Below are 103,248 nucleotides of genomic sequence, written 5' to 3' on the forward strand. Positions count from 1 at the left end.
CTACCACTCCCCGATAAACTACAGTGCGTTTACCCAGGTAAAGTTCCTCTATTAAACGGTATTTACCTAACCGTTGATTTAAATGGATGACCTCTTGTGGATTATTTTCTTTCATATCAAGAATTGTAATTATCTGACAATGGGTAGTTGAGTTTACCCTCGGTAGCTGAATCGCTCGATTAAAAGCCCTTGGGTAGTCTTTTTATTGTAAGAAGAAGTTGTGAAAAACTTGTGAAGGTCATCCTCGTAAAACTAAGAGATTTTCTAATAGCAACATTAGCTAAGAAAATACAGATAATCGTGATTATTATTTTCTTGAATGGCGATCGGGACTAAGAGTTTTGTTAGATTAGAAGCGAAAATTTTCCGAAAAGCTTTCTGAGTTTTCAATCCAAGCCCCACGGTCAGCAATAAGCGGTAGATTCGGGTTAAACAGTACCATGAAACCGCAAAGCTGAACGATAGATTCTTCCAGTAGCGATCGCCCCGTCAAGATCTAAGACTAGTAAACGAATGTCTATTGGTAGTACGTTAGTTAAGAGGTTTGAGGTGGGTTGTGGAGTTGTGGGTTGGAATTCTCCACTCAGCGATCGCCTTTCAATTCTACTGATAACCGAATCACTGGTAAAAGGCGGAGGTTATGTCCCAAGGAAAAAATTCCTACCAGACGAGTCGTTTGGTATTGTTAGCGATGCTCTGGCTGACTATATTTGTCTTGTCAGTCAAAATTTTTGCTGCTTGGAAGACGTTCTCGCTGACTTTGTTGTCTCAATCGTTACATACTTTAATCGCTGGTTTTAGCATTCTTTTAAGCTTACTAGCCGCGATCGCAACCGATCGTCCTTCTGGACGCGAAATTTACGGTCACGGGAAAAAAGAAACGGCGATCGCGTTTCTTTTGGCGGTATTTTTTGGCTTTGCTTGTTTGCATTTACTCTGGATGTCTGGAGTCCAACTAATTAGTGCGTTGCAACAAGAAACTCCCCAAATCTCGGTCGAGGTTACTCTTCCTCTGATTCAGATGTTAGGAGTAATTGTCTTCACTAACTTAGCTTTTGCGATTCTGGGTTCGATCGAAGCGAGAATTTTACGCAATCCCAGTCTGCGTTTGAATAGTCAACAGCTACTCAAAGATGCTGGCTTAACTTTCTTGGTTTTGGGTAGTTTCTTAGGAATCTGGTGGGGTTTAATTTGGGTTGACCTTTTGCTACCATTTTTTCTCATTCTCTTGGCAGTGTCGAGTTTTCGACAAACTCTGCTCCGACAATTACCTTTAATGGTCGAACAAGTCGCGATCGCCCCAGAAGTCCTCGCCAAAATTGCTTACTCTACTGGTGCAGTCAGTCAGTGCGATCGCGTTCAGTCACGAGGAATTGTCGGTCGTTTTGTTTACGTGCAAATGCACTTGGTTCTCTATTCTGAATTTGCTGACGCTGCGGGATCTCTGGCTGAAGAAATCGAAGCTAGTATTCGAGAACGTTTTGGTCCAGTGCAAATTACTTTTTTCATCGATCGTGAAGATCCCGAAGATGAAGAACTGGATTAATTTAAATGACTACCTTTGGTTTAATAGCGCCCTCCAAGTCGCAGGTCCGACAACTCCATCTATTTCTAAGCCAAATTTTTCTTGCGCTGCTTTGACAGCCGCTAAGGTTTCCGTTCCAAAATCGCCATCAGCTAACCCTTCCAGAAAGCCCAGAGTACGGAGTCGTTGTTGCAACTGAGTAACTGCTGGTCCGCGCATTCCCTCTCGCAAAATCGGTAAAGTTACTGCGGCTGAGGAGGAAGTAGCGACGGTGGCTTGATTTTCATCTTCGTTATTCGTCGTTACAATTGTCGCCGCAGGAGCAGTATTTTCGTTATTACTCGCACTCGGCGACGGCGATGCAGTTGCAGTTGTTTGGGGTGGAGTCATCGGAAATAAGCGATTCCAAGTGGTTTGACCCACGATCCCATCAACATTTAAACCTGCGGCTTGTTGAAATTTAGACACAGCAATTACGGTACTTTCAGCATAAGTACCGTCTACAGTATCCTCAAAGTACCCTAACAGCTTTAATGCTGCTTGAATTTGAGATACTTCGGTTCCCCTAGAACCAACTCTTAAGGTTGGGCGATTAATTTGGGTTGAGGTATTTGGCTGGGCGAAAATAGGTTGAAGGGGAAATAGTGGCAGCGTGGCTACTAATCCAAGGGAAAGTAAACTCTGCCAAATTTTTACCTGTGGGAATGGTTTTTCTTTGCGGTTCATCTCATCCCTCGTTACTTGTTGGACGATCGAAAAAGTTAATCAAATTATATTTAACATTTGCTGGAAGGAAAGAAAAACCAAATTGCCTCATTGGGGTAGGGAATGTCCTTCGACTGCTTCTGCTGGTCCAACTATCGATAAGTAGGGAGATTCGTGAAAATAGCGACAAGCTACTTGTTGAGCAATTTCTGGGGTAATATTAGCGATCGCGTTCTGAAAATAACTGTCAAATTCAATTCCTAAGCCAATTGTTTCATACCAACCGAAAATTTGTGCGATTTCGGAATTGCTTTGCTTACCTAGGGCATATTGTCCTAAGAGTTTATTTTTTGCTGCTTGTAGTTCCTCTGCGGTTAACTCAGTTTGACAAAGGCGTTTGAGTTCTGTGTGTAACCCCTCAATTGATGTGGCTGTATTTCCTGGTGCTGTCCCGATATAAACTACAAAGTTAGATTTGTCCATCCTCGTCGGATAAAAAGCCGAGACATCGTAAGCTAATCCTCGCTTTTCCCGTAATTCCACAAATAACCGACTCGAAAGTCCGTTCCCCAGATAAGTATTCAACAATTTCAGCGCAAAATAATCTTTCTCTTTGATTGAGGGAGTCAGATAACCCAGCATGATAATTGACTGCTGAGTTTCTTGCGGTGTGATTTCTAGAGAAGGTTGAGAAGTTAACTCAGCTAACTTTGGTATGGGTAATGAGGTGTTCGGAGCTTGCCAATCGCCAAAAGTATGCTCTACTAATTTAACTGCCTCTGCTTGTGTCAAACGACCCGACAAGCTAATCACCATGTTATCGGGACGAAAATAAATTTGGTGGTGTTGTTCTAAATCAGCACGACTCAAACCGGAAACAGTTTCTTCTCTACCTAAGATTGAGACACCATAAGGATGATGGGGATACATTGCTTGTCGTAGTTGGTTGAAAGCAACGTTAAAAGGTTGTTCTTGCTGGGAGCGAATGTTTTGTAAGCTGAGATTTTTTTCTAATTCTACTTCTTCGGTCGGGAAAGTCGGCGATCGCAACATCTGTGCTGTTAGCTGTAACATTTGAGCAAAATCAGCCGAAACTGTTTTTAAACTCACTAAAAAATAATCTGACGCTGCATCTGCACCCAGACTTGCTCCCACAGATTCAACTTTTTCCGCAATTTCTAACGAAGATAGTTCTCCACATCCTTTAGTTATTGTCGCTGACAGCAGGTGAGCGCGTCCAGCCGCCTCTCTTGCTTCCCCAGTTGCACCTGCATTTTTGAAAAAAATTCGCCCAGCAACAATATCTGCTGCCATATTTTCGGCGGAAATTACAGTGATACCGTTGTTTAACACGCAGCGATTAATTTTTTGCTTTGGCTGTCTAGTTGTTGGGGATTTTTGGTGCATTATTTCTCTCGTCAAATAGTCAAGCAAAGTTGCTTGAGTTTTTCTGTTCTATTTTCGCTCAAACTCTTTTGTACTGTATCATTTGCTTCCTAATTTTGACATCTGAACTCTGGAGAGAGAAAGATTGCCAAAATTTTCTTATCATAATCAAAATATTTTGTCAAACCCCAGTTAAATTAATTATTTTTTTTTAACATCAAAAGGTGCGTTCGGAACGCACCTCAAAAAAATTAATCTTCTCTTTATTTTAAAAATGAAGATTGTGGCGTATTTAATTCTCGATTACATCGGTTTTAACACTGTGGCTGCATAACGTTCTGGAGAAAGATATTGACGAGCAAATCGTTGAATATCTTCTACTTTCACAGCACGAATCTTGTCTGGATAAGTAACCGAGGTTTCTGGTGTAGCGATCGCATTATAGTAACCGTATAAACCAGCTAGTTGTCCTGGAGTTTCCGTCGAGAAAGCATAATCATTACATAAAAGCCGTTGCGATCGGGTTAATTCCGCTTCTGTAATTGATTTTTCCTGCAATTCCCAGAGGAGATCGCGCAAAATTTCTTCGACTACCTCGACATATTCTGGCAGTAACCAAGCATTAATCGTCAATAAACTCGAATCACGCTGTAAAGAAAAATCACTGCTAATATCCAAAACTAATTGTTGTTCCTCCCGTAATTGTCTCACCAAACGCGAAGAACGACCGCTCGCTAACACTGCTGAAAGTAAATCTAAACCAAAAGCATTATCTAAATTATCTACTCCCGGTCCGCTCCAACCCAGCGACAAACGAGCTATTTCTAATCTTGGCAAACCCAGTTCGAGCCGGCGAATTTCTGTTAGTGGCGGTTCGGCTTCAACGATCGTTGGAGGACATTCCGAGCGCGTAGTAAACTCGCTAAAAGCTTGCTCAACCAAATTTAACGCTGTTTCTTGTTCGACGCCACCAACAATCACCACTGTCATATTTTCTGGTTGGTAATGAGTAGCGTGAAAACAGCGCATCATATTCGGTGAATGCTGCAATAATATTCCTTCTTCTCCTAAAATCGAACGCCCGTAGGGATGACGTTGATACAAACACTGACATAACGCTTGGAAACCCAACCAATCGGGATCGTCATAACTACTATGCAGTTCTTCTAAAACTACATCTCGTTCGCGGAAAAATTCCTCATCAGGGATGCTAGCGTGTAAGAGAATATCTGCCAAACAAGCTAAAGTTTCCGGTAAATAACGAGCGGCTGTAGTCAAGAAAAAGTGAGCATAATCGTGGCTAGTAGCCGCATTTGCCATCCCACCACTATTTTCAATGATGCGATCGAATATTCCCGGAGCAGTATTTTTACTGCCTTTAAAAATCATGTGTTCCAAAAAATGAGCCATTCCCGACCATTCTTCGGGTTCCGCGATCGCTCCCGCTCTTACCCAAACATCAACGACGACTACAGGCGTAGCTGGCAAGTGCTGGTGGATAATAGTTAAGCCATTGCCTAGTTTAAAGATTTGTGCTGGAAACGCGATCTGGTTGCTTCGCTCTGATAATAGTTGCAATTTTCTCTCGCCAAGTTCAGAGTTTTATGATATATTACCTTTTTTTAGGTTGGTAATTTAGCATACAGTTATACAGAAAAGTTTAACTTTAAGTCGTAGGAGAGTAATAGATGGGAAAAACACCATCAGGAATTAAAGTAGTCAGCGATAATCGCCAAGCCCGCTATCTGTACGAGATTCTGGAAACTTACGAAGCGGGAATTTGCCTGACAGGGACAGAAATCAAATCAGTGCGGGAGGGAAGAGTGAACTTGCGCGATGGCTACGCGATTCTTCGGGGGGGAGAAGCTTGGTTGCTAAACGTTCATATTTCGCCTTATCAAGCGAGTAGCGACTATTTCAACCACGATCCCACACGCAGCCGAAAATTACTGCTGCACCGCCGAGAAATCAATAAACTGATCGGACAAGTGCAGCAGAAAGGATTAACATTAGTGCCTTTGAAAATGTATATGAAAGGCAACTGGGCGAAAGTAAGTATTGGCTTGGGTAAAGGTAAAAAGATTTATGACAAGCGCGAAACGATTAAGAAACGTCAAGATAAGCGAGAGATGGAAAGAGTCATCAAGCGTTATTAAACTTTAACGACGTTCCGGGAGATTTTCACGGCGGTAATAGAAACTAGCAACGATCGCCACCATTAGCCACCAGAGGACATTAATTTGAGGGCGATACCAAACCGTATCGAACAAACCTTGAGCAAGCATTCCCGACATGGCGGCTAAAGCTCCCACCAACCAAAAAGCCTCCCGATTCATTGTCTGACGCAGGTGTAAGATCAAACGGACACCTTGATTGTATGTCACCACAATCAGCCAGAGAAAAACAGCAAAACCAATAAAGCCTGTTTCGACGACAATCTCCAGAAAAATCGAATAAGCACTCAAAGCAGTGTATTTCGGGCGCATATACAGAGGATAGATTTTATTGAAAGCATCATTCCCTGGACCGATGCCAATAATCGGGCGATCGCCGATCATCTCAAACACAGCTTCCCAAACATTGAGGCGAAAATTATTACTACTATCCTCACGCCCGGCAAAAATAGTCATTACCCGCAAGCGTAAAGGTTCGACAAGCGCGATCCCCAACAGCAAAACACCTGCCATCGTGCCAAAAACTAGAGGTAGCAACCATTTACGCCAAAAAGGAGAAAGATAAGCATCCCACCAAAAACGTAGTAGCACTCCAAAAGTCAACAATAGCGCCAACATTCCCATCCAACCGCCGCGACTGTCAGTGTAATACAAGCAAGCCGAATTAACCAATACCATTGTCACAGCTAAAATTCGTGGTAAAAGCCTGCGCCAGACAAAAACAGCAGCCAGACTAAGCGCGATCGCGCTCATCAGATAACCCGCCAGCAAATTAGGATTACCCAGATAACTATAAACCCTCGTACTTCCTGCTAGCTCAGAAGTAGGGTCATTCCAAGTCGCCAACTGTTCCACACCAAAACGCTCTTGACGAATGCCATAAAGACTCACCAGCAAAGCCACATGGAGATAAACGCCAACGATCCAAGAGCGTAGCCTCTGGTGACGCAAGATCGCCGAACCAAGAGCAAACAGAAGCAAATAAAGAGTTAACTTTTCCCAACCAGAAAAAGCCGCCGACTTCACCGGAGAAAAAGCCGTCGCCACCGTCGCGATCGCCCAATACAATAACACCAACACATGAATTGGAGTCACCGCAGTCGGCGTATCATCCGAAACCGTCAGCAGCATCCAGTAACCAGCACAAGCAATTAACAAAACCCCGATCAAACTTGTTGAGACAAAAGGACTTAGCCCAATAACCAAACTAATCAGCAAAGCCCCGATCGGTTCTGCCCATTGTAGCAGCCAGCTACCTTCGCGCCAGAGCCGCAACCAACCCACTAATTTATATAAATAGCTGGAACCGCACCAGCGATCGAAGCGCAAATTTGAAAGCGTAAATGTTTGCCAAGCAGCATTCATGGGTTTGTGATTTGAAGAAATTTTTTCCACTAACAATCTACAACTTTCAAGTTTAGATTCTTCTTCTTTAAAGACGTAATTTCCAACTCTAATTCTCTCATTATGCTTCTGTTGGCTTCATTTGGGGCAAATTAATCATGTAGCGATAGCCATTTTCGCGAGAACCGCGAACAAAAACCGTACCTCCGTGCATTTCCGTAAGATGACAACAAAGTAATAACCCTAAAATTTCCCGCGATTTATCTGTAGTAGACTTATCCTGAACTTTTTCAGCCTCGATCAAAGCAGCATACAGAGAAGCACTCGATAGAGTCGAACAATTACCCATTTTCACCCCAACAGAACCCAAATCGTTTAATCCTTGTGCTTCCAGAACAGTAGAATAAAATTCTTGTTCCGGCAAACCTTCTCCTAACCAAGGGTGAGAAACCCAAACAGCAATATTCAAGTTTTTATTTTTACGAGAAACGTGAATCCGCACCTCACTACCTGCCTCTGCCGAAGCGATCGTGCTAGCAATTAGATAGTATAGTGCTTGTCGCACCTTATCTTTATCTAGCAACCAAATTCTATTTCCCGGTTCGACTGATAAACGAATCTCCTGCTGGCGATGCTTTGCTACTCGTTCCAAGTTATTAACTGCTTGCTGGCAAAGCATTTCAATATCTACAGAATTCAATTCTAATTGTTGAGAATGTTCGTTAGCAATGCCGAGATTGACAATTTCTTCGACTAGTGACAACAGTCGTTCGCCGCTATTGTGAATGACCTCCAAATATTCCTTCTGTTTGTGAGTTAACGGACCGTAAACTTCCCGCGTTAAAACACTTGTCATACCCATGACAGAAGTCAAAGGAGTCTTGAGTTCCTGTGCTAGTTGCATTAGCAATTTAGCTTTAATATGGTTGGTTGAGTTGCAGGTAGCCTGAGAATGAGACTCCCATTCAACTTGATTTGCTTGTGAATGAGTAATCCTCTGTTGGTAAAGAGCATCCCCTAATCCATAAGGGAAAAATGACGAGCATTCAGTTCCTTTAAGCGTCGAGGAGGAAACAGAAGTTAGTTTCACCAAGCGATTGCGTTCGTGTTCGCTCAAACACCAACGAGCAGTAATTGTCAAAAATTCTACATCACGAGGCGTAAACTGGCGAGGCATTGCGTCCATTACTGCTAGCGTACCCAGACAAACTCCTTCTGCTGTCAGCAGGGGAACGCCCAAATAAGCACGTATTCCGTAGTGTTGAGCTAGGATAGTTTGAGCAAAAACTGGATTAGTTGTAGCATCAGCGATCGCTAAATAGTTTTGAGAGTCCACGACATAACTACAAAATGATTCGTTGCGAGGTAACTGACGAGACGTCGCTAACTGATTCATTAAGCCAATGCTGGATAAACCTACCGTTGATTTAAGCCACACCACATCTTCAACCATCAAGCCCAAAAAACAAATTTGCGCTTCGAGATAGTTAGCCGCAGTTTGAATCGCTTCCTCAAACACTGGAGGTGTCTCAGTTTCTAACAAACCTAAATTTTTCAGAACTGCTAATCTTTGCTTTTCTCGCGCAACTGGTGCTAAACCATCTAGACGACAAAAAAGTTTGTGATTGTGGTTAACCATGCTTACCCCTACCCTTACATCTGCTACTTGCATCTCTTGCGCTCTTATAGTGTTTCGGGATTAATTTGCTTATACTTAACTTTCCCGTTTCCGTAGCCACAATCAACATCTTCAGAAATATTGGGGATGGGGGAAGGGAGAGGGGGTTATCAGTTAGTCGTTTACTAATCTAAACTCCAAGCAGGATGAGTAAGTAAAGAAGCAAAAACCCTAACCCCTCTGAGTTGGTTAGATAACGGTAGATGACCTTTTGGTGCAGATAAATCCCAGGTAAACTCGCGAGGATAGGTAGTCCATTTGTTACCAGATTTCCAACCAATTTTGGGCCAAAGTTTAGCAAAGTCTTTTCCAACAGCTAGCCACAAGTCTCGTTGGACGGAAAAGCCAAATTTCCCTTCAGAATAAATAAACCAAAGCCGATCGATTGTTTGTAGATCGCTAACGGGAAAGCTTTCGACTTCAGTAAAATAAAGCCACTTACGCGCGATCGCTGCTTCTCCGGCTAATTCACATAATTTGGCTAAAGTCAAGCGATCGGCTTTTTGATAATCACCTTTCGCTAGCGATTTTTGGATCGGGAGATAATCAATATTCCGTTCTGATACAAGCGGTACTACACCTTGAGGAAATTTAGTTTGGAGAAATTCTTCAGTTGTAGGGCTATTTGCTTGATACAGAAGCTGGTATGCTTTCCCCACAACTAAATTAGGGGGAGAAGACTGATGCTGTTGCAAAAATTCCCTTAATATTGCTAAACCTGGATCGCCGAAAGCGACGAACTTAGAAACAAGCTGGAGTTGATTTTTTTCAGACTCAGACTGAAAAAGTTCTCGTAACTCTTCTAAATCGGTCTTGGTATCTTTTACTGAGGCGGTGTTTTGGTCAGTCATAAATAATTAGTTGACCGTCGGAACGATTAAATCTGACACTACAACTTTAGAGGTCAAGGCTTCCACCAAACAACGAGGAAAGCGCGAGTAATAGTAACATAAATTCTTACTACCCGTGCAAATACAAGCAAATACCTTAATTCACGGCAGATAGCTGTGGAAGACGATCGTGCGATCGCTTTGGCTAGCTCTGGAAGTAGAACTTGTTACTTTGACCAAGATCGATTTTACAGCGATCGCGTTCCCTAGTTGAAGTGGCAAGGAAATTATCGTTACAGTATTTAAGCATCTTCAGGCAATTCACTGCTAAATCTCTAAGATCGGGAATTGATTGTCACGAAGTCTTTACGCTTGTTGAGTGTTGGTGATTCCTGAATAAAAAATATCTGGTAGTCTACCAATAATAAATTACTTAGCGAATAAACTGATGTACGAAAAAATTACTCCTCCTACGGTTGGTGCGAAAATTAGCTTCAAAGATGGGGAACCTATAGTTCCCGACGATCCCATTATTCCCTTTATTCGTGGCGACGGTACGGGAGTTGATATTTGGCCTGCGACGCAAAATGTCCTTGATGCTGCGGTAGCTACTGCTTACGCTGGAAAAAGGAAAATTAATTGGTTTAAAATCTACGCTGGTGATGAAGCTTGTGATCTTTACGGGACTTACCAATATTTACCCGAAGATACTCTCAAAGCCATTCAAGAATACGGTGTCGCGATTAAAGGTCCTTTGACTACTCCGGTGGGTGGTGGTATTCGTTCGCTGAATGTCGCTTTACGACAAATTAATGACCTTTACGCTTGTGTTCGTCCCTGCCGCTACTATAGTGGTACTCCTTCTCCTCATAAATATCCAGAAAAGCTGGATGCGATCGTCTATCGGGAAAATACTGAAGATATTTATTTGGGTATTGAATGGAAACAGGGAACCGAAATCGCCGCTCGATTAATTAAAATACTCAATGGTGAATTAATTCCCGCGACACCGGAACACGGTAAAAAACAGATTCCTCTCGATTCGGGAATTGGCATCAAACCAATTAGCAAAAATGGTTCCCAACGTTTGGTACGCCGCGCGATGAAACACGCCCTCACGCTGCCAAAAAACAAGCAAATGGTTACTTTGGTGCATAAGGGTAATATCATGAAGTACACTGAAGGCGCTTTTCGCGATTGGGGCTACGAACTAACCACAACTGAGTTTCGGGCGGAATCGGTGACGGAACGAGAATCTTGGATTTTGAGTAATAAGGAAAGTAATCCAGAAATTAGTATTGAAGCAAATGCGCGTAAAGTTGAACCAGGTTACGATTCTCTCACTCCTGCTAAACAGGAAGAAGTTTGCGCCGAAGTTAAAGCAGTTCTCGATGCAATTTGGGAGAGTCACGGAAATGGAAAATGGAAAGATAAAATAATGGTCAACGATCGCATCGCTGATAGTATTTTCCAACAAATTCAAACTCGCCCTGATGAATACTCGATTCTCGCGACAATGAACCTTAACGGTGATTATCTCTCGGATGCTGCCGCCGCGATCGTTGGTGGTTTGGGTATGGGTCCGGGAGCCAATATCGGCGATAATTGTGCTATTTTTGAAGCCACCCACGGTACAGCCCCGAAACACGCTGGTTTAGACCGGATTAATCCTGGTTCTTTGATTTTATCCGGTGCAATGATGCTTGATTATCTCGGTTGGCAAGAAGCTGCTGAATTGATTAGAAATGGAATTGGAGGTGCGATCGCTAATCGTGAGGTTACTTACGATTTAGCCCGAATGATGAATCCACCTGTCAAACCACCTTTGAAATGTTCTGAATTCGCCCAAGCAATTATCAAACATTTCCAAGATTAGGGATTGGGTTCAGTTATCAGTTACCAGTTACCAGTTATCAGTTACCAGTTATCAGTTATCAGTTTATTCCTTTTGTCTCCCTTGTCTCCCTTGTCTTTCCCCTCCTCATTGTCTTCCCAATCCCAACTGTTCACTGGTAACTGATAACTGATCGCTGAAAACCCCAATCCCCAAATTAAGGATTAGAAAAAGTATTAATCTCACCACCACCGATATAACGACCGGGAATCCGACGGCGACGATTAGAATTAGAGTTAGGATTGGGATTTAATTGACTCGGTTGAACTTGACTAGGTTGTACAGTTGAACCATTCAAACTCGCATTGTAAGGATTAGTTCCTGTGGTTCTTTGGTTAGAAAATTGACCGTAAGTATTCGCACTTCCCGGTGCTACTTGTACTGGAGAAGGTGCAAGATTTGGTGCTTGAGGTTGGGTAAAATAAGTGAAAGAATTGACTTGAGTTGGATAATTTCCTTGACCGTAAGAACTATAATTATTGACACGATTAAAGGGAGTTACTCCGGATTGATAGCCATTTCTGGCATCGATTTGTAAGTTATTTCCTGGTGAATTTTGGGCGAGAGATTCCCTTTCACTATCTTCTTCTCTGATTTGATTTTCCCCTGTCTGGGACTCAGAATCGACTGCTGTCAAGGCGTTAAGGGCTTGTTGCAAAGAATTTAGTTCAGTTGACTGCTGTTGAGTTGTCTTGTTATTCACTGTAGTTGATTCGGTATTTGAACTTAGTAAAGAGTTTCCTTGAGAATTATTAGGGTTGAGATATAAGCCTGATTCATTATAACCATTAGTATTCAACCAAGCTTGTGACTCTTCCAGAAAAGGATTAGTTGGTTTAGAAATTGACTTTTGTTTCGGTGGTTGAGGAATCAGTTGAACTTTGTTGGCGTTAGCTTCTTGTTCTCGCACTAATTGGTCGTATAATGTTTCTCGTTCGGGAGTTGAAGATTTATCGGACTTTTTCTTCTGGTTACTAGGTTGAGGAAGTGTTTCTACAGGAGTTTGTGATTCTAATCCTTTCAGAAGTAAATCCACATTATCAATATCCGCGATCGCTGCTAGTTCTTCGCTAGTATATCCTGACTCGGCAGCGAGAATGTCTGGATCGCTATATTTCAATTGCTCTGTGAATGCGGTTTCAGGTTCGGTTGTGGCTACAGTTTCGTTATTTTCTGTTCCTGGCGATAATTCCAGTAGTGCCTTCTGCCAGCTTGGATTGTGCCAATATTCCCACACTACCACTAGCAGCAACGATAGGAAACCTGCCGATACCCAGAATGCAGGTTGCACTAAGGGTTGGAATTGGGCTTTAAAATAACGAAGTTTGGTTGGTACTTTGCTTTTAGCTGATGACATTATTTTACGGAGAATATATTTTTAGGAGTATATAGAAGTTTATTTCTTCTTTAAATTTATCTTAGTTTGCACTCAGGTTGTGTACTAAATTGCCAAAACAGTGGAAATCTTTACTTTACTTTCCGCATTTGGTTGAGATGGGAAGGTATTGGCGATCGGGGTTTCAGTTAGCAGTTATTTGTTATCAGTCAGATGAAAGAAGGTGAAATTAGAAAAATTGAGCATGAGAGGCTAAACTAATTACTGATTTAATTCGCTGCTTTAACTAATAATAATCCTCCTGCTGTTAAACCAAAAAAGTTCGGCAACCAAGCTGCCATAAATGGCGAAAAAACACCTAAAATTCCCATCGAACTTGTTAAAAATGCTAGCAAATAATAACTAAATATAACTACAACACAAATACCAAAACTGGTTGCTTTGCCTTTATTTTGCGGTCTACAACCCATCGCTGCACCTAGGACACCCATTACCAAACAAACAAAAGGTAAAGCAATTTTCTCTTGAATTCTTACTTTTAATTTCCGAATTTTTTTCTCGTCGCCACTCAAGCGCAGGATATTTAAATATTCATAAGATTGAACCAAATTCATTTCATTATAATCTCGACCCTTATTTGCTAAATTTAATGGTGTTTTTGGTAGTTGTAGTTTCTGGCGTTCAAAACGCACGATATTACGATAAGAACCATCGGGAGCGATTAAATAAATCGTGCCATTAAAGAAATCACAAGTATTATCGCCAAAATCACAAATAGCTGATTGTGCAGTAATAATTTGGTTTACTTCTTCTTGAGAACGGTCGAGAATAGTTAAACCTTGCATTTCTTTACCGTTGAATTGTTCAGCGTAAAATAAACGACTCAAAACTCGTCGTTTTTCACCGTTTTCTGCTTCTACTTTCCGATATTCGGGATAAAAAATATTCTCTTCTTTAAAAGCAGGTTCTTCTTCATTTAAAGCTCTTTCTAGGGTGATTGTTGCTTGATAATTAGCCGCAGGAGCAACAAAATTATTAAATAAAAACGTTAAAACTGTAATTAAGAGACTAAAAATAATTGCGGGAATTACTAAGCGATAAACATTAACGCCAACGCTACGCAAAGCAATCAATTCGCTGTCACTAGAAAGACGACTGTATGCCATTAAACTTGCTAGTAATACTGCCATTGGAAAGGCTAAAACAATAAATTCTGGCATTTTCAGCAACAGCACTTTTACTGCTATATGTAAAACTAATCCTGATTCGGTTACTTTACGGACTAAATCAAATAAAGTGCCGATCGCTATTCCTAAGGAAGTAAATAAACCCATGCCAAATAAAAAGGGCATAATTAATTCACGACTTATGTAGCGATCCATAACCGAAAAGCCGGGAAAAGAGCTACCAAAATAGTTATAGTTGCTTAAGGTCATAAATTTTTGCTAGTAATAATTTGTTGGTTATTAATGACTGAAATTACTGCCCGAATTAATTTAAGCTGAAATAGTTGATTTTTGGCTACAAATAAGCAAAACCAGGATTATATTAGTCATTGGGCAAGAATTCTCTTGATTTTAGCGAAAAAAATTGCCCAATGATTAAATTTGAAAATCTTCTCCGAGATAATATTGCCGTACTAAATGGTTGTTGTAAAGTTCTTCTGGAGTACCGGAGGCGAGGATTTGTCCGTCGCGCATGATATAAGCGCGATCGACAATTTCGAGAGTTTCGCGGACGTTGTGATCGGTGATTAAAATACCCATGTGGCGATCGCTTAAATCGGCGATAATTTTCTGGATCTCGGAAACGGCGATCGGATCGACTCCGGCGAAGGGTTCGTCTAAAAGTAAAAATTTTGGTCCGGATCTCCCGGCGGCTAACGCCCTGGCTAATTCTGTCCTCCGCCTTTCCCCACCAGAAACGAAACTTCCTTGCGTAGAAGCAACTTTCTCTAAACGAAATTCTTCTAACAAACGAGCCAGACGTTTTTTTCTTTCTCGTAAGGGTACGTTTGTTTGTTCTAAAACAAGGCGGATATTGTCGGCTACGCTGAGATTACGAAAAATACTGGCTTGCTGGGTTAGATAGCCAATTCCCAGATGCGCCCTTTGGTCGATTGGTAATTTGGTGATCTCTCGGCGATCGAGCCAAACTGAGCCTTCGTTAGGCTTAATTAAACCCGTAGCGATGTAAAAGGTTGTTGTTTTTCCGGCTCCGTTGGGACCAAGTAAGCCGACAATTTCTCCTTGGTCAACCATGAGGTTAACTCGATTGACAACAACCCGCTTACCATAAGATTTGTGAATGTTTTTCAGGATTATTTTCACTTCCGCCGCACCAAGAAGCTTTCAGCTTGTTAATTGCTGGTTTTACTCTTGACAAAACCAACTTTTTACTATCCAAATTTGCTCACGATTGAAGATTTTGACTGAAAATCTCCAATCCCAAATCTTAAATTAGCAGATTAACGCGGGCTAGAAGTGACTGTCGGTGAAGTAGAAACTTCGGGATCGGTAACGATGTAGATAGATTCTACTTGTCGATTGTCTTTCGGGGTAGCCACAAAGCGTCCTTCATCGACTAAATAGGTAATTGTCTCTGCCCGCATACTGTTACCTGCTTGCAAGACATAAACGTTACCTGTAAGTACCAACATCCGTTCGCGACTGAAATATTGAGCTTGGGCGGCAGTAGCTTGAATTTGTCGAGCAGGATAATTAACTTGGACGTTACCGCGTGCGGTAATTACACCTGTTTCCGAGTTAGCTTCTTGGATGTCCGAACGAACCGAAAGGGCGCGTCCATCGGCGGCAGTTTGGGCTTGGGCTACCTTTAGTTGGGGAAAAGTAGCGATCGCGCCAGCAATCATTGCTGGAACTACTACAGCCATTCCTAATCGACGTTTTAAATGAGCAGGGAATTCAAAGGAGAGCATTTTTACTTTTTCCTCTAACTATAAGTTAGTTAAAGTCTTCCACTTTATAGTATCTACGATAGTCTAGCTAATTGGGATTAGGGATTGGGGATTAGGGATTGGGGATTAGGGATTGGGGATTAGGGATTAGGGATTAGGGATTGGGGATTAGGGATTGGGGATTGGGAATTAATTATTACTACTGATTCGCGTCGGAGTAAGATTGTTTCCAGTTATCAATGACCAGTTATCAGTGACCAGTTATCAGTGAATAGTGAACAGTTAGTAGTTATCAGTGAATAGTGAACAGTTAGCAGTTTACTCACCCAGTCCCCAGTCCCCAGTCCCCAGTCACCAGTCCCCAATCCCCAGTCCCCAGTCCCTTCCAGTCCCTAATCCTCGGCGGGGAGGATCTTTGGTAAACGACAAACCTCACCAGCGACAGTAACTTCACCTGTTTTTTCTAGCTGTTCGACGAACTCGCTAACTTGTTCTGGGGGCGTTTGTTGGAGTGCAATCAACAGTTGGCTACTCTCATCCACCAACTCAGTAACGTCAATTCCTTCGCAGACAGGTTGAAAGTCTCGAATGCGTCTAATTCCTTCTCCCAAAGAAATTACTGCACCACGCCAGTTATGATTACCGAGGTGGTAACAGCCGACTGCAATTTGCAGAACTCCTTGATAAAACTTTTTTTGTGGCTCTAGAGACTCCATCCAGAGAGCCTCTAAAGTGTCGTGACAGGCATAAAATTCCTGTCGATTAAACTCCTCAACACCTTGCCAAAATTCGGATAAGGGCATAATTAGCCTCAAGAAGCCATGCTTTCGCGTACTTTGATGATTTCTTCCATTTCAATGTCTTGCTGTTCGCCAGCAAATTCATTATCTGGAGTGATAAATAACATACAGTGGCACTCTTTGCGTTCCCGCATTGGCACGCAGGGACAGTTCCAGAAGCTAGCTTTGACTTCTGCTTCCTTATCTTCGTAATGGCGACAAGGACATAAAGGTGCGCCTAATTCGTCTTTGTGACGTGCTAGTCCTTCAATTACCACAGCAGTTACCGAAGGGTCTAGGCAAAAGAAGGTGTCGGTACGTTTTGCGTATTGCTCGGCAAAATTTTTCATTGCCTGTAAAGTTTTATCGCTTTGATTTTTATTAGTTTTTGCTGAAGTCATAAATTAAATATGGTACGAGTATGAACTAAACAATTTTTTTAGTATTCTAACGTACAGTGGTTTTTTCTCCTTAACAAGTCAGTTGCTGCTCGAGTTTATGTGGAAAACCTTACTTGCGCTATTTCTTCAGGATAATTGTCCGCTTTGCGATCGCCAAACTTCGGAAATTATCTGTAGATATTGTTACCAGCAGTTGCAATGCTGTCAGTTTCCTGCTCAAAGTCAATGTCGGCGTGCAGAAGTACCTTTGTTTGTTTGGGGTAAATATGGCGGTAGCTTAAAAGCCGCGATCGCCGCTTTTAAATACGAGAACCATCCCCAACTCGGTCAACCCCTAGGATTTTGGTTAGGAGAAGCTTGGTTACAGTCGTCTTTCGCTACCAAAAATCAAAAAATGACTGTTGTGCCGATTCCGCTACATCCTGAGAAATTACGACAGCGAGGTTTTAATCAAGCTGAATTAATTGCTCGCAGTTTTTGTCAGTATACTGGCTATCCTTTGCAGCCACAAGTTTTGACACGAGTCCGCAATACCGAAGCAATGTTTGGTTTAACTGCTAGCCACAGAGAAGAAAACGTAAAAAATGCCTTTACAGTGAGAAAAATCCCTCGTTTACCAGTATTGCTCTTAGATGATATTTATACCACTGGAGCCACTGTCCGCGCGGCTAAAAGTGCCTTACAAGCTTCTGGAATTAAAGTAGCAGGAGTTGCGGCGATCGCGACTACTCTGACATAAGTCGAACAATAGCAGTTACTTTTTGCGGGAATCCCTCATGACACTCCCCCTAACTGGAGAGTCTAAACTAAAAGTGTAGTTTCACTTCAGGTTTAAACCATGAATAATTTCCTGAAATGGTCTGTTTTCTTTGTCTCAGTCACGGCTGTCGGATTAGCAGCAATAATTTACTTTCCCTTCCAGAAAAAAAATGACTTAGCTAGCAGCAATCTTCCTACCCTGGAAAATAACCCTAATTCAGTGGTAGCAGTTAGTGTTTGGGATCGAAACATCAAACCTTATACCGGAAACTCAGAGTTAACCGTTTATCGCAGCCCCTCTTGTGGTTGCTGTGGTGAATGGGTCAAACATATGCAAAAACACGGTTTCCAAGTCAAAGATATTCAAACCGACGAAATGGAAACACTCAAACAACAATACAATCTACCCGAAGAACTTGCCTCATGTCATACAGCGATCGTTGATGGTTACGTCGTTGAAGGACATATCCCTGGTAATGATGTTAAACGTTTGCTGCAACAAAAGCCAGATATCGCCGGAATTGCTGTACCGGGAATGCCCCTTGGTAGTCCGGGAATGGAAGCTGGAGACAGAAAAGAAGCTTTCGCCGTTATTTCTTTTAATCAAAGTGGTGAAACCGAAATATTTGCAGAACATCTTTCTTATTAACCTGAGTTGAAAATTTAACAGTCAAAATTAAGTCGCAGTTATCCAACTTTCTTTCATGCAAAAACTCAACCGCAGACAATTCTTGGTGCTGAGTGCGAGTAGTACAGGAGCAGTATTGCTGTCTCAATGTGGCAGAGGGCAAAGCCAAGAAAATAACGATTATAAAAGATCTCTCGCTCCCGTCTACACCAGTCAGAATAATTTGTTAGAGCTTGATTTAGAAGCAAGTTCTCGTCCCGTTCAATTAGGAACTCAACAAGCAGATCTTTTAACTTATAACGGACAAGTTCCTGCCCCCCGCTTAGAAGCTAAACCAGGAGATCGAGTTCGGATTCACTTTATAAATAACTTAGCTAAACCTACTAACCTTCACTATCACGGACTCCATATTCCTCCAACTGGAAACGCAGATAACGTTTTTCTCCATATTTCACCAGGAGAAAAATTGACTTATGAATTTGTCATTCCTGACAATCATCCCGCCGGAACATTTTGGTATCATCCGCACCTACACGGCTTAGTTGCCGAACAAGTGTTTGGTGGGTTAGCAGGTTTATTTATTGTGCGAGGGGAATTGGATGAGATTCCTGAAGTTAAAGCCGCCAAAGAAGAATTTCTAGTGCTACAAGATTTTGCTTTGGATGAACAAGGAAAGCCTTTATCTTCCGCGCAAATGTCAATTATGACCGGACGAGAAGGAAATATCTTAACGGTTAACGGTCAAACAAATCCCCGTTTCTCTATACCTAAAAATGGCTTAGTGCGCTGGCGCATTCTCAATGCTTCTCCGTCTCGTTTCTATCAGCTAAGTCTCGAAAATCATCCTTTTTATCTAATTGCCACTGATGGGGGAGCATTAGATAAACCTGTGAAAATGTCTGAGTTGCTGCTGACTCCTGGGGAACGAGTGGAAGTTTTGATTCGAGGAGATGCGGAACCTAGAGAATATCGTTTGCTTAATTTACCCTACGATCGCGGAGGTATGGGGATGATGGGAGGCGGTATGATGAGGGGAAGAGGTATGATGAGGGGAAGGGGTATGATGGGCAGAAGCCTTAATCGTCAAACACCAATGGTTCTCGCCACTGTGAGTTATGATGCGGCGGTTGAACCGATGGCGTTACCCACTGCTGTTTCTACAGTTGAAGTTTTACCTGAATCTCAGCAGATACGACGGTTTCAACTCAATCATGGGATGACTCCGGGAATGGGAATGGCATTTTTGATTAATGGTCAACCTTATCAAAGCGATCTGATTCAGACTCAAGTTAATCTTAATCGAGTTGAAGATTGGGAAATTACTAATACAGGGGTGATGGATCATCCTTTCCACCTTCACATTAATTCATTTCAAGTTATTAGTCGCAATGGTCAACCTGAACCCTATCGTAGTTGGAAAGATACAATCTTAGTTCGTGCTGGGGAAACGGTTCGCATTCGGATACCGTTTCGGGACTTTACAGGTAAAACGGTTTACCATTGTCATATTCTCGACCATGAAGATTTGGGGATGATGGGTAATTTGGTCATTGATAGCTGAATTCGATTCTCGGAAAGAGAGTTGCTGAATGTTTGACGAGTTTATCTTCAGTTATCCTCATAGCCTCAAAAAAAAAATTCCCCAGTCCAATGACTAGGGGTTGAGAGTCTACCGCAACGCCGTCTTACCTCAGTTTCCGACCTGGGTAAACCAGGTGGGTATCGACGCTATCCGCTTGAAGTTTCCGGGTACAAGCCCGGTTTACTGCCACGAAGCTGTTGATTCCCTTTTACGAAAAGCATAGATCGTAAAACTATGTTGGCAGTCACCAACGTCGCAGTAGAACTCACTCTTTTATCTTAATCAATTTTGCCTGGATTGTGGCAAGGGCGATCGACCGTACCAAATAAATTCGATGTTATTGGCTAATGCTTGTTCCTCTGATAAGCCGCGATCGCCGACTAAAATGGTAACGTGACCCATTTTTCTCCCTGGACGAGATTCGGTTTTCCCGTACCAGTGCACCTTGGTTTGAGGAATTTGGGCTAGTTTTTGCCGTTTTTCGCTGTAGTCTTCTTCAGAGTGTTCGTAACCAAGTAAATTAACCATTACTGCACCGCTACAGTTTAATTTTGGAGAAGGTAATGGTAAACCTGCTACTGCTCTGAGGTGCATCTCGAATTGGGAAATTTCGCACGCATCAAGGGTATAATGTCCGGAGTTATGGGTACGAGGTGCAATTTCATTGACTAAAACTTTACCTTCTTTGCTTAGAAATAGTTCAATCCCAAAAACACCAACTACTTCGAGTTTATTAAGTAGATGAGTGGCGATTTTTTCTACTTCTGCTGTTACTTCTGGCGTGACTTTAGCCGGGACAATAACTCGATGACAAACTTGTTCTTCTTGTTGGGTTTCTACTACTGGATATACTACTACTTCTCCTCTTACACCTCGCGCTGCAATTACGGCTAATTCTTTGGCAAAGGGGATAAATTCTTCTACCAGCATTGACTCGGAAGATTTTTGCTGCCAGAATTCCTCTAATTCGGCTTGGTTTTTAATAATAAATGTTCCTCGACCATCGTAGCCGTGGCGACGGGCTTTGATAACTACGGGAAAGTCGAATTCAAATTCAATATTTGACCTTTCGTTTAATAGTTTGAATTTGGGTACTGCTAAACCAATTTTTTGTAAATAACAGCGTTGTTTGTATTTGTCTAACAAAGGTTCTAAGGCTTCTAAATGAGGTCGAAAACAAGTTCTCTGGGCAGCTATTTTTTTTAAAGCTTCGAGATTAATAAACTCGTTTTCAAAGGTGATGACATCACAAATTTGGGCTAATTTTGCTGTTGCGTTTGCGTCATTTATCGCAGCTAAAATTACTTCGTCAGATAAAGCTACTGCTGGATCGTCTTTTTTGGGCGTTTGCACGATTAAATCTATGCCTAATTTTTGGGCTGCACCCGCCATCATCCACGCTAATTGTCCTCCGCCGATTACGCCAACTCTTTTTCCTAACATATCTTTCTGTTTACTGTCATTTTTTAGCTTAACTTGCTTGACTCTTTCTGACAATTTTGTGTTACTATGTATATAGTGGGAAAGGTGTGCGCCTATAGGGGGTGGTTAGGAGATTCCTAACTGGTTAGTGGGAAGACAAGTTAAGACAAAAAAGTCAGACACCAACTACCCACTCTAAAGTAATAACTGGTAAATGCGAGTACGGAAATAATTAGCTACATCCGAGAGACTTACGAGTATCGACTCCAGTGGTAGGATTTACGCCAGAAGCAGTTTGGCAAAGCTTTTTTACTTCGATACGGTCTAAAATAGCATCGGTAAAATCAGCACCAGTAGCATCTACATTATTAAAAGTAGAGCGAAGGAGAATTGCTTCGGTAAAAATAGAATTGCGTAAATCAGCACCATCAAATTCTACTAAATAACCGATCCCGTTACCAAAATTAGCGCCGTTGAAATTAGCATTATGGAGGATACAAGTATTAAAAACCGCCCCTCGTAAGTCAGCATTGCTAAAATCAGCACCAACTAATTTTACCTGAGTAAACTGTCCCTCGATTAAATTTTTACCAGCAAAGTCACTACCGCTAAGATCCTGGTTAACATAAGCATCAAGGGAAGAAGACGTAACCGCAGATGAACTAGCAGCGATCGCACTTGGAGAAAAGCATAGCAGAGCGATCGCCATTCCCCAAACTACTACTAGGGAAAAATACTTCTTGAATAAATTATCTAAGCCTTGAGACAGAAAAAGCATGGCGTAAAGATCGTTACTCTCTTTAATGGGGATAAATTGCAAATTAAGTAAGTCCGAACAAATCGATGGAAGTTAAAACACCAGATTGGGTCAAACACGCCATATTTTACCAGATCTTCCCCGACCGTTTCGCCAAAAGCCAGCAAAACCGCAAACGGTTGCTAAAAAATGCTACCTGGGAAGCTTGGGAAGCTTTACCAACATTTCAAGGTTACAAAGGTGGCGATCTTTGGGGGGTAAGCGAAAAGTTAGACTATTTACAGGACTTAGGCATTACTGCCATTTATTTTACACCCATTTTTCAATCCGCCTCTAACCACCGCTATCATACCCACGACTATTATCAAGTAGATCCGATGTTAGGGGGAAATACTGCTTTCTGTGATTTACTCGCAGCAGCACATCAAAGGAATATAAAGATTGTACTCGATGGCGTATTCAATCACGCCAGTCGCGGGATTTTCTTTTTTCACGATATTTTGGAAAATGGTCCTTATTCTCCTTGGTTGGATTGGTTCAAGATCCAAGGTTGGCCTGTTTCGGCTTATGATGGCAGTAAACCAGCTAATTATGTAGGTTGGGCTGGTAATCGCGCTTTACCCCAGTTTAATCACGATAACCCAGAAGTACGCGAATATATTATGGAAATTGCTGAGTTTTGGGTTAAGCAAGGAATTGACGGTTGGCGCTTGGATGTACCATTTGAAATTACTACCCCTGGTTTTTGGCAAGAATTTCGCTCTCGTGTAAAATCAGTTAATCCAGATGCTTATATTGTTGGTGAGGTTTGGAGAGATTCCCGTCAGTGGTTGGATGGTACTCAGTTTGATGGGGTGATGAATTATTTGTTTACTGCGCCAACTATTGCTTTTACTGCTGGATCTCGCGTAGATTTAGAATTGGTTGAGGAACCTTCTTACGAACCTTATCCGGCTTTGTCTGCTAGCGAGTATGCTGAGAAAATTCAGCAATTACTCAAGTTGTATCCTTGGGAAATTCAGCTTACTCAGCTTAATTTACTTGATTCTCACGATACTGCCAGATTGTTGACTATTGCAAATGGCGATCGCGCTTCGGTTGAGCTTGCTACTCTGTTATTAATGACTTATCCGGGTGCGCCTAGTATCTATTATGGTGATGAGGTGGGTTTACCAGGAAAATTCGATCCTGATTCTCGTCGTGGTTTTCCTCCTGAGAGTGATTGGGATCTCGAAACTTTAGCTTACCACAAGCAGTTGATTGGTTTGCGATCGCGCTATCCGGCTTTGCAAATTGGTGAGTATCAAATACTTTTTGCTGAAGGAACTATTTACGTTTTTGCCCGAATTTTAGATAATGAAGAGGTTATTGTTGCTGTTAATATTGGTACTGAACCTGTTCGAGCAAATGTTAATGCAGCAAAGCTTCATTCTCAGCCGGATAAGTTAGTTTATGGTGATGCTAACGTGACTTGGAATCAAGGTTATTTGCACTTAAGTCTTCCTTCTCGCAGTGGTTGCATTTTGGGGGTTGGTTGATTTTTCTCGTTTGGGCGGATTTTTCGCCCATTATGTTCTTATTTTCACCCAAATACGCCAAGTCGCAAAGAAAGATAAAGAAGTTTTTAGGTAAGTTTGATGATTGATTACCCCCGAAAAAAAAAATTTCGCCCAGGTCTTGTGTTTAATTGCTTTTTCGGTTATTCTTTAATTAGTTCGCTTCATAATGGAAAATATTGACAATTTTAGAGATAAAAGGATAGAGTCTCCCTTAAAAAATAATACCTGAAATTTGCCAAGAAGTAAAGAGAAAAATTAACTTAGTTTGGCGATAAGCCTCCGGCATAGCTCCGCTTACCGCGATCGAAGTATTTTCGTCTTTTCCCTCGCCGATTATTACTTTAGCCCATTGAGAGATTTTCTTCACGCCAAGTCACCAAGATAAAGAAGTTTTTAGTTAAGCTTGATGATTGATTACCCCGAAAAAAAATTTCGCCCAGGTCTTGCGTTTAATTGCTTTTTCGGTTATTCTTTAATTAGTTCGCTTCATAATGGAAAATATTGACAATTTTAGAGATAAAAGGATAGAGTCTCCCTTAAAAAATAATACCTGAAATTTGCCAAGAAGTAAAGAGAAAAATTAACCTAATTTTGAGGCAGAGTTAAAAAAGAGTCTAAAGAAACAAATTAGACTTTTGAGCTTGGGGAAAATCCCATCTTCGATTAGACTAGAAAATGCTCCACCGAGTCACTGCCTCTCAACTATGGTGCAAGAATTAACAACCACAACTACTAATTGGTCCGAATTACTGCAACAGCTACTAGACAAACAATCCCTTACCCAAACACAAGCATCAGAGTTGATGAAGGGATGGTTAAACGAAGAAATTCCCCCAGTCTTATCAGGGGCAATTTTAGCGGCAATTCAAGCTAAAGGAGTTTCCGCCGCCGAATTAGCAGGAATGGCGCAGGTATTGCAGTCTCAGTCGAAACAACAAGCAGAAATTCAACATAATCAGCCAGTAATTGATACTTGTGGGACTGGCGGAGACGGTGCCTCAACGTTTAATATTTCCACAGCCGTAGCCTTTGTTTGCGCGGCGGCAGGAGTAAAAGTCGCCAAACATGGAAATCGTTCGGCTTCGAGTAAAGTAGGTTCAGCCGACGTTTTAGAATATTTAGGAATAGACCTTACCACAGCGACAGAAAATGTGCAAGCAGCAATTGAGGAAGTAGGAATTACGTTTTTGTTCGCCCCTGGTTGGCATCCAGCAATGAAAGCTGTAGCCCCACTGCGGCGTACTTTGAAAGTTAGGACAGTATTTAATCTCCTCGGACCTTTGGTTAATCCTTTGCGTCCTACGGGACAAGTTATTGGTGTTTATGATGCTCAGTTTTTAGCAAATATTGCTCATGCTTTGCAAGAATTAGGAGTAGAAAAAGCGATTGTTCTTCATGGTAGAGAAAAACTTGATGAAGCTGGATTAGCTGCGGAAACTGATTTAGCTATCCTATCAGAGGAAAAAGTACGTCTTAGTAGTCTCAATCCGTTAGATTTGGGCTTAAAAAGTGCTTCTACTGGTGAACTTCGTGGCGGAAATGTCGAGGAAAATGCGACAATTTTGCGTAATGTTTTACAAGGAAAAGGAACTGTTGCTCAGCAAGATGTAGTGGCTTTAAATAGTTCTTTGGCGCTACAAGTTGCTGGCGTTGTCCCTCTGGGAGATGGTGTTAAGGGCATTGAGAAAGCAAGGGAAATTATTAATAGTGGTACTGCTTGGTTAAAATTAGAGGAACTGGTCAAGTTTTTCCAGAAAAATTAGTAGCGTTATTGTGAGCCGATCTACAAATATAAATTAATTTACCAATCCCCAATCCCTAATCCCCTTCAGGTTGGCTGAAATCAGGTAATGGAGTGAAGGTTGTATTGTCAGAACTGGGATCGGGGATAATGAGATTGGGATTGCTAAGATTAGCTTTTTCTTGGGCAGATTTTAAGTTAGCTTGATATTGAAGAATTTGTTCTTGAGCAGCGTCGTAATAAGGGCTATCTGGAGGAATAGTTTGTAAAGTAGCGATCGCTTCTTGCCAAAGTTCGCTAATAAACTGCCACTCTTCGGGTGTTTGGGCAGATTCGGCGCTGAAAGTGGCTACATAAGCCGCTCCTTGGGCGCGTTCGTAAATTGCGGCGATTTCTTTGTCGGCTTCAGTTTCAAGTGTTGGGACGACTTCGGGAGTTGCTGTAGGAGTTGGGGTAGGAGTATCAATAGAAGAAAAAGATAGCTGCGATCGCAGTGAATCCCAAAAAGAGTTAAACTCGCTACAGCCAGCGATCGCGAAAGCGAGAGAAACTGCAAGTAAGAAAGTTGCTCGGTGGTGAGAAGAAAGAAGTATCATCGTTGTACGTGGGATGTTCTTCTAGTGTAAACATCAACTTGGAGATCTAGCACTAAACCAGTGCCAGGAATAGGGCGATCGCTGCTAGAGTAATACTTCCAGAGCGTAATTATATCTGTTTGTAGAGATGCTATTCTACGAATTAGTAAAAGTTTTACAGTGAAACAAATATGGCAACTGGAATGATGATCGACGGTGAATGGCGCACCGAAGGTTATGAAAAAGACGAAAAAGGTAGATTCAAACGTAATCCTACCACATTCCGTAATTGGGTGACAGCCGATGGCTCAAGCGGTTTCAAAGCTGAATCAGGGCGCTATCATCTTTATGTTTCTTTTGCTTGTCCTTGGGCGCATCGGACTTTAATTATGCGTCAATTGAAAGGTTTAACTGAGGCAATTTCTCTTTCTGTTGTCGATCCTTATATGGGCGATAATGGTTGGCAATTTTCTGATGCTCCCGGGACAATTCCCGATCCAATTTTTCAGGCTCAATATTTGCGGGAAGTGTATAAAAAAGCCGATCCAAATTATACGGGACGGGTGACTGTGCCGATTTTATGGGATACACAAAAAGGGACAATTGTCAATAATGAATCTCGCGAAATTATCCGGATGTTTGACCGCGAGTTTAACGAGATTGCGAACAACAAAATTGATTTATGTCCCTCAGATTTAGAAGCAGAAATAGAGAAAACTATCGAGGCTATTTATCAACCAATTAATAATGGCGTTTATCGTGCAGGTTTTGCTCAATCTCAAACAGCTTATGAAGAAGCAGTAACGGAACTTTTTGAAGCTTTAGATTACTGGGAAACTGTCTTAGCAAAGCAGCGTTATTTGTGTGGTTCTCAACTAACAGAAGCCGATCTGTGTATGTTTACTACTTTGCTGCGTTTTGATGTTGTATATTATGTACATTTTAAATGTAATTTGCGCCATATTTACGAGTATGAGAATTTGTGGAATTATCTCAAGGATTTATATCAGCATCCAGGGGTAAAGGAAACTTGTAATTTGGCTCATATCAAGCAACATTATTATCAAAGTCATCCTCATATTAATCCGAGTGGAATTGTGGCTAAAGGTCCAATAATTAATTTTGACGAATAAGCGCGATCGCCACAAGTTTGCTCGATAAACTTAAATTAAGATTCGCAGATTCCTTGTAAGGTAGTGACAAAGTCAGGATAAGAGATTGCGGCGGCTTCCGCACCGTGGATTGTGGTCGTACCCTTGGCGTTGAGGGCAGCAATTGCTAAACTCATGGCAATGCGATGGTCTGTGCAACTATCTACTTCGGTTCCGATTAAGGTTGTACCTCCGGTAATTTCTAAGCCGTCAGGTAATTCGTGAATCTTTGCACCCATGCGATTGAGTTGGTTGGCAGTGACAGCAAGGCGATCGCTTTCTTTCACTCGCAATTCGGCTGCATCTTTAATTATAGTTGTCCCTTCGGCAAAAATTGCGGCGACGGCTAAAATAGGGATTTCATCGATTAAACGAGGTATAATATCGCCAGAAATTGTACAACTTTGCAACTTACTCGAACGCACTCGCAAATCGGCTACAGGTTCTCCGGCTACTTCTCTTTCATTTTCCTTGGTAATATTAGCACCCATCATCGCCAAAGCTTCTAAAATTCCGGTACGAGTGGGATTAACACCAACATTTTCAATTAATAACTCCGAGTCAGGAACGATCGCACCCGCAATTAACCAAAACGCGGCGGAACTAATATCTCCTGGTACAATTACAGTTTGTCCCTCTAATTTGGGTCTACCTTGAATAGTGACAGAATTAGTTTCCGGGTCTACCTTGATTTTTGCCCCAAATGCTTGTAACATTCTCTCACTATGATCGCGGGATAAAGCAGGTTCAGTAACAGTAGTTTCACCCGTTGTCATCAAACCAGCGAGAAGAACACAAGATTTAACTTGTGCAGACGCGATCGGCGAGTGATAATGAATTGGTTGTAATTCCGTCCCGCGAACAGCCAGAGGTGCGAGAGAATCACCCTTGCGTCCCCAAATTTTCGCACCCATTTGCTGTAAAGGTTTCACCACACGGGACATCGGACGCGATCGCAGCGAGTTATCCCCAGTAACAGTAAAAAAGCGTCCCGGTTGGGAAGCAAGAATACCTAACATCAATCTGAGAGTAGTACCAGAATTACCAGCATTCAAGACTTCATTAGGTTCTTGTAACAAACCCAAACCGACACCTTTAACAATAACTTCATCGGTATTTAAAGGCGAAATTTCTGCCCCCATCTGACGAAAACAACTCGCCGTACTGCGAGGGTCTTCACCCAATAATAAACCTTTGATGCGAGTTTCTCCCGACGCGATCGCACCCAACATCAACGCGCGATGGGAAATTGATTTATCACCCGGAATTTGAATCCTACCTTGTAAAGATAAACCAGCTTCCGGTCTGCGGACAATCAAGTTTTGCTGATTCGCGATATTTTTCAGTGTAACGACGACATTGTTTGACATAGTAGAGACAGTTATCAGTTAGCAGTTACCAGTTAGCAGTTATCAGTTATCAGTTAGTGACTGGGGACTGGGGATTTCAGTTATCAGTTAACAGTTATTAGTTACCAGTTATCAGTTACCAGTTATCAGTTATCAATTTGTCCAAACATTCCCACCCTTCTCACTTGTCTTCCCCCTCTCCCAAGTCTCCCTTCCCAGTCCCCAATCACCAATCACCAGTCCCCAATCACTTAAAAACATCTAAATCCAAAGCTTCGGAACCACCTTCTTCGAGTTGTTCTAAAACATTACCGAGTTGGACCCAAATCAGCAAGCCTATAAACGCCGTCATGGGAAACGCGATCGCATAAGCTACTGCGCGATCGAAGATAAAGATTTCGACACCAGAAGCGAGAAACAAACAAATTCCCAGACAAATACCTAAATAAGGTAACACTAAGCGAAACCCTCTCATTTCCGCTAGTGTCCGCGTCGAACCACTTTCAGCCCACTGTTGCACTTTTTGTTTGAGAATAGCGCTAAAAGCAGACCCACAAGTCAGTCCAATAAATAAACCCAACACAAGTAAAAAATAAGGCGGTTCCGGTAGATTGTACATAAGTGGTTAAGAGTTAGTAAAGTGGCAACAAGATAGTCGGTAGTTAATTATGCCACGACCGACTACCTTATAGTTAGTACCCGATTATTTAATCAAGGGTGCTTTCGTTTTGGGGATGGGGGTAGGTACTGTTTCGTTAGAGAAACTGCGGATCGCAGTTAGCGCAACGTTAAACAATTGTCCGGGTTGAAGGTCATCTTTAACTAAATTCCACAAGCGCTGAACTTCTTCTGTATGCAGGCGATCGTTTTCAGTCAAAGCGAGTAACAACTGACGGCGTAGATACTGACCTTCATCAGACAGTAAGTATTGTAAACCGAGTTGGGCGGTAGGTAAGAGGTTAAATTTACTATCCAAACGCGCGATCGCGATCATATTTTCCAATCTCTGCCACTGAAATGTCCCGTCTTTAAACAAGACATCAATTAAACGCCGCCGCATTTGAGGAGATTCTCCAGTTAGCAACCGTCGTGCTACATAAGGATAGGAAACTTCGATAATTTTAAACTCTGGATTTAAAGAAAGTGCTAATCCTTCCTGAGTTACCAACGAACGAATAATTAAAGCGAATTTAGCGGGAACTCGGAAAGGATAATCGTACATCAATTCCGAAAACTCGTCGGTAATCGTTTTAAAGTTGAAGTTAGCGACGCTTTCTCCCATTGCTTTTCCTAACACTTGTTCCAAAGCTGGGATAATTGGTTCGATTTGGGTATCTGGAGTTAAAAAGCCGAGGTTAACAAAATCAGCAGCTAAACCGTAGTAATCTTTGTTAATTAAATGAACGACTGAACTAGCGATCGTTTCTTTGGTAAATTCTTCTAACTGATCCATCATCCCGAAGTCAATAAACGCCATGCGACCATCGGGAAGGGCGAATAAATTACCAGGATGGGGATCGGCATGAAAAAAGCCAAATTCTAATAATTGTCGCAACCCTGCGGTTACACCAATTTCTATTAGTTTGTTTTGGTCGAGATTTGCTGCTTTAATTTTGGCAGTATCGGTCAGTTTAAATCCGTCAATCCATTCTAAAGTTAGGACGCGAGTGTTAGTATAGCGCCAATAAATTGTGGGAACTTTAACGTGAGGATCGTCACGGAAATTGGTTGCAAATTTTTCGGCATTCCGCGCTTCGTTGAGATAATCTATTTCTTCAAATAACTTACAGCCGAATTCATCGACAATTAAAGTGAGATCGTGACCGAGATTTAATGGTAGCCAGGGTGCTAGCAAACTTGCACCCCAGCGCATTAAATAGAGATCTAGGGTGACGATCGGTAATAAATCCGGTCGCTGTACTTTCACTGCGACTTCTTCACCACTATGGAGAAAAGCGCGATATACTTGACCTAGACTCGCTGCGGCTACTGGTTGGGGCGCAATTTCTTGATATAATTCGCTTACTTTGCGACTTAACTCGGTTTCGATAATCTTAAAGGCGCGATCGCTGTCAAAGGGTGGCAGTTGGTCTTGGAGTTTTGTTAATTCCTGTAAAAAATCTTTGCGAATTAAGTCTGGTCTGGTCGAAAGTGCTTGTCCTACTTTGATAAATGTTGGACCCAAGCGGGTAAGAATCTGACGTAGCTGTCGGGCGCGTTTGTATTTATCGATTTCTTGCTGACCGCGCCATTTGTCTAATTGTAAAGCGATTATGAAAGTACCAAAAAACCAGGCAATTGTCAAGGCTCTACCAATAACTTTCCACAGATGGCGGCGACAATAACGAGCGATTTCCTGCGCGTCGTAGCGCCTGATTCCTTCCTCAGACGTAATATTCGGATATCTACTCACGAACTCTTCTATTGCCTCTTAAGTTAAACAGTTTTAGTTAAATCTTAACTCTAGTATACAAAAATACACTTTTTTTTTCATTTAATTGCCATCTATCGTTAGGTAGATTGCTCGCTACCAAGTTAACCTGTCTTTGGTGTTTTGCCAAGAGAAGTTGAGAAGCGAGATCCGAGAGAATCTCCCTAGGCTCAAATGCGATCGTCTAAAATAGAGGTTCAATACCCCTAATTGAGAAAACTATGACTACTACTAAAAAAGAAGTCGAATTTCTGTTAAATAAACTACCTGACGATTGTTCTATTGAAGATATTCAATATCATCTTTATGTATTGGCTAAAATTCGTCAAGGATTAGAAGTTGCCGATCGAGAAGGTACAATTTCCCAAGTAGAAGCAGAAGGGCGTTTAAGCAAATGGCTTATCAAGTAAATTGGTCTTCTAAAGCATTAGAAGATTTAGACGATCTTGCAGCCTATATTGCTCGTGATTCTGCTGCTTACGCTGCGACAATTATTCAAAAAATACTCGACACAACCAGAAGTTTAAGTCAGTTTCCGCGATCGGGACGAATTGTTCCTGAATTAGGAGAGGAAAATATTCGAGAAAAGTTTGCTTATAACTATCGGATTATTTATCGGGTTCAAGGAGAAACTGTTACAATCGCGGCAGTTATTCATGGTAAAAGGCAGTTAGAAAATTGGGAAGATGTTTAGTTGTATAATTAGTAGAAACTAGCCAGGGCTAGTTGCTACTAATCCCAACTGAAATAGCGACTATTCTTGTGCTTCTAATTTCGCTAAACGACTCTTAAGTTCCTGATTTTCTTGTTTGAGTTGATCGAGATCCTCGCGCAACTTTTGCAAAGCTTTATCCGAACCAACTTTTTGCTGGACTTTTTTCACTGCTTCTTCAGCGCGACGACGCACCCTTCCGTCAGAAGTTTGATTAGCTAAAGCTTGTAATTGCGCGATCGCTTTTTCGGTTTCCATTTGTTCTAACCCGGAAACTACCGCAACTTGGGTTAAGAAGAAAGTTTCTGCAATAATTGCTTCTAACTGTTCGAGAATTAATTCTAATTTAGCCGGACTTTGACCAGTAGAAACCGCACCCAAACCACGAATAGCAGCTAAACGTAAAGCTTGGGGAACTCCTGGTTGAGTATATTCGAGAATTATATCCACCGCTTCGGAACAAGTTTTCATCTTACTCAAACCAGAAATTGCACCACAACGCACAACTTCATTCCAACCAGTTCTTGTCTGCAAAACTTGCTTAAAAAACTCAATTACTTCGGCTTCTTTCTCTTTTAAATTCCCAGAAACCATCTCACCTAAACAACTAATAGCTGCTGCTTCAGTGTAGTAACTAGCATCTCCTGCTTCAGCTATTTGTTTAATTTTTTCGTAACTTTCAGTAGTTTTAAATTTGCTCAAACTACTAATAACTGCGCGACGCACTTTTGTGTCTTCATCTACTAAACCAGAGATTAAAGCTTTTGCAGCTTGGTCGAGTTTGATTTTACCTAATTCTTTTGCTACCTCAACTCTTACTCCCCAAAAAGCATCATTTTGTAAAGCTTCTGCGAGTGCTTTCACGGCTTCTAATCCGCTTTTTTTGCTTAAATCAGCAGCAGCATAAATCCGAGAAATTGGATCGGGATCGTGTTTTAATTGTGCTTTTAAATTAGCAACTGGATAATCTAAAGTTACAGTTTTAAGAAGATTATTACCTAAATCAAAACTGACAAATTTAGGTTTATTTTCTAAGGGGAAGTAAAAAGATTGTTCCCGTTCGTGGATGCGAAGAGACATCGTTTTGAAATCTACATTTCCCGACTTATCTACATAGCCGAAAGCCAGGGGAATAGTTAAATCGAATAACTCGCTGTCGCTACCTGTGGAATCTTTCTTCGCTTGTTTTTGGGTGACGCTTAGTTTAGCGAGTTTACTTTTATTATCCCAGGAATAACTAACTTTGTAATCAGGATGACCACCTCGAAAAACGTATTGATCGAAAAGCGGCGCTAAATTGCGTCCGGTGGCGTTTTCAATTGCGCGTAATAAATCGATAGTTTCGACAGTTTTGTGAGCATTTTGGCGGACAAAAGTATGAATTGCTTTGTCAAAAAGTTCGTCTCCGAGAGTCGCCCGAATCATGTGATAAACACAAGCACCTTTTTCGTAAAGATGGCGATCGTAAAGTTCGATCGCTTCCCGATAAATGTTAGTTACAATGGGGCGACGATAGCGAGAAGTATCTTCAGAAATATAACTTCTGGCTTCGTTTAAAAGGTAATAAGCTGCATCGTCTTTTCCATATTCGTTTTCTGTCCACTGAACTTCCGAATAAGAGGCTGCACCTTCTTTAATCCAAGCGTGGGACCAATGTTTAATTACGACTAGATCGCCAAACCATTGATGTGCGAGTTCGTGAGCAACTAAACTTTCAGTACGTTGGTTATCAATTTCGGCGCGATCGTCGATCAGACAGCGATCGGTTAATAAGGTGGTAGAGGTGTTTTCCATCCCGCCGAAAATAAAGTCGGCGACACAAACTTGGGCGTATTTAGGGTAGGGGTAATTATAGCCATATTTTTCACTAAAAAATTCTAACATTCGTGGAGTTTTGCCCATGCTGCGTCGAGCATCTGCTTCTCTATTTTTGTCTACATAATAAGTGACGGGAATGTTATTCCATTCGTCTTTAATTTCGGCAAAATCACCAACTGCTAAGGTCATTAAATAGGTGGGATGGATTTGTTTTTGTCGCCAATGATAGATAATTGTTTTGTTTTTTTCTTCTCTAGAAATGAGTTCGCCGTTGGAGATAGCTAAGTAAGGTTGGGGGACTTGTACGCGAATTTCAGAAGTAGCTAATTGTCCGGGATAATCAAAACAAGGGAACCAAAAACGAGAGTCTTCATCTTCTCCTTGAGTCCAAACTTGAGTGGGTTTGTCAGGATAATCGGAGTCTGGGGTGATAAAATATAAACCTCGTTGGGGTCGATCGACGCGGTAAGCGATCGCGATTTCCATTTTGGCTTCGGTGGTGGGTTGAAGCAACTGGATTTGGAGTTTTTCGTCGTCGTAGTCAAAGGGCTGACTGACTTTATCGACTAATACTGAGTCGATTTTAAGATTGACTGCATCGAGAGTTAAGCTGGTTATGCCGGGAACTACAGGCTGGAGAGTAATTGTACAAGTGCCGTGAAAGCTTTCGTTGGGGATATCGAGAACTAGATCCAGGAAAATATGTTCTACCTGTCCCGGGCGATCGGGGTTATACTGAGGTTTCGCCCCTGGTAACTCAAAAGAACGCTTGCCGTTATCTTCTGTATCGAAATAATATGAGTGCAACATAGATCGAGTTCATTAATTTGCCAATAAGTTACAGAGTAGCGCAGAACTGCAATGACTAACGGGACGGTAAAATAATCTCATTTGTATTTTTCTGCGGTTTAGCAAACAAATGACTGCAACAACGATTAATAATCCAGGTTTAGCTTCGCGCTTTGTTAACGGGATACTCGCGATTAAGCCTTTGGCAAGTTTTGCTAAGTACAAGGCACGTGAGATGATGATTAAACGGGCGGAAAAAATTGGCGTACCTTGGCGTGAAGAGGTACGAAAGTTACGCCAGCATGATTGGGATCGCGAATTTGCGGAGGTGGAAAATCCTCAGTTAGTTTATCCAGAATACTATCTGCGATCGTTCCATGCTTACGATCGCGGTAATCTTAGTTGGGATGCTGCTTTAGAGGTGGAAGTTGCTGCTTATGCTGTCCATGCAGGTATTTGGCAAGATGCAGGGGCGAAGGGCGATCCGAGATTAAGACAAAGTTATCATAATTTGCTGAAAGAACAAATTCCTAGTCAACCGCAAGCTATTTTAGATCTTGGTTGTAGTGTGGGAATGAGTAGTTTTGCTTTGCAAGCAACTTATCCTAATAGTAAGGTGACGGGAATAGATTTATCGCCTTATTTTTTAGCTGTAGCTAATTATAAGAATAGACAGCGACAGCAAAATATTAGTTGGTTACACGCTGCGGCGGAAAATACAGGTTTACCCGATCGATCTTTTGATTTAGTTTCGGCATTTTTGCTTTTTCATGAGTTACCTCAAAGTGCAGCAACCGAAATTTTAGCGGAAGCACGGCGTTTGTTGCGTCCGGGCGGTTATTTGGGAATTATGGAAATGAATCCGCGATCGCAGGTTTATGCCCAAATGCCTCCTTATATCTTAACTTTGCTTAAGAGTACGGAGCCTTATCTGGATCAGTATTTTAGCTTGGATTTGGCTGACGCGATCGCTGATGCAGGTTTTGAACCACCAACTATTATTTCTAATAGTCCCCGCCATCGCACTGTGATTGCTAAAGTGAAATAAATTACCTAAAAAAACTACAAAAGTCTGCGGCACTTTTGTAGTTCGATCCTCGAGCCGATATCCCTTCAAAAAATCGTGGTATTTTTGGTAAAAAACGTTGTCAATCAGCCGCACTGAGATCCTCTTCATCGCTATTCAAAAAGAATTTTTATTTCAATTATTACAGACGATTATCAACTTCAGCGAGATCGTACCCTCATTTATCAGCTATCAGTAGATATTGGAGACAAAAAGCAATTAGTGAATCAACTGTGTTAACTGTTCGGGTGGTAACTGTTCGCTGAAACCCTAGTCCAAGGGTTCCCAAAGAAACATTCGCGAAAATTATGTGCCAAGCTTAACATTAAAAGTGTAGCTACCGAACATAGAATCTATTTACAACAGGAGCGAAGTCCAATGAGCAACTATCCAAATTTTGGCAATCCCAGATATCAAATCATCCGAGAATTGGGAAGAAACCGGGAAGGAGGACGAATTACCTATCTTGCTACTGGTGAAACTGAAAAACAAATGGTCGCCTTGAAACAGTTTCGCTTTGCTCAAGAGGATTCTAACTGGGAAGGTTACAAAACTTATCAACGCGAACTGCAACTGCTGCAAGAATTAGATTGTCCGGGTATTCCTCGCTATGTGGATGCTTTTGAGACTCCAGAAGGTTTTTCTTTGGTACAAGAATATATTCCCGCACCTTCTTTAGCTGAAAGACACAGTTTTAAACCCGATGAAATCAAACATATTGCTGTGTCAACCTTAGAAATTTTAGTGGATTTACAAAATCGCCTTCCTCCGGTTATTCATCGAGATATTAAACCAGAAAATATTTTGCTTGACGAGCGCTTAAATGTTTATTTGGTTGATTTTGGTTTAGCTCGAATTGGTTCTCAAGATGTTGCTGCTAGTAGTATAGCGGCAGGTACGCCCGGCTTTATTGCTCCGGAACAGTTATTTAATCGTCCGCTAAGTTTGGCAACCGATCTATATAGTTTGGGTGCAACTTTATTTTGTTTGCTTGCTGGTACTCGTTCGGCAGATATTGGTAAGTTAATTGATGAGAATTATCGCTTTGATTTTCAGCTTCTCGATCCGAGATTAAATAAGTCTTTTGTCAAATGGCTGAAGAAAATGTTAGAACCAGTTGTTCACAAGCGCTATCCTAATGCAGCTTCGGCTTTGGCAGCATTGAAACCTCTGGAGGTGATGAGTTCCCCAGTTAATTTAACTAATTGGAAATTAGCTGGTTTAGTTGTTGCTTTAGTCGGGATTAGTTTGGTTGGCAAATTAGAAAAGTTATCCCAACAACCAGTTCCTACTTATACACCTCCTGTGAGAGAAACCGATCTAGATTTAGCTGGACAATTTTTCCAAGAAGGGGAAAGATTGAGCGCACAAGGTGCCTATCAAAGAGCTTTAATTGCTTATGATGAAGCGATCGCGTTAAAGCCTAATTATGGGGAAGCATTTTCGAGTCGTTGTTGGGTGTTGCAACAAATGGAGCGTTATACTGAAGCATTAGCAGCTTGCGATCGCGCGCTCTCGATTAATTCTGGTTCCAAACAAACTTGGAATCGACAAGCAGGTGCTTTAGCAGGTTTGGGTAGAAATCGCGAAGCGATCGCTACTTATACTCGCGCATTGCAAATCGATCCCGATTATTATTGGGCTTGGAATGACCTCGGAGCGATCTACAATCAGGAGGGACGCTACGCTGAAGCCCTAGCTGCGGCACAAAGAGCGACAGAACTCGATCCTGACACTTATAATGCTTGGAAGGTACGCGGTGAAGCTGAACTTGGTTTACAACGTTATTCAGCCGCACTCAATTCCTTTAAGTCAGCAATTAAAATAAATCCAGAGGAATATTGGAGTTGGTATGGGCAAGGGGTAGCATTAGAAAAAATGGGTGCGCGCGCGGACGCGATCGCCTCTTACAATCGAGCAATTACTCTTAATCCTGAGTTCTATTTAGCCATCGAGAAGAAAAGGCAATTAGTGGAGAAATTAGCACCATAAATGCACGTTTTCATCCTTTTGTCAACAACAAAATTTCACTTCCAAACAGGCAAATGAGTAACTATCCAGACATTTACAGCAGAGGCTATCAAATTGAAAGCAAGTTAGGGCATAATCGGGCAGGAGGTCGAGTTACTTACAAAGCGACGAATCTCAAAACGAAGCAAACCGTAGTCATCAAACAGTTTCAGTTTGCTCAACCGGGGACTAGCTGGATGGATTACGAAGCTTATACCAGAGAAATCGAAGTTTTGATCTCGCTAGTCTCCCCTAATATTCCCCGTTACCTCGATTCCTTTGAAACCCCCACAGGTTTTTGTTTAGTTCAAGAATACAAACGAGCCTATTCACTTGCCCAACTGCGCCATTTTACTCCCCAAGAAATTAAAGAAATCGCTTTAGCAGTATTAGACGTTTTAGTTTATCTGCAATCAGTTTCTCCCCCCGTAATTCACCGCGATCTTAAACCAGAAAATATCCTGGTTGACCATTCTCAACCGCGAAATGTTTACTTGGTGGATTTCGGTTTTGCCCACCAAGGAAATCAAGATGTTGGTGTTAGCAGCGTGGTCAAAGGTACATTGGGATTTATGCCCCCGGAACAATTATTTAATCGGCAACTAAGCGAAGCCTCCGACTTATATAGCTTAGGTGTCACCTTAATTTGTCTCCTCACCAAAACCAAATCCAGCGAAGTTGGTAACTTAATTGACGAAGCCTATCGCTTTAAATTTCGCTCCCAACTACCAGAAATTAGCGGGCAATTTGTGCGTTGGTTAGAGAAAATGGTCGCACCCAACCCCAAAAAGCGCTATCCCAATGCAGTTGCCGCCAAAGCCGCCTTAAAAAATATTCCCGTCACCGACAAAGGTTTACAACTACAACTAGGCGAGAAATTAGTTAAACAAATAAAAACAATGTCTGTAGCGATCGCCAAACCCGCAACCACCCTATGCTGGATTTTAACACTCAGCGCGATCGCCTCCTTCAACACCTATCGAACCCATTCCCCGCAACAAAAATTCACTTCTCACAGTCAAATTATCAATCCCCTCAGTCAATTACGCGACACTGGTAAATGTCCCGGTTGCTATCTACCAGAAGCCAATCTCGAAGGCGCAAACTTGCAAAATGCCGACTTAGAAGCCGCCTATCTCAGAAGAGTTAATTTCGAGGGTGCATACCTCCGAGGCGCAAACTTTCGCGATGCCTTTCTTAAAGGTGCTAACCTAGAACAAACTTACCTCCGCGCCGCCAACCTTAATAACGTTAAACTCGAAGGTGCGAACCTCCAAAACGCTAATTTAGGAGGAGTAAATATGCAATTTGCTAACTTAGTCAAAGCATATTTTAAAAGTGCTAACTTAGAGTTTGCCAACCTCAAAAGTGCCAACCTGAAAAAGGCTAACCTGGAGTTTGCTAACCTCAAAAGTGCTGACTTAACTAATGCTTATCTCGAAGATGCTTCTCTCGAAGGAGTTCAATTAGAAAACGCCCACTTAATCGGAGCAAAACTGAAAAATGCCCAGTTACATTCTGCTGACTTAGCAAATGCCGAACTTTCCGGCGCCAACTTAGAAAATGCCAATCTCGAAGGTGCTGATTTAGCTGGGGCTGACCTCGCTGGAGCAAATCTTAAAAATGCCAATCTTTGGAACGCTAATTTAGTCGGTGCCAAGCTTAAAGGTGCAATCCTTCCTGATGGAACAAAACATGAATAAACAGCGCTCGGTTATCAGTAACCAGTTAATAAACATCAACTCCTAAATTATAACCAATAATTCACTATTTCCTAGCCAACAACAATTACTAACCATGACACTAAATCGCGACTTTTCTAACTACAACTATCAAATTAGTAAAGAATTAGGCAGAAATCGACAAGGTGGACGAATTACTTACCTAGGTAATAATCTCGACTCCGAACAACAAGTAGTAATTAAAGAATTTCGCTTCGCCGATCCTGATTCGAGTTGGGCAGGTTTTAAATCCTGCGAACGAGAAGTACAAATGCTGCAAAAGCTCGAACATCCAGGCATTCCTCGCTATCTGGATTGCTTTGAAACCGAAACAGGTTTTTGTATCGTTCAAGAATACAAACAAGCGCCATCTCTAGCAGAAGTTGACCATTTTACTCCCGAAGAAATCAAGCAAATTGCTGTTGAAATTTTAGAAATTTTAGCTTATCTCCAAGCGCAAGAACCACCCATAATTCATCGCGATCTTAAACCAGAAAATATTTTAGTTAACTCTACAGAACCACTGGAAGTAACCTTAGTCGATTTTGGTTTTGCTACGGGCGAAGGCGATGTCACCAGCAGTAGCTTAGTCAAAGGAACAGTTGGCTTTATGCCACCCGAACAATTACTGAATCACGAACTTAGTTTAGCTTCAGATTTATACAGTTTAGCGATAACTTTAATTTGCTTATTAACTCAAACAAAAACTAACCAAATCGGCAAATTAATTGACGAAAATTATCGCATCAACTTCAAACATCTTTGCCCAAATCTCAGCCGAAAGTTTCTTGACTGGCTAGAAAAAATGGCAGCACCAAATCCGAAAAATCGCTTTCCGAATGCAGCCGCAGCCCTGGAAGCTTTGCAACCAATAGCAGTATTTACACCTTCTTGGCGAGATAATTTAAAACAAAAACAACCTACTTTAGTATTCGGCTTAACTAGCATAACTGCTTTTGCTTTAGGATTAGGTATTACTGTCGCCAGTTTAGAGCAAAGTTATACAGAAATTGCCGCTCAACAAGAAGTTAGTTCCACCTCTCAAGAATTTAGCGAATATACTAACTGTCCTGGTTGTAGTTTAGCAGGATATAATCTCCAAGGTGAAAACCTACGCGACGCTCAATTAGAAGGTGTAGATTTAGAAGGTGCTAATCTGAAAGGCGCCAATTTGAGTGGGGCAAATTTACGGGGTGCAAATCTCCGTGGAGCGCAACTCCAAGGTGCCGATCTAACTTATGCTCAGTTACATGGTGTAGACTTAACTTATGCTCAGTTACAAGGAGCAAAATTGCAAAATTCTGACTTAGAAGGTGCTGATTTAAGTCACGCTCAATTACGGGGTGCTAATTTAGAAAAAGTTAGTTTACGCGATACGAAAATTAACTATGCGACTCAGTTAACAGATAAGTGGCGTTTGGTTTGGCGGATTGTGAATAATGGTGCTGAAGGTGTCGATCTAAAAAATGTTGACTTATCAGGTGCAAATCTAAATTTTGCTAATTTACGTTGGGCAAATTTAGAAGGTGTAAATTTAGAAGGTGCTTTTTTGCAAGGTGCTTTTTTAGAAGGCGCACAACTTCGCAATGCTAGTCTGTTTGCTGCTAATTTAGAAGGAACAAATCTCCAAGATGCTAATTTGGAAAATGTGAATTTGCGAGAAGCTTTTTTGCAGAATGCCGATCTAGAAAATGCTTATTTGTATCGGGCATTTATGCAAAATGCAATGTTATATGATGCTAATTTGCGAAGTGCTAATTTGCAGGATGCTGACATTAGTGATGCTAATTTCCAAGGTGCGAATTTGCAAGATACGATTATGCCATAGATTGCTTGACTCGTAAACGGGCGGCTACACTAATATAGACCATAGATTAGCCCGCCTTTGCGGGCTAAATTGTCTAGAGATTTTCCGCTCGAATAAAGAATTATGGTGCTTGTAAAGCGACCAATTTTTCTTCTGTCAAGCGCGATCGGAAAATACCATCATCAGCCAGAAGTAAAATCATCTGTAAACGAGAGTCAGGTTGGAGATGCAAATCCGCCCAAGGTACGGCTATTTCCAAACAGCGATCGACAGCAAAACTTGCTTGTGTCGAACAAGGATACCACTGAAAATGTTCTCCCGCTTCTTCTAGCCAAATTTTGCCTGTGAGGAAATTAATTCCTAAATGATGGTGGAACAAATAATTAAGCGGTTCGCGATCGGGTAATTCTGCTAAAGGTGCAGGACTATTGAAACAAATAGCATCAGGATAATACCACAGTAAATGTAACTCGCTCGGCAAATTTTGACCGAATTGTACGCCCGATTTGAAATCCAAACGCAGATAAAAATTCAGGTGATCTAAACCATAGAAAAGTCGTTGAATTTCGCTGCTGCGGTGCATAGTACCTCGCGCCCCACCAATTTCGAGCATTCCCGCTTTATCCCAATCTTGCTCATCGCCTTTACCATCAATAATTGGATGAATGAAACTGCGAGGAATTTCTCTATTTTTATGTTCGTGGGGTTCTACTGGTTGATGTAACTGAGGTGGAATTGGTTCATTTAAAGCCTGATAAATCGCAGATAAATGTTCGCGAAATAGCCGATCGAACATCGCATCATGGTTAGAAGAATGTCCTTCACCAAACCACCAAAACCAATCCGAACCTTCAGCCGCATCTAAAGCTGACCAAACTTCAGGATTATTTTCTTCAGTTGCTTCTGGATGTTTAGCTAATATTTGTCTGGCTTGGTAAAGTAAATCCCAAGCGCGATTTTTAACTGGATCGCCAATCCAAGTGGTAAAACTACCATCGACCCAAGAACCACTGTGTAACTTAGCTGTAGGAATTGTTTCAGTTGGGGGGAACTTTTCGAGAAATTCAGAGACAGTAACCAATTTGAAACAAGAGCGATCGCTCAATTGTTGATAAAGTGCTTCCAAGAAGGGTTGACCATCTTGTTGATAAAATTCCCAACAATTTTCCCCATCGAGAGCGATCGTCACTAACCAAGGTTGTTCTAAACTGGTAGTCGAACCTTTTTGTCGTTCCTGAAGAGTAGAGGCGATCGCGTCTAAATGTCCGACCAAATCTCTTGCCGCTTCTAACGGTTTCATTGCACCATAGGTAAAACCAATCAAATCTGATAAGCGATGATCCCGAAACACAATCGACAAATCTCCGTGAGGAGTTGACAAACGATAAGGACGATAAAGAAATTCCGGTTCCCGGACATTTCCTCGTTCATCGCGGTGGAAAAAGTGATGTAAACTCCAACCTAATACCGCCTCATCCGAACAAATCCACTGAAAACCCTGTTTGGCAATATAAGGCAAAATCGCCGGACTAACCGACTGTTCGCTGGGCCACAACCCACGGGGAATACAACCAAAGCGATCTTGATAATTTTCCCAAGCTTTGCGTAAATGGCGAGAAAGATCTTCTGCCCACTGAAAGCGTTGCTGTGGTAAATTCATTTGCGGTACAGCTACCCGTCCCGCATTCGTATCCGCCAATAAAGGTAAAATTGGGTGCGTGTAAGGAGTCGTCGTTACCTCCAACTGACCCGCATCTTGCATTTTGCGATGTTGAGGAATAATTCGACTGATAATTTGTCTTTGCTTCGAGTAGATACGCTGTCTATCCGCTAGAGTAAAATCTTTTCCTTGTTTTAACCAAGTAGCAATTTCTGGATCGTCCCAAAACAGAGGATCGATCCAAGCTAAATTATGCCATGCCAGCAAATCGCTGTAATCCTGGTTTGTCCAATTCGCCAAACACCAAGGTTCGCCTTTTTCCTGATGCTGTTGGTATAACTGCCTGTAGCGTGGATGGGGATCGATTAAAGTATGATGGTTAGCATCAAAAAAGTGTCTAACAATAAACTCTCGTTGTTGTTTGTCAAGTTGTTCGGTCGGAGTGAGAGTAACTGCTAGATAAGGGTCCATCGCTTCACCCGCAGCATAATCTTCTAACTGCAAAATTAGCGAAGGAACCAAATTTACCGTTTGATGCAGCTTAGGATACTTTTCCAGTAATAAGACCAAATCCAAGTAATCCTTTGTACCGTGTAGCCGCACCCAAGGCAAGCGATACTGTCCCATCGGAGATGAGATTGCTTCGCGAGACTTATAAAGTGGTTGATGCTGATGCCAGATAAAAGCAACGTAGAGAGGATAAGGCATAGTAATTTTTCCGAACCATAAATAATAAGTTAAGGGCAGACCCCAAGCAAAGTCAAAAGTAAGTGACTTCTCTGGAAGACTGCCCTTAACTTAAAAGCGACCAAAAAACTTTTGTGTGTTTGAGTTTACACTACTTGCTCAACTTCAGCAATTTCCGGGATAAACTCCCGTAAACGTCGTTCGATACCCATTCTCAGGGTCATTGCTGAACTGGGGCAAGAACCGCAAGCACCTTGTAAACGCAATTTTACTACTGGTCCTTCGATTTCGACTAACTCGACGTTACCGCCGTCAGCCATTAAGTAAGGACGCATATCGTCCAAAACTTGCTCAACGTTATCTGACGTAAGTGCTAATGTTGTCATAGTTTACCTAGCTTTTATGTATTTTGTTGCTGTTAACTAAATCCTAACTCCAAGTCAAGAAACTAAGCTACTGGGGCAGGTTCTAAAAGTTGAAGATTAGAGAAATTAAACTCAGTGGTAGTTGTTTGTCCATCTTTGCTAATCGCGTGAATGATTTGACGACTGGGTAAGTAATACTCGCCTACCTTGTCATAAGTTTCTTCAAAGTCACGTTTTCCTTTTAATTCGTTAGTTTTGGCATCGCGGAAAACGGCGTTATAAGCGGTGGAGACGTAACCATTACCAGTATCGAGGCTTTCTTTGGTATTAATGGTAAACGCCATTGGTCCCATAACGCGACTTACTTGAGTAATTTCTTGACCGCGTACTTTGTAGTTTGAACCCATCGCGTCACCAGAAACCAGGATTTCTACTGCACCTGTGGAGTCTTTTTCCCCTAGTTTAAACTGATTTTTGCCGTGGGCGGCGGCAAAGGTACTGCGTTTGCGGTGGGTGATGATATCCCGCATTTGGTTATAAACGCTTTCGCGTACTTTTTCGTCTTCAATACCAGAGATTTCGACACTTAGGTCTGGGTTAACTTTAACTTTACCCTGGTAAGTTTCGTCACCTTGTTTTATTTCCAGGTTGGCAGTGTAACCCGGAAAATTTTCGTCCCAAGTGTAGCGACTTTCGTAGGCTGACTGAAAAATTTCGCGCGCGTTGTTGGTTTCACTCATAAAAGCTGTTGTCGAACGATATAACTTCTTCTAGTCTAATAGTTTAAGTGGAATTACGGTGAGAGTAGATCTGGTGTACGGCTAATTGCTCTTTTGCCAGAATCAGTTGAGTGGGTATTTCTGACTAGCGATAATCTTAAATGACCGAACTGCGATCGCGATCTTCAATTGCGCGACGTTAACCGGTATTAGCAGTTGGATAGGGAGAATTACGCTCGCGACAAATTATCAGTAAAACTATTAACTAAATTATCAATCAGATGCACCACCATGAATTAGTAAACATTTTTTTTGTTTTTGATTGAAGAGCAAAAAAGTAAATCCCCAAATAATAAAATCCCAAAGTTCGTCATCTACACCAAAAGCTGGATTATATTGAAAAATTCTCGAGTTTTCATGATCAATGTACGCCTCTACATTACGCCAAAAACATCTAATAAGATCGTTTTTTTTGTGCTTGCCAACATTTTTAAATCCATCTGAGGGATTTATCCGAGCAATGAAAGTATTAATTCTTGTTGTTAATAAATAGCGATTACCCTCAACCATTGTTGATAAATGAGGTTTAGTTTTCGGATCAGCTAGTTGTATTAGCTTTTGAAGTTCGGCTTCGGGAGTTTTTTCCCGATAATTTTTATCAATTGCTAGTCGATTTAATACCTGAGAATCTAAATCGCCATCATCGAGTTCAATACCTCTAGCACTAAACCAAATTACATAGTCGCAACCTTTTAAACAATAACTCATGGCTTCCATGTATCCGTTCAATTTAGCAATTTCAGGAGTATTCTCTAATTTCATAATTCCTAAATAAAACTTTTAATTGCTTTTTTCCCTACTGGAAAATCCTTTTCCTAAATACTCAAATTTTCTGCTAATCTAACTGTTTGTACTTGGTCTAACTCTAGTATTGTAGATTAAGCTGAAAAAATATTGAGTGGTGTTGAAAGCGACATCCTACCCCAAAATTCATTACAATCATTTACAATTACCTACCACATAGCCAAATCCTGCTTTACCCTGTTTTGTGGTTATCTTTACTCTCTTAACAAACATTTATACATGATTGCTCTACGTCCTCATCAAAAAGCTAAAGCCCTCAAACCCGGTAGCCGTCGCCCTGCGAAGGAACTTTGTAGTGAGTGCGGACTTTGCGATACATATTATGTGCATTATGTCAAGGAAGCTTGCGCTTTTCTTAATCAACAAATTGCCGAATTGGAAGCCGAGGCACATGGGCGCAGTCGCAACTTAGATGACGCTGACGACTGGTATTTTGGTGTGCGTCAGGAAATGATGGCGGCGAGGAAAAAACAGCCTCTAGAGGGCGCACAATGGACGGGTATTGTGAGTAGTATTGCCTGCGAAATGCTTAACCAAGGCAAAGTTGAAGGTGTAGTTTGCGTTCAGAATACCAAAGAAGACCGCTTTCAACCAATGCCAGTTATTGCAAGAACGCCAGAAGAAGTGTTAGCAGCGAAAGTAAATAAACCTACCTTATCGCCGAATCTTTCCGTTTTAGAACAAGTGGAAAAATCGGGGATGAAAAGGTTATTAGTTATTGGCGTTGGCTGTCAAATTCAAGCATTGCGGGCTGTTGAGAAAGAATTAGGTTTAGAAAAGCTTTATGTTTTGGGGACACCTTGTGTGGATAATGTTACTCGCGCTGGGTTACAAAAATTCTTAGAAACGACAAGTAAGTCTCCGGATACTGTAGTGCATTACGAATTTATGCAAGATTTTCGGGTGCATTTTAAACACGAAGATGGTTCGATTGAAAAAGTACCTTTCTTTGGTTTGAAAACTAATCAATTAAAAGATGTTTTTGCGCCTTCTTGTATGAGTTGTTTTGACTATGTGAACTCGTTGGCAGATTTGGTTGTGGGTTATATGGGCGCACCTTTTGGTTGGCAATGGATTTTGGTGCGAAATGATACTGGTAAAGAAATGCTGGAATTAGTTAAAAATCAACTTGATGTGCAGCCTGTGATGTCTTCGGGTTCTCGTCAACAAGCGGTGCAACAAAGTATTCCGGCTTATGACAAAGGTGTTACTTTGCCGATGTGGGCGGCTAAATTAATGGGAGTTGTGATTGAAAAAATTGGTCCGAAGGGTTTAGAATATGCCCGTTTTTCGATTGATTCTCACTTTACCAGGAATTATTTATATCTCAAGCGCAATCATCCGGAAAAGTTAGAGGCGCACGTCCCTGATTATGCTAAACGTATTGTGGGACAGTATCAATTACCTGAGTGATTAGGGATTGGGGAATGGGGATTGGGTTCAGTTATCAGTAAACAGTAAACAGTTACCAGTTACCAGTTACCAGTTACCAGTGAACAGTTATTAGTTTATCCTCAATTACTAACTAGCAATCACTAACTACCGACCAAACACCACAAACCAGATACTAATGAAGCAGGAACGATTACTGATTATAGGGTGGCGAGAGAGAATTGCTTTACCAGAATTAGGAATTTCTCAAGTTAAGGCGAAAATAGATACAGGGGCGCGATCGTCTGCTTTACACGCTTTTGATGTGGAAATTTTTCCGCGAGATGGTCAAGAGATGGTGCGTTTTCAGGTGCATCCTTACCAACGGGATAGCAAAACTACAGTAGTCGCTGAAGCGAAACTTTTAGATCGGCGAGAGGTACGGAATTCCGGGGGGGTAGCCCAACTACGACCAGCGATCGCGACTGTTGTAGAATTGGGTGGCATTCAGTGGCAAATTGAACTTACCTTAACTAATCGCGATGTCATGGGTTTTCGGATGCTACTGGGTCGTCAGGCGTTGCGGAGGAGATTTTTGGTAGATCCAGGAAATTCGTTCGTCCAAAGTCGCCGTTACCATCAAAAAGGTCACGAAAATCAACAACAACAGTTATGAAAATTGCTATCCTCTCGCAAGATCCGACTCTTTATTCCACTAAGCGTCTGAAGGAGGCTGGGGAAGAAAGGGGACATGAAATGCGGGTGATTAATTATCTGCGTTGCTATATGAATATTACTTCGAGTAAACCAGCGATCGTGTATAAGGGGAAACCTTTAGAAAATTTTGATGCGATTATTCCTCGAATTGGTGCGTCTAGAACGTTTTACGGTACGGCGGTGGTACGCCAGTTTGAGGTGATGGGGGTGTTTACGCCGAATGAGTCGCAAGCTATTTCTCGTTCTCGCGATAAACTGCGCTGTTTGCAAATTCTCGCCCGTCAAGGTATCGGTTTACCTGTGACTGGTTTTGCTCATGCAACGGAAGATATTGATGGTTTAATCGAAACTGTGGGTGGTGCGCCTTTGGTGATTAAGCTGTTGGAAGGAACGCAGGGTATTGGTGTGGTTTTGGCGGAAACTACCCAAGCGGCGAAGTCTGTGATTGAGGCTTTTCGCGGTTTGGATGCGAATATTTTGGTGCAGGAGTTTATTAAGGAGGCTGCGGGTGCAGATATTCGCTGTTTTGTGATTGGCGATAAGGTGATTGCTTCGATGAAACGACAGGGTGCCGAAGGTGAATTTCGCTCGAATTTGCATCGGGGTGGAAAGGCGGAGAAAATTAAGTTAACTCCGGAGGAACGTAGTACCGCCGTGCGTTCGGCGAAGGCGATGGGTTTACGGGTGGCTGGAGTGGATTTGCTGCGTTCTAATCACGGTCCGGTGGTTATGGAGGTCAATTCTTCTCCGGGATTAGAAGGAATTGAGAGGGCGACGGAAATCGATGTGGCTGGGAAAATTATTGGCTATTTGGAGAAAAATGCGGTTCCGGGAAAAAGCCGCGATCGCATTCAATATTAATTCTCCGAAGAAGGACATCGCTATTCTAGATCGGGAGGTTGTATCCAAGCTAACATCGCGTGACAGATAATACTTTTGAACTGAAACAAGAGGCAAAGGCAACCGATGCTTTTGCCTATTTTCCCGCCACTCGCCGTCGTTTGGAAATTCCGGTGGCACGTCTTCCTACTCAGACGATGATTTCGCTTCCGGTGACGGTGGTTCACGGGATTGAACCGGGACCGAAACTTTGGTTAAGTGCTGCGATTCATGGTGACGAACTTAATGGCGTAGAGATTATACATCAAGTATTGTCAAAAGTCAACCCCCAAGAGTTACGGGGGACGTTAATTGCTGTACCTGTGGTTAATGTTTTTGGCTTTATCGAACAATCTCGCTATCTTCCCGATAGAAGAGACTTAAATCGTTCTTTTCCTGGTTCCGCAACGGGTTCATTAGCTTCCCGTTTAGCCTGTTTATTTATGAAGGAAATTGTCAGCCGTTGTACCCACGGAATTGACTTGCATACTGCTTCCCATCATCGCATAAATTTGCCGCAAATTCGAGCTAATTTAGATGACTCGGAAACTTATCGCTGTGCGAAAGCTTTTGGCGCACCAATTATTATTCATGCTACCACTCGTGACGGTTCTTTGCGCCAAGCAGCTACCAGAAGAGGCATTCCCATTTTACTTTATGAAGCTGGGGAAGCACTTAGGTTTGACCCCGAAGCAATTCGCGTTGGGGTGGAAGGCATTTTGCGGGTGATGAATGTGCTAGAAATGTATTCTGTACCTCATTTACTACCACCAAAAAATCCCCAAGAAGTCTCGGAAAGTAAATGGATCAGAGCATCTCGTAGTGGCATTTTACACCTGAAAATAAGTTTGGGAGATTTTGTTGACAAAAAACAAATTTTATGTTCAATTAATGATGCTTTTGGGGAGACAAGCGTCAAAATTCGCGCTGGGGTGCGGGGAATAGTCATCGGTCATACGCAAAATCCCTTGGTAAATCAAGGAGATGGTATCGTGCATTTAGCAATTGTTCAATGAGGAGAGAGTCTCTGTGCTGATGGTAACAGTTTCCGATGTATTTTTTGCCGCGATCGCTGTCGGTTTACTCATTTTACTAGGAAGCTGGATTAAGCAGCGCCTACCAATCTTACAAAAATTATACCTACCGGAATCAATTATTGCAGGGACAATAGGATTATTACTCGGACCCGATGTTTTAGGAAGTATAATTGCGGCTGCGGGTGGAGAAGGTTATTTGGTGAAAAATGGTTTATTTCCCGAATCAATTCGCACTGTTTGGGAGCAAGTTCCGGGGATTTTAATTATCCTCGTCTTCGCGGCTTTATTTTTAGGCGAAAATATTCCTGATTGGCAAGAAATTTGGCGCAAAACTTCCCCACAAGTCGCTTTTGCACAAACTTTGGCTTGGGGACAATATGTAACTGGAATTGGCGTAACTTTATTAATTTTAATTCCTTTTTTTCAAGCTGACCCTTTAGCAGGAATTTTAATCGAAATTGCCTTTGAAGGAGGACATGGAACCGCCGCAGGAATGGCAGGTACTTTTGAGGAATTAGGATTTTTAGCAGCTTCGGAATTAGGTTTATCTTTGGCAACAGTAGGGATTGTTTCGGCTGTGGTTGCGGGAACTATTTTAGTTAATTGGGGTATTCGCCAAGGTCACGTCCAAGTTGATTCTGCTGTAGTTGAAGATGTAGAATTACTGACCGATCGAAAACCAATTATTAAGACAAAAGAAAGTAATTTGCTTGTCGATTCGTTGTCTTTTAACTTTGGTTTTACCGCCATAGCAATCGCCCTTGCTTGGGCAATTTTAGAGTTACTACAATGGTTAGAGATATATCTGGATTTAGGTTTTAGATTGTTTAAATTTGTGCCTTTATTTCCGATTGCCATGTTAGGAGGCTTGATAGTTCAATTAGTAATGGAACGTTTTGAGTTAGATTATTTAATCGAACGCAGGTTACAAGAACATATTGGTGGAGTAGCACTAGATTTAGTAGTTGTTACTGCATTGGCGACGATTAATTTAAAGGTATTGGAAGCCAATATTGAAGTATTTTTAATTCTTGCAATAGTTGGAATTGCTTGGAATGTACTTGCTTTTGTTTACCTCGCACCGCGTCTGTTACCTAACTATTGGTTTGAAAGAGGAATTTGCGATTTAGGGCAATCAATGGGAGTAACACCCACAGGGCTTTTATTATTACGCATGGTTGACCCGCAAAACAAGAGTGGTGCGTTTGAAAGTTTTGCTTACAAACAGTTACTTTTTACGCCTATTGTCGGTGGAGGAATTTTTACGGCTGCTGCACCAATTTTAATGAGACAATTTGGTGCAGTGGGCGTTTTGTTAATTACGGGAAGTTTACTAATTTTTTGGTTAATTTTTGGTTTCTGGAATTATCAAAAAATTAAGTCAACTGTAGTTTATACTAAACAAGATGCTTAGATAAAATTGGGCAATGAGAGGACTAAAGTCCTCACTATGAAGTTTAATCACACCATTCAATCGACCATTCAGTTTGATTGGGATATGCAGGTAAACTTCTAAAGCCTTGAGGAACGATCGCTGCTTGAGTTGTAGTAATTGTAGTTGCTGTTCGCAGTCTTTGGGCTTGGGCTACCCAGTTCCGAACTTGAGATAATGAAGGTGGTTGCTTGACTCGCTGTTGGCGATCGTTTTCGGCGATCATTTTATCATATAAAGTATCGGGAGAACGACGCTTAAGTTCTTCAACGGTATCTACTCCTGTAGCTTGCAACAATTCGGAATATTCTCCTCCTACGCCTTTAATTCGGCATAAATCGGCAATATTCACGAATTTGAGGATTTTTCCCTTATCGATACCAGTGGTTTTTACCAGTTCCTCTCTACCTTCTTTGGAAGTGCCTTTTTCAAACAATTCTTCGGTAGTTGTGATTCCAACTGCTGCTAGTTTGTCAGCTTCTGACGCATCGATACTTTCTATTTCACGAATATAATGTGGCATTGTCACTGCTCATAAAATCTTATCTGTAATATATTTTACCTTACGGTATTTCATCTCAGTTTCTTATTAAAAATTTAGGCAAAAACTACAGTCCGATTGTCATAAACTAAGACGCGATTTTGTAAGTGCAAGCGTACTGCACGAGCGAGAACTAATCTTTCTAAGTCTCTACCTTTGCGAATCAAATCTTTAACATTATCGCGATGAGTTACGGGAATGACATCTTGTTCGATAATTGGACCTTCATCTAAATCGCTAGTTACATAATGGGCGGTTGCACCGATTACTTTTACTCCTCTTTCATAGGCACGTTGATAAGGATTTGCCCCGGCAAATGCAGGTAAAAATGAGTGATGAATATTGATAATATTGGGGAATTGTGCGATAAAATTGGGGCTAAGAATTTGCATATATTTAGCAAGAACTACCAAATCTATGTTATAATCTTTAATTAGTTCTAATTGTTTAGCTTCGGCTTCGGCTTTAGTTTCTTTGGTGACAGAAATGTGGTGGAAATCAATATTAAATTGTTGGGCAATTTCAGCGAGATTAGCATGATTACTAATAATTAAAGGTATCTCGGCGCTGATTTCTTTGGCTTGTTTTCGCCAGAGAAGATCGAACAAACAATGATCTTGTTTTGTTACCCAAATTGCCATGCGAGGAATGGTATCAGAAAAGTGAATTTGCCAGTCTGCATCGAGAGGTTTAGCGATCGCGCTAAATGCAGGTTTAATCACGTCGTGAGGTAGGTTAAATCCGGCTAACTGCCATTCGATGCGGGTGAAAAACATTCCTGCTGCTAAATCAGTATGTTGATCCGCATGGATGATGTTACCACCATTTGAGTAAATAAAATTAACAATTTTTGCCACGAGTCCCCGGCGATCGCGGCAGGATAATAATAAGGTTGCAGTTGAATTAGACATAATAATTAAAGAAAACAATTATCAAGCATCCGATGAGCGAACAACTAACAGCAGATAACCTAGCATACACTAACGACGAGTATCAGCCGATTATTATTCGCATCGAAGATATTTATAAAGTATACGGTACTGGTAATGCCGAAGTTCGCGCTTTAGCTGGAGTCGATTTAATTGTCAAGAAAGGCGAATATTGTTCGATTATGGGACCTTCTGGTAGTGGTAAGTCTACAGCAATGAATGTCATCGGTTGTTTAGATCGTCCCACTTCCGGAAGCTATTATTTGGATGGTGTGGATGTTTCCCAATTACCAGACAGCGAGTTAGCGACAATTCGCAACCGCAAAATCGGCTTTGTGTTTCAGCAATTTCACCTGCTGTCGCAAATGACAGCCTTGGAAAATGTTATGCTACCGATGGTTTATGCTGGTGTAGGTAGTGGAGAAAGGCGCGATCGCGCGGTTGCTGCTTTAACTAAAGTAGGTTTGTCAAACCGTCTCCACAATAAACCCACTCAACTTTCTGGGGGACAACAACAAAGGGTAGCGATCGCACGCGCGATCGTCAATCAACCTGTTCTACTTTTAGCAGATGAACCCACCGGAGCGCTAGATTCTCGCACTACTCAAGAAGTTTTAGATATTTTTACCGAATTAAATGCTACTGGAATCACTGTAGTTATGGTAACTCACGAACCAGAAGTTGCTCGTCTTACCAAGCGAATTGTTTGGTTTCGCGACGGTAAAGTTATTCATTCTCACCTTACCCCAGAAGAAATGTTAGCAGTAGCTTTTTCTCATTAATAGTATACCACCCTCTTGAAAGAATTTTCTTAGCTTGTAGAGACATTAAATTCAACATCTCTACAGCTATTTTTAACCAGGTAGCCAGCCCACTTTCACCGTTACAGGAGACAACTTCTCGAAAGTTAATACTTCACCAGACTCAGACTCAAAAACTACGTCAGAAAACGTGAAAATTGCAGTTGAATTCGCACCCTTTCTTCCATCACCATCATCAGGAATAATTTCCACCGTTGCTTGTCCAGAAATTGCTTGATAAGTACCTTTAACTAAGGGACGAGAATCATCAATAACTACATCATTGCAAATTTCCGTTGTCAATCTTTCCCCAGTTTCTAGCCGTAGCCGACTATTTTCTTCACTTAAATCTAACTCAAAAGTTTCGGTATCTCCAGCTTCCACGGCTGCGGCTACCAAACCTGGAGACTCGAAAAACCACGCGATCGTATCTTCAGAATTTTTGCCATAAATGTAAACATCATTACAGCCTCCCGTCGTCCATTCTAAGTTATTAATTAATTCTTTCGAGAGAGTTTTTTCTCCGATATTAGCGCAACTATTCAAACTCAGGGATAAAGCGAGTAAAATTGCACTTCCCCAACGATATCTAGCAAGCTTCATTTTCACGATTAAAAGCTAAACAACGCTTCTAACTTAGCTGGGACATTGGGTAAAACTAAATCTAGTTACTAAATTGGTAACACAAGTTGAGAATTACGCGATCGCACAGGCTATAATCTCAATTATGTTAATTATAATCGAGTTATGCAAGAAAAACTAATTGATGTAGAAAATTTTGCAGTCTGTATTAATAACGAAGGATATCAAGCTTCACTGGAAATAGGAAAACTATATCGTATTATACCCGATGCAGAAGCTAAAACTCACGGACTTATTCGCATTGTCGATAACAGTGGTGAAGATTATGCTTTCTCAGTAAATCGTTTTTATCCAATTAAATTACCTCAAAATGTAGAAGAAGTTTTACTAGCAGTTTTTCAATAATTTATAAATTTAATATAATTTAATCTTCGCTTTGTAGAGACGTTAAATGCAACGTCTTCTAGTCACGATAAATACTCAAATTGTCCCATTTTTTAAGCTTCAGACTGCAATTCAAAAGATACATCTTCATAAAGACTTGCCAAACTACCTTCAAAATCAACACTTTTTAGTTGAAATACAGATTCTTCTTCGGTGTAAAACTGCAAAATCCATAACCCATTATCCCCACGTCGAAAACATTCTACTCGCTGACGTTTAGAATTAATTAAAACATACTCCTGTAAAGTAGCTAAGGTTTGATAATCAGCAAATTTATCACCTCTATCAAAAGCTTCTGTAGAATCAGAAAGAACTTCCACAATTAGACAAGGAAAACTTTTGTAATGAGTAGTTTCTTGGTCGCGTTCGTCACAAGTTACGATTACATCAGGATAATAAAATCTATTCTTAGTTTCAATTCTGGCTTTCATATCAGAAATATAAACCCGACAACCAGTACCTCTAACGTGATTACGGAGGAGAGATGCTAAATTAAGAGATATTGTTACATGAACATCGCTTGCACCTGCCATTGCATAAACTTCACCATCAATGTATTCGTGTTTAGTAGGGCTTTGTGCTTCCATCTGAAGATATTCTTCGGAGGTAATACTGAAATTTTCAGGAGAGGCAATCATAGTTAAACTGAAAAAACTAAACCATAACTCATTATACCACTTGGATAGCAGTTATATTTTTCATTAATTATTTTAGTAAGCTATGCGATATATATATCTATAAAATAGCTTGGGTAATCAAGATAAAACCCTTTAATCATCTTGCCAATTTTTCGCTCGCTCGACCGCTTTTTGCCAAATAATAAAGTTATCTTGAGCTTGATTTGCACCTACTCCAGGATCGAAGATTCTATCTACTTTTCTACTGGCAATCAATTCGCGATAATCTTGATAGAAACCCACCGCTAAACCCGCACCAAAAGCTGTTCCTTGAGCGGTTGCATCAAGGATAGCGGGACGTTCGACAGGAACACCTAAAATATCAGCTTGAAACTGCATTAAAAAGTCATTTTTGCAAGCACCACCATCAACTTTTAAAAGCTTAACTGCTGTGTCGCTATCTTGATTAATTGCTTCGACAACTTCTTTGACTTGATAAGCTATTGATTCGAGTACCGATCGCACGATATGCTCTCTTTGTACGCCCCCGGTAATTCCCAAGAAAGCCCCACGTGCGCTCATATCCCAATGAGGTGTCCCTAAACCACTTAATGCTGGTACAAAATAAACGCCATTGCTGTCTTTTACTTGAGTAGCTAAAGTCTCAGTTTCGGCGGCGGATTTAATTAATTTTAACCCGTCTCGCAACCATTGAATACAAGCCCCAGTGGTAAACATCGCTCCTTCGAGAGCATAGTTTGTTTTCTCTGCTGTAGTCCAAGCTACAGTAGCCAGAAGTTGATGTTGAGAAAGTGTGAGATTGTCTTCAGTTTGGGCTACAAGAAAGCAGCCTGTACCGTAGGTGCATTTTAACATCCCGGCGCGATCGCAGCCGTGAGCAAATAAGGCTGCTTGTTGGTCGCCAAATATCGCCGTAATCGGTATTTCTGCGCCGAATAACTCCGGATCTGTTTTGCCAAACAAACCTATGCTAGGCTTAATTTCAGGCATCATCTGACGGGGAATTGCAAACAAGTCTAATAACTCTTCGTCCCAGTCTTTTGCTGCTAAATTCATCAACATCGTTCGACTCGCATTGCTATGGTCTGTTGCATGAATTTTGCCATTTGTCAAGTTCCACAAAATCCAACTATCGACAGTACCAGCAATAACGTTATTTAAGTTAACATTTGGTTGATTTTCGCGCAGCCAACTCAGTAACCAAGCGAGTTTCGTTGCGGAGAAATAAGCATCGACAACTAAACCTGTGCGTTGTTGAATTTCCGCAGCTTTACCTTGAGCAATTAATTGGCGACAATGAGCAGCAGTACGTCGATCTTGCCAGACGATCGCCTTATGCAACGGTTCGCCTGTAACCTTATCCCAAAGTAAACAAGTTTCGCGCTGCACAGTCAAACCAAGCGCAACTATTTGTTGAGGAGAAATACTCTTTTTGGCTAAAGCTTGTTGAATTACAGTACAAGTATCCTGCCAAATTTCTGTAGGGTCGTGTTCCAACCATCCAGGTTTAGGGTAATATTGCTTTAATTCTTGGTAAGCTTGGGTAACAAGATCGCCAGACGCATCGAAAACGATTGCACGGCTGCCTGTAGTACCGAGATCGAGAGCTAAAATATAATTTGTCATCGCTAGAAAAATTAGCGCTTGGTATTCTGGGATACTTAATAGCTTACAATCTCGTTACTTGCCGATCCATTTCTTTTTTTTAAGTGACTCAAAAAGTGATGTTATAATCTCTACCGTTAGAGAGATGAATTTTTGAGCAAAATGGATCGTCAAGACCCCAGAAAAGACACAAAAACCTTAATTTTGGTAGCCCTGATTACCAGTTCTTCTGTAGCGATCGGCTTTAATAATCTCAGATGGTTTTTGGGAAATGTATTGGTAGAAGGAAAACAAGTTTTAGAACAAATAGATCGTCAATAATTCAGGATAAATTCCGCGAAAGAAAGACATTTGCATCGAAAAAATATCTATCTAGCATTGCGTTCTTCCTGCGAAGGAATTTCATCTAGAGAAACTTGATTTTCTCTGTATCGCTTGACAAAATCGCGTCTAGATTTTAACCGAGAGTCACTTATTTCCGCAGATTGAAGAGAAAGAGAAGCCAAAAAAGACTTTGCTTGTTCTAATTCTGCATCATTATCAACTTCAATAATTAATCGCATCTGATACTTCCTCAGCATTTATTAGTTCAATTTTACCCTAAAGCAAAGTCTGTGTACTTGCGTACATGAGGAGCATGATATGCTAACACTATATCTTGCTTTGGAACACCCTTCTCAACTAATTGAGACGCGATCGCGTTTTCCGTTCCATCATATTGAACCCAGATTTTTCCCTCAATAATGTCAACGTGCAAAATACAGCCATAAATTCGCGTACTGCTGTTTTTCCACCCTAAGTTAACCAGTTGATAACGATCTCTCTCTCGGTCAAAAATAACCTGACTTTTAACTGGGTCATTCGGAGAGCGAAGTTTAGTTCTTTCGAGCAATAATTCTTGAATTAATTGGCGGTATAAATCTAATTTATCCATTGCACAATTTCCTCTTTGTCTGTACTGTAAACCAATAAAGGAATCTGGTTTCGACGCAGCACGGTTTGAATAAATGAATACTTGAAAAATCGTTTATAAATCTCTGATGGAATCGCTAGATACAAGCGTCTATCAGCTTCCTCTTCTTCTAAAGCAATCCGATAATTAATAAATTGACCAATAGCAGTATGAAACTCAGAAATAGTTGAAGGTGAGAGAAATGTTTTAATCTCTACGGCAATTTTATCACCATCTTTCGTTGCTGCAATTAATCTTTCTGCCCCTAGATCGATGTAAAAATCAACAAATCCTAAATCAATATGATACGGATCGTGAGTAATTGTCCACCCCTCATTCTCAAGTGCAGTTCTAACTAACTCGTGAAACGCATCTTTTGCACGCATAATCGTGAGTTATGGGACTTAAACTGTTTATGTCAATTTTATCGTGTATTGTCGTCCCGCCTCGATGCTGAGAGCAAGGGTAACAGAAATTTAGTCAAAACCGAATGGCGATCGCCGCGCTATACTAGAAAATTGTCAAGTAAATTTATCTTTAGTATATGTTTTGGGCTGATAAAATCGCAGCAGGTACGCAAGGCGAACAATTAGTTAATGATTCTAAGACTCCTTCTGGTAGAGTTCACGTAGGGTCTTTGCGGGGTGTAATTATCCACGATGTAATTTATCGTGCCTTGAAACGTGCTGACAAGCCCGTTAAATTTATGTATGGTGTGGATGACTACGATGCACTCGATACCGTACCCAAATATTTAGACCAAGCCAAGTTTTCTCCTTATCTCGGTTATCCTCTGTGTAATGTTCCTTCTCCCAATGATACTGCTAGCGATTACGCGAAGTATTTTATGGGTGAATTTCTCGAAGTTTTTGACTATTTGGGAGTTAAACCCGAAGAAGTTTATTATTTGCGGGATTTATATCGCAGTGGCAAACTGAATAAATATATCGATATTTTCCTGAATAATGCTCATTTAGTCCGCGAAGCTTATCTCGAAGTAAGTAAAGCCGAACGTCCGGATAATTGGTATCCTTTTCAAGTTATTTGCGAAAATTGTGGCAAAATTGCTACTACTGTGGTAACAGATTATCAGGATGGAGAAGTCTTTTATACTTGTCAGCCAGAAGCAACAAACTATGTAGATGGTTGCGGACATTCTGGTTGGATTTCTCCTTTTGATGGTAATGGTAAATTACCTTGGAAAGTTGAGTGGGTAGCGAAGTGGGAACTTGTGGGTGTAACTATTGAGTTAGCTGGAAAAGATCACTCGCAAAAAGGCGGTTCCAGGGATGTCGCTAATGCAATTTGTCGGAAAGTTTTACGGGAAAAGCCTCCTTTCCACGCACCTTATGAATTTATCTTAGTTGGGGGAACCAAGATGAGTTCTTCTAAAGGTGTGGGTTCGAGTGCGAAGGAAATTTCTGCTTTACTTCCGCCAGAATTATTGCGCTTTTTGATGTTACGAACTCAACCGAAAACGGTAATTAATTTTGAGCCAAATTACGAAACAATTACTCGTTTATTTCGCGACTATGACGCGCTCAATGATAAGTATAAAGCAGAGGTTGAGTCAGCCGCCGAGAAACCCGAAGAACTTAGTAAAGAATTTATGCCGCTAGTTTATTCGCAACTAGATGGTGAAGTCAAAACTTATCAAGCTTTTGATTTTAGTACGCTAATTTCTTTACTACAAATTCCCGGTTTAGATCTCAAAGAAGAAGTGGAAAAGCGCAGCGAAGCACCTTTAACTGACTCCGATTGGCAAATAATTAATCGTCGTATTGAAGTGGCGAAAAAGTGGCTAGAAGACTATGCTGATGAGGAAGAAAAGTTAGTTATTTATTGGGATTCTGTACCGGAAAAAACGCAAGAATTGAGCGAAGAACAAGTAAATTATTTGCAAAATTTGCAGGAGAATTTAGCAGGAACAAGTAATTGGGAAGCCGAAGAGTTACAAACTACTTTGTTCTCGACGGCTAAGGCTTTACCAATTAAACCAGGTAAGGCTTTTCCGGCGGTTTATTACTCGTTTTTAGGGAAAGAACGCGGTCCAAAAGCAGGCGGTTTGTTATCTTATTTGAATAAGGATTTTGTGTTGCAGCGTTTGCAGGATGTAGTTGCCATGAAAAAAAGTTAGAGCTATACTTAGGTTTGTTTCATTTTCTCTTAGAAATTGTTTAACCTAACCCCCCTACCCCCTTCCCTACGAGGGAAGGGGGAGTAATTAATTAATAATTTTCAACTCAAAATAATTATCAAAATGCTCCCCTCTCCTTGTCGGAGAGGGGTTGGGGGAGAGGTAATAATCAAATGTTTACAATATTAGAAATTGTCTAACCTAACCCCCCTACCCTACGAGGGAAGGGGGAGTAATTAATTAATAATTTTCAACTCAAAATAATTATCAAAATGCTCCCCTCTCCTTGTCGGAGAGGGGTTGGGGGAGAGGTGATAATCAAATGTTTACAATAATTGACCGCCTCGAAAACGCCAGCGAGGAAATAAAAGACGTATAATAGATTGGGAAGCAAGGAACACCCCTAACCAAACTAAGCTGTAATGAATAGTAAACCAAACTAAAGGTAAATCTTGCTTAATTCCTGGTAATCCAAATAATTTTACCAAACAAGCGACAAATATTGCTTCCCAAATTCCTGCTAAAAGTTGAAACGCTGCGGGCCAATCTCGATCCCAACGAAATTGCTGAATGTAATTATAAACTAAATCCCAAACTAAGCCAAATAGAGCGATATAGAGCAAGATCCGAAAAAAGATTGCGCCACTATCTGTGCCTGGTCCAATAATGCCAAAAGAGAAAGGTAAGGTGATTAAAACACCGACAGTTGCTAAAAGAAAGATGCGAGTTTGCCAGCGTCCGAAGAGGGTAGGGGTCATAAATTTGTCGTTGGTTTTAGTAGGATTAATTATTGACATCTTAGCCGCAAAAATTAGCTATTGCCTAGAGCCAGTTACCCACTAAAACAAAAGCCCCCCAAAAATAAGGTACAGAGAATTTTTCGTCTTGTAATACGGCTACTTGGGCGCGGCGGAGGGCTTCGGCTTTGGTGATTTCCGAGTTGGTTAATTCTTGGTAAAATCGAGTCATTAACTCAGTTGTGGCGAGGTCGCTGATTAACCACAAAGAGGCGAGGGTACTACGCGCCCCGGCTTTAACTGCTACTCCGGCTAGTCCTAATGCGGCGCGTTTGTCTCCGGCGGCGGTTTGACAAGCGCTGAGGACGAGTAGTTCTATGGGGGCAGAGTTAAGTCCTTCTTTACGAATAATTGTATCTAATTCGTTTGCGTTGATGCGATCGCTCCAGGTGAGAATAAAGGTATCTTCAGCTTGGGAACTAAATTGACCGTGGGTGGCGACGTGAACAACTGGAAAAGGAAGCGAGTCAATTATATCTTCAAAGTTGTCTTTGGTGAAAGATTGATTGAAGAGAAGTTGGTTTGGTGCGATCGCGTCAATTTTCTCTAATTCTAATTCTACCCCAGGTAATGCGGAAAATCCTTGACGAGCTTCGCTGAGTCCCGCCATAATAATTTTTACTTCTTGTCTTTGTAAAGGTTGAGGGTCGATTAGTTGTAAGCCTGGCGCGATCGCGATACTATATTTCTCAATTAAATATTGTTCGCTGTCGTGCATAACTGCCATGGGAATGTTACGCAAAACTCCATCTAAGACAAAGACTAAGGTTTTGATGTTGCTAGCCGCTAATTCTGTTTCGATGGGGCGAATTAGCCAGTTATAAACTTCTTGGGATAGTTGTAAAGCAAATCTGTTTTGACGTTTGAAAATTGTGTCGCGTAATTCAAGAACTTGATTTTCTAGTTCGTTTTGGGGTAAAAATGTGGCGTAGTGACGCAAAGGTTTTCCGGGCAAGGCGACAATTACTTCTAGGCGATCGGGTAAAATAATTGTGGAGAAAACTGCTGCGGTGGGGTCAATTTGGTCGATTTCTTTGGCTACGGTTTCACGGGTATTGACGCAATTGTCTTGGAAAAAGTTATTTAATTCTGCTAGTCGGTGAGATTCAATAATTTTTCTCGCTTGAATGATATCTGCTTGAGTTACATTTGCTTCTGGTTGTAATAATAAGTCTACCAGTTGACGATACACTGGTTCGACTCTTTCTTGGAAGTCAAATCTCGCTTCTGTACTAATATTAACTAGATCGATACCTAAAGAATCAAGGATTTTTACTGCTTCTGAGATAGACGCGATCGCAGCTTTTCGATCTCCTTTGGCTTTTTGAATTCTTCCTAGTTGCCATAAATATTGATAAGTTATATCTGTGGCACCGAATGCTGGTGCAATATTTAAGGCTTGGAGAGTAATTGTTTCTGCTCGATCTAGTTGCTGGGTTATTTCGTAAATTTTACCAATCTCTCCAATTGCATATGCTTCTCCTCGTTTGTCTCCTATTTTTCTCGCAATTTCTGCGGCTTTTTGGAGGATTAATTCTATTTCTTGAGGGTTTTTTGAGCGCGTTCTTTGTTGAAGTTTTTCTAAGTTTCTGGCAAAATTAATTCTCGCTTGAACTGCTATTTTTGTTGGTTTCAAGGCTTCAATTTCTTGTTGAATTAAGGTGACGATCTCTTCAGCTTTGGCATATCTTTCTAGTTCGATAAAGACATTAAATTTGTTGAGGTGTGCCTTGATTTTTGTGTTCGGCGAGCTTGATAATTCTTGCCCTTGCTGATAGTATTCTAAAGCTTTGTTGAGTCTTGATTCGATCCAAGTTCCATCGGCTTTTTTCGCAAATGCTCTTTCGGCGTTACCCAAACTGAGATAAATTGTGCCAAGATCTGCTAAATCAGGAAACTGCGAATTTAGTCGCAAACTTTCTTGGTAAATAGTTTCCGATAGCTCTAAATTTCCGACTACTTTGAGTAAAAGATCGCCGAGTTTATGTAGTCCAATAATTTTGGTTTGAGGATCGGGATAATTGCCGATGATTTTCAGCAATTCTTGAGCAAAATCAACTAATTCTTCAGAAGTTAACTCATTGAGAGAGTCACATTCAATAATTTCTAAGTTTAAAGATTTGCCCAAAGTAGTAATATCGATGTCGAAAGCAGAAAATAAAGTGTCACAAGCGCGAGGATATAGTCCTAAGTTTTGTAGGGCTTGGGACTGATTTATTTTACTTTTTGACTCGCCAATTTTATGCTCGATTTGATGATATAATTGAGCCGATTTTTGCCAAGTTTCTAAAGCATTTTCTCCTTGTCCGATCGCTAGCTGTAAATCGCCTTGAATGTCGAGAGTTTGGGCTAAGATAATCTCGCGGCTCTTGTCTTGGGGTTGATTTTGTAATAAACTAAGACTGGTTGCTAAATTGGTCTGTGCTGAGGAGATTTCGCCTAGTTCTTTGTAGGTGGCAGCGAGATTGCTTAATGCCGCAGCTTGATTCAAGACATCTCCTTGCCGTGCAAATTCCTCTGCTGCTTGCTGTAAAACCCCGACTGCGGCTGGAAAATTTCGCTCTTGTAACAAGGTTTTCGCTCGGTCGATTAGCTGGTATGCTGTTACTTGAGCTTGAGAAATGGCGATCGCCGAATTTTTGACTTGAGCAACTACAGGTTGTATCCCCACCGCTAAGATAAACAAGCAGACTAACAAGATTAACTTCGGTTTGTAGTTGAAGAATTTCCGCTTTCGCATACCATATTTACTCTCAAAAGTCAAGGTTTTCGCTCGCCCAATAGCTGAAAAATTTGTCAGGAAAGGTGGTCGGCGATCGTAGCGCGCTCAAGTAATATTTCACTCCCAATTAATAACATTTTACCTCTAATTTGTGACCTTAAATCTCCAATTAATAACCAATCATTTCCGTAAAATTTTACCTTTAATTAACAAAAAATCAGCTCTTATTCCTGACACAAAGCAGGATTAACTAAATGACGCTGAATTGGCGTTGTCGTAGGATCGTAAGCAACTAAAACCACCTCACCTTTGTCATTAACCACCCAACCTCGCGCAGGCGTTTTTCGGGTTGGAGAAGAAACACTAACATTCTCTTCCTCTTCAACAATTGTGGCACGACTAGGAGCCACAGGATCGATAAAACCCGTAGTAATATTTTCTGCTTCCAAAACTTGATTGGGATTAGTGGGTAAACCACCCCTCCCGGTAACAACAAACTCACTTCCCTCACCTTGTTGACAAGCATTAGTAGCCACTTCTTGATTAGGATCTACTTCTTGAGATTGCACGATTTCAAATGATTCATCATCAAGATCGGTATCAATTTGTAAATCACCGCTAGCATTAATCGTGCTATCTGGAGACTGAAAAACAAATAAATCGTCACCATTGAGAGGACTAATCACGATGTTACTACCACCTTGAGTAGCAACAGCATCAGTAATAATACTACTAGCTTCTAGTAAAACCAAAGTTTCAGTATTAATAGTAATATTACCTTCAAGACTAACATTACCAGCACTACCACCGATCGCCGAAATCGTACTACCATTGCGTAAGCGAATATCTGGCGAAGAAACAGTAATATTACCACCTTTACCTAACTCTGAAGCAGCCAAAAATGCACCTTCATCCAAGAGTAAACTGTCCGTAGCGGTAACATTAATACTACCAGGATTTCCCGTACCTTGCCCGATAACACTAATCTGCGAATTAGAGCGAACAGTCAAAACTTCAGTTTGGATATTAACATCACCTGCATCACCAGAAGCGAAAGTAGCACCAACAATCAAAGCTTCCTCAAACAGTGACAAACTTTCAGTTTCCAGACGAATATCACCAGCCGCACCAATTCCGGAAGTAGTTGCCGTAATTTGAGCGCGATCGCCGATAATCAACCTAGGTGTAGACACGAAAATACTTCCGGCATCGCCAATATCTTCCGTTGTCACCGTTAAACTACTAGGATAAACGCCATTTGCCGAAGTCCCCAGAATTTCCACCGACTCCGAAGCAATGACATTGACAGTACCCCCTTCCACTGGAAAAACATCTCCTGGTATAGCTTCATCAACAATAGTATCGACACTTGCTCCAACGGCTGCACCATCACGAATAACCAAGCGTCGAGTTTCAATACTCACCCTTCCCGCATCTCCTGTACTCGAAGTTGCTGCAACCAAACCAGTATAAGTTTGTTCGTCGGCTGAAGTCCCGATTAATTCCACCAAATCCGCAGCCCGAACTTGAATATTTCCTCCTTTTCCGTTACTTTCGGTACTAACTTCGACTCGTGCGCCATTTCGCAGCAATAATTGTCTAGTGTCAATCGTGACATTACCAGCATCACCAGTCGCAAAAGCCCCCGCATTAATCTTACCTCCCTCATTGAGATCGACTGTTTCCGCTTGAGTTATAGAGATCGATCCTCCTGTACCATTACTGCGAGTTTCTGCCAAAATAGAAGCTTGGTCTTGCAAAGTTAACAAGTCAGTTTGAATAATGACATTACCAGCATTACCAAAATCAGTAGTCGCCTCAATTTCGTTATTAGTGAGAGTTGGTTCAGTTTGAGAAGAACTAGCTAAAATGTTGGGAACGCTGAGTTGTAGTCTTCCCGCCCCATTGATAACAACAATTTCTCCTTCTGCATTAGTAGAATTTTCCACCAAAGCTAAAGCTTGTGCCTCAATATCTAAACTATTAGTAGCGATCGCGTTATCAATTGCTTCTTCCAGCATCCCGCTTTCCAGATTCTCATTAGCGGTTTCGGGAGGAGTTTGGGAAGTAATAGCTTGAATCAAAGCGCCGTCGGATAGGAAAACGCGATCGCCTCTAATCCTCACATCTCCGGCATCTCCAGCGCCAGAAGTACCCGCCCCTAAACTACTCTCACCCCTCATTTCTACGACATCAGCTAGTATTTCCAAAGTACCAGCATTGCCGATCCCCATTGTGGCAATTCCGATCGATGCTTGATCTTCAGCCAGGAAATTTTCAGTTTCAATGTTGAGATTACCACCAGTACCTAAACCTTGAGTTCCAGCAACAATATAACTCGAACCACTCAGAATCAGATCCTCACTAGCATTTACTGCTAAAGTTCCTCCATTACCGTTACCGAAGGAACCAATCACGATAAACGCATCATCTTGCAGCAAAAAACGCTCAGTGGCAATCTTGGCATTACCTGCATTTCCATCGCCAAAAGTTCCCGTGAGAATACTACTGCTGTCAGTAAGTTGCACCAACTGAGATGCTTGGATGTCCAAAGTACCACCATTACCTTCAGCAATAGTTCCTACAGTTAAGGAAGCGCGATCGCCTAAAATTAACTCGTTTGTTTCAATATTTACATTACCTGCTGTACCTTGACCTTCCGTTGCCGTACTCAGCCCACTCGAACCAGTTAATTCGATTAAATCCGTAGCAAGTATTTCCAGAGTACCACCATTACCTACACCTTCCGTTGCCGCCGTTATCGAGGCTTTATCTTGTAGCAGTAACTGTCTGGTTGCGAGTGAAATATTGCCTCCATCACCCTCAGCCGTCGTCGCTGCAACGAGATTCGCATTACCGCTAAGGGTGACTGTCTCTGCTTCAACAGACAAAGTTCCGGCATTACCACTATCTAATGTAGCAGTAGCGATCGATGCCTCATCGCTCATTTGTAACTGTTGCGTGGTAATGGTTACATTCCCAGCATTACCTTGACCAAATGTTCCTGCTGTGACACCAGCATCGCCACTCATTTCTATATTTTCAGCAGTTATTACCAACGATCCTGCATCGCCAGATCCTAATGTTCCTACCAGAATTTCTGCTAAATCGCTCATTTGCAACTGTTCGGTTTGGATTTTGACGTTCCCGCCATTTCCTGAATTGACTAGCGCGAAACTTCCTGCCCCTAGGCTAGCATTATCAGTAAGTACAATTGTTTGAGCGTTAATTTCTAGGGTTCCGCCATTACCTTCTCCCTGAGTAGCAGTAATAATTTGGGACGCATCTGCCATTTGTAATTGTCCAGTTTCGATAGTTATATCTCCGGCTTCACCACTAGCTAACGCGATCGTAGTTAATATTGAATTGCTGTTTATTGCTAGCAAATCGGCGGTAATTTGAATCTTACCTGCATTGCCTTCACTTAAAGAAATAACTCCTACCGCCGCATCATCAATAATTTGTAATTGTCCAGTCTCAATCTGTACATCTCCAGCATTTCCCGTCCCTAATGTTGCCGCCGCGATCGTCGTAGGTAATTCTTCATCTTGCCCATTACTTCTAATTTCAACTAATTCGGAAGTTTTGATGATAATATCGCCTCCCGAGTTAGCCCCCAAAGTAGTAGCTTGAATCTCAGAAAGTTCTCGCGCTAACAAATTTCTACCAACTATTTGAATGTCACCGCCACCTTCACCGCTAGCAAAAACTCCTGACTCTTGTAATAGTTGAATATCCCGGAAATCACTAATTTCTTCATAGCCGAGAGTAAAGCCATTAGCTGTGGAAATTAAGCTGACAAAACCTTCCCCAACGCTACCTAGTTCAATATTTCCTGCTTCGGCTTTTAAGAGTCCGCTTGTTAAGGTAATTTCGCCACCAATTAAGCCTAAACTTCTACCTTGTTCTACTTGCAAACCTTGAGAATTATTTAACAATGCTTGTTGAAAGTTGAGTTCGTTTTCTCGCTCGCTTAAACTTTCATCAAATTCCGGGCGATTAATTCCTGTTCCCTGGACAATAATAGTTCCTGGATTGTCGCGAAATCGCAAACCAATGGGCATATTAACTGTTAATAAAGGTGGGGCTTCGGGGTTACTCGCGCTAAATTCAAAGTCATTATTAAAGACTAAACTATCGGCTGTGGAAGCGAAAAATGAACCTCGCAAATCTAATCTCGCGTTCGGTCCAAAAATAATTCCGTTTGGATTAATTAAAAATAAGTTAGCATTACCTAAAACGCCTAATGTCCCGAAAATATTAGAAACATTGTTACCTGTGACGCGATTAAAAATATTTTCAATATTAGCTGGATTTGAGAAGTAAACCCCGCGTCCTTGATTAATGTTAAATTCTTGAAAACTATGGAAAAGATTTGTCCCGCGTGTAGCACCACCGTCGATGATGTCGCTGGGAATGCCGTTAATATTATCGGGGGTGACGGTAGAATTTTCTTCACCGAGGCTGCGATCGGGAATTAACTGGGCTATTGCTAAATTTCCATAACATAAAATGGTGTAATTAGCAAGAGTTAAAAGTGAAAAAATGAGTTTTTTATTCTTGAGAAGAGGAAAATTTAACTTTTGACGCAGCATAGAGTTTGTTTTCCAGTGAAGATATCTCGCTCTTACCAAGATAGTTTAAACTAAAACGAAATCTTGAGTTTGCTAAGAAAATTAAACTTTTAATTTTTATCAGCAAAATCCGCTAATTTGTCTGAAATTAGCGGATTTTGAAGGTAATTTAGTTTAATCTCAGAGAGGAATTTTTACTGACCTGCCCCGGAAGTAGAGTTAGTGGTAGAATTTGTTCCTGGTGAAGTAGTATTGGTGTTTTCAGTGGAATCAGTTTCCAGTTCGCTACTATCTTGAGGAGGATTTGTCGTCGTATTTCCTGTGGAAGAATCAGTGGGATTACCAGTGCTGCGAGTTGAAGGAAAATTAGCAGCAGGAGTATCTTCAGTCGCACCAGAATTAGTGTTATTAGATGGAGTTTCTGGTTGAGGAGTTACTTGAATCGTAGTATTATTTTCTTGTACGCTTGGTTGAGTTGATTCTGGGTTAGGATTAGGAGCAGTAGTTTCTGATTCAGTCGGATCATTTTCCTCAACAGGAACTGGAACTACATCAGTAACCGTTTCTCTAGTTCTTTCGATAATCGTAGTTTGACCGTCAGGTTGTCGATCTTCTTGAATAATGGTAGTATCGGGTTGTCGATCTTCCTCGATAATAGTTGTTTGATTTTCTGGTTGTAACTCTTCAGTTTCCGTAGGAGCGATCGCATCTGGAGTAGATTCTAATTCTGGTTCTCTATCATTGAACAAGAAAGCCAAACCTACTGCTAATGCTACCAAAGAAGTTGCCAAAATACCAATTAACAAACCACGAGCCGCGTTATCATTATCTCGTACAGTTTGGTTTCTTCTTTCCCGACGATGTTCAACAGCTTGACCATGAACATATCCACTTTCGTAGGAAGCAGCCTTTTCGGGGTCGCTAGTGGGATTAGTATTAACTTCTATATTAGGGTCATTCCCTAAACGAGTTGTTGGTCTATGATTAGGATTAGTCTGGTTTTCAGTGTTACGCATGATTATTCCTAGAATTCAAAAAATGTTGAAAAAACGAGCAAATTTATCTATTTGTACTAGACAAGAGATATTGATTTGCGTTTGTGATTAGAATTTGCTATCCAACAACCCTACTATCTCCTTTTAACAAGCGAAAGTCACTCTATCTAAAAAAGGATTATTTTCTACCTCTTAAGAATGACTTGTCAAAGCTAATGGGAAAAATTTTCTTGAGAGATTAAGACAAATTGCCAGCAAAAAGCCCGCGTTTGCGGGCAAAATTACTATTAACAAAAAACAGTTCAACAAGGCGGTTTATTTCCTACCCACTTTAACCACTGTCCGAAAGAACGAAAGAGATTTAACCGCTTTAAACCAGGCGATCGCACTGAGGCGAGACGATCTACGACTCGTAAAGCGGTATACTGCAAACCGAGGAAACTATCCACAGCAGCATAAGGTCCACCGAGAGTAATTGCACCAGCCGCAAACATTCTACCTCGATTGGTACGCATTCCTTCCAACTCAAAATCGTTACTAACAGCCAAGCGATTTTGGTTATTCAAAGGTAAATTGTAGTGAGTAACTAAATCGTTAAGCAAAGGGCTAGCCTTGACATCGGCATCTAAACCAGTAGCATCGATAATAAAGTCAGCCTTGATGCGCGTTTCTCCTTTATAATGCTTCTCGCTGATATAAGTAATCACCCCATCAGCTTCTTTTTCCACTCGCTGAACTTCGCCGAACTCAATCCGATACCAACCTTCTTTCATGCCATCATTGACAATACGCCGCCAGTCTTTTCTATCCGCAGTCGTAGTTCCCCCCCAATCGTTAATTAAACTTTTCCGTTTCGTGGGGTCAGATTTTTCCAATTCTACACGCAAATCCCCTCCCCAACAAGCTTTGGGCCAATTGAAAGGCTGAAATTCGATATGATGTTCGACAAAACGCTGGGCGTTTTTGTACTTATTACCTTCAGGTTTTGGCGATCGCATCAAGTTGATCGACCGAATATTCGGATTGCTTTGTCTTGCTTGATAAATTCGTTGAATAATCCGAGAAGCAACAATTCCCCGTCCTCTAATTAAAACCGTTCCACCTTGTTTTTGCAAATGTTCGTAAACATGGTCGTGGTTTTCGTAAGCATTAACTACCGATTGAAAATCCTTAGTTTTCTCTCGATAAGCTTGTAAGTCAGGAAGAAACTTAATCGCGGGATAACCTGTTGCGAGATAAACATAACGGGCGACAATAAAAGCATGATTTCGTCCCGCCGTAGTTGTACTCGAATAAGCAACAGCATAACGTCCGTCGGTAGTATGGCGAATAGATCTCGCGCTACCATAGCGAAACATTTGTCCCCAACCAATTCTATTTTCTTCGCGATCGATCGAATCAAAGACATTTCCCGCGCGAGGTGTATACGTTTGGGCGAAAGTTGGTTCAGCAAATACTTGCCACAAATAGCCCAAAGCATTGCCAATCTTACCTTTAGTCAAATCGTGCCATGCTTCGCGCCAAGCGTAACTCGGCCAACCCCAAATATTATCAGGACAAGAATCGGAATTCGATCGCAGTCTTTCATGTAAGGGAATTTGCGAATTCAGGCACAATTGTTTATAGCGTCCATAAGGTTTCGCATCTACCCCCAAAGCAACGATTTGTTCCCTTTTTACCCCAAAAATACGCAGCAAATCTGCCCAAATAAAGCTACCTAACCCTGCACCAATAGTTAAATAATCTACTTCATCGACTCGTAAACCCGTAGCGTGTAAATCTTGGACATCTACTTGTGATTGTTGAAATACGGGGGGCGGAAAACTACCGCTTGCAGAAGCTACTGGTTGAGGTGGTGGTTGACTGGGATCGGGAATTTGGGTGTTGGGATTAAAGTAAATTTGGGAATTACTTGTCGGGGCTACTACTGTACTAGCACTAGCACCAAAAGTGAGAGTAATTTGGTATGGTCCGAGTTGCAGTGTGTCTCCACTAGCCAGATTAGCTTTAGTTTGGCGCTGACCGTTGACATAAGTTCCGTTACTGCTATTTTGGTCAGTAATGACTAAATTGCCGTTTTCGCGGTCAATAAGGGCGTGGTAGCGAGAAACTTCCAAACTGTCGAGGACAATGCGAGTAACGCGGCTACCTCCCATTTCCCCAGGCATTTGCTGAAATTCTCGTCCCAAGGCGATCGGTAAATTTAATGTCGGTTGACGAATCTCGCCTGTTCCGGGATCTTCCCAACTTAATTTAATTTGTCCTTGATTCATCTTAGTTTAGGGGGTTTTGGCGAAGTTAAGTTATAAAAATACGCTAACCTCGGTGGTTGACAATTTGCCAAAAATATGAAGAAAAATTGTCAGGTTTTAATGTCGGGACGTTACCGGAAACGTCTCTGGTTCGGAGCTTGAGTCAATTTTCTTCAGGTATAATCAAGACACTGACTGCTCCTGCTAGAGAAGTACCGCACCACTTACAGCCAAAATCGATATTTTCGTATGGGGAAGTGCGATGACAACAGGGACATTGCAACTCATATTTAGGTTTAGCTTGCTGATTGACTGGTGTAGGATTGGGGGCTGTGCTAGCTTTTCCTACTTCCGCTTGCTGATTAACTGGTGTGGGATTGGGGGCTGTGCTAGCTTTTTCCGCTTCCGCTTGATGATTGATGTTTGCGGGGTTGGGAGGTACAACAATAGTTGCGGGAATTTTACTAACAATATTAGTTACAGTGAGTAAAGTTTGCCCTAAATGAATATTGCTACCTTGCTTTAATGGTGCAACTCCTCGATCGATTCTTTTTCCGTCTACCACAGGTGGGTTAGTATCGCGCAGGTTACGCAACATAAATTGATTTTGTTGAGAATCGAAAAAGATTTCCACGTGCAACCCAGAGACGGTAGGATGAGTAAGATGTAAGTCGCAGCGTGCGGGATCTCGTCCGAGGCGAACAGTTCCCGGATTTTTGCTTTGCTGGGTTTCGCTAATTGTCTCAATTTTTTTCTCGCTATCTTCCATCCATTCTAAAGTTAGTTCTGGCATAGTTTTTAATCTCTCTGCTGGCTGTAAAATTACTCAAGTTAGTTTAGTTCAGTAGTTAAATTAGGTTGAGGTTGAGATGATATGCACTTTGGGTTTCTGGTAATTATCTATTTTCTCTCTTAAATCTTTGTTTCACTAAAAGTACATGACGGTTGACTAAACTGTCTGTAGATCTTGTTTCCCGAATTAAATATAAATATAAGAATGACGAACACGAAAAATAAGAGTTTTTCTACTCAGCTATTTGTCTATCTTTCTGGGTTTTACTCGACACATCCGGGTATCTATCTCAGTATCATTTAACAGTTAACAGTTAGCACGTATCCGCATTTACCAGTTATCCACTTATCCTCCTTGTCTCCCTCCTCCTCTCCCTCTTCCCAATTCCTAGTCCCAATTAAGATATAATTCGACTGGAGGCGAGTCGATCTGCTCTGCGAGTTGTTTCTGGTAAGCGATATTTGGGAGTACAGCGCAAAACATAATTAATCGCTGTGGGCAGACTGATTCGATGTCCGCTAGAAATGTAAAGTGGTTTAACATTAGTACGCGATCGCAAAACTGCGCCTACGGTTTCTCCTTTATAAACTAAAGGTCGCCAATTGCCTTTTTCAGTTGGTAATTCTTCATGTTTCCCAACTAATAAGGATTTTGCCACCCCGATTGTCGGTAAATCGATAATTACCCCCAAATGACAAGCTAACCCAAACTTCCGGGGATGGGCAATTCCTTGACCGTCACATAAAATTAAATCGGGAGTAACTGTTAATTTTTCTAAGGCTGCTAACAGAGCGGGAATTTCGCGAAAAGAAAGGAAACCGGGAATATAAGGAAAAGTCGTCGGGCGTCGCGCGATCGCCTTTTCCACTTCTGTCAATTCCGGAAACGTCAAAACTACTGCGGCGGCTTTCGTTACTGCATAATTATCTTCAAAACCCACATCAACCCCAGCTACATACTTCACCTCTCCCAAGCGATCTTCAGTAACTACCTGAGAAACCAATTTTAACTGGATTTCTGTCGCTTCTTCGGCGGTGAGGGACCAAGGGTGAGTTTGATTTATTTTCATTTTTTTTTGTCGCCGCTTTCTCTTTCACTGTCACTATTCTTCGTCTAAAATTAAATCGAGGAGAAACGCGATCGCGCTAATAACTGTTTTTTCTTTCTAAGTACCAATTTTACCATCAGGTAAAGTTGCACCTCGCAAATAAGCTCCCACTAAATTAGCACCACTCATTTCCGCCCGAATTAAATTCGCATTACTTAAAATTGCTTCACTCAAATTTGTCCGCGCCAAATAAGCTTCAACTAATTCTGCTTCACTTAAATTAGCTCGACTCAAATTAGCCCGACTTAAATCTGCCCGATTCATCCGCGTAAAACATAAATTTGCTCCACTTAAATTGGCTTTATTAAAATTAACATCAGGCATCACCGCACTGTGCAAATTTACTCCACTCAAATCGGCTTCAATCGCTCTAGCTCTTTCTAATTTTACCTTCGCTAAATTCGCACCCTGTAAATTAGTACCCACCAAATTAGCTTCTGTTAAAAAGGCTCCTTTTAAGTCTGCACCACTCAGGTTAGCTTCTCGCAAATCTGCACCTCGAAAATTTACCTCGCGCAAATTCGCCCCACTCAGATTGACTTTTGCTAAATCTGCTCCTTGAAAATCCGAACCTTGTAAATCAGCTTTGTGTAAAATTGCACCTCGTAAATTAGCTAAATAAATTCTTTTTTCTTCCCGTAAATTAGCACCCCTTAAACAAGCTCCTGTCAAGTTAGCACCACTTAAATCTGCACCCCGTAAATCTGCTAACATTAGATTAGCATCCAGTAAATTAGCTAAGGTAAGATCTGCATTCCGCAAGTCAGCACCTTGTAAACTAGCACCATGCAAATCCGCATTATGAAAATTTGCTCCCGTCAGCCAAGCTTGATTTAAATTAGCACCACCTAACTTAGTCCCCACAAAGTTAACTTTCTTCAAATTTGCTCGACTTAAATATGCAAAAATCAACGTTGCACCGTGCAAATCTGCCCCATTAAGAATAATCCCGATTAAGTCAGCAGCATAGAGATTTGCACCGCTCAGATTTACGCCGCTAAATTTGGTTTCTCCTGCTGCATATAAATCAATAATTTCTTGTCCATCCATAGTTTTTACTCAAATCAATAAGCATAAAATGGTTTAATTAATTGCATAATCGCCCCTGCTGCTTGACTATTTTCCTCAGTTTCGGGTAAACTTTCGGCTGTGCTGGATAATTTTGATTCTAGTTCTTCAAGTGTGGCACAACTAGAAAATAAATTGTCAAGTAATTCATCTAATTCGTGTCCTTTGAGTAAACTCCAGTCGTGTTCGCTATAATCAAATTCGCGATGCAAGATAGAAAATACTAAAATCTTTACTCGCAACGGATTAGTATAGTTCATTATTTGCCGTCGTAATTCAAAGGTATCGTAGCTAATTTGCGCTGTCGAGCGAGTTAAGGTTTCTGGTTGAGTAAAGTTATTATTTAAGCTAGATTCTGCGGTATTGATTACGAAACTTTCGTCTTCTCCTGCTGATTCTAAGGTGAATTCTGGTAATTTTTCCTCAGCAACAATTTCTCTTGTTGTTTTACCAGCAACAATTCCAGTTGATTCGGCGCCAACAACAATTCCAGTTGAGTCTTCATCAGTTTCAGTTAAAGAATTTTCTTGGGTTTCTTTAACTTCGGTGATTTCTTCACCTTGCTCATATAAAGGTTTTATTTTGTTAATAATTGTTTGGGCTACTTCTGTATAAATTTCTTTACGGTTAAGACTTTGAACAATTTGAAAAAGAGCAGTATTTAATTGATTTAAATTTGGATAAGCTGTTTGTAATTCAGTTAGTAAGCTGGGATAGCTTAAACTTTCAATTACCTTTAAATCATTTTCCCAACGGCATTTACAAAGAGCAAAAATTAATTTTTTGATTCGAGCTGAATTTTTGTCTGTTTCTAAATTCACAGCCATTTGGTTATAGGGAGATTCAGCTTTTTTTTGGGGGAGACTAGCAACTAATTGGGTAGTTTCTGTTTTTTCATTGTATAACAAACTTAATTTGTTAATAATTGTTTTGCCAACGAAGGAATATACTCCTTGTCTATTTAAACTTTGCACGATTTCATAAACAGCACTGCTTAAATCATCCAAAGTTGGATAAGTTTGCAAAATATTTTTTACTAAATTTTGCAAGGGATAATTTTCGATTGTTTCTAAATTATTTTCCCATTTGCTCGTGCAGAGAGAATAAATTAATTTTTTGATTCGAGTTGCATTTTCATCTTGTTCTAAATCAAGAACGATTCGATCGAGGAGAGATAATAGAGCCATCTTCAAATTTTGAGTTAATACTCTTGTTTATAATAAATGATTTCAATCTTTACTAACCACTGGTAGCTAGTTGATTTTTGCACTATTACTAATCTTGGTGCTATATATCACAAAAAGTTATTTTTGTCAAGAGAATTAGTGTATTCGGGATTGGGAGACTTGGAAGAGGGGGAGGATAAACTGCTTGCTAACAGCGATTTTTGGTCACTGATTAGACAATCGATCGATTTTCTTAGCTAACTCTGGAAGTTGAGTTTCTTTTTGTCCGAGCGATCGCGAGTAAAAACCGATAAGATCGATAGGAGTAGCGATCGCGTCAAGCCAGCTATTTTTTTTGGCGATCGCACCAAAGCTAGCAACAGGTAATTCTTTCAATAACCATCTACCCAAACGATAAATTATTTCTTTGTTAGTCGCTTCGCGCATCAAATCTACCCCATACAATTCATGGAGGTAGCGGTTAGATTTCCCATAACGCCGCCATTGACTGCGTAATTCGCGTAAATTTGACCGATGACGATGGCGAATAATTGCTTTCGCGGCAAATTCTAACTTCCAGTCTGTAGACTGCAAAATTCGCCAACAAATATCCGCATCACCACCAGTTATCATGTAGGGACGAAATAAACCAACTTCAGTAAAAGCTTCTCGCCTAATAGCTAAATTAGCAGTTTGCCCGTAAGGACAAAAAGGATGTTCTAAAGTAAATTTTTGCGACAACACGCTTTTTTGTTCGGCGTATTTTTCTAAAAGAGTTGTCCCTGGTAAACCAACAATTTCCCCAACGACTAAACCGACTTCAGAGTTAGCAAAAGGTTCGACTAACAACTGTAACCAATCGGGTATTGGGCGACAATCAGCATCAGTAAAAGCCAAAATTTCGCTTATAGCTGCTTTAATACCAGTATTTCTAGCCGCATAGGAACTTTGAATTTCCTTTTCAGTCAAAGAGCGAATCGTTAGACCTCGATTAGCCGCATCCTCAGCCGCAGCTTGGAGAAGATCGGCAGTGCGATCGCTACTGTTATTATCCACTAGCAGATACTCAACTTGTTCGGCGGGATAGGTTTGCGCTAACAAACAACTAACTAAGTCTGGCAAATCTTTCTCGCCGTTGTAAATTGGTACTATTACCGAGACTGAAGGTAATTTTTTCATAGGAGATTGGGGATTAGGGATTAGGGATTGGAGATTAGGGATTGGGAGACAAGGAGGAGGGGGAAGAGGGGGGAGACAAGGAGGAATTGGGAGATAAACTGAGAACTATTTACTGATAACTGAATTCCTAGTCCCCAATCACCAGTCACCAGTCACCTCCTCCCCAGTCCCCAGTCACCTCCTCCCCAATCACCTCCTCCCCAATCACCCACCTCGTTGATGGAGAATAAATTCAGCGATCGCCAAATCTACAGGTGTAGTTACTTTCAAGTTTGTCTCTTCTCCCTCAACGACTTTGACAGGGAAACCGCATTTTTCTAATAAAGCCGCGTCATCTGTCACTTTCCAGCCAGAATTTTTTCCTTGTTGATGACATTGCTTTAACAGTGGGACATCAAAGCCTTGGGGAGTTTGTGCAGCCCATAAATTTTGGCGATCGGGGGTACTTTGAATTACTTTAGCTCGATCTACAACTTTAATCGTATCTTTCACAGGTACAGCCGCAATTAAACCCTGACAAGTGAATAAAGCTTCCCCACAGCGATCGAATAACTCTGGTGTTACCAAACATCTTGCCCCATCATGGATTAAAACTCTTTCGGCATCGGTTGGCAAAGCTTGTAAGCCGTTATAAACTGATTCTTGTCGAGTATCCCCTCCCTGAATCAATTTCACCGGCTTAGTCAGATTAACTTGAGCAATAATTGTCTGGAAGTCGGGAAAATCGATTTTTTGCCCCATAATACCGATCCAGCTAATTTGACGAGAAGCCTCAGCAGCTTCTAAAGTCCAAGCCAGTAAAGGTTTACCGAGTAAACTCAATAAAAGTTTATTGCGATCGCTGCCCATGCGTCGTCCCATTCCGGCTGCGGGAATTAATAAATACATTGTCGAATTTAAGATATTATTCAATCGTTTTGGATCTGTGTTCCCTTAAAATTGTATGGGCGGGCGCGTACCGAATCTAATCAATTACCATCTTTTTTGTACTAAACCCGTTCAAAATACGTCAGTTCTATTAATTGAAATGCGAATACTAGCCCTTGTTCCTGGCGGAATTGGCGATCAAATTCTGTTCTTCCCAACTTTAGAAGACTTGAAGCGGCAATATCCGAAAGCCGCGATCGATGTTATGGTAGAGCCGCGATCGAAATCGGCTTACCGCGTTTGTCAATACGTCGATGAAGTTCTCGTCTTCGATTTTAAAGACCGTAATGGTTTAGCAGATTATCTCAATTTGTTGGGTATTATCCGCGATCGCGAGTACGATATTGCTCTTTCTTTGGGCCGTCGTTGGACGGTAGGATTATTACTCTGGCTCAATGGGATTCCGGTACGAGTTGGCTACAAAACCGATCGCTCTTGGTTCCTCAACCGTGCGGTACCACTCAAAACTGAGCAATATGCTGCCCATATGTACCACGATCTTTTACAAGGTCTGGGTATCCAAACTACTTGTCCGGAACTTAAAATCAATGTACCTAAATCAGATATCGATTGGGCAGAAGCAGAACAAAAACGCCTCGAAGTTAAAGATAGTGGCTATATCTTAATTCATGGTGGTTCTAGCTCTATGGCTCAAGCGAAAGGCATTGATAAAGTTTATCCGGTGCAAAAGTGGCAGCAAATTATTGGAGATCTTCAACAAAAACAGCCTGAGTTACCCGTCGTTTTGCTACAAGGTCCGGAAGATAGTCAATTTGTGGCAATGATGATGCAGGCTTGCGATAATCTCGTTGTGACAATGCCTCCAGATATCGGGAAGTCAGCAGCGACGATCGCTGGTGCTAATCTAATGTTATGTACTGATAGTGCGCCTATGCACTTAGCTGTCGCTGTTGGTACTTATACGATCGCTTTATTCGGTCCGACGGAAGCGAAAAAATTGCTTCCCCCAGATAGTGAAACTGCGATCGCTATCCAGTCTCCTAGTCGCTGGATTGCTGATATCGAACCGGAAACCGTTCTCGAACAAATTTGGCGTGGCTAAAAGAGCAGTTTTTCTCGATCGCGATGGTGTCCTCAATGTTGAAGCGGGTTATATCCGTAATGTTGAGGACTTACATCTCATTCCTGGCGCAGCCGAAGCTGTCCGCCAATTGAATAATTTGGGTATCTTCTGCTGTCTGATTTCTAATCAGTCTGGACCTGCACGAGGATATTATCCACTTTCTCATGTAGAAGCACTTCACGAGCGTCTGTGCCAATTGCTGTATGCTGAGGCTAAGGCAAAGTTAGACGCTCTTTATTTCTGTCCCTATCTTAGTCCGGAAGCTGGGGGAACTAATCCAGAATTTACGCGCTGGAGTACCTGGCGCAAACCTAATACGGGAATGTTAGTGGCTGCTGCTTGGGAAAACGATCTTGACATTTTTAACAGTTTTGTGGTAGGAGATAAGGCTACCGACATTGACTTGGCGCACAATGCAGGTGCTCAGGGAATCTTAGTGAAAACTGGTTACGGGAAAAATGTCATCGGTGGAACTTATCAACACCCTACTCAACCAGATTATCTGGCTCGAGATCTTGCTGAAGCTGTCGAGTGGATTTTTCTCTCAGTAAAGTAGGGCGAGCGATTTTCCTGAAAATGCGAGCTTAGAAAGGACTTTTTGTTCATTTAAATGATTGCCTCAGTTCGCTTGCCTTTGAGCATCGGCAAGGCTTGTTCCGAGCTAAGACATAGCAATTAGAGTAATTTTACCCTTGACAAATAATTACAACTGTGATATTGTCAGAACCCCCATTAACTTTAGCAGCTTCAACCAAAGCTTCAGCGATTTGGAAACAATCATCACCAGAGTAAAGTTTATCGGCAATAATTTCATCAGGGACTTCTTCAGTCAGACCATCACTACACAAAAGTAAGCGATCGCCAGTTTGCACATCAAGCTCTTGAATTTCAATTTTGTGTAACTCTTTGCGTCCCAAACACTGAGAAAGGACGTGACGCCAGGGATGACTTCGCGCCTCATCTGCGGTCATATCACCAGCTTTGAGCGCCCGTGCCACCCAAGTATGGTCTTCAGTAATTTGTTCTAATTTCGTGTCTCGGAGACGATAGAGGCGAGAATCACCCACATGAGCGCACCAAGTTTTGCCTTGACGGAACAAAACCACCACTGCGGTCGTCCCCATATCAGCACGCTCAGGATGAGTTTGTTGGTCATCGATAATCAAATCATTAGCCCAGGCGATCGCGCCTTTTAAGAGAACATCCGAGCCAGCATCCGAATCCCAATGCTTCTCCAAATAAGCTCGAATAGCATCAGTAGCAATTTGACTAGCTTCTTGTCCTCCGGCGTGTCCCCCCATACCATCGGCGACCACGAAAAAGCGTTCATCAGGGTCAGTATAGTAATAATCCTGATTAACAGTGCGAATAAGTCCAGGATCGCTGAGACCCTCGAAGCGACGTTTCATAAACGGTTCTTTGGTAGCGTCACAAAATTTACGAACAAAATTAGAACATCCGATCGATCCGATCGACCCGTTTGAGTAAACGATATAAAGCAAAAGCAGCAAAAGCCGCCGCGATCGCTACTAATCCAGCGAGGACAAATCGATCGTTAACAAACAAAATCGTTGCCGACAAAGTAAAAGCGCTAATTAGTAAAGTATAGTTGGTTCCTAACTGAATAGCACTCAAGCGCCGCATCACTCGTTCAGATTCAATAGAGCGCACCCGCACGCGCAAGTCACCGCGCTCTAATTTTTCAATTGTATCCTCAATCCGCCTCGGCAAACCCAAAGCGGTACTGCCAACTTGAGCAGCTTGTCTGCCCAATTCATCGAAAATACTATTACCATTGCTAGCTCTACCGTTAGTCATAACTTCCATTGCAAAAGGTTGTGCAACCTCCATAAAATTAAATTTTGGATCTAAACCTTTTCCCACTCCTTCCAAGGTCGAAAAAGCTCGCATAACAAAAGTAAACGTTGCCGGAAAACGAAAAGGTTGATCGTAAGCAATTTCGTAGAGGTCATCACTAATCGCGTCAACTGATTGTTCCTCAAACGGTTTATCCATGAAGTGATCCAGCATATACTGAATCGAACGTCTTGCCGGACCCATATCATCCATTGGTGCTAATGCGCCCAGATCCACCAAAGACGAAACCACGCGCTCGGCATTTTTTTCGGCGATCCCAAATAATGTTTCCATTAATTTCTCGCGCACGTTAGTCTTAATCTGACCCATCATGCCAAAATCGTAGAAAATTAAAGCACCATCAGGACTAACCGCCAGATTTCCTGGATGAGGATCGGCATGGAAAAAGCCATCACGAAGCAACTGTTGTAAATAAGCTTCTGCACCCTGTCTTGCCAACAGCTTACGGTCTAAACCCGCCGCTTCTAAAGCCTCATAATGACTAATTTTAATTCCCGGTAAATATTCTAAAGTCAAAACTCGCGGAGAAGTATAGCGCCAATAAACGCGGGGAACATGAACCCAGTCACAGTCGCGAAAATTACGCCGAAAAGTGTCAGCATTGCGACCTTCATTGAGATAATCAGTTTCTTCCCAAAGAATGCGACAACACTCTTCATAAATTCCCAACCAGTCTCTTCCCTTACCCCAGCGAGGATGGTTTTGAAAGTAAATAGTAATTCTTTTTAAAATTGCTAAATCGATTGTAAATAGCTTTTTTAGCCCCGGTCGCTGTACCTTGACTACTACTTCTTCCCCACTGTGTAACTGAGCTTTATGAACTTGTCCCAGAGATGCGGCTGCAAGAGGTGTTGGATCGAAAGAACTAAATAGCTGAGTAACTGGTTTACCTAAATCTGACTCGATAATGATAGCAGCTTGTTCGTAGCTAAAAGCAGGAACGCGATCTTGTAATTTCGCTAGTTCTTCTACATATTCAGCAGGAAAGAGATCCGCACGAGTGGAAAATAACTGACCCACTTTAATAAAAGTCGGACCTAATTCAAGCAAACTTTCTTTAATCCAGATTGCTTGGGATTTGCGACGAGCAATGCGTTTTTCTTCGGTATATCCCCTGGGATAGCTCCATTTTTTGCTATCCCACCACAGCCCAGACAAGAAGGTTAAAACAAAAAGCCAAATATCAATACGCCTTCGGGTACGAGAATAATTTTCTCGGTTCCAACGATAAGTTGATTTTGTGCGCTCTAGTCGGGTATCCCGCTTCGTTGACACAGGAGTTGGCTTGTATTGAATAGATTTATCGGTCTTTTGAGAGAGAGCAGACACTCGGTTTCCTAAATTAGTTTTGCCAAAAATTTACTTTAGTTAAAACTTAGGCTGGACAAGCACTGGCGCTAAAAAGCCAGTAACTCCGTCTTCCTGCCTAATTGCCAACTGGGAGCTAATTAAGTCAAGCTGCTACGATATTGCTTTAACTCTGATTTCAGGCGAGCAATTTCTGCTCGTAGCTCGTCGATGGTTTCTTGTAAGTCTGAGGAAGATTCTGTTCTTAGTCCTGATGTAGGTGAGGGAGAAGTCCCAGTTGTAGGATCGGAGCGATCGTATAAAGATATTTCGCGTTCTGCTCTGGCGATAACTTCTTCTGTAAATTGGCGTAAATTTTCTCGCTGTTCGGCATCAAATTTACCTAATTCTGAAAGAGCGTTGGTGAATGAGTCTTCAACCTTTTCGCCGATAATTTCTGCTACAGCTCTGCCGATAAAAAAGGCGTGAATTACAGGATTACTCATTGATATATTTTTTTTTATGGTTTCGTAACAAATTATATCTTGCTTTTTAGGTGGACGACCCAGTACCGAGATTTACCTAGGGTAGATACCCCCGATTTACTTCTAGCTTTAACGAGCCGAAGGGGAAGCTACAATGGGCCAATTGTTCCGGGTCGGAAAGCTTTGCCATTTGTGTAAAATGGTCGCACCGGGTTCTTGAGGATGGTTAAGGCGGAGAGCCAGCCCAAAACCGGAACCTGCCGAAGCAGCGATCGCGCTGGTCATGAATAGTGCCATAATCGGCAATCTCATTTTATGGGTTGTTTTTTGTTGATCTTTGCTCATTAGTTAGTTTACTTGGGATAATGGGCTGTTAAAAAATCTATTGCTTCGCTACGAGATTCACTAATTTTGTCATCTAACCTGGCGCTTAACAAATCGTCGAGGATTTGTTTGTAACGAGGTCCTGGTTTGTAACCGAGTGCTTTTAAGTCATTGCCGTTTAAGGGTGGTTTAATCTCGCTCCAGTTGGTGAGATATTGCCAAATTGTCCGTCTGATGCTTCGGGAACTTTTGACTCCAACTAAAACTAAAGCGGGTAATTTGTACTTTCGTAGCAGTTTAACTATTTCGCTCTTGAGTTGACAATTAGGTAAACACCGATCGATTTCGCTTTTCCAGGTAGCCAAATTTTTCAGTCTGTCGATACTGTCTAAAGGCAGTTGCAGATTTTTGGCTACTTTAGCGCGTTCGTCAGCAGCAACAGAAGCAATTAAAACTTCTAAGCGCATTTGCCAATGGGTTAAGGTGTTGTCGGGATCGAAGCGCTGTAACCAGCGATCGCTTAAACGAACTTGCCACCATAACTGTTGGTCTAATTTCATTGTCTGATGCAGACAGCGAAGCGCTCCGAGATCGGCGAGCATCTGTAAAGCTGGTTTCCAGTAGGGAGCCTGGAGAATGTATTTCAATTCAGATTTTAACCTAGTTGTCAAGGCAGGAACGAAATTATTACCTGAGTGCGATCGCTCGTAGATCCCGCTTGAAATTGCATAGCGAATATATTCTTCGGTTTGGGTTTCGATCGCAAATCCGAGACGTACTGCAAACCGCACAGCGCGATAAATTCTGGTGGGATCTTCGATAAAACTATTGGGGTGGAGAACTCTAATTAAACGATCTCGCAAATCGAGTAACCCACCAAAAAAATCTAGCATTTCTCCAGCTCTAGGTGAAGTTAGTCGTACTGCCAGAGCGTTAATGGTAAAATCGCGCCGATACAAGTCTTGGCGAATTGAACTTGCTTCGACTTCCGGATTAGCTGCTGGATAAGGATAAAATTCGGTTCTGGCTGTGGCAATATCGACGGCTAGAGAGCCAAGTTGGGGATCTTTATGCCAAAGTAAAGCTGCTGTTTGAAATGCGCCGTGGACTTCTAAACGAGCTTGAGGATAAATTTTTTGTAGGGCTTTGGCTAGTTCGACTCCTGCACCCGCATCGGCTGCTTGATAAAAGCCATCAACGATCGTGTCAATATCTGGTAATTCTAAAGGCTCGTGGCGATCGGCTAAAAGTAAGTCTCGCACGCCACCACCAACCAAATAAAGATGCCAACCGCGTTGTTGAGCTTCTTTAGCTGTGCGATCGAGGAATTGCCAAAAAGGGGCTGCGAGGCGTTCCTGAAGCGAACTCAATAAACAAGAAGCTACACCTGTATTTTGCTCTCTTTGGATCTCGCTGATTCGGGTTCGGTCTTGATGTAATTGTCGCAACACGTCGGTACGAGTGACAATCCCCACCAATTCCCCATCAGCTAAAACTGGTAGTCGTCCTACGTCATACGTGACCATTAAAGCTTCTATTTCCGGCAAAAGGGTATCTGGGCTAATTGTCTTGAGATTGCGGCTCATATAGCCTTTTACGGGGGCGTGAGCGAAGCCATGATGTAGGGCTATATCCAAATCTCGTCGGGAAATAATTCCCACCAAGCGATCGCTTTCGTCTACGACTGATAAACCGGAATGTCCGTAACGCAATAAAATTCGCTGTGCTTCGCCGATTGTAATTTGGGGACGAATTGTTCGCACTGGGGAAGACATCAAATCCCTGGCTGTCAAGGGATGAGGTATTTGTTCTTCTAGTTGCGCGACTAATTGCTTCAGGGTAGCTTCAGGATCGACATCTTGGAGACTTAGCGAAGCCGCTTGAGAATGTCCCCCACCACCCAAAGCCGAGAATAAAGCTTGTAGATCGGTTCCGTCAATCCGCGATCGCCCAATTACTGTTAAACACTCTTTTCCTTCTTCTCGTCGCCAATACCGATGTCCTACTAGCAGCGCATCCGCTTCAGTTAAGTTGAGCAAACGTTCGACTAAACTGGATAATCCGGGGACGAATTTTTTACTTTCCAATAGTACCCAAGCAACACTGTAGCCTTGTGTTTCTTGCTTAACCAGATTTTCTAACGCTGCTGTTAATAATTGTTGTAACTCGATTGACAAACCAGGTTCGAGGTATTCCCGAATTACCGCCAAACTAGCATTTTGGGACATCAACCAAGCTAAAGCCCAAGCATCGCGACTGGTAGTTTGTTCAAAAGTCAGCGATCCCGTATCCGCATGAATTCCCAAAGCCATCACCGTCGCTTCGGAAGTAGTTAACTGCACATTTTCCTGCTGGAGACGTTCCACAATCAGCGTTGTCGTAGCGCCAACAGCTTCAATTTGAGTATAAGTAGCGCGAATATCAGAATCAGCATCCAAGTGATGGTCATAAATTTCAATCGAGCGTAAATGAGGTAAATCCAGCCATTCCGCCGCTTTTCCGAGACGAGAACGATATTGAGTATCAGCGATCGCCAGCGAACGAATTTGCCCTGGATTCACACTCCGACGTTCCACCGAAGCAAACTCATCCCGATGCAATGCCAGAAAATCCTTAACCCCCGGATGACTTCCCCCCGTCAGCACTATTCTGGCGCCACTTTTGAGCTTGGTCAAACCTACCGCCGCCCCCAAAGTGTCAAAATCAGCAGTTTGATGGCACAAAATCAAATCCATCGAGTTTATTGGTATTTACCTCCAACTACCAAATACCCAACACCAGTGTACGCAAGCACTTTTGCCCTATTTTTACTCGCTCAACATCTAACAAATCAAAAAAGAGTGCAGCACAACGGCTCGATCTTTGGTAGCTTACTATATCAGGAAGCATTTAAGATTTTCAAGAGATCCTTGGCTACCAAGAGATCTTCAAAGCTCACTTTATTTGTTGTGTTGGGAGAATTATAAAATGACTATTCTGTTTCAATTGGCTCTTACTGCATTAGTTCTTTTGTCTTTTGTGATGGTTATCGGCGTACCTGTCGCCTACGCCTCGCCCCAAAACTGGGATCAGTCTAAAAGCTTGATTTATCTTGGGTCTGGCGTTTGGGCTATTTTAGTCGTACTGGTAGGTATTTTGAACTTTTTCGTAGTGTAACGACTCAGCTTGGTCTGAAGCATCTCACACTCTTAAGTAGTTCATTCACATTCTTTGTTTAGATTTTCATGGCAGTTTTCGAGGGAACATTTACTCAATCCCCATCCGATTTACGCTTGGCGATCGCGATCGGTCGTTTTAACGATTTGGTGACAGACAAGCTTTTATCCGGATGTCAAGATTGCCTCAAACGCCACGGTATCGATGTTAATCCCCAAGGTACTCAAGTAGATTATGTTTGGGTACCGGGGAGTTTTGAAATCCCTGTAGTAGCTCGACGATTGGCAATGTCAGGTCGTTATGATGCAATTATTTGCTTAGGTGCAGTCATCCGGGGACAAACTCCTCATTTCGATTACGTCGCTGCTGAGGTAGCTAAAGGTGTTGCCGCCGCAGGTTTTCAAACAGGTGTACCAGTGGTTTTTGGCGTTTTGACGGCAGATACGATGCAACAAGCTCTTGAAAGGGCGGGTATTAAAAGTAATCATGGCTGGAATTATGCGATGAATGCTTTAGAAATGGCTAGCTTGATGCGACAAATTAACGACAAAATTTCCATTCAATCTTATCCTCCTTACGATCGCGCTACCCCGGCTTTACCTGTTTCTCCCGGTGAAGAGTTATCCTCTTCTGAGTCGTCAGTGTCTCAATCTGAAAACAAGTAGTTGGGGATTGGGAGTAGTGACTGTTCACTGGTAACTGCTCACTGCCCAAAAAAAACTAAACCAACCTTGACAGTTAGAAATAATTGTGCGATAGTGGTAAATACGGTTAAGAAATTGCGGGTATAGCTCAGGGGTAGAGCGTCACCTTGCCAAGGTGAATGTCGCGCGTTCGAATCGCGTTACCCGCTTAGAGAAAAAGCTCGACTACCCTATGTTGAAAATCGAAGTTGAGGAAGATTAATTAGATTTCTAAATTACTCGCTTAAGCAGAAAATCTGCTGAATTTCATCATTTAACAAAGTTTTGGCTAAACTGAAAAAAGACTGAGTAGGAAAAACTGCAAAAAATTAAGCTCGACAAAACTAGCTTGGGCAGATACGCTAAACTATTTTGGATAATGGTATTTTGTGACTAACGCTTGTGCCACCTCAGAAAGCTCAGAAGATAGATTTAAATGCAGAGTACCCCTGTCCGTGTAGGCGTAAGGGGTGCTTGCAACCAATTACCCTGACAGAAGCGATGGGGTGCGATCGCTGTCAGCAAATTTTTGTGGTCGAAGAGAATGGTTATATATTAGAACAATTGTCCACAAGCTACCCATACAAGCGTGCTTGGCGTTGGAGTGGACATCGGTGGATAACTGCTCACACAGGCTTAAGAGAAAGTTATCTGCCGATTGCCATGTGTATAATTCTCATACCTTTGATCGTCTGGCTTCCAGTGGCATTGCGATTGCCTCCGAGTCAAAATGTAATTTTCTGGGCTTTGCTGGTGGTATTAGTACTACTATTGCCAGCATTAATGGTATGGTTAGCTTATCGGCGTTAAGAAAATGAAAATTGACGACAATAGCAGTGCAAAAAATCAAATAATCACCGCCGTTAAGCGCGCCCAAACAGCTTCTTGTGAACTGGCAACTACCAAAGGTTCTCTCCGGAGTCAAGGAGTTCAGATTCTCGCCCAAGAAATAGAAAATGCCTTTGACGAAATCTTAGAAGCAAATACCCTTGACTTGGAAACGAGTCGGGAAATGGCAGTACCAGAGTTAATTTTAGAGTGGTTAAAGCTAACCCCCGAAAGACTGCAAAATACAGTCCAGATTTTAAAGCGGATTGGAGAATTATCCGATCCCATCCAAAGAGTAATGAATGCTCCTTACCAACTCGATCCCGCTCAAACCTACTGTCAATTAATGCCTTTAGGAGTAATTGCCTTTATTTACGAAGCATTTCCGGAACTAGCGGCGATCGCGGCGGGCTTGTGTTTGAAAACTGGCAACAGCTTGATTTTACGAGGTGGAAGCGAAGCCAGTCATTGTAATGCAGCGATCGCGAAAGTAATGAAAAATGCTCTAGAAGATGCGAAGTTGCCAAGCGGGAGTTTAGAAATCCTTTCCTCCGATCTAGGTTCTGCCATTAGCGAATTAGTTGTACAAGACCAGTATATAAATTTGGTAATTCCCTATGGACGTGATAGCTTAGTCAAGCAAGTGACTCAACGTGCTACAGCGCCAGTTCTACGATCGGCAATGGGAAATTGCTATCTTTATTGGTCTCCCAGTGGAGAATTGGATCTTGCTCGTTGGGTAATTCTTGACAGTCACGCTAGCGAACCAGATCCAGTAAATGCTCTGGAAAAAGTTCTCATTCACAGGAATCAAAAATCTTCGACTCTAGTACGATTGTTTAAAAGTTTAGAAGAAAAAGGCTTTGAATTGCATGGAGATCCCGAACTCGCACAAGAATTTCCCGATCAGTTAAAACTGGCAGAAGAGAGTGAGTGGGATCGAGCTTATCTTAAAAAAATCGTTAGCTTTAAAGTAGTTGATAATATCGAAGCAGCGATCGCCTGGATGAATCAATACAGTAGCGGTCATGCTAACTGCTTAGTAACTGAATCTTATGCCGAAAGCCGCCAGTTTGCTCAAGAAATTGATAGCGCTTTAGTTTATATCAATTCTTCTCCTCGCTTTTACCGTAATTCCAAGCGTGGGGACTCAGTATTTTTAGGTATGTCCAATCAAAAAGGACATCGAAGAGGATTAATCGGACTAGAAACTTTTACCACACTCAAGCAAGTTGTTCAAGGAGAAAGAAGGAATTAAGCCAAAGCGCTATTTTCGTTTTAGTAAGTTTAAGGGGAGTCGAGCGCTCCCACCACTAACCAAATCAGGAAACTTCCCTTTTATTTGGTGCTAACTTAACTTTAGTTGCTAAACCAAGAGCTTGTAGAAATTGAATTGTCATCCAAGTGAAGTCTATTTCCCACCATTGCAAGCCATGACGGGCAGAATATTGAAAAGCATGATGGTTATTGTGCCAACCTTCACCATAGGTAACAAGAGCAACCCACCAGCAATTGCGGGAGCGATCGCCAGACTCATAAGTTTGATAGCCAAACATATGACTAGCACTGTTCACAAACCAAGTGCAGTGAAACACAGCCACCAGACGCACAAAAATTCCCCAGACTACCCAAGACCAACCACCTAAGTATAAGAGCAAAACCCCCAACAAAACTTGTAAGAGAATAAAATATTTTTGCAAAAACTGATAAACCGGGTCATCAGCAATGTCTTTGGTATAGCGAGGAATATCAGTATCCTGGGGGATTTTATGAAGCATCCAACTAATGTGACTCCACCAAAAACCTCGATTAGAATCGTGAGGATCGCCCTCAGCATCAGAATATAAATGGTGCATACGGTGCAAACCAACCCACTTAATAGGTCCTCCTTGAGCAGATAGACTTCCGCAAAAGACCAAGAAATATTCTAACCACTTGGGAGTTTCAAAACTACGATGGGTAACTAAGCGATGGAATCCTAGGGTTACACCAAGCCCAGCCGTTACCCAATGGAGGAAAAGTGCAACGCCAACTGCTCCCCAGCTAAAGTTACTAGGTAGGAAGGCAAGCAAAGCTACTGCGTGGATTCCAGTTAGATATACAATCACCGACCAATCGAGGGGAAATTGTTTTGATGTTGCAACACTCATTTAATAACCTATGTAATCACCTAAATGTTTTTTGAACGGTAACTTTCTCCTAAAAACAGGGAAAAGCCCTAAATTTTTCTCTAACCATCGACTAATTTTTTATTTAACCATCGACTAAAATCTCATGTTGTGTTCTTAAAATCAACCTCTTAACGCTGATAAATGAAGTATGAAAAGCAAATCTTCCCGATTTTTTCCTAAATTGACGCTCAGGTCAAGCAAAATCTCTCGCAATTAAAAAGCGAACTACCTGCTCGCACTAGCACCCATATTGCTCCAAAGCTAAAGCGGGCAGCTTGCCCGCGTTTGGTTGGGTGTAGAGAGATAAATTTTATTTTGCTTGCTGTTTAACTAACTTAACGTTGGTGGCTAAACCAATTATTTCTAAAAATCGGATTGTCATCCAAGTGAAATCTATTTCCCACCATTCTAGGCCGTGACGGGCAGAATATTGAAAAGCGTGATGGTTGTTGTGCCAACCTTCACCGTAGGTGAGAAGAGCCACCCACCAGCAATTGCGGGAGCGATCGCCAGATTCGTAAGTTTGATAGCCAAACTGATGACTAGCACTGTTCACAAACCAAGTACAGTGGAAAACCACCACTAAACGGACAAAAATTCCCCAGACTACCCAAGACCAACCGCCTAACCAAAAGAGAAACAGCCCAAAGACAACTTGGATGGGAATAAAATATTTTTGCAAAAACTGATAAACTCGGTCATCAGCAATGTCTTTGGTGTAGCGAGGTAGTTCTGAATCTTGGGGGATTTCATGGAGCATCCAATTAAGGTGGCTCCACCAAAAACCTCGATTAGAATCATGAGGATCTTTCTCAGTATCGGAATATAAATGATGAATGCGGTGCATTCCTACCCACGCGATCGGTCCTCCCTCAGCAGCTAGAGTTCCGCAAAAAACAAAGAAATATTCCAACCACTTAGGAGTTTCAAAACTGCGATGAGTGACTAAGCGATGAAATCCTAGTGTAATACCTAAACCGCCAGTTACCCAATGAAGCAATAGAGCAACTCCAACTGCCGACCAGGTAAAATTACTCGGCAAAAAGGCAAGTAAAGCTACCAGGTGGATTCCTGTTATATAAGCGATAATTGACCAATCAAGGGAAAGTTTTTTTGATGTAGCAACAGTCATGCAGTAACCTAAATACGTTCAAAGATGGTAACCTTCTACGAACAAAAGCGAGAATCGGTAAATTTTTACTTAACCATTGACTAAAATCTCACTTTGTGTTTCTAAAATGAACAGCGTAAAACTGCTAAATGAAGCAGAGAAGGCACTAATCCCGATTTTTTCTGGAATTGACACCCAGGTCAAGCAAAATCTCCAAAAAGTGTTAAAAGCTTTCCGAAATCAGCGCGTAGGAGTTCAGCATTTTGCTAGTGTTAGCGGGTACGGACATGACGATTTAGGACGACGAACTTTAGATCGAGTTTTTGCGGAAGTTATGCAAGCTGAAGCCGCAGCCGTAAGACTACAATTTGTTTCCGGAACTCACGCGATCGCTTGTGCCTTGTTTGGCGTTCTTCGTCCTGGAGACGAAATGTTAGCCGTTGCTGGTTCTCCTTACGACACTTTGGAAGAAGTAATCGGCTTGCGCGGGAATTGTCAAGGTTCCTTAATGGAGTTTAACATTCAATATCGCCAATTAACTCTCACTAACGAAGGAATCATAAATTGGGAGGCTCTTAGCACTGCAATTCGAGATAATACTCGTCTTGTCTTCATCCAGCGTTCCTGTGGCTACTCTTGGCGATCGAGTTTGTCTATTTCAGACATTGAAAAAATTGTCCGTCTCGTGAAGCAACAAAATCCTCAGACGGTTTGTTTTGTTGATAATTGTTACGGCGAGTTTGTTGAAGACAGGGAACCTACTGCTGTGGGTGCAGATTTAATTGCTGGTTCTTTGATTAAAAATCCAGGTGGGACAATTGCGACGGCGGGCGGCTATGTCGCTGGAAAAGCCGAATTTGTCGAAGCGGCGGCTTGTCGTTTAACTGCACCGGGAATTGGTAGCGAGGGAGGCGCGACTTTCGACCAAAATCGTTTGTTGTTCCAAGGTTTGTTTCTTGCACCGCAAATGGTAGGGGAAGCTCTCAAAGGTAATCATTTAACAGCTTATGTCTTTGACAAGCTTGGTTATCCAGTGAATCCTTTACCCTTAGTTTCACGTCGAGATGTGATTCAAGCAATTAAGTTAGGTGACAAAGAAAAGCTAATTGCCTTCTGTCGCGCTATTCAACAGCATTCTCCCGTAGGTTCCTATCTAGACCCCATTCCTGCCCCGATGCCAGGATATGAGAGCCAATTAGTAATGGCTGGAGGAACGTTTATTGATGGCAGTACCTCGGAATTTTCTGCTGATGGACCTTTAAGAGAACCTTATCTGGTCTTTTGTCAAGGAGGGACTCATTGGACTCATGTGGCGATCGCCCTCGAAGCTGCGATTGAAGCTGTCGGCGAAGCTACTTAACCAAAAAGGTCTTTAAATAACCTTAGTTATTTCTTTCTTTGGTTATAAATTGGCGATCGCTCTTTCGCCGGACAGATGGCGAATTTGGTTGACTGAGTCACAATTATCCTAAATCAATCTACTTTATTTTTAAATAAATAAAACTGAATAAAATATGGCTAATATACCCAAAGTACAAAAAGAAACCGCTAAATATTTAACTGGTTTCAAAACGATAGGCGTGGGAATTTTCGGGATAATTGTCATCTTAATTTTTGCGGCTGTGGGCAGCAAAGTCTTACAATCAGAAGCTACTCCCCACTGGTTTGAAAAAAATGTTAGTTCAGAAGAACTTGCTAACAATCCCGAAATCCTCAATGGTCAAACTGTAACTGTGAGAGGCGAAATTATAGAAGGAATTGATGACAACAAATTTTTAATTGGCAATCGGAGTATTTGGGCGAAAAAAGAGATTTTAATAGTCAATGAATCCGGGGAACCAGTGCCTGTTGTTAACGACAATATAGAAATTCAAGTAACTGGAGAAGTAGGCGAGTTTCAAGTAGCAGAAAAAGAAACCGGAATTGGGCTAGGCGATGCCGAGCGCTACGTCAAATACGAAAATAAACCAACAATTTTTGCTCGTTCGATTGCCCTAGCACCCAAACCAGCTAATATTGCTAGCAATCCAGAGCAATATTATGGTAAGAGAGTTGCCGTAGAAGCTCAGATCGAAGAAGTAGTCGATCGCAATTCTTTTACTTTAGATGCTAGCGGACTGAGCGATCGTGATTTGCTAGTTGTCCAATTTGATTCTTTGGGAAGCATACCGCGAGAGGAACAAACCGTAGTTGTAACTGGAATAGTCCGTCAGTTACAAGTTACTGAAGTGGAAAGAGACTACGAATTAACCTGGGATTTAGAGATAATTAATAAACTAGAAGCAGAATATGAGAATAAACCTGTTCTGTTTGCTGATAAAATTTACTCTTCTACCGAAGACTAAGCTTTAGGAAAAAATATGACAAGCGGCAATGATAACTCAAAGTAACTGCGATCGAGACGCGCAGCAAGATAGCGGCGATCGCCTTGGTGAGTGAAAAAGTAAGTATCTCTGTATTATTGACTACTCCCCTCCCTCCGCGTTGCTAAAGGGAGGGGATTCACAAGTAGTTCTCTTTCCTCTTGCAGGCACAGTCAAGTTGCCTCTAGACGCTCAATATGTTGACATATAGCCGCATATATTGCGCTTACTTTTTTGAGTTTTATGCTTTCAAACATCCATCACTCAGCTAGTTTAGTACGCTCCTCGCTCTGAAGAAAGCTTGCAGTGGTTTAGTCATACTGCCGTTAGAGCCAATCTAACCGTTGTTTCTTACTTACCGGGATTTCGACCTACTAGAGCGAAGAATCACGTAGATTTTAGTTTTACTCGCGATCAACTATTGTACTAACTTTCTAGTTTCTTTTCAATCAAAGTCGCCGTAGAACAGCGAGGCTTTAAACCCATTTTTTTTGGTAAGGCGAAGAAATTTAGACCGCGATCGCCTAGAGATCGAATCTCCGCTACACTGAGAAATACCTAGATCCGAGGTTCGGTTTTCAGTAGTTACTTGTTTGATGGCAAAATGAGCGATAGTCAATCCCAGCAGTCTCATTCCGAAAACGTCAAAATTAGCCAAACACCACCAGAAACAGATCCTCTAGCCATTGAAATCCAAAATTTGGCACTGGATCGCATTCAAAAGCACATTTTTCTCTGTGCTGACCAAACGAAGCCGAAATGTTGCGCGAAAAAAGTTAGTATAGAAGCCTGGGACTATCTCAAAAGAAGATTAAAGGAACTTGAACTGGATCGTCCGACAGCAAGTCGTCCAAACTGTATTTTCCGCACTAAAGCTAACTGCTTGCGCGTTTGTACCCAAGGTCCAATTATGGTTGTCTATCCAGATGGTGTTTGGTATCGCAACGCTACTCCCGAAGTAATCGAAAGAATTATTCAGGAGCATTTAATTAATCAGCAAATAGTTACAGAATATGCCTTCCTTATCAATCCATTACCAAAATTAGCTTCTGAAATTCAAGCAGAAAGGGAAACCATGACAGGTAAGACAGAAAATTTACTAGAAAATGAGCAAATGATGGGACAAACTAGCCCACAAGAGGTTAACACTTAACTAGCGAGATTAATTTTCGTCACACACTAATCAGATAAATTTGTACCGGGAAATTTCGAAAAAATTTTGCTCTTACCCAGATTAAGTGGCACAAAAGTCAGAAAAGAACATACAATAACATATCAAGTGCAGTGTTGCTTCAGTAGTTTTACGGAATTTGCTCGGTTGCTCTTGAAATCACTTTGGTTGGATTTAGCGAAAAAAATTAATTGATCTGCTCGTTAGATCCAATTTAGTTGGATAATGACAATTTTAACTACTAAAGTTAAATAAGGCACTAAGTACTCTTAAGCTCATCCCGATCGCGCCAAACATAGCGAGTGTTGCAAAATGAAGGAAAACGCTCAAAAAGACTACAAAAAACTACTATTAATCGATGACGATCCCAACCTTATCCTGCTGGTCAAGGACTATCTAGAGTTTCGAGGCTATGAAGTTATTACTGCTGAAAATGGTCGGGAAGCACTGGATGTGTTGGACCGCGAAATTCCTCATCTAATAATTTGCGATGTGATGATGCCAGAAATGGACGGCTACGCTTTGGTCGAACACATTCGTCAAGATCCTCGTACTAGTTGGATTCCGGTATTGTTTCTCTCGGCTAAAGGTCAAAGTGCTGACCGGGTAAAGGGTTTGAATACTGGTGCTGATGTGTATATGGTGAAACCCTTTGAACCTGAAGAGTTAGTAGCACAGGTAGAATCTTCGCTGAAGCAGGCGAATCGCTTGATGCACTATACGAATAGAAGCTCTGATGCTGGTTCGAGAATTCAAGTTCCGGAAAATGTGGAGTTAACTCCAACTGAATCAAAAGTGGTTCAGTTGGTAGCACAGGGTATGGCAAATCGTGAAATTGCCGAACAGCTTAATGTCTCTCAACGGACAATCGAAAGTCATGTCTCTAATATGCTCAACAAAACTAATCTACATAATCGGACTGAGTTAGCTCGTTGGGCGATTGAAAGTAATATGGCTTAAGAGAATTTAGCCGCAAGCGTCACCCGAAAAATGTCAGTGTTGTCAGTCTTGGTGCGGGCAAAGATTACATGGGTGGCGATCGCTCTTTCTCTCGTTCTCTCGAAAAAAAACTCTAAAAAAATAAATCTTTACCTGACAAGGTCGCAAAAGTTTGCTATGATGATAAATAGTGCTGGTGTAGCTCAGTGGTAGAGCAGCTGATTTGTAATCAGCCGGTCGCAAGTTCAAATCTTGTCACCAGCTTAGCGATCGTGTTTTCACAGAAAGCCCCGATACTTTAGGACGGGGACGACGGGGCGTTTAAACGCTGTACGTAAATTCCAGCGACAGCCCCTCATGAACAGAAAACCAGTAGATAAACTGCTCAGCATCAATACAATACTTAACTTAATAAGCGTTGCTGTAAAATATGCTAAAGTGGCGATCGTTAATAATTCCTGAGATAATTTGTTTTCCAGCAAATTATCTGATTTTGCTCTGGCGCTAACTCTGCCAATACCTCTTTGGATAGGAACTCCCCGGTGAATTTAAGCTCAGGGTTCGCTTCAAATTTGTAAGCTGTTACCCCAAATTAACTGCATGAATCATTCAAATGATTTATGCAGAACTTGGTTGATTTTTAAATCAAATATGTATTTCTGGCTTGCTGAAAGATTAAAAATAATCTTGGCAATTGCCTAACTGGAGGTCTTTCAAAAAATGTTTGAAAATGTCGAACTTTTAGTTCTGGGGAGCTTGTTTGCGATTGTTCACTTCGTTTCCCCTTACGCAGCTAAGTATCGAGAGCGTTTTGAACCTCATTTTAGCTCACTTGCAGGGGGATTTGCTGTTGCATACATTTTTTTAGAGCTATTACCCAGCCTGGAAACTTCTCATGATGTGGTGGGTGAGCGTATCTACTTTTTAATTCTTTTGGGCTTTTCTGTTTTTTATGGCATAGAGTTCTATATGGAACGCTACCGGGAGAAAAAAGCCATAGCACGAGTACGCAATTCCATCATTATGGCACAGGCGTTTCTGTATAATCTGCTTTTGGCGATCGCCATTGGAGAAGAAGCCCCAGAAACAGTTTTTTTAGCATTATTATTTGCGATTCTCATTGGCTTTCACCTTTTGAGTAACGATTTGGGACTCATTGAGGAATTAGAGGGAAAATTTATTAAGTATGGAAGGTTTGTTCTAATCCTCGCTATTGTACTTGGAATTGCCATACACTTTATTAGCGAGCCAAGTATATTTTTAATGGATCTCATTGCTGCTGTTGTCGCAGGTATAGTTCTCTATCGAGTTTCCCAATCAGAACTCCCAGAATTCGATCGAGCGCATTTTATTTCTTTTGTCGTAGGTAGCCTTTTCTTCATTGGAATTCATCTACTTTTAGTGGAAGGTTAGGAAAGAGAAAATCTGACAATAATCAACCTTAATCGAGCAATCACAAAGGTTGATTATTTTTTTTAATAACTCCTTGACAAAAATCCTAATCTATGAAATAAAAAAGTGAAAACAGCGATCGCTGGCAGAAAAGGCAAACTTGGCAACAGACTACAGCTTTACCAGAAAAACTGGGTTTAAAGCCTCGCCCTTTAGCGGAGCGGAGGGCGACTTTTTAGAAGTGTAGTGCCAAGAAAATATTTGTGGTAAAATTTCTGAGAACAGAAGGAGGTGATTTTAATTGTTTGTCTGCCAACAAAATCAGATCGAAAACTCAGAACAATTGCCATTCACCGAGTATCTTTGCCGAACCGCCAATAAACTTATTAACTGCGGTATTTATTTAGCTCGTCAATGGTATTTTAAAATGCCATTATCTACCGGGTAAATATGATTTAGAAAAAGCCTTAAAGGGAAACACAAATTATCAATAGAAATTGAAGCCTTCAAACCAATTATTAAAACTATTGTTAGAAAAACTGTGAATTTAGAAATTCGTTTAGCTAATCGCACTGATTTACCGATCGCGTTTTCTGTTCATCCCCGATACTTGAGGACGGGGGACGGGGCGTTTAAACGCTGTACGTAAATTCCAGCGACAGCCTCTCATGAACAGAAAACCAGTAGATAAACTGCTCAGCATCAATTTTCATGCTAAGTGGTTGAGTAACCGATGAAAAAAACAGCGTCAAGAAAAATTTTAAAAATGCAGAAAGCAAGCAGGGCAATATTTTCAGCTTATACAGTCAATAATAGGCGCACAACCCGTCCGGTAAAAGTTGGCGATGTCACTATCGGTGGTGGTTATCCGGTCGTAGTGCAGTCGATGATTAATGAAGATACCTTAGATATCGATGGCTCAGTAGCAGCAATTCGTCGTTTACACGAAATTGGCTGCGAAATCGTGCGCGTAACAGTGCCTAGTATGGCTCATGCTAAGGCTTTAGCAAAAATTAAGGAGAAATTAAACCAAACTTATCGACCAGTGCCGTTAGTGGCGGATGTGCATCATAATGGCATGAAAATTGCCTTAGAAGTTGCCAAGCACGTTGATAAAGTCAGAATTAATCCTGGATTATACGTTTTTGAGAAGCCGAAAAGCGTACCGCAAGGTCGGCAAAGCCATCGCGACGAATATACTCAAGCGGAATTTGAGGAAATCGGGGCGAAAATTCGCGAAACTCTCGAACCCCTGGTAATCTCTCTCCGCGACCAAAATAAAGCGATGCGTATTGGTGTTAATCACGGTTCCCTCGCCGAAAGAATGCTCTTTACTTATGGGGATACTCCCGAAGGCATGGTAGAATCGGCGCTGGAATTTATCCGCATTTGCGAATCTCTTGACTACCGTAATTTGGTAATTTCGCTGAAAGCTTCGCGAGTCCCGGTGATGTTAGCTGCTTACCGTTTGATGGTTAAGCGAATGGATGAGTTAGGAATGGATTATCCTTTGCATCTGGGTGTTACTGAGGCTGGAGATGGCGAATATGGACGAATTAAGTCTACTGCGGGAATTGGTACTCTCTTAGCAGAAGGTATCGGCGATACAATTCGGGTATCTTTAACCGAAGCACCAGAAAAAGAAATTCCGGTTTGTTATAGCATTCTCCAAGCTTTGGGATTGCGGAAAACAATGGTGGAATATGTAGCTTGTCCTAGTTGCGGTCGTACTTTGTTTAATTTAGAAGATGTACTGCATCAAGTTCGCGAAGCTACGAAACACCTTTCTGGTTTAGATATTGCTGTCATGGGTTGTATTGTCAACGGACCTGGAGAAATGGCAGATGCCGATTATGGTTATGTTGGTAAGCAACCGGGTTATATTTCTCTATATCGCGGTCGTGAAGAAATTAAGAAAGTACCGGAAGATCGAGGGGTGGAAGAGTTGATTAATTTAATTAAAGCTGATGGTCGTTGGGTTGACCCCTAAGACTGGGGATTGGGGACTGGGGACTGGGGATTAGGGAGATTAATTTGGCTACGCGATCGCTGATGTAGAGAGGTTGCAGATAACCTCTCTACAATTAGTAAATGAGGATATATCGTAAGTGCTAACTGATAACTGAGATATGACGATCGCGCAAGTTTGGGGTTCTCTATTAATTTTCTTGGTTTGTCCGCTTTTGGGGGGGCTACCTTCGATCGATTGGATTAGTTATGCGATCGCAGGAACTCCTCTAAGTCGTATGGGTACGGGTAATGTTTCTGTCTCGGCAGCTTTTTACCATTGCGGTAAACTGGTGGGAGTTTTGGCGGTGCTGTCGGAGGCTTTTAAAGGAATTGCGGCGGTTTTGTTAGCCCGTGCATTTTTTCCTAGCGATCCGGTTTGGGAGTTAATTGCTTTAATTGCTTTAGTTGTCGGACGCTATTGGATGGGAAAAGGTGCGGGAACTACTAATGTAGTTTGGGGTATCATTGTTCACGATCCGATCGCGGCTGGTTTGATTTTCCTGACTGGGGGAGTTAGTTTTACAATTTTTCGCGAGCGAAAAGCGGGACGGATTGGGATTTTAGTGCTATTAGTAGTTATTTTGGCACTGAGACATCCTCACGAACCAGACCGAATTATTGCGGCGATCGCCCTTGCTTGTATGTTGGCTTGGATTTATTCTAAAATCCCTGATGACCTCGATCTGCGCGCAAATGAAGCCAAAGCGGAGTCTCAAAAAATGTTTCGTTTCTTCCGAGGGGATAAAGCCTTGATTTCTCTGGATAATCAACTCGATTCGGCTAAAGTTGGACAAAAGGCGGCTACTTTGTCCCAATTAAAACGCTGGGGTTGTACGATTCCGGAGGGCTGGGTATTACCTGCGGGAGACGATCCGCAACCGTTGATTGAATTTCTCGAACCTACATCAGAACAGCCTTTGGTAGTTCGTTCTTCGGCGATCGGTGAAGATTCTTACTCGGCTTCGGCTGCTGGACAGTATACCACTGTTTTAAACGTTAGCGATCGCGGAGAACTTCGAGATGCAATTCTGCGCACTCAAGCTTCTTATCATCAACGTAGTGCTGTACAATATCGGCGATCGCGCCAGCAAAAAGATACTTCAATGGCGGTATTAATCCAAAAACAAATTCGAGGCGTTTTTTCTGGTGTTGCTTTTAGTCGCGATCCGGTTGACAATCTTAATAATTCTGTCGTAATTGAAGCTTTACCGGGAGAAGCTACTCAAGTTGTTTCGGGACAGGTAACACCTCAACAATATCGAGTTTATCTTCCCCAAACTGTCGATGAAGAGTCTCGTATTGAAGGGGAAGGAGATTTAAACTCTGTACAAATATCGGCAAAGTCTTTACTTGAAGATATAGCTTATCTCGTTCGAGATTTAGAAGATTATTATCACGGTATTCCCCAAGATATTGAATGGACTTACGACGGTGAAAAGTTATGGTTATTGCAAGCTCGACCGATTACTACTTTACAACCAATTTGGACGCGCAAAATTGCGGCTGAGGTAATTCCTGGTTTAATTCGTCCTCTTACTTGGTCGATTAATCGTCCTCTTACTTGTGGTGTTTGGGGCGAAATTTTTACTTTGGTTTTGGGAAAACGGGCTAGAGGTTTAAATTTCGATGATACTGCTACTTTACATTACCATCGAGCTTATTTTAATGCTACGCTCCTCGGTAAAATTTTCCGCCGCATGGGACTACCGGAAGAAAGTTTGGAATTTTTGACTAGAGGTGCGAAATTTAGTAAACCACCTTTACTTTCGACAATTAGAAATATTCCTGGTTTAAGGCGTTTATTGGCTAGAGAATGGAATTTAGTCAAAGATTTTGAGCGAGATTACCAGAAGTTATTTGCTCCTACTTTAAACGATTTAGACCGAGAAATGCCTTCAGCGATGTCTGAGGAATATTTACTCGAAAGAATTGAAAAGATTTTAGCTGTTTTGCAACGAGCTACTTACTATAGTATTCTTGCTCCTTTAAGTTTGGCAATTCGACAAGCAATTTGGCAAGTTCCGGAAACAGAATTAGATAATTCTCAAACTCCAGAAGTAGCCTCAATGCGATCGCTAGCGCGTTTAGCTGCTGATACTCGTAATTTAATCCCCATCGAACAATTAACCTCAGATAGTTGTCCCTCTGTGTTTGCGGCGATCGCGGAAATGCCCGATGGCGAAAATGTGTTAGAACAGTTTCAACAATGGCTCGATCGCTATGGCTATCTTAGTGATGTTGCTACCGATATTGCCATCCCTCGTTGGAAAGAAAATCCTCGTCCAGTACGAGAAATTTTCGCACAATGTCTGCTGAATGAACAACGGCGATCGCAACTCGAACAAGATCGAGATTTACCAGATTCTCCCGCTTTAACCACCAGTTTTGTCCAAAAACGTCTTAATCTTAAAGGTAGTTCCGGTGAAGTTTATTCACAACTTTTAGCTCATCTACGTTGGAGTTTTGTCGCTTTAGAAAAAATGTGGTTAGAAGCCAATTTATTAACTACTGAAGGAGATATCTTTTTCCTGAAAATATCCGAAATTCGCCGCTTAATTTTAGACGCAGATCCCCAATTAACCCAACGCTTATCGGAGATAATTACTAATAGAAAAAATCTCTTCACAGAAGACAAAAAATTAACTAATATTCCCTACGTTATTTATGGAAATCCACCTGCAAGAAACATCATGCTTGCTGCTTCCCAAAATCCTTCTCAACAACGCTTACAAGGTATCGCTGCTAGTCCCGGAATAGCTGAAGGTAGAGTCAAAATCTTGCGTAACCTGCAAGAAATAGGAAATATTAACGAAACAACAATTTTAGTAGTTCCTTATACAGACTCCGGATGGTCGCCCGTGCTAGCAAGTGCAGGTGGTTTAATTGCCGAAGTTGGTGGTAGACTATCTCATGGCGCGATCGTTGCCAGAGAATATGGTATTCCCGCAATTATGGACGTTCATAATGCTACCAATTTATTACAAAATAATCAGCGAGTGCGTATTGACGGACAAGCAGGAATTGTCGAAATTTTAACTGATTGAAATTAGTAGTTATAATTTCCCACCACAACGTACTAAGAAACAATACATATCATTATGTCTACCAGTCTCAGCAGAGGAAAGAGGAGTATAACCAGAAAAATCTCTAGAGTTGACTTTTGCACCATTAACAATTAACAACTCTGCTATATCTATATGTCCCCAATAGGCAACTTCATGTAGTGGAGTTTTACCTTGGAATTTCTCATAAGCATTGACATCTGCCCCATTAGCAATTAAAAGTTCAACAACATCGAATCTAGCTATTCTTCCTGATACCGCATCGTGTAACGGGGTATCGCCACCAAGATCGTTACAACGAGCATTAACATCTGCTCCTTGATTAATTAGTATTTCTGCTATATTCAAACAGTTATAGCCAACCGCTATATGCAATGGTGTTCCATGTCGAGTTTTACCGTCTCCATCAAAAATCAGATTACCTCTAGCTACTACATTCAACTCTGCACCACGTTCAATTAAGAATTCAACTAACTTATCTGCATCGGAATTAGAAGCAGCAAAATGTAAGGGAGTTCTACCATATTTATCCTGATCATTTACCTCAGCACCACTATCTATTAATAATTGTGCTATTTCTAATTGATTGTTCCAGGCTGCCATCTGCAAGAGCGTTACGTCTCTATAGCCAAGTAAATTAACATTTCCACCTTGTTCTAAATAATCTTGAATTACCTCAATTTTTCCGAAAAAAGTAGCCGAGTGTGGATCGAAAACTGCACCACGAGCAAGTAGAAGATTGGCGATTTCGTTATGTTTGCGAATGACTGCTGTATACAATGGGGAAACTTTGTCTTTGTCTTCAAGGTTGTAATTAACATTAGCTCCTCGGTTGATAAGTAGTTCAGCCAGATTGAGAAAATTATGCTGCACGGTTAACATTAAAGGAGTTGCCCCTTGATTATCTTCTAAGTCGATATCTGTTCCGTTATCTAGATATTTGATAATCGCCTCAACATTTTCATTTAAGACTGCTTTATGTATTCCCCTAGCAGATTTAAGTTCGCTGAGAATTAAATGGATTACAAGAATAGTAAGTCCAAACCAGAATAAATCTTCTTCCGAATGGACTCTAAATACTCCGATGAGAATGTATAAAGCAAATAAACACTCTTTCCAATAAGTTTTAAAATCTTTAGCATTAAACATATTTTGAGTAGCCTTAAAGGGCTGACTACAAACTTAAACTTCAAGGTGAGCATTGCCCACCTTAACCAATTATCGCAGCAAAAAACGATCTAAATTTGGCACATCTACCCAAGAATTATTTTCGTGCGATTGATGAGTTAAATCCATTAATAACTGTGAATAAACTCCTTCTCGCAATGAAGGTGTTAAAGACTTTCCTGCATCGATCGCTTCTACCCAATGATTAACTATACGAATAAAAGGTGCTAAACGTCCATCTGTATAAACATGGCTAAAAGCGAGATGTTTCGGTATCGCTACTTCAGCTAAGGATTTACCTGCGGGTGCAGCAAATAAACGAAAACCGTGAACGTAATCTTTGAGATTATCGCTACCTAAGACTAAAGTACCATCAGATCCATAAATTTCAACCCAATGTCCGCGTCCGTTATAAGTTACTGAACTAATTGATAACTGACAAGGCGTACCATCAGCTAATTCCATCATTAGCATACAGGTATCGTCAGCATCCACAGGCTTTAATTTCCCATTATCTTTGGGATCTGGACGTTCGGGAATAGCAGTAAAAAGTTTCGCAGATAAACGCTTGACAGGACCGAACAACCAGTGGATATAATCAAAACTGTGGGAAGCAACTGCACCCAAAGCACCGCCACCCATATCTTTCCGAGAATACCAATTCCAGGGGCGATCGCTGTTAGCGCGACTGGTAACAATCCAGTCAATTTTTATGAAGCGTTTATTGCCAACATAATTCTCAGCGAGGTATTCTGCAAGTAACTGCCATGCGGGAACAAAGCGAAATTCAAAATCGGCGATCGCCACTAAGCCTTTTTTCTCTGCTAGCTGATATAGTTCTTTTGTCTGGTTCACATTCATTGTCATGGGCTTTTCTAGCAATAAATGTTTCCCAGCCTCTAAAACTTTTTTTCCCATTTCGTAGTGTAAAAATGGCGGTGTGGAAACACTAACTGCATCCACGTCTGGTAAGGAAAGAATTGTTTCGAGATTGTCAGCCGCGTGAGGAATGTCATTTTCCGCCGCAATTTGCTTGGCTTTCCCTATATCCCGGTTATAAATAGCTACTGGTTTGGTGCGAGGATGCTCTTGGAAGCCCGGTAAGTGAATTTTTTGTCCAAACCCTGTTCCGACTACTGCTACGCCCAGAGGTGATTTTTCGCTAACGTTGTTACTAGAGGATGCCACGGTTGAAAAACTCATAAAGATTTAGTCTTGGAGATGCGATCGCTGTTTGCTGTTAAATGGTATCAAGACGAACAGACTTTAACCAAGAGACTCGATCACAAAAAGCGAATTGTCAACGGATAACGATAAAACTCTCCTTTATTGGCTTTGACTGCGGCAAAAA

At 41.6% G+C, this 103,248-nt stretch carries 90 protein-coding genes, 2 tRNA genes and 1 other RNA gene; 39 read left to right on the forward strand and 54 right to left on the reverse strand.

Annotated elements, in window-relative coordinates:
• Positions 1-640: 640 nt before the first annotated feature.
• A complete protein-coding gene (locus tag G3T18_RS02675; RefSeq protein WP_224408979.1) occupies positions 641-1,546 on the forward strand; it encodes a cation diffusion facilitator family transporter in 906 nt (301 codons plus the stop codon).
• Between the two features lie 9 nt (positions 1,547-1,555).
• Here G3T18_RS02675 and G3T18_RS02680 read toward each other — a convergent pair whose 3' ends face one another.
• The 3 genes from G3T18_RS02680 to G3T18_RS02690 all read right to left on the reverse strand — a co-directional run bounded on the left by G3T18_RS02680 (position 1,556) and on the right by G3T18_RS02690 (position 5,194).
• A complete protein-coding gene (locus G3T18_RS02680) occupies positions 1,556-2,251 on the reverse strand; it encodes a peptidoglycan-binding domain-containing protein (protein ID WP_224408980.1) in 696 nt (231 codons plus the stop codon).
• Between the two features lie 87 nt (positions 2,252-2,338).
• Positions 2,339-3,637 (reverse strand): M16 family metallopeptidase, encoded by a 1,299-nt coding sequence (locus G3T18_RS02685; RefSeq protein ID WP_224408981.1) that lies wholly within the window; start codon positions 3,635-3,637, stop codon positions 2,339-2,341.
• A 282-nt stretch (positions 3,638-3,919) separates the two neighbouring features.
• Positions 3,920-5,194: a M16 family metallopeptidase gene (locus G3T18_RS02690; protein ID WP_224408982.1), complete on the reverse strand. Its 1,275-nt coding sequence runs from the start codon at positions 5,192-5,194 to the stop codon at positions 3,920-3,922.
• 110 nt (positions 5,195-5,304) lie between these two features.
• Here G3T18_RS02690 and smpB point away from each other — a divergent pair, with 110 nt between their 5' ends.
• Positions 5,305-5,772: an SsrA-binding protein SmpB gene (gene smpB / locus G3T18_RS02695; protein WP_224408983.1), complete on the forward strand. Its 468-nt coding sequence runs from the start codon at positions 5,305-5,307 to the stop codon at positions 5,770-5,772.
• Positions 5,773-5,775: 3 nt separating this feature from the next.
• On the opposite strand, the gene G3T18_RS02700 is transcribed toward smpB, so the two are convergent.
• The 3 genes from G3T18_RS02700 to G3T18_RS02710 all read right to left on the reverse strand — a co-directional run bounded on the left by G3T18_RS02700 (position 5,776) and on the right by G3T18_RS02710 (position 9,663).
• On the reverse strand, positions 5,776-7,155 hold the full coding sequence (locus G3T18_RS02700; RefSeq protein WP_224408984.1) for an IctB family putative bicarbonate transporter: 1,380 nt from the start codon (positions 7,153-7,155) through the stop codon (positions 5,776-5,778).
• A gap of 100 nt (positions 7,156-7,255) precedes the next feature.
• Positions 7,256-8,806 (reverse strand): GAF domain-containing sensor histidine kinase, encoded by a 1,551-nt coding sequence (locus G3T18_RS02705; RefSeq protein ID WP_224408985.1) that lies wholly within the window; start codon positions 8,804-8,806, stop codon positions 7,256-7,258.
• A gap of 131 nt (positions 8,807-8,937) precedes the next feature.
• Positions 8,938-9,663 carry a GUN4 domain-containing protein gene (locus G3T18_RS02710; protein WP_224408986.1) on the reverse strand — a complete coding sequence of 242 codons (726 nt, stop codon included), beginning with the start codon at positions 9,661-9,663 and terminating at the stop codon, positions 8,938-8,940.
• A 427-nt stretch (positions 9,664-10,090) separates the two neighbouring features.
• On the opposite strand from G3T18_RS02710, the gene G3T18_RS02715 reads away from it, so the two are divergent.
• Positions 10,091-11,518 (forward strand): NADP-dependent isocitrate dehydrogenase, encoded by a 1,428-nt coding sequence (locus G3T18_RS02715; RefSeq protein WP_224408987.1) that lies wholly within the window; start codon positions 10,091-10,093, stop codon positions 11,516-11,518.
• 175 nt (positions 11,519-11,693) lie between these two features.
• Here the strand turns inward: G3T18_RS02715 and G3T18_RS02720 are convergent, their stop codons facing one another.
• The 6 genes from G3T18_RS02720 to G3T18_RS02745 form a co-directional block, all read right to left on the reverse strand.
• Positions 11,694-12,893 (reverse strand): hypothetical protein, encoded by a 1,200-nt coding sequence (locus G3T18_RS02720; protein WP_224408988.1) that lies wholly within the window; start codon positions 12,891-12,893, stop codon positions 11,694-11,696.
• A 248-nt stretch (positions 12,894-13,141) separates the two neighbouring features.
• Positions 13,142-14,308 (reverse strand): LptF/LptG family permease, encoded by a 1,167-nt coding sequence (locus G3T18_RS02725; RefSeq protein WP_224408989.1) that lies wholly within the window; start codon positions 14,306-14,308, stop codon positions 13,142-13,144.
• 165 nt (positions 14,309-14,473) lie between these two features.
• Positions 14,474-15,202: an LPS export ABC transporter ATP-binding protein gene (gene lptB / locus G3T18_RS02730; protein WP_224408990.1), complete on the reverse strand. Its 729-nt coding sequence runs from the start codon at positions 15,200-15,202 to the stop codon at positions 14,474-14,476.
• 137 nt (positions 15,203-15,339) lie between these two features.
• Positions 15,340-15,810, reverse strand: coding sequence for an LptA/OstA family protein (locus G3T18_RS02735; protein ID WP_224408991.1), 471 nt, complete (start codon positions 15,808-15,810; stop codon positions 15,340-15,342).
• 371 nt (positions 15,811-16,181) lie between these two features.
• Complete coding sequence (locus G3T18_RS02740) at positions 16,182-16,592, reverse strand: DUF309 domain-containing protein (protein ID WP_224408992.1); 411 nt, start codon at positions 16,590-16,592, stop codon at positions 16,182-16,184.
• Positions 16,593-16,600: 8 nt separating this feature from the next.
• On the reverse strand, positions 16,601-16,969 hold the full coding sequence (locus G3T18_RS02745; protein ID WP_224408993.1) for a ferredoxin-thioredoxin reductase catalytic domain-containing protein: 369 nt from the start codon (positions 16,967-16,969) through the stop codon (positions 16,601-16,603).
• 97 nt (positions 16,970-17,066) lie between these two features.
• Here G3T18_RS02745 and G3T18_RS02750 point away from each other — a divergent pair, with 97 nt between their 5' ends.
• The 3 genes from G3T18_RS02750 (at position 17,067) to G3T18_RS02760 (ending at position 19,917) form a co-directional block, all read left to right on the forward strand.
• Complete coding sequence (locus G3T18_RS02750) at positions 17,067-17,708, forward strand: ComF family protein (RefSeq protein ID WP_224408994.1); 642 nt, start codon at positions 17,067-17,069, stop codon at positions 17,706-17,708.
• 99 nt (positions 17,709-17,807) lie between these two features.
• Entirely contained in the window at positions 17,808-18,377 is a 570-nt protein-coding gene (locus tag G3T18_RS02755; RefSeq protein ID WP_224408995.1) for a DUF411 domain-containing protein, read from the forward strand.
• Between the two features lie 55 nt (positions 18,378-18,432).
• Positions 18,433-19,917, forward strand: coding sequence for a multicopper oxidase family protein (locus G3T18_RS02760; protein WP_224408996.1), 1,485 nt, complete (start codon positions 18,433-18,435; stop codon positions 19,915-19,917).
• A gap of 104 nt (positions 19,918-20,021) precedes the next feature.
• Here G3T18_RS02760 and ssrS read toward each other — a convergent pair.
• The 3 genes from ssrS to G3T18_RS02775 all read right to left on the reverse strand — a co-directional run bounded on the left by ssrS (position 20,022) and on the right by G3T18_RS02775 (position 22,180).
• A non-coding RNA gene (gene ssrS / locus G3T18_RS02765) (6S RNA) lies at positions 20,022-20,203 on the reverse strand.
• Between the two features lie 17 nt (positions 20,204-20,220).
• On the reverse strand, positions 20,221-21,381 hold the full coding sequence (locus G3T18_RS02770; protein ID WP_224408997.1) for a 5-(carboxyamino)imidazole ribonucleotide synthase: 1,161 nt from the start codon (positions 21,379-21,381) through the stop codon (positions 20,221-20,223).
• Between the two features lie 211 nt (positions 21,382-21,592).
• On the reverse strand, positions 21,593-22,180 hold the full coding sequence (locus G3T18_RS02775; RefSeq protein ID WP_224408998.1) for a pentapeptide repeat-containing protein: 588 nt from the start codon (positions 22,178-22,180) through the stop codon (positions 21,593-21,595).
• Positions 22,181-22,203: 23 nt separating this feature from the next.
• Here G3T18_RS02775 and G3T18_RS02780 point away from each other — a divergent pair, with 23 nt between their 5' ends.
• Positions 22,204-23,655, forward strand: a complete 1,452-nt coding sequence (locus G3T18_RS02780) for a glycoside hydrolase family 13 protein (RefSeq protein ID WP_224408999.1) — start codon at positions 22,204-22,206, stop codon at positions 23,653-23,655.
• A gap of 232 nt (positions 23,656-23,887) precedes the next feature.
• Here the strand turns inward: G3T18_RS02780 and G3T18_RS02785 are convergent, their stop codons facing one another.
• Positions 23,888-24,043, reverse strand: coding sequence for a hypothetical protein (locus G3T18_RS02785; RefSeq protein WP_224409000.1), 156 nt, complete (start codon positions 24,041-24,043; stop codon positions 23,888-23,890).
• 337 nt (positions 24,044-24,380) lie between these two features.
• Between G3T18_RS02785 and trpD the strand changes: the two genes are divergently transcribed.
• Complete coding sequence (gene trpD, locus G3T18_RS02790) at positions 24,381-25,439, forward strand: anthranilate phosphoribosyltransferase (protein ID WP_224409001.1); 1,059 nt, start codon at positions 24,381-24,383, stop codon at positions 25,437-25,439.
• Between the two features lie 55 nt (positions 25,440-25,494).
• Here the strand turns inward: trpD and G3T18_RS02795 are convergent, their stop codons facing one another.
• Entirely contained in the window at positions 25,495-26,013 is a 519-nt protein-coding gene (locus G3T18_RS02795) for a hypothetical protein (RefSeq protein WP_224409002.1), read from the reverse strand.
• A 170-nt stretch (positions 26,014-26,183) separates the two neighbouring features.
• Here G3T18_RS02795 and G3T18_RS02800 point away from each other — a divergent pair, with 170 nt between their 5' ends.
• Positions 26,184-27,125: a glutathione S-transferase family protein gene (locus tag G3T18_RS02800; protein ID WP_318013920.1), complete on the forward strand. Its 942-nt coding sequence runs from the start codon at positions 26,184-26,186 to the stop codon at positions 27,123-27,125.
• A 35-nt stretch (positions 27,126-27,160) separates the two neighbouring features.
• Here G3T18_RS02800 and aroA read toward each other — a convergent pair whose 3' ends face one another.
• From aroA to G3T18_RS02815, 3 genes are all read right to left on the reverse strand, one after another.
• The gene (gene aroA / locus G3T18_RS02805) at positions 27,161-28,513 is read right to left on the reverse strand and encodes a 3-phosphoshikimate 1-carboxyvinyltransferase (protein WP_224409003.1); all 1,353 of its coding nucleotides are present in this window, start codon (positions 28,511-28,513) and stop codon (positions 27,161-27,163) included.
• A gap of 226 nt (positions 28,514-28,739) precedes the next feature.
• Positions 28,740-29,111 carry a hypothetical protein gene (locus G3T18_RS02810; protein WP_224409004.1) on the reverse strand — a complete coding sequence of 124 codons (372 nt, stop codon included), beginning with the start codon at positions 29,109-29,111 and terminating at the stop codon, positions 28,740-28,742.
• An 84-nt stretch (positions 29,112-29,195) separates the two neighbouring features.
• A complete protein-coding gene (locus tag G3T18_RS02815; RefSeq protein WP_224409005.1) occupies positions 29,196-30,905 on the reverse strand; it encodes an ABC1 kinase family protein in 1,710 nt (569 codons plus the stop codon).
• A 239-nt stretch (positions 30,906-31,144) separates the two neighbouring features.
• On the opposite strand from G3T18_RS02815, the gene G3T18_RS02820 reads away from it, so the two are divergent.
• On the forward strand, positions 31,145-31,333 hold the full coding sequence (locus G3T18_RS02820; RefSeq protein WP_224409006.1) for a hypothetical protein: 189 nt from the start codon (positions 31,145-31,147) through the stop codon (positions 31,331-31,333).
• Positions 31,318-31,617, forward strand: a complete 300-nt coding sequence (locus G3T18_RS02825) for a type II toxin-antitoxin system RelE/ParE family toxin (RefSeq protein WP_224409007.1) — start codon at positions 31,318-31,320, stop codon at positions 31,615-31,617. The genes G3T18_RS02820 and G3T18_RS02825 overlap by 16 nt, the downstream gene beginning before the upstream one ends.
• A gap of 60 nt (positions 31,618-31,677) precedes the next feature.
• Here the strand turns inward: G3T18_RS02825 and G3T18_RS02830 are convergent, their stop codons facing one another.
• Positions 31,678-34,263 carry a M1 family metallopeptidase gene (locus tag G3T18_RS02830; RefSeq protein WP_224409008.1) on the reverse strand — a complete coding sequence of 862 codons (2,586 nt, stop codon included), beginning with the start codon at positions 34,261-34,263 and terminating at the stop codon, positions 31,678-31,680.
• Between the two features lie 109 nt (positions 34,264-34,372).
• Here G3T18_RS02830 and G3T18_RS02835 point away from each other — a divergent pair, with 109 nt between their 5' ends.
• The 4 genes from G3T18_RS02835 (at position 34,373) to G3T18_RS02850 (ending at position 40,867) form a co-directional block, all read left to right on the forward strand.
• Positions 34,373-35,290 (forward strand): class I SAM-dependent methyltransferase, encoded by a 918-nt coding sequence (locus G3T18_RS02835; protein WP_224409009.1) that lies wholly within the window; start codon positions 34,373-34,375, stop codon positions 35,288-35,290.
• Positions 35,291-35,686: 396 nt separating this feature from the next.
• Positions 35,687-37,300, forward strand: a complete 1,614-nt coding sequence (locus tag G3T18_RS02840) for a protein kinase domain-containing protein (protein WP_224409010.1) — start codon at positions 35,687-35,689, stop codon at positions 37,298-37,300.
• A 53-nt stretch (positions 37,301-37,353) separates the two neighbouring features.
• Positions 37,354-39,021 (forward strand): serine/threonine-protein kinase, encoded by a 1,668-nt coding sequence (locus G3T18_RS02845; RefSeq protein ID WP_224409011.1) that lies wholly within the window; start codon positions 37,354-37,356, stop codon positions 39,019-39,021.
• A gap of 94 nt (positions 39,022-39,115) precedes the next feature.
• Entirely contained in the window at positions 39,116-40,867 is a 1,752-nt protein-coding gene (locus G3T18_RS02850) for a serine/threonine-protein kinase (RefSeq protein ID WP_224409012.1), read from the forward strand.
• 100 nt (positions 40,868-40,967) lie between these two features.
• Here the strand turns inward: G3T18_RS02850 and G3T18_RS02855 are convergent, their stop codons facing one another.
• The 4 genes from G3T18_RS02855 to G3T18_RS02870 form a co-directional block, all read right to left on the reverse strand.
• Complete coding sequence (locus tag G3T18_RS02855) at positions 40,968-43,214, reverse strand: glycoside hydrolase (protein ID WP_224409013.1); 2,247 nt, start codon at positions 43,212-43,214, stop codon at positions 40,968-40,970.
• Between the two features lie 125 nt (positions 43,215-43,339).
• On the reverse strand, positions 43,340-43,579 hold the full coding sequence (locus G3T18_RS02860; protein ID WP_224409014.1) for a NifU family protein: 240 nt from the start codon (positions 43,577-43,579) through the stop codon (positions 43,340-43,342).
• A gap of 62 nt (positions 43,580-43,641) precedes the next feature.
• Positions 43,642-44,298 carry a DUF3386 domain-containing protein gene (locus G3T18_RS02865; protein ID WP_224409015.1) on the reverse strand — a complete coding sequence of 219 codons (657 nt, stop codon included), beginning with the start codon at positions 44,296-44,298 and terminating at the stop codon, positions 43,642-43,644.
• Positions 44,299-44,550: 252 nt separating this feature from the next.
• Positions 44,551-45,099, reverse strand: a complete 549-nt coding sequence (locus G3T18_RS02870) for a hypothetical protein (protein WP_224409016.1) — start codon at positions 45,097-45,099, stop codon at positions 44,551-44,553.
• A gap of 261 nt (positions 45,100-45,360) precedes the next feature.
• Here G3T18_RS02870 and G3T18_RS02875 point away from each other — a divergent pair, with 261 nt between their 5' ends.
• From G3T18_RS02875 to G3T18_RS02895, 5 genes are all read left to right on the forward strand, one after another.
• On the forward strand, positions 45,361-46,554 hold the full coding sequence (locus G3T18_RS02875; RefSeq protein WP_224409017.1) for a Coenzyme F420 hydrogenase/dehydrogenase, beta subunit C-terminal domain: 1,194 nt from the start codon (positions 45,361-45,363) through the stop codon (positions 46,552-46,554).
• Positions 46,555-46,711: 157 nt separating this feature from the next.
• Entirely contained in the window at positions 46,712-47,188 is a 477-nt protein-coding gene (locus G3T18_RS02880; RefSeq protein WP_224409018.1) for an ATP-dependent zinc protease family protein, read from the forward strand.
• Positions 47,185-48,090, forward strand: a complete 906-nt coding sequence (gene rimK / locus G3T18_RS02885; RefSeq protein WP_224409019.1) for a 30S ribosomal protein S6--L-glutamate ligase — start codon at positions 47,185-47,187, stop codon at positions 48,088-48,090. The genes G3T18_RS02880 and rimK overlap by 4 nt, the downstream gene beginning before the upstream one ends.
• A gap of 59 nt (positions 48,091-48,149) precedes the next feature.
• Positions 48,150-49,124: a succinylglutamate desuccinylase/aspartoacylase family protein gene (locus tag G3T18_RS02890; RefSeq protein ID WP_318013921.1), complete on the forward strand. Its 975-nt coding sequence runs from the start codon at positions 48,150-48,152 to the stop codon at positions 49,122-49,124.
• Positions 49,125-49,143: 19 nt separating this feature from the next.
• On the forward strand, positions 49,144-50,559 hold the full coding sequence (locus G3T18_RS02895; RefSeq protein ID WP_224409067.1) for a sodium/glutamate symporter: 1,416 nt from the start codon (positions 49,144-49,146) through the stop codon (positions 50,557-50,559).
• A 43-nt stretch (positions 50,560-50,602) separates the two neighbouring features.
• Here G3T18_RS02895 and G3T18_RS02900 read toward each other — a convergent pair whose 3' ends face one another.
• Both G3T18_RS02900 and purU read right to left on the reverse strand, forming a co-directional pair.
• A complete protein-coding gene (locus G3T18_RS02900) occupies positions 50,603-51,100 on the reverse strand; it encodes a DUF4332 domain-containing protein (RefSeq protein ID WP_224409020.1) in 498 nt (165 codons plus the stop codon).
• Positions 51,101-51,174: 74 nt separating this feature from the next.
• Positions 51,175-52,029 (reverse strand): formyltetrahydrofolate deformylase, encoded by an 855-nt coding sequence (gene purU / locus G3T18_RS02905; protein ID WP_224409021.1) that lies wholly within the window; start codon positions 52,027-52,029, stop codon positions 51,175-51,177.
• 32 nt (positions 52,030-52,061) lie between these two features.
• Between purU and G3T18_RS02910 the strand changes: the two genes are divergently transcribed.
• Entirely contained in the window at positions 52,062-52,829 is a 768-nt protein-coding gene (locus G3T18_RS02910) for an ABC transporter ATP-binding protein (RefSeq protein ID WP_224409022.1), read from the forward strand.
• A 72-nt stretch (positions 52,830-52,901) separates the two neighbouring features.
• On the opposite strand, the gene G3T18_RS02915 is transcribed toward G3T18_RS02910, so the two are convergent.
• Complete coding sequence (locus G3T18_RS02915; RefSeq protein ID WP_224409023.1) at positions 52,902-53,450, reverse strand: hypothetical protein; 549 nt, start codon at positions 53,448-53,450, stop codon at positions 52,902-52,904.
• A 144-nt stretch (positions 53,451-53,594) separates the two neighbouring features.
• Here G3T18_RS02915 and G3T18_RS02920 point away from each other — a divergent pair, with 144 nt between their 5' ends.
• Entirely contained in the window at positions 53,595-53,834 is a 240-nt protein-coding gene (locus G3T18_RS02920) for a hypothetical protein (protein ID WP_224409024.1), read from the forward strand.
• 92 nt (positions 53,835-53,926) lie between these two features.
• Here the strand turns inward: G3T18_RS02920 and G3T18_RS02925 are convergent, their stop codons facing one another.
• The gene (locus G3T18_RS02925) at positions 53,927-54,511 is read right to left on the reverse strand and encodes a Uma2 family endonuclease (protein ID WP_224409025.1); all 585 of its coding nucleotides are present in this window, start codon (positions 54,509-54,511) and stop codon (positions 53,927-53,929) included.
• Between the two features lie 132 nt (positions 54,512-54,643).
• The gene (glpK, locus tag G3T18_RS02930) at positions 54,644-56,137 is read right to left on the reverse strand and encodes a glycerol kinase GlpK (protein ID WP_224409026.1); all 1,494 of its coding nucleotides are present in this window, start codon (positions 56,135-56,137) and stop codon (positions 54,644-54,646) included.
• A 132-nt stretch (positions 56,138-56,269) separates the two neighbouring features.
• On the opposite strand from glpK, the gene G3T18_RS02935 reads away from it, so the two are divergent.
• Entirely contained in the window at positions 56,270-56,437 is a 168-nt protein-coding gene (locus G3T18_RS02935; RefSeq protein ID WP_224409027.1) for a hypothetical protein, read from the forward strand.
• Between the two features lie 47 nt (positions 56,438-56,484).
• On the opposite strand, the gene G3T18_RS02940 is transcribed toward G3T18_RS02935, so the two are convergent.
• Genes G3T18_RS02940 through G3T18_RS02950 form a run of 3 tightly spaced genes read right to left on the reverse strand, consistent with a single transcriptional unit; the run spans position 56,485 to position 57,454 of the window.
• On the reverse strand, positions 56,485-56,679 hold the full coding sequence (locus G3T18_RS02940; protein WP_224409028.1) for a hypothetical protein: 195 nt from the start codon (positions 56,677-56,679) through the stop codon (positions 56,485-56,487).
• A 32-nt stretch (positions 56,680-56,711) separates the two neighbouring features.
• On the reverse strand, positions 56,712-57,050 hold the full coding sequence (locus G3T18_RS02945; RefSeq protein ID WP_224409029.1) for a XisI protein: 339 nt from the start codon (positions 57,048-57,050) through the stop codon (positions 56,712-56,714).
• Positions 57,038-57,454 carry a XisH family protein gene (locus tag G3T18_RS02950; protein ID WP_224409030.1) on the reverse strand — a complete coding sequence of 139 codons (417 nt, stop codon included), beginning with the start codon at positions 57,452-57,454 and terminating at the stop codon, positions 57,038-57,040. The genes G3T18_RS02945 and G3T18_RS02950 overlap by 13 nt, the downstream gene beginning before the upstream one ends.
• A 158-nt stretch (positions 57,455-57,612) precedes the next feature.
• Here G3T18_RS02950 and lysS point away from each other — a divergent pair, with 158 nt between their 5' ends.
• Positions 57,613-59,205, forward strand: coding sequence for a lysine--tRNA ligase (gene lysS / locus G3T18_RS02955; protein ID WP_224409031.1), 1,593 nt, complete (start codon positions 57,613-57,615; stop codon positions 59,203-59,205).
• 326 nt (positions 59,206-59,531) lie between these two features.
• Here lysS and G3T18_RS02960 read toward each other — a convergent pair whose 3' ends face one another.
• The 11 genes from G3T18_RS02960 to ispD all read right to left on the reverse strand — a co-directional run bounded on the left by G3T18_RS02960 (position 59,532) and on the right by ispD (position 76,747).
• The gene (locus G3T18_RS02960; RefSeq protein ID WP_224409032.1) at positions 59,532-59,963 is read right to left on the reverse strand and encodes a hypothetical protein; all 432 of its coding nucleotides are present in this window, start codon (positions 59,961-59,963) and stop codon (positions 59,532-59,534) included.
• Positions 59,964-60,027: 64 nt separating this feature from the next.
• Positions 60,028-62,742: a CHAT domain-containing protein gene (locus G3T18_RS02965; protein ID WP_224409033.1), complete on the reverse strand. Its 2,715-nt coding sequence runs from the start codon at positions 62,740-62,742 to the stop codon at positions 60,028-60,030.
• A gap of 206 nt (positions 62,743-62,948) precedes the next feature.
• Positions 62,949-67,319 carry a two-partner secretion domain-containing protein gene (locus G3T18_RS02970; RefSeq protein ID WP_224409034.1) on the reverse strand — a complete coding sequence of 1,457 codons (4,371 nt, stop codon included), beginning with the start codon at positions 67,317-67,319 and terminating at the stop codon, positions 62,949-62,951.
• A 173-nt stretch (positions 67,320-67,492) separates the two neighbouring features.
• The gene (locus tag G3T18_RS02975) at positions 67,493-68,314 is read right to left on the reverse strand and encodes a hypothetical protein (RefSeq protein WP_224409035.1); all 822 of its coding nucleotides are present in this window, start codon (positions 68,312-68,314) and stop codon (positions 67,493-67,495) included.
• Between the two features lie 281 nt (positions 68,315-68,595).
• Complete coding sequence (locus G3T18_RS02980; RefSeq protein WP_224409036.1) at positions 68,596-70,566, reverse strand: FHA domain-containing protein; 1,971 nt, start codon at positions 70,564-70,566, stop codon at positions 68,596-68,598.
• 142 nt (positions 70,567-70,708) lie between these two features.
• Positions 70,709-71,338 (reverse strand): FHA domain-containing protein, encoded by a 630-nt coding sequence (locus G3T18_RS02985; protein WP_224409037.1) that lies wholly within the window; start codon positions 71,336-71,338, stop codon positions 70,709-70,711.
• Positions 71,339-71,735: 397 nt separating this feature from the next.
• Entirely contained in the window at positions 71,736-72,407 is a 672-nt protein-coding gene (gene nfi, locus G3T18_RS02990) for a deoxyribonuclease V (protein ID WP_224409038.1), read from the reverse strand.
• 96 nt (positions 72,408-72,503) lie between these two features.
• Complete coding sequence (locus G3T18_RS02995; protein ID WP_224409039.1) at positions 72,504-73,496, reverse strand: pentapeptide repeat-containing protein; 993 nt, start codon at positions 73,494-73,496, stop codon at positions 72,504-72,506.
• Between the two features lie 14 nt (positions 73,497-73,510).
• Complete coding sequence (locus G3T18_RS03000; protein WP_224409040.1) at positions 73,511-74,701, reverse strand: hypothetical protein; 1,191 nt, start codon at positions 74,699-74,701, stop codon at positions 73,511-73,513.
• A gap of 204 nt (positions 74,702-74,905) precedes the next feature.
• The gene (locus tag G3T18_RS03005; protein WP_224409041.1) at positions 74,906-75,859 is read right to left on the reverse strand and encodes a glycosyltransferase; all 954 of its coding nucleotides are present in this window, start codon (positions 75,857-75,859) and stop codon (positions 74,906-74,908) included.
• A gap of 204 nt (positions 75,860-76,063) precedes the next feature.
• Positions 76,064-76,747 (reverse strand): 2-C-methyl-D-erythritol 4-phosphate cytidylyltransferase, encoded by a 684-nt coding sequence (ispD, locus tag G3T18_RS03010; protein ID WP_224409042.1) that lies wholly within the window; start codon positions 76,745-76,747, stop codon positions 76,064-76,066.
• Between the two features lie 139 nt (positions 76,748-76,886).
• On the opposite strand from ispD, the gene G3T18_RS03015 reads away from it, so the two are divergent.
• Both G3T18_RS03015 and G3T18_RS03020 read left to right on the forward strand, forming a co-directional pair.
• Positions 76,887-77,849: a glycosyltransferase family 9 protein gene (locus G3T18_RS03015; RefSeq protein WP_224409043.1), complete on the forward strand. Its 963-nt coding sequence runs from the start codon at positions 76,887-76,889 to the stop codon at positions 77,847-77,849.
• Positions 77,842-78,426, forward strand: coding sequence for a D-glycero-alpha-D-manno-heptose-1,7-bisphosphate 7-phosphatase (locus G3T18_RS03020; protein ID WP_224409044.1), 585 nt, complete (start codon positions 77,842-77,844; stop codon positions 78,424-78,426). Before G3T18_RS03015 ends, G3T18_RS03020 begins: the two co-directional genes overlap by 8 nt.
• Before the next feature lie 130 nt (positions 78,427-78,556).
• On the opposite strand, the gene G3T18_RS03025 is transcribed toward G3T18_RS03020, so the two are convergent.
• From G3T18_RS03025 to G3T18_RS03045, 5 genes are all read right to left on the reverse strand, one after another.
• Positions 78,557-79,279 carry a Stp1/IreP family PP2C-type Ser/Thr phosphatase gene (locus tag G3T18_RS03025; RefSeq protein WP_224409045.1) on the reverse strand — a complete coding sequence of 241 codons (723 nt, stop codon included), beginning with the start codon at positions 79,277-79,279 and terminating at the stop codon, positions 78,557-78,559.
• Positions 79,280-79,319: 40 nt separating this feature from the next.
• Entirely contained in the window at positions 79,320-81,023 is a 1,704-nt protein-coding gene (locus G3T18_RS03030) for an ABC1 kinase family protein (RefSeq protein ID WP_224409046.1), read from the reverse strand.
• A 173-nt stretch (positions 81,024-81,196) separates the two neighbouring features.
• On the reverse strand, positions 81,197-81,541 hold the full coding sequence (locus tag G3T18_RS03035) for a DUF6825 family protein (protein ID WP_224409047.1): 345 nt from the start codon (positions 81,539-81,541) through the stop codon (positions 81,197-81,199).
• Between the two features lie 108 nt (positions 81,542-81,649).
• On the reverse strand, positions 81,650-81,865 hold the full coding sequence (locus G3T18_RS03040; RefSeq protein WP_224409048.1) for a hypothetical protein: 216 nt from the start codon (positions 81,863-81,865) through the stop codon (positions 81,650-81,652).
• Between the two features lie 8 nt (positions 81,866-81,873).
• The gene (locus G3T18_RS03045; RefSeq protein WP_224409049.1) at positions 81,874-84,579 is read right to left on the reverse strand and encodes a CBS domain-containing protein; all 2,706 of its coding nucleotides are present in this window, start codon (positions 84,577-84,579) and stop codon (positions 81,874-81,876) included.
• A gap of 232 nt (positions 84,580-84,811) precedes the next feature.
• Between G3T18_RS03045 and psbZ the strand changes: the two genes are divergently transcribed.
• The 5 genes from psbZ (at position 84,812) to G3T18_RS03070 (ending at position 87,769) form a co-directional block, all read left to right on the forward strand.
• Complete coding sequence (gene psbZ, locus G3T18_RS03050) at positions 84,812-85,000, forward strand: photosystem II reaction center protein PsbZ (RefSeq protein ID WP_224409050.1); 189 nt, start codon at positions 84,812-84,814, stop codon at positions 84,998-85,000.
• Positions 85,001-85,068: 68 nt separating this feature from the next.
• Positions 85,069-85,665, forward strand: coding sequence for a 6,7-dimethyl-8-ribityllumazine synthase (gene ribH, locus G3T18_RS03055; RefSeq protein WP_224409051.1), 597 nt, complete (start codon positions 85,069-85,071; stop codon positions 85,663-85,665).
• Positions 85,666-85,781: 116 nt separating this feature from the next.
• Positions 85,782-85,853 (forward strand) — tRNA-Gly (locus tag G3T18_RS03060).
• A gap of 232 nt (positions 85,854-86,085) precedes the next feature.
• On the forward strand, positions 86,086-86,493 hold the full coding sequence (locus G3T18_RS03065) for a hypothetical protein (protein ID WP_224409052.1): 408 nt from the start codon (positions 86,086-86,088) through the stop codon (positions 86,491-86,493).
• 4 nt (positions 86,494-86,497) lie between these two features.
• The gene (locus G3T18_RS03070; protein ID WP_224409053.1) at positions 86,498-87,769 is read left to right on the forward strand and encodes a glutamate-5-semialdehyde dehydrogenase; all 1,272 of its coding nucleotides are present in this window, start codon (positions 86,498-86,500) and stop codon (positions 87,767-87,769) included.
• A 64-nt stretch (positions 87,770-87,833) separates the two neighbouring features.
• Here the strand turns inward: G3T18_RS03070 and G3T18_RS03075 are convergent, their stop codons facing one another.
• The gene (locus G3T18_RS03075; RefSeq protein ID WP_224409054.1) at positions 87,834-88,661 is read right to left on the reverse strand and encodes an acyl-CoA desaturase; all 828 of its coding nucleotides are present in this window, start codon (positions 88,659-88,661) and stop codon (positions 87,834-87,836) included.
• A 331-nt stretch (positions 88,662-88,992) separates the two neighbouring features.
• Complete coding sequence (locus tag G3T18_RS03080; protein ID WP_224409055.1) at positions 88,993-89,814, reverse strand: acyl-CoA desaturase; 822 nt, start codon at positions 89,812-89,814, stop codon at positions 88,993-88,995.
• Positions 89,815-89,920: 106 nt separating this feature from the next.
• Here G3T18_RS03080 and G3T18_RS03085 point away from each other — a divergent pair, with 106 nt between their 5' ends.
• The 8 genes from G3T18_RS03085 (at position 89,921) to G3T18_RS03120 (ending at position 100,712) form a co-directional block, all read left to right on the forward strand.
• The gene (locus tag G3T18_RS03085) at positions 89,921-91,153 is read left to right on the forward strand and encodes a methionine gamma-lyase family protein (RefSeq protein WP_224409056.1); all 1,233 of its coding nucleotides are present in this window, start codon (positions 89,921-89,923) and stop codon (positions 91,151-91,153) included.
• A gap of 154 nt (positions 91,154-91,307) precedes the next feature.
• Positions 91,308-92,138, forward strand: a complete 831-nt coding sequence (locus G3T18_RS03090; RefSeq protein WP_224409057.1) for a hypothetical protein — start codon at positions 91,308-91,310, stop codon at positions 92,136-92,138.
• Positions 92,139-92,760: 622 nt separating this feature from the next.
• Complete coding sequence (locus G3T18_RS03095) at positions 92,761-93,309, forward strand: (2Fe-2S) ferredoxin domain-containing protein (RefSeq protein WP_224409058.1); 549 nt, start codon at positions 92,761-92,763, stop codon at positions 93,307-93,309.
• 330 nt (positions 93,310-93,639) lie between these two features.
• Positions 93,640-94,287: a response regulator transcription factor gene (locus G3T18_RS03100; protein ID WP_224409059.1), complete on the forward strand. Its 648-nt coding sequence runs from the start codon at positions 93,640-93,642 to the stop codon at positions 94,285-94,287.
• Positions 94,288-94,458: 171 nt separating this feature from the next.
• Positions 94,459-94,530: transfer RNA gene (locus G3T18_RS03105), tRNA-Thr, on the forward strand.
• Between the two features lie 456 nt (positions 94,531-94,986).
• Positions 94,987-95,679, forward strand: coding sequence for a hypothetical protein (locus G3T18_RS03110; protein ID WP_224409060.1), 693 nt, complete (start codon positions 94,987-94,989; stop codon positions 95,677-95,679).
• A gap of 745 nt (positions 95,680-96,424) precedes the next feature.
• On the forward strand, positions 96,425-97,648 hold the full coding sequence (gene ispG, locus G3T18_RS03115; RefSeq protein WP_224409061.1) for a (E)-4-hydroxy-3-methylbut-2-enyl-diphosphate synthase: 1,224 nt from the start codon (positions 96,425-96,427) through the stop codon (positions 97,646-97,648).
• A 139-nt stretch (positions 97,649-97,787) separates the two neighbouring features.
• Positions 97,788-100,712 carry a glycerol-3-phosphate acyltransferase gene (locus G3T18_RS03120; RefSeq protein WP_224409062.1) on the forward strand — a complete coding sequence of 975 codons (2,925 nt, stop codon included), beginning with the start codon at positions 97,788-97,790 and terminating at the stop codon, positions 100,710-100,712.
• A 9-nt stretch (positions 100,713-100,721) separates the two neighbouring features.
• Here G3T18_RS03120 and G3T18_RS03125 read toward each other — a convergent pair whose 3' ends face one another.
• From G3T18_RS03125 to G3T18_RS25845, 3 genes are all read right to left on the reverse strand, one after another.
• The gene (locus tag G3T18_RS03125) at positions 100,722-101,879 is read right to left on the reverse strand and encodes an ankyrin repeat domain-containing protein (protein ID WP_224409063.1); all 1,158 of its coding nucleotides are present in this window, start codon (positions 101,877-101,879) and stop codon (positions 100,722-100,724) included.
• A gap of 69 nt (positions 101,880-101,948) precedes the next feature.
• Complete coding sequence (locus G3T18_RS03130) at positions 101,949-103,100, reverse strand: Gfo/Idh/MocA family protein (protein ID WP_224409064.1); 1,152 nt, start codon at positions 103,098-103,100, stop codon at positions 101,949-101,951.
• A gap of 80 nt (positions 103,101-103,180) precedes the next feature.
• Positions 103,181-103,248 (reverse strand): DUF4870 domain-containing protein (locus G3T18_RS25845; RefSeq protein WP_224409068.1); only part of this gene is annotated, 68 nt, incomplete at its 5' end.

Source organism: Oscillatoria salina IIICB1, assembly GCF_020144665.1.
In the GTDB taxonomy this organism is placed as follows: Bacteria; Cyanobacteriota; Cyanobacteriia; order Cyanobacteriales; family SIO1D9; genus IIICB1.

Coding starts and splice junctions, on each gene's coding strand:
- G3T18_RS02675 (WP_224408979.1), top strand. CDS start 641: ATGTCCCAAGGAAAAAATTCCTACCAGACGAGTCGTTTGGTATTGTTA.
- G3T18_RS02680 (WP_224408980.1), bottom strand. CDS start 2,251: ATGAACCGCAAAGAAAAACCATTCCCACAGGTAAAAATTTGGCAGAGT.
- G3T18_RS02685 (WP_224408981.1), bottom strand. CDS start 3,637: ATGCACCAAAAATCCCCAACAACTAGACAGCCAAAGCAAAAAATTAAT.
- smpB (WP_224408983.1), top strand. CDS start 5,305: ATGGGAAAAACACCATCAGGAATTAAAGTAGTCAGCGATAATCGCCAA.
- G3T18_RS02700 (WP_224408984.1), bottom strand. CDS start 7,155: ATGAATGCTGCTTGGCAAACATTTACGCTTTCAAATTTGCGCTTCGAT.
- G3T18_RS02705 (WP_224408985.1), bottom strand. CDS start 8,806: ATGCAAGTAGCAGATGTAAGGGTAGGGGTAAGCATGGTTAACCACAAT.
- G3T18_RS02710 (WP_224408986.1), bottom strand. CDS start 9,663: ATGACTGACCAAAACACCGCCTCAGTAAAAGATACCAAGACCGATTTA.
- G3T18_RS02715 (WP_224408987.1), top strand. CDS start 10,091: ATGTACGAAAAAATTACTCCTCCTACGGTTGGTGCGAAAATTAGCTTC.
- G3T18_RS02720 (WP_224408988.1), bottom strand. CDS start 12,893: ATGTCATCAGCTAAAAGCAAAGTACCAACCAAACTTCGTTATTTTAAA.
- G3T18_RS02725 (WP_224408989.1), bottom strand. CDS start 14,308: ATGACCTTAAGCAACTATAACTATTTTGGTAGCTCTTTTCCCGGCTTT.
- G3T18_RS02735 (WP_224408991.1), bottom strand. CDS start 15,810: ATGCTCTCCTTTGAATTCCCTGCTCATTTAAAACGTCGATTAGGAATG.
- G3T18_RS02740 (WP_224408992.1), bottom strand. CDS start 16,592: ATGCCCTTATCCGAATTTTGGCAAGGTGTTGAGGAGTTTAATCGACAG.
- G3T18_RS02745 (WP_224408993.1), bottom strand. CDS start 16,969: ATGACTTCAGCAAAAACTAATAAAAATCAAAGCGATAAAACTTTACAG.
- G3T18_RS02750 (WP_224408994.1), top strand. CDS start 17,067: ATGTGGAAAACCTTACTTGCGCTATTTCTTCAGGATAATTGTCCGCTT.
- G3T18_RS02755 (WP_224408995.1), top strand. CDS start 17,808: ATGAATAATTTCCTGAAATGGTCTGTTTTCTTTGTCTCAGTCACGGCT.
- G3T18_RS02760 (WP_224408996.1), top strand. CDS start 18,433: ATGCAAAAACTCAACCGCAGACAATTCTTGGTGCTGAGTGCGAGTAGT.
- G3T18_RS02770 (WP_224408997.1), bottom strand. CDS start 21,381: ATGTTAGGAAAAAGAGTTGGCGTAATCGGCGGAGGACAATTAGCGTGG.
- G3T18_RS02780 (WP_224408999.1), top strand. CDS start 22,204: ATGGAAGTTAAAACACCAGATTGGGTCAAACACGCCATATTTTACCAG.
- trpD (WP_224409001.1), top strand. CDS start 24,381: ATGGTGCAAGAATTAACAACCACAACTACTAATTGGTCCGAATTACTG.
- G3T18_RS02795 (WP_224409002.1), bottom strand. CDS start 26,013: ATGATACTTCTTTCTTCTCACCACCGAGCAACTTTCTTACTTGCAGTT.
- G3T18_RS02800 (WP_318013920.1), top strand. CDS start 26,184: ATGGCAACTGGAATGATGATCGACGGTGAATGGCGCACCGAAGGTTAT.
- aroA (WP_224409003.1), bottom strand. CDS start 28,513: ATGTCAAACAATGTCGTCGTTACACTGAAAAATATCGCGAATCAGCAA.
- G3T18_RS02810 (WP_224409004.1), bottom strand. CDS start 29,111: ATGTACAATCTACCGGAACCGCCTTATTTTTTACTTGTGTTGGGTTTA.
- G3T18_RS02820 (WP_224409006.1), top strand. CDS start 31,145: ATGACTACTACTAAAAAAGAAGTCGAATTTCTGTTAAATAAACTACCT.
- G3T18_RS02825 (WP_224409007.1), top strand. CDS start 31,318: ATGGCTTATCAAGTAAATTGGTCTTCTAAAGCATTAGAAGATTTAGAC.
- G3T18_RS02830 (WP_224409008.1), bottom strand. CDS start 34,263: ATGTTGCACTCATATTATTTCGATACAGAAGATAACGGCAAGCGTTCT.
- G3T18_RS02835 (WP_224409009.1), top strand. CDS start 34,373: ATGACTGCAACAACGATTAATAATCCAGGTTTAGCTTCGCGCTTTGTT.
- G3T18_RS02840 (WP_224409010.1), top strand. CDS start 35,687: ATGAGCAACTATCCAAATTTTGGCAATCCCAGATATCAAATCATCCGA.
- G3T18_RS02845 (WP_224409011.1), top strand. CDS start 37,354: ATGAGTAACTATCCAGACATTTACAGCAGAGGCTATCAAATTGAAAGC.
- G3T18_RS02850 (WP_224409012.1), top strand. CDS start 39,116: ATGACACTAAATCGCGACTTTTCTAACTACAACTATCAAATTAGTAAA.
- G3T18_RS02855 (WP_224409013.1), bottom strand. CDS start 43,214: ATGCCTTATCCTCTCTACGTTGCTTTTATCTGGCATCAGCATCAACCA.
- G3T18_RS02860 (WP_224409014.1), bottom strand. CDS start 43,579: ATGACAACATTAGCACTTACGTCAGATAACGTTGAGCAAGTTTTGGAC.
- G3T18_RS02865 (WP_224409015.1), bottom strand. CDS start 44,298: ATGAGTGAAACCAACAACGCGCGCGAAATTTTTCAGTCAGCCTACGAA.
- G3T18_RS02870 (WP_224409016.1), bottom strand. CDS start 45,099: ATGAAATTAGAGAATACTCCTGAAATTGCTAAATTGAACGGATACATG.
- G3T18_RS02875 (WP_224409017.1), top strand. CDS start 45,361: ATGATTGCTCTACGTCCTCATCAAAAAGCTAAAGCCCTCAAACCCGGT.
- G3T18_RS02880 (WP_224409018.1), top strand. CDS start 46,712: ATGAAGCAGGAACGATTACTGATTATAGGGTGGCGAGAGAGAATTGCT.
- rimK (WP_224409019.1), top strand. CDS start 47,185: ATGAAAATTGCTATCCTCTCGCAAGATCCGACTCTTTATTCCACTAAG.
- G3T18_RS02895 (WP_224409067.1), top strand. CDS start 49,144: ATGGTAACAGTTTCCGATGTATTTTTTGCCGCGATCGCTGTCGGTTTA.
- G3T18_RS02900 (WP_224409020.1), bottom strand. CDS start 51,100: ATGCCACATTATATTCGTGAAATAGAAAGTATCGATGCGTCAGAAGCT.
- purU (WP_224409021.1), bottom strand. CDS start 52,029: ATGTCTAATTCAACTGCAACCTTATTATTATCCTGCCGCGATCGCCGG.
- G3T18_RS02910 (WP_224409022.1), top strand. CDS start 52,062: ATGAGCGAACAACTAACAGCAGATAACCTAGCATACACTAACGACGAG.
- G3T18_RS02915 (WP_224409023.1), bottom strand. CDS start 53,450: ATGAAGCTTGCTAGATATCGTTGGGGAAGTGCAATTTTACTCGCTTTA.
- G3T18_RS02920 (WP_224409024.1), top strand. CDS start 53,595: ATGCAAGAAAAACTAATTGATGTAGAAAATTTTGCAGTCTGTATTAAT.
- G3T18_RS02925 (WP_224409025.1), bottom strand. CDS start 54,511: ATGATTGCCTCTCCTGAAAATTTCAGTATTACCTCCGAAGAATATCTT.
- glpK (WP_224409026.1), bottom strand. CDS start 56,137: ATGACAAATTATATTTTAGCTCTCGATCTCGGTACTACAGGCAGCCGT.
- G3T18_RS02940 (WP_224409028.1), bottom strand. CDS start 56,679: ATGCGATTAATTATTGAAGTTGATAATGATGCAGAATTAGAACAAGCA.
- G3T18_RS02945 (WP_224409029.1), bottom strand. CDS start 57,050: ATGGATAAATTAGATTTATACCGCCAATTAATTCAAGAATTATTGCTC.
- G3T18_RS02950 (WP_224409030.1), bottom strand. CDS start 57,454: ATGCGTGCAAAAGATGCGTTTCACGAGTTAGTTAGAACTGCACTTGAG.
- lysS (WP_224409031.1), top strand. CDS start 57,613: ATGTTTTGGGCTGATAAAATCGCAGCAGGTACGCAAGGCGAACAATTA.
- G3T18_RS02960 (WP_224409032.1), bottom strand. CDS start 59,963: ATGACCCCTACCCTCTTCGGACGCTGGCAAACTCGCATCTTTCTTTTA.
- G3T18_RS02965 (WP_224409033.1), bottom strand. CDS start 62,742: ATGCGAAAGCGGAAATTCTTCAACTACAAACCGAAGTTAATCTTGTTA.
- G3T18_RS02970 (WP_224409034.1), bottom strand. CDS start 67,319: ATGCTGCGTCAAAAGTTAAATTTTCCTCTTCTCAAGAATAAAAAACTC.
- G3T18_RS02975 (WP_224409035.1), bottom strand. CDS start 68,314: ATGCGTAACACTGAAAACCAGACTAATCCTAATCATAGACCAACAACT.
- G3T18_RS02980 (WP_224409036.1), bottom strand. CDS start 70,566: ATGAATCAAGGACAAATTAAATTAAGTTGGGAAGATCCCGGAACAGGC.
- G3T18_RS02985 (WP_224409037.1), bottom strand. CDS start 71,338: ATGCCAGAACTAACTTTAGAATGGATGGAAGATAGCGAGAAAAAAATT.
- nfi (WP_224409038.1), bottom strand. CDS start 72,407: ATGAAAATAAATCAAACTCACCCTTGGTCCCTCACCGCCGAAGAAGCG.
- G3T18_RS02995 (WP_224409039.1), bottom strand. CDS start 73,496: ATGGATGGACAAGAAATTATTGATTTATATGCAGCAGGAGAAACCAAA.
- G3T18_RS03000 (WP_224409040.1), bottom strand. CDS start 74,701: ATGGCTCTATTATCTCTCCTCGATCGAATCGTTCTTGATTTAGAACAA.
- G3T18_RS03005 (WP_224409041.1), bottom strand. CDS start 75,859: ATGAAAAAATTACCTTCAGTCTCGGTAATAGTACCAATTTACAACGGC.
- ispD (WP_224409042.1), bottom strand. CDS start 76,747: ATGTATTTATTAATTCCCGCAGCCGGAATGGGACGACGCATGGGCAGC.
- G3T18_RS03015 (WP_224409043.1), top strand. CDS start 76,887: ATGCGAATACTAGCCCTTGTTCCTGGCGGAATTGGCGATCAAATTCTG.
- G3T18_RS03025 (WP_224409045.1), bottom strand. CDS start 79,279: ATGAAACGTCGCTTCGAGGGTCTCAGCGATCCTGGACTTATTCGCACT.
- G3T18_RS03035 (WP_224409047.1), bottom strand. CDS start 81,541: ATGAGTAATCCTGTAATTCACGCCTTTTTTATCGGCAGAGCTGTAGCA.
- G3T18_RS03040 (WP_224409048.1), bottom strand. CDS start 81,865: ATGAGCAAAGATCAACAAAAAACAACCCATAAAATGAGATTGCCGATT.
- G3T18_RS03045 (WP_224409049.1), bottom strand. CDS start 84,579: ATGGATTTGATTTTGTGCCATCAAACTGCTGATTTTGACACTTTGGGG.
- psbZ (WP_224409050.1), top strand. CDS start 84,812: ATGACTATTCTGTTTCAATTGGCTCTTACTGCATTAGTTCTTTTGTCT.
- ribH (WP_224409051.1), top strand. CDS start 85,069: ATGGCAGTTTTCGAGGGAACATTTACTCAATCCCCATCCGATTTACGC.
- G3T18_RS03070 (WP_224409053.1), top strand. CDS start 86,498: ATGAAAATTGACGACAATAGCAGTGCAAAAAATCAAATAATCACCGCC.
- G3T18_RS03075 (WP_224409054.1), bottom strand. CDS start 88,661: ATGAGTGTTGCAACATCAAAACAATTTCCCCTCGATTGGTCGGTGATT.
- G3T18_RS03080 (WP_224409055.1), bottom strand. CDS start 89,814: ATGACTGTTGCTACATCAAAAAAACTTTCCCTTGATTGGTCAATTATC.
- G3T18_RS03085 (WP_224409056.1), top strand. CDS start 89,921: ATGAACAGCGTAAAACTGCTAAATGAAGCAGAGAAGGCACTAATCCCG.
- G3T18_RS03090 (WP_224409057.1), top strand. CDS start 91,308: ATGGCTAATATACCCAAAGTACAAAAAGAAACCGCTAAATATTTAACT.
- G3T18_RS03095 (WP_224409058.1), top strand. CDS start 92,761: ATGAGCGATAGTCAATCCCAGCAGTCTCATTCCGAAAACGTCAAAATT.
- G3T18_RS03100 (WP_224409059.1), top strand. CDS start 93,640: ATGAAGGAAAACGCTCAAAAAGACTACAAAAAACTACTATTAATCGAT.
- G3T18_RS03110 (WP_224409060.1), top strand. CDS start 94,987: ATGTTTGAAAATGTCGAACTTTTAGTTCTGGGGAGCTTGTTTGCGATT.
- ispG (WP_224409061.1), top strand. CDS start 96,425: ATGCAGAAAGCAAGCAGGGCAATATTTTCAGCTTATACAGTCAATAAT.
- G3T18_RS03120 (WP_224409062.1), top strand. CDS start 97,788: ATGACGATCGCGCAAGTTTGGGGTTCTCTATTAATTTTCTTGGTTTGT.
- G3T18_RS03125 (WP_224409063.1), bottom strand. CDS start 101,879: ATGTTTAATGCTAAAGATTTTAAAACTTATTGGAAAGAGTGTTTATTT.
- G3T18_RS03130 (WP_224409064.1), bottom strand. CDS start 103,100: ATGAGTTTTTCAACCGTGGCATCCTCTAGTAACAACGTTAGCGAAAAA.